Here is a 115,343-nt window from a genome sequence, read left to right on the forward strand (position 1 = left end):
AGTTGCTCCAGTTGCACCAGTCTCTCCAGTTGCTCCAGTCTCTCCAGTGGCTCCAGTCTCTCCAGTGGCTCCAGTCTCTCCAGTGGCTCCAGTCTCTCCTGTTGATCCGGTCTCTCCTGTTGCCCCCGTCACTCCAGTTGTCCCAGTCGCTCCCGTTGTTCCAGTTGCACCAGTTGCACCAGTCTCTCCAGTGGCTCCAGTCTCTCCCGTGGCTCCAGTCTCTCCCGTGGCTCCAGTCTCTCCCGTGGCTCCAGTGGCTCCGGTTGATCCAGTCTCTCCCGTTGCTCCGGTGGTGCCAGTGGTTCCAGTGGCACCGGTTACTCCGGTTGTTCCTGTTGGACCGGTCTCTCCGGCGGCTCCAGTCGCTCCCGTTGATCCGGTGGTGCCAGTTGCCCCAGTCGATCCGGTGGTTCCGGTTTCTCCCGTTGCTCCGGTGGTTCCAGTTGCTCCAGTTACTCCGGTCTCTCCCGTTGCCCCAGTCACTCCGGTTGATCCCGTAGTTCCAGTTGCTCCTGTTGATCCAGTCACTCCGGTTGATCCCGTTGCTCCGGTTGCTCCAGTCGCTCCAGTCGCTCCAGTCGTTCCAGTGGTTCCAGTGGTTCCAGTGGTTCCAGTGGTTCCAGTGGTTCCAGTGGTTCCAGTGGTTCCAGTGGTTCCAGTGGTTCCAGTGGTTCCAGTGGTTCCGGTTACTCCGGTCGCTCCCGTGGTTCCGGTCTCTCCTGTGGTTCCGGTCGCTCCCGTGGCTCCGGTCTCTCCCGTGGCTCCGGTCTCTCCGGTGACTCCGGTGACTCCGGTCTCTCCCGTTGCTCCGGTTTCTCCGGTGACTCCAGTCGCTCCAGTCGTTCCAGTCGTTCCGGTGGCTGCCGTCTCTCCAGTTGTTCCCGTGGCTCCTGTTGGTCCGGTCTCTCCGGTTGATCCAGTCTCTCCCGTGGCTCCGGTCACTCCCGTTGATCCAGTTGATCCAGTCTCTCCCGTTACCCCGGTGGCTCCAGTCTCTCCGGTGACTCCGGTGGTTCCAGTCACTCCAGTTGTTCCAGTTGTTCCAGTGGTTCCAGTGGTTCCAGTGGTTCCAGTTAATCCGGTCTCTCCCGTGGATCCAGTTGCTCCGGTTGATCCAGTCTCTCCCGTAGTTCCTGTTGCTCCTTTTGCTCCAGTCGATCCGGTGGTTCCGGTCTCTCCCGTTGATCCGGTGGTGCCAGTTGATCCCGTGGATCCCGTGGTTCCTGTAGCTCCAGTTGTTCCGGTCTCTCCCGTTACTCCGGTGGTTCCAGTCGCTCCAGTGGATCCAGTCGCTCCGGTTACTCCGGTCTCTCCCGTTGATCCTGTCGTTCCTGTGGCTGCCGTCTCTCCAGTTGTTCCCGTTGCTCCGGTTGGTCCGATCTCTCCGGTTGATCCAGTCACTCCGGTGGTTCCGGTCTCTCCAGTTGCTCCAGTTGATCCGGTGGCTCCAGTCGCTCCGGTTGATCCGGTTACTCCGGTCGCTCCGGTCTCTCCTGTTGCTCCAGTCGTTCCACTTGATCCGGTCTCTCCTGTTGATCCGGTGGCTCCGGTCGCTCCCGTTGTTCCAGTTGCTCCAGTGGCTCCGGTCTCTCCGGGCACTCCCGCTGTTCCCGTTGCTCCAGTCGATCCAGTCGATCCAGTTACTCCGGTCTCTCCGGTGGATCCAGTGGTTCCCGTTGGTCCGGTGGCACCAGTTGATCCGGTAGCTCCGGTCTCTCCAGTTGCCCCCGTCACTCCAGTTGTCCCAGTCGCTCCCGCTGTTCCCGTTTCTCCTGTTGTTCCAGTCGATCCGGTTAATCCGGTCGCTCCCGTTACTCCGGGCTCTCCCGTTGATCCAGTGGCTCCAGTCTCTCCCGTTGCTCCGGTCTCTCCAGTGGCTCCAGTGGCTCCGGTGACTCCGGTCTCTCCAGTCGTTCCGGTGGTTCCAGTGGCTCCGGTCTCTCCTGTGGATCCCGTGGTTCCAGTTTCTCCAGTATCTCCAGTGGTTCCGGTGGTTCCGGTGGTTCCGGTGGTTCCGGTGGTTCCGGTGGTTCCAATTGATCCAGTGGCTCCCGTTTCTCCAGTCGCTCCGGTTACTCCGGTCTCTCCAGTTTCTCCAGTCGCTCCGGTGGTTCCAGTGGTTCCAGTGGCTCCAGTACCTCCCGTTGATCCGGTGGTTCCAGTTGATCCCGTTACTCCAGTCGCTCCCGTGGTTCCAGTGGCTCCGGTTGATCCAGTTGAACCGGACGCTCCCGTTGCCCCCGTCTCTCCTGTTGCTCCGGTGGCTCCTGTCTCTCCGGCTGCCCCGGCTGCCCCGGTTGCCCCGGTCTCTCCAGTTACTCCCGTGGTTCCGGTGGTTCCAGTCTCTCCCGTCGGACCTCTCGCCCCGGTAGCTCCGCTTGGTCCCCTCGGTCCACTAACTCCTGTTGCTCCTGTTGCTCCCGTCGGTCCAGTTGGCCCTGTTGGCCCCGTAACCCTCTTTACCGGACATTCAGAAGCATCCAGCACCGCTTCCAGCTTCTGTTGCAAAAGCAGGTCTTGCTTTGTCGTTGCTTCGAGCATGTCCCGCACATTCTTGTTTAACGCGAGCAAATCCGAAATGGTGGCTCCTGGTCCAGATAGCCCGGGAATTGTCCCGAGTGCATACTGAATTTTTTCAGCTTCCGCATTTAAAATATGACTAAGCCCCAACTCTTCCATAGCTAAAGAAGACAACATTAAATTGAGCGCATCGTCACGCCCTATCTGAATAGTCGGGGTGATATTCGGTATATTTGGAAATGACATGATTCTCCTCCTCTTTGAAAAGGATGTTTCCCCTCCCTCATGAGTTGTTACACAAGAAGCCGTGGCATACTGTTTTCCCAATCACCTGAAAAAGTATTGGACAAAAAGAATGGCACTTACAGACAACTACGAGAAAATAGAAGGAGAAAGGAAACCGTTGCTCATTCATTAGAGGAATCAATGCGAGGAGTAATCGTTATTGAAGTGCTTTACGAAACCATAAACGGGGTCTTTGTTTTCATTCATCCTCTTCCTCCAAAAAAGAAGCCATCCCCCTTAATCTAAAAAGGGATTCCAACAAACTGACATGCAGCTCTTACCAGTAACGGATGGAGAATCTCCTTCTTTAATCAACGGGGATCGATTCCATTTTTGTAGAGAAGGCCCGTGCAAATAACAATTTCCCAAATACAATACCTACAACCAAGAAGGAGTATAGCCATCTACTGTTCTACCCAATCCAGTTGCTCCAGTTTTGCAAAATAAGCTTCGTTGTACGCTACACTTGGATGCGTCGGGTAATACAGCTTTGCCATGTCGTGATGAATTTTTGCCTTTCGTTGATCCCCGATCCGATCGTAGCAGTAGCATAGTTGTATATGCGGCAGCCACGTCCATGCTGATTCATCTACCTTCCCCATGGAACCTTGTGGCCGCTCCAATAATGTCGCTTGCCGGTACCAATAAATGGCCTTCGGGAAATCCTGCTTCTCCACAAAAAAAGCCCCCATCCTGCAGCAAATCTCCGCACGCGGAAGGTCAATCGCAAGTGTCTTGGTCAAAGATTGAATCTGTTTTTCAGGTTGCTTCAAGTGAGCGTAACACTCTGACTGCTTCTGACACGCCCATATTTGATCCTCGATCCAACCCAAACCTCCGTCCAAAAACAACTGATACTGCTCAGCCGCCTCTTCGTACCTCGCATGATCGAACAATTCATTTGCAAAATAAAATTGGTCACGCGGATCAAAAACTTCGCCTTCTTCCTTGCGCCTTACATAGATTTGCAAATTCCGGTCTGTATACGGCTTATTTTTTTCGTGAGTAATGGCGATTTCACTGTGCAGAATTTCCCCCGCGACAGCCAAATACTCATGGACCGCCCCATGCCAAACAAAGTTACACTTCCGTCTGACGAGGCGATTTCTTCGCAAATAGTGAACGGGCTTCCCTCGCTCATCTACCATTAAGTGGTACGGCATCGAGATACTGTCGTAATCAAAATTGTCCAAGGCCTTCAGTGCTGCAAATCGTTCCCGATCCACTTCCAAAAGCACATCATCCGCATCCAGCCAAAAAATGTACGTCATCTTGGCTTGCGCAAAAGCAAAGTTACGAGCTGCTGAAAAATCGTCCACCCAGGTAAAATCAAACAGATGTGCACCATAGGTCAATGCAATTTCTTTGGTTCGATCGGTCGACCCTGTATCGACTATGATGATTTCATCCACCAAATCGTAGACCGTCGACAAGCATCGACCGAGTGATTCTTCCTCATCCCGAACGATCATGCACAAGCTAACCGTGAACATGCAGATCGCCCCCTCCCCAGAAAATCATTTTCTCAACATCCTATTTCCTTCCTTCCCCCTTTATGTATCCGTACTTTCATAACCATCACCTCGCACGAATATGGTGTAACAATATGTTCTGACAACACCGAAAAGAAGGTGATCATCCGAATGAGCCCGCCTCTCCTTTCCCTATGCATGATCGTCAAAGACGAAGCAGACCAGATCGAAGCTTGTCTGTCCAGCGTGCATATGGTGGTAGACGAGATCATTGTTGTCGATACAGGATCAACCGATGGTACACAGGATATTTGCCGGAAATACGGAGCGAAAGTTCTGGAGATTCCTTGGGAAAACAGCTTTGCGAAAGCGAGAAACGCCGGATTGCAGGTTGCCAAGGGAGAGTGGATTTTATGGCTGGATGCGGATGAAATCGTACAGGAAGAAAAAACGGGGGTGCTTCGTCAGGCTGTGAGTGCGAGCAAAGGCGACGCCTTTTTTATGAAAATGATCCATTACACTGGATCGCAAAAGGTGCAAGCTTCGCACCACTCCGCCTTCCTCTCCGGGCAAATCCGCTTATTTCGTAACAAAAAAGGGTTCCGATTTGTGCGAGACATTCACGAAGTGCTTCAATGGCCGACCACCGTTTCTAGGGATCTCGCCGTCCCTTTGCTACCTGTACATATCCACCATCTCGGATATACGGAAGATGCCGTTCAACGAAAACAAAAAGCTTTGCGCAACTTGAGGCTCTTACGTCACGAAAGAAAGCAATCCAAACAAGACCCATGGTGCGATTACCATCTTGCAAACGAATTTTTTCGCGCTAAACAATTGGAGCATGCATTTACACTAGTGAATCAAGCAATAAAAGGCTTTTTGACCACCAAACAACCTCCCCCGTCTATTTGCTACAAGCTGAAATTCGATATTCTTTTCCAGCATGGCAGTATGCGCGGAGCATGGCCGGGGATTGCACGAGCTATTCAAATCTACCCCAATTACGTAGACCTTCATTTTTACAAAGGCGTTTTCCTGATGGAGCATGGTCTGTTTGCCGAGGCGATAAAGGCTTTCGAGTATTGCTTAGAGATCGGGGACAATCAGTGGGAGCATTTTAGTGAGCAAGGAATGGGGAGCTTTTATGCTTTTCACTTTTTGGGACGATGCATGGAGCGCATGGGTAAGGCACATGAATCCCTTGTCTACGATTACACAGCAAGCTCCCTGCATGCTTCGCACTTCGCACAAAAGCGAGAGGTGGTGCTATGAGCGTGAAAACAAGTGTGCTAATCGGAAGTCCAGTTTGTCAGAAACCAGATGTTCTCCGGATGTTTTTGTTTTCGTTAGAAAGGCTGTCGACCTCAAACTTGACGTTGCACTATTTGTTCGTAGATGACAATAACGATCCACTTTCGAGCAAAATTCTTCAAAACTTTGCAGAAAAACACACGGGACAGGTCGACATTATCCCCGCTGCTGGCAGCCTGCATCCTTACACATGCGATGAAACGACCCACTACTGGAGCGACGCACTCGTCTGGAAGGTCGGTGGATTCAAGGACGAAATGATCGCCCGCGCCAAACACCATGATTACGACGCCCTCTTCCTCATTGATTCGGATTTGCTTCTCCAGCCAACTACTTTGGAAGTTTTGCTCGCTTCTGACAAACAGATCATATCTGAAATCTTCTGGACGAGCTGGACACCAGATACTGTCCCCGTCCCACAGGTGTGGCTCAAAGACGAATACACCCAATTCGAATGCGCACGCCATGAACAAATTTCCTTAGAAGAACAATACTTGCGGAAGTACGCTTTCTACGGACAACTCCGTGTCCCCGGCGTATATGAGGTAGGTGGTTTAGGGGCTTGCACCCTCATTCGCAGAAAAGCGCTGCAGGCTGGTGTCAGCTTTAAGCAAATTCCAAATCTGAGCTTCTGGGGCGAGGACCGTCATTTCTGCATCCGGGCTCAGGCTTTGGGTTTGTCCCTTTTTGTGGATACACACCATCCCGCTTTTCATCTCTATCGGGAGAGTGACTTTGCGGAAGCGCGAACCTGGATGAAGCAAATCTACGGCTCCGCTCCTTTACGCGTCAAAACCACTCGCTCTCCTGTCGTCAACAATACAATCCCCCTTGGAAACTAAACCATTATATGGTATATTCATTCCACGTCTATTTGGATGGAAAGGTACGGTAACTACGTATGCCAACAACAACTTTGTAATGGCCTAAAAAACTGGATAGCTGGCCCTTCGGAAAACAAACTGTTTTTCGCACAGGTGCAGTCTGCCCTTTTTTCCCATTACAAAGGAACGTAACGAAATCTGTAGGTGGTTATCCTGACGGAGGTTCGCTATGGGGAATCTCCGTTTTTTTGTGTCCAAAAACAGGCCTGCCCTACAGGACATCCAAATAGCAGGTGCGTTCCTTTCACTTTTTACACGAGGTGAAGGATCATGCATACCATCGAGCATACGTGGGTATTACGTGAAAATCATGAAAATCAGCCAGTGCGGCGACATTGCAGCAATTGCGGGCGAATCGTTCTCTTTTTCGATACCAACATCCGCCGCCACAACGCTAACGGCAAAAACATCTATCGCTTCGCTATCTATAAATGCGAAAAAAATCATACATGGAACGAAAAGCTAGCCATCTACAAAGCCTTTACGGATCATCGGGAGGTGCCAGATACGGAGTTTAGTGAAGAAATCGCGCCGCTGCCTACTCTCCCCTTGCATGAATACCAGGAAAAGGGCGTTCAGGAAGTGACGATTCGGATTGAGCGCGCAGAAGCTCGGTTCAGACTCGACAAGCTGCTGTCTGAACAGATAGAAGGCTGGAGCCGCAGCGAGATTGTCCGCAAGATCAAGGACGGGCATATTCGTCTGAATGAGCAGGAGACGAAGCCAAGCGCTGTATTGAGTGCAGCGGATATCATTCAAATTTTGATTGAGTAAAAGTATGTATAGAAAAGTCGCAGACGGGATCTGCGGCTTTTTCTTTTATTTCTTTAATACGACCATTTTTCTCGACTCGTCCCACTCCACTTGCAATCCAAGTAAGGCAGCCAGCTCTCTTGTTTTCGCAAAAGTAGTTCCCTCGTCGTTTACATAGGAGACTTCCTGTCCGTTCACGGTCACTTTTTGCGTGGAAGGCTCCCATTCCACTGCTCCACCCACTGCCTCCGCAATCATTCGGATGGGTACATAGGATACATCATCGATTAATTTTCCAGTGGAAGTAAGTGTCAGCTCAACTGCGCACTTATCCACATCAGGCTGTGGTTTTTGTGGATAAGCTGTGAGAAACCTGTGGACATCCTGTTGAAACTTTGCCCATGCGTCCTTCGCTGACATTCCCGTATATGTTTGAGCGGTCGTATTGACGACAAAAAAGGCCGGACAGTTTTTCCCCGTAATGTCGTAATGACGCCACAGGTGCTCGACTCCCCAGCCATGTCTTTTTAAGATATCCGCAGTCAGTCCCACTGTTTGCTCGTACATTTTCTCATAGCTTCCATCTGCATTGACGCACATTTCAATCCCAATCGTGCAGTTGTTCGGGTAGTTGCTCAATTTGCTCAAGGCGGCCTGTGAATAAGTTTTCGCCCCGACGTGGTAGCCCATCTCGTCCTCGGGGAGGCAGCGAATGATTTCTTTGTCATCCACGATGTAGTGTGCGCTCGCGACTGTCGTTGGTCTGTTGAAGTAGTTTCGGTTGGCGGCGGCATTTGCACCGCTGCGTTCGTTAGCCGTCCAGTGGATGACGACTCCTTTTGGGACGATTTTCTTTTTCGGGCGGGAATTTTCGTTGGTCAGAAGCATCTCGGTGATTTTCATAGTTTACTAGGACTCCTTTCGTTTGGCTCGCTCAGCCTTTGCCTTGATTTCGGCACTGACTAATTTCTCGACGGATTTGGGCATCGGCCAGCCTGCGCGGTGGGCATTGGCGGTTAGGCTTGTCCAGGTGTGGTAGATGAGGCCGAAGGTGACGCCGTAGAATAAGAAGCCTGGTGTACCCATGACGCGGTCTAGGAGGTTGGCTACGGCTGGTAGGGCCATGAGGAATAGAGTGCGTGGGATTCGGGACAGGCCGTAGTCGGATGAGTAGGATTGGTCTTTTTTGGCGGCGGAGATGCCTGTGATCCAGTCGAGGGCGATTAGGAAGAAGAGGACGATTAGGATGTCTTGGCGGTTGGTGCCGTATAGATAGTGAAAGGCGGGCGACACGATGGCACCTGCTGTTGTCGCCCAGGCGTTTGCTGGGGTTGCGATGCTTTCTAGGCTGTGTAGGGATTTCATGGTGTGTCTCCTCCTTTAGTTGGTTGTGAAATAGCGATAGCCTCGCTAGGAACGAGGCTATCATTTTTATTTGGTTACAATAAAAACTCTATTGCACGCTTAGCGCGTATACGATTGACCTGTGATTGTCTTAAACTCTTCTGCAGTAATCTTGTTGAATGAAACAACCTGTTTGAGCTGAGCAGCATTTGCCCACCCGCGATCATAGTAATATTTCCATTTTTGAAAGTCTGTCATTCTACAGTCCTCCTTGAGATAGTCTTTGTTCAAGACCAGTGATGGATTGGCCTAGAACGTGATTGTCATCTTGCAATTGAATAATTTCTAAATCCTTCTTCGCCAACTGCTGTCCGAGTACCTCATTGTCAGTCTGCAATCGCATGAAATGCAGTTCCTTCTCTACCATCTGCTGCCCGATAATTTCAAGTTCTGTCGGCGGGACCAGCTTGCTTTTGATTGTATCAATCTCCTGTTGTGTTAGACCTTCCACCCACTGGTCACCGTTCCATTTGGGTTGGAAAAAGCCTTCAGGGATTTGTGCAGTAATGATATTGTCTCCTAAGGAAATTTGACGAGAATCGTGCTGCCTTACTTGTTCAGCATCAAAAAGGACGGGCTCTAGAAAGACCCCGTCTTGACTGATTTTATTTACTTGTATTAGCATGAGTTACCTCCCTATTGTTCTGCACGGAATGTAATTCCGTCCAATGACAACCAAGAATTACCACCCGTAGAAACAACAATATATCCGTTACTACCGACTTCAATACTAGAAAAGACGATACTTCCGTTATAACTCGATGCTGAGAAGTAATGACTAACATTGGGACGATACCCTGCTGGTAGTTTAAACGCTGGCACAGTCCCTCCTACAGTACCGCCCTTTATCATTCCGCTTAGATGAACGATCCCAAAGTCATCCTTGAAGTAACCAGCACTTGAATAGCCAACGCCATAATTAACCCAGCCATTCAACAATACTGGAGCAATCCATTGCCCCTGCTGTTTGCGGGCATATGTCGTTTCAACAACAGACAGCCGAGTTTTATTGTCTGATACTTGCTGCACAACTTCATTCAAAACTGACTTGTCACTGGTCGCGTATTGGATAGATGCTTCTAGGGCCGTGCCTGTGAATAGGTGCTTGTCCAAGTTAACATAGGTTACTTCGTATACTGCGGTTGGATCGTAGTGGGCATATTGTATCGTTGCATTTGCTCCTCCATTTGCTGTTGATGATCCTAAGTAGTTTGAGTAGAGGGTCCATTGATTGTCGACCTTACCGTTTTTGTATATAAACAATATCTTGTTCGTACGATTTTTAAGATTATTTGAAACAGAGCCAGAACTAGATCCTGTGTTTATCTGAGCATAATCCAGCTCATTTCGAACAATAGGATTTGCTCTTTCTCTAACAATCACACCCTCAGCCAGTTCCACCAAGTTCTGTCCTTCGTGGAATGATAAACTGCCTTCTGCTATGATCGGCTCCTCAACAGATTCTGCAAGTTGGTAGGTGAGCGTTGCCCATCCCTTCCAGTTTGGTGCTTTGTTGGCTGAAACGTAAGCCAGTGTTTGGGTTGGTGCATCAGCATTATCAAGGATTGACTTCCAAGCTGTAGGCTTTCCGTTCCCGTCTACCGTTTTGGCTTTCCAGCCGTTCATAAGAGCTTGAATTTCTTGTTGAGTGACGCTCGTATAAGTTTCACCCCAACCTGACTCGGTGTCGGAGATTGAAAGCCAAAGTGCTGCATTTGTATTACCAGCTTCAATGCCAAGGTTAATGCAATCAGCACTCGGAAAAATACCGATATCTTGCGTCATTAGAACCTTTCCGTCATATTTTACTGCTCTTTCCCCGATATCTCTTCCTAGAAAGAAGTTATTTAACCTGATTTCTTTGTAGCCTGTTCCGTCTGCACTAACTTGCCACGGTAAATTACCATCCAACGCCATATCTTTCTTAAACCGATGCATCTGAAACAACTGCCCGGATCGCTCGAATAAGGAGTCATACACCGTTCCAGCAACGTTCGAAGCAAGCTTTGTTTGCAAGTACAGGTATTCGTCATTTTGTGGTTCGAATGGTCTAGCGATCGACCCTAGTTCAAGTTGCGGGTTGGTGAATGTGAATGTACCTACTCCATAGTTAGTACAATGAACCCGTATATAAACTGAGTTGGCTGGAGACGTGATCGTTATAATTTCGCTGGTTCCTGTAGGTTGCGAGTCGTACTGGAGTAATCTAGTTCCATTCTTATCGAAAAACCACAAACTATGGTAAGGACGAACTGTTGAGGAGACGTACCCTGTAAAGTTATCACTGAAAGTATAGATAGTATCGGGCAGGGCAGGTATATCCACATAGGCACCTTGAAAGTTTGTTGTTGCATCTAATTGCAACTTATACGGCTCAACCACTTTCGCATTAGCGTTCATGGTCCATTCCGTGAACGGAGGCAACAGGTTTTTGCCATGCTTCTTGATTACTGGGTTTTGTAAGTGCTGCACGGAGTCAACATATGGAAATTTCTCGGCAAGCTTTTTGCCTGTATACTCGGGGTCTATATCTATTTTGTCATATATACTTTTGTCGATTTCAAAGATACGGAAACCGTCAAAGTACGCTGTCTCGTTATCATCTGCTGTAACGATGCCCCATACCCTAAGTGCATCAGCAGTTACAAGGTCTGTAGGCGCTATTTTCACATAGGTTGGTTGGAAATTGTACTGGTCAAGAATATGATTACCGTCCTTGTAGACAGAGCCATCGACTCTGAATGAAGCCTTAATAAAAGTTCTGTCTGCTGTACCAGTCTTAGTGTCAACCATTGCAAGATGGTACTTAGTTTTGTTCACTCGTTCTAGCAAGTCACGGCTGTAAAATCCACCCGTAGACTTGCTACCGTAGTCAGTAATAACATACTTTATGCCACTAGTTCCGTAGAGCTTGTTCGCGGTGTCTAAAGAAAGCATGATAGATACAGACGTTTTTGTCCATGCTGAGATATCTTCACAATTCCCATCATTACCGAGTAAGTTAACAAGCGTTCTCCCTTTTATGTTTAAAACATTCACCGGAGTGGCACGGTCAGTCGTCAATACTTGAAGTCCATGTTTTAATGTGTTAGTCTGCTGAGCTGTACTACTAAATTCGTCTAGGATAGCCTGCTCCGTATTAGCAATCTTTCTCAAGAAATCATTGAAAAGTTGAGGAGTCGCCATTGTCGGGTGCGAAATATCCTCGCTTACAAGCTCAATCCGCCCTGTAAGTTTCATTTTATCCCCTTGATATGACATCAGATCAACTCCTCCCAGTCATAATAGAATTCTTCGTTGGGACTGATTGTTTTTAAACCAAACGTCTGTATAGCTAGCGCATTCCCTTGATCATCTACAATCGCAGCCTCACTGAATGCATTCCCCGGAATTTTGTCACGAATCAGTTTTACTGAGAACCGAACAACCCCGTCAGCAGGATATGACTTCCCCTCTATTGGCAGTGTGACTACTCGACGAAATAGGTCGGACTGCGTTGTGGAAATTGGCTTGTCTTTGCTAACATTGGACGGATCATGTCCACCATCACCAAATGCTAAACTAATCACTCTCGGGAATACTCCGTCGCCGCCAAGTGCTTTCGCATAACTATTTCTTGCGTGTAGTGTTGTTATTTGAGCCATCTAAACTATCACCATCCTTTTTGTGCAAATGCCATCTTTACGGCGTATTTGTATGCGTGATTTGCTGTGACCACCTGTAGAGGTCTCCTCAATCGTAAGTGGTGCTCCGACAATGCCTTGGATTGCCCAAGAACTATCAATCGGTAGTCGTTTAATCGGGTAAAGCTCATTTTCTCCCCAATCTGTTGTAACCACTTGTCTTACTTGTCGCTTGATAACGAAATACTGTCGGTTACGGTGATAAATTTCTCTTCCAGAAAGAGACCATGTGCCATCAAGAGGAACAGTTCCGTCTAGTGGGAAAACAAAAGGACCAGGAAACTTCGCACGTGACAATATACGAAGTGGTAAACTGCGTCTGAGATTTAAGGGTATCTGATCAAAAACAGAAAATACTGCTCTGTTTACATGAACTGGACGAAGCTGCTCGAAGTCTTCACGTAACTGGTTGATGAATACTTGCTTAGTATTGTAAAACCGGAACAAGACTTCTTTTTTTAAGAAGTCCTCATCAATGCTAGATAGATTACCAGCCTCTTTCCCCAACTCTCGCAATACTCGTAACGTGAACCTCGCCTTGCTCAAGTTTTTCATACGAATTGCAGCTCGTCGCTCCTCGTATGTCCCTGTACGGATGTCTCCAAAATAAATCCAATCCCAGGTATCCAGTCCCCAGGTTGCATATGGAAGTAGAAACTGTGCCGACCATTCATGAATTTCCTCGCACAAATAATCTATTTCCCCGCCCATTGCCTCGAAATGAGTTTCTGCTTCTTTGTTTTCATACCAATAAATTGGCAGCTTCTCTCTATACCGAATTGGTATCATTTACGTCACCACCAAAGAGAGACTTGCCACTGCATTAGTAGGTTTAATAATATTTGTTGTTCCGCCATTTAATGTGTAATTCGTGAAGTCACTTACCCCATCAACAAAAAAGAACGAACCGATTTGTTGATACACAATCGAGTTACGTCCTTTAAGATAGTTTTTAATGCGATTTGAAATAAGATCAATGGCTGCTATGCGCTTAGAATCATCAAGCATTAATAATTTTACAGAGACTTTGACAGCAAAAATAGGAGCCGGATGGGACTTTAAGTCGTGCCCTGCCATTCGCTTATCATCCCAAAGCAATCCAGTTACGCTATCTGCAAAGTCCTGCGTTACTGGTTGGCCTGCTAGATCAGTGAGATAAATATCAATTGAAACATCGTTTCGTTCTTTTTCAATTGCGATTGCACCACCCACACCTTCAATTTCAAGGGCCCACGACTCATAGTCTTTGCATCGACCGTTTCCTTCCTCCGTTCTTTTCTTTTCCAAAATACGTTGTCTATAGGATTCCTCGTCTTCCCCCTCTTTTATATCGACTCCTTCTTCGTAACCATGTGCAATCAGAAAGTCGCCATCTGCCCACACTACAAACGCTTGAAGAAATCCATATTCTTTGATCTGCTGTTGCTCTGAAATTTCCTCTGCCAGAGGATACCATAGGTCATAGAAGATTTCCCCTTCGTCTGTTGCAGGTGGCGCTTCCCCCTTTGCCTGTGCATAAGCAGTAGCACGATTGACAATCCGTTGATAAATCTGATCCGGTGTCTCCCTTAGCAAAGGCATTTCCGGTTTTGGCGGTCTTATCGTTGCCATGCATCCACCTCCATTCTCGTCGAACCACGCATCCCGGTAATCTCCACATGCAAAATAACCCGATTTCCCTCAAAGCGGATATCGAGTACCTCCGCATGCTCAATCTCACTGTGCGCCTCCAACGCTTCTTGCACCTGTGCCTTAATCACAGACAAGGACAGCGCAGACCGCATTCGCCCTTTGCCAGACAAAAAATCCACACCATACCGCTCCGAATAGATCGCATAGCGAAACCGCCGTGTATGGAGGATCTTTTTCACCGTCTCCTCCAAGTACTCCACGTATGTCTTGGTGCGCAAATATCTGCCGTCTGGTCCCTGCCTCAACTGCTTCGTTTCCCAATCGAACCGATATGTCCACGGAATCGGCAGTTCGGTTCCTTGCGCCAATATCTCTTCTCTCCCTTGCAACTGCGGAAACATCATTCCACCACCCCAAGCAGGAGGTATTGCTCGTTGGTGCATCGCAACAGGGCTACTTTTTTGCCCACATCTTCTGGCTTTAATTGGGCAGAACGCAATGCCGACAGCTCATACGGCTCCAAGGGTGTCGGGTCCTCGTCGAGCTTTACAGACAAGGGCGAGAACGACAAAAGTTTGCCGAATTCCCCTTGCGTATTCTCGATGCCGTCCTGTGCGTGCCCTCGCAGTTTTGCGATAACCGAATGCATCTCTTACGTCCTCCTTTCCAATTGGAGATCCATTGTGTATTGACCGCCCTGCCAACGCGCTTGGCAGCTAGTGACGATCCAATCTGTAATAGTTTTATTGTCTTTTTCCATAATCTTGATGAGCCAGCCCGCACGCAGCCTTGCTGCATTTTCATCCTCGTGCCTAACCGAAATGGACCTTGTCTTGGGGATTTTGGACAACTCCGCGAGTTGCTTGGCTGCCAATCCGGCCACGTTTTTGTCCTCTCCTGCATCGATGACTTTTTGCATGCGTCCTATTTGTTTGACCAGGCTATCATTTGATTTCGTTGCACTGCTCACGACCCGATCATCCCGGTAACGCTCCACTGTCACAACGGTGTATACATCCTCGATACTCTCTCCCGTCGAGCTGCTTGTGAGCAAGCTCGCCTTGAACATCGGGATGATGCTGTTTTTCCCCTCGGGGAGTACCGTCAGTTTGTCTCGCTGGTATTGCACGAAATAGCGGATGCCTGTCTTTTCGTACGCTTGCTCGGTTAGCGAAGTAAAGAGAGACGTGTATGATTGGGACGAGATTCTCTCCTTCACCGTAAAGCCGAACGCCGGGCAGCTAAAATGGATACCTGCCGACTTGATGATTCGTGCAAGCTCTGTCCCTGCATCTCCATCCAGCTTGAGTCTGGAGATTTCGTTTTTTTGCAAATACCAGCCAAGTTCGTATGCTGTGGCCGATAGATCGCCTGTTCGATCGTCTCGGTCAAAACGAACGAGTGGACCATGGAAAAGCTGCTGGGATTCCTTGAGCTCTGCACCCGTAAAGAGCATCAAAAAACCCGCCGATTGCAACGGCGGGCCTTCCTTGATTCTCACATCACAATTTTGGGCGATTTGTCCTCTGGCCGAGGACCAGGAAAGCTCGGTAACGGCTGGGGTCAGGTCATAGCGGGTCTGTTCTTTTCCGTAAATGACTTTCATTTCGTCTGCCCTCCGTTACATTCTATTTTCTCTTTCTAGCTTTTCGTGAATCTCTCTTTTCCTGTCTTCCAACCTTTTACTGTCTATCCGTGGGGCCGCTTGCTGCTTCTTCGTCTTCTTGGCTACCTTCCCGCTCGTATTCGGACGAGCTTGCTGCTGTTTCGTGATGACCGCACCTGGGGATAGAAGCTGCGTCTGATTGCTCCACGTAATGAATTCATCTTTGACAAACAACGGTAGCTCAATCGAGCCGTGAAAATCGACGTTTTTTCCAAGAAATTTGCCGTCGCAAGGCCCAATGAGCACATTCCAAGCCAAATCAAGCTCATCTATAGTCAAAAGTGCTTCAGAGCCCGTTAAGCGATCCAATCCAGCAAGCCACTGTCTAGGCCCTTGGTAGCCTTGCACCTCGACATAGGGAGCCGTACTGTCTCCGGGTAAGATGAAGTCAAAAGAGATGGACTTTGGACGTCTGGAAGAGATGCGATTGCCGGACAATAACGTAATCGATGTCGAGCTTTCGATGTCGTTGCCATAGCCGCGAAACTGGATTTCCGCAGGAGTTACCGGAAACGTCAGCCTGTATTTGCCTTGTAGACGGATCATGTCGTTACCCCTCCCCTCGTCTCTATTGCATCCAGCAGGGAGCGCTCGATGATGTCCTTGATCCTCTGCGCGACAGATGGATCGCTGAGCATTTTTAACATGGTCGGGATATCTTGCAGTACGCCTTGTACGTGCAGTGGAATCGAAACTTGCGGAATAGCAATGGAGACAGGCTGCGGATTCCCAGTTGAGCTGCCAACAGGCGAGTGATTCGGAGCAGGAGGACCTGCTTGAATTGCTGGTTTCATAGCTGCAGATGGCGCAGGAGTCTTGTTCTGCCACCACGACTTGATCCCATCGTATAGGGCTCCACCCGCCGCTGATCCACCCATGCCACCAATAAGACCACCAACTATCCCCCCGATTGCTGTACCAATCCCAGGTAACACCGAACCAATAACTGCTCCAGTAGCCGCTCCCGCTGCTGCCCCTCCCCAGCCACCAAGTGCTTCTGCCCCTACTTGTGCTGCAGTATCCAGCTTGTTCGCTGAGCCTGCAATAGCTGTGACGCCTAATAAAGTTCCCAGAAGAGGAACCCTTCTGAGTCCTCCTTTCAGCAATTGTTTCCAGCCACCTTTGCTGGCAGCTTTACCAGCCTCAGCATGATTGCCGCCACTATCTGATCCGGGTTGATTTCCTGCAGAAGAGGGAGTTGGCGCACTATTTTGATTTTTGTTTTTGCCGTCAGTTTTCTCTGCTTCTTTTTGCGAATTACCGCCACCAGCGTCCGGTTGTTTTTTTCCTGCCGTAGAAGTTGTTGGAGCATTGTTTTTTGTTTTCCCGGCTTGTCCTTGGGGACCACCACTATTCGAAGCAGATTTTTCTCCTGTTGGAGGGCGGCGATCCGGAGAACTTTTTTTCTTTGATTTCTTTTTAGAAGAAGGGCTTTGTGTGCCATCGCAACAACAGCAGCAGTCTTTTCCACCAGTCGCTTCTTGAGGAAACTTTTCTTTGGTTGTCCGAAGATCTTTGATTTTTCTCAGTTGAGATATTATATGGTACAGAGCACTGCCAAGGATTAGTAATCCTCCGGTAAAAATCGCAGTACTTTTTATCGACTCGTCCAAAGAGTTAAACGAGCCCATTACTCCTTCAGCTGCTTTCGAAATCCCTGTATTTATCCCAGACATTTGTTCTGCGTACAGAGTCGCGATCTCCATGGCCTCGTTTCTCGCCATCGCTTGTGCCTGCCCGGGTTTGAAATAAACATCGTTCTGTGCAGACAGTTGATGTGCATTCACCGCTGCATTTCCGACTTTATATTCGCTCTCTTTCCCCTGTTCCGGCACAAAATCCCCTGTAGTCATATCTCTTACTTCTCGCAGAACCTTCGCCATGTCATCTCCGGCATCGCCTGTCAAAGTATCGAATGCACGTTGTTGTAAAGTCTTATCCTGGATGCTAGAAAAAGTCATCAGGAGTTTTCCGAGGGCGATATTTATTGTTTCTTTCTCCCCCGTTGCGAGACTTCGATTCAGCGTTGCTATATCTTGGGCGGCCTTAGCCTTTGCATCCTTCTTATTTTGAGCCTTGTAATGCTTCTCAAGGATTGTGGCAAGATCACCACTGTCTGCCATCTTCATTGCATTCTCTTGTAAAGCGCCATACGTTTTAAAATCATTCAAAAGCTTTCCCATTGAGACAAAAGTAGCGGCCATTTTTTCAGGCGTATTCAGCAATTTGCCATTCTGAAGGTTGAAGTGAGCCATGGATTCCACAAATTTTCCGGTCGCGGCTCCCCCTCCCAAGTTGCTTAAATGCTGAACGGCGTTTGACTGCCTAACGGTACTATCAACTCCAGTAGAAAACTCAATGGAGCTCATCATTTTCATGATTTCATCTTCCGTAAACCTCGTCGTGTTTTTCAGCATGCCTGCTTTTTCTGCATACTTTAAACCATTGGTTGCATGCACAAGTTCGGCTTTGGCGATGAGGACGTATGCTTGATCTTTCTTTATATCAGGATTGAGTTCACGTATGGTTATGGAAGTCTCTTCTACCTTCAGGAGTTGCTCATTACTTTTGCCACCAATTTCAAAAAGCGTCTTTTCTCTTTCAGTCGCCTGAGCTTCTTGGGCAACCGAACTCAGCGTTGTTCCAAGAGACTTTTCGATCATGGGAGTTAGTGAGCCCAGGAGTCCTTTTGCGAAACCGTCATATTTACCTACTAAATCAAACGTTTCCATCATTGTTCCTGCCATTCTTTCACCTCCTTGTCCTCCCAGATGTCTACACCCAGCAGAACCCGAAAAAAGCCGGGAGACCTACCCCCCAGCTCTTTCCTCGTCCTCCGCCTCAATCATCTGACAAGCAAAAATAAACAGCTTCTGCTTGTACAAATCGACTTCGTACTCGAGTAGATCCGACGGGCGGCCTCTGCCTTTTAAAAAGGCACGGCAAATATGCCAGGCCTCGCCGTCAGATCGGATTAGTTTTTTGCTTCTTCAATAGCTTCTTCTTCCGTCTGGGTTGCATTGACTTCACGGACCGCATTGAGCAGCTTGGTGTATCCCTCTGGATTGTCGCGGAAAATTTTCTCGACGAGCTCATACTTGGTGCCAACCTTGTACGCTTTCTTGAGCTCTTCCTGATTCCAAGGAAAATCGTGCTCAGTGGCCTTCACCAATCGGGCATCGTTGTACAGGAACCAATCCGTTTTCTCGCCTTTGTCAGCCATTCGTTCGCACTCGCGCAGCTCGGACAAATTCAGTTGGCGAACCTTCCATTCGTCACCGTCGATGGTTACGGTGATTTCTTTTCGCGAAGTTTGTTCATTGGCTTTGGCCAAAAATTTCTCGAGTTTGTTTTTGTTCATATGCAAGCACTCTCCTATTCGGTGTAAGTTGGCAATTCATCCAGGTAGTCTGGCTTTTCGATGGACATCCCTTTCAGGTCGTAGGTCGCGTGATCGTTGCCGTCTGCTTTTGCTTCCCACAGCGTAATTTCGTCTGGGTTCAGCACGATATTGGAAATGCGGACGCGTTCGGAGTTGCCTGCTTCCTTGTCCAGCGTCTCGCCGATCAGGAATGGGAGGACTGGGGTTTTGCCTTGCGTCAATTGATCGACGCAGTAGTATTTCAACGCAGCGTTGGTTGCGGTAATTTTCAACGTCACTTCTACATGCCAGTCGTTGACGGTCTGGATTTTTCCTTTTTGCAGACGATTCGTATCGCCGTACTCTACCTTGAGGACCATTTTTCCTTCCAAGGTACCGAAGATCGGGTCTCCGTTTTCATCGTAAATTTGGCAGTTCTTCAGTTTAATATCGCGTGCAATAGCCAATTACAGCACCTCCCAGTCAATGTCAAAGTATTCGATGGCATCAAGCGGTTTCGCAGACAAGAGGAAGCCACGGCGATCCCCGATGCCGTTCTTTTGATCCGTAAACGTCCAGCCTGTATCAATCGCGCCCTGCTGTTCGCGGACGGTCATGTACGCGTTGACGGCAGAGACAAACACTGCGCCGCCCAAATCGTTGTTGCCGAGCTTGCCTTTGTATTTCTTGCCGACTTGGCTAATGTCGTTGACGATCTGATCCAGCGTCATGCTGACGCGGATTTTGCCGTAGTCCTCGCGCTCATGCGTACCCAGAACAGCCAGCGTATTGACGGCGCTCTCGATAATGTACACATCTCCGTCGCGAGTTGCGATCAGCGTACCAGAGCCGAGCGCACTCAAAATATCGGTGTGGCCCCAATCCTTGTGCGCTTTTTTCAACGGAACGACGACGGCTGTCAGCGATTCATGCGCAGGAGTTGCTGCAATCATACCCGCTACCCATGCGGCCCACTCCAGGCTGCCGTATACTTTTCCGTTGTTGTGTTGACCAGCAATGGCACTATTCACGACAAAACGGGCATTTTGTGCCACAGAACGCTCGATGTGCTTCGCCATGTTCTCGTCATCCGCTGCCTTGCCGCCGATCACCAGCGTGCTGAGCTTCTTGTTTTGCGTGCGACGATCGTTCATGAATTGCTTCGCTGCCGCTTGTACAGCCGCATCGTCAAAAGGCAGATACATCGTGTCAAAATCAGCACCGGAAACCGCCATGAACAGCTTAGTCGAGTCAGCTGGTGCCAGCGCTACTGTGCCACTTTTCGCTCCTGTCAGCGCTGTTTCTGGCACGATTGTAACGGCAGTCTCGCCCAGCTTTTTTACACGCACGTAGTTGGATTGGCTTGTTTTCGCTACCAGCTCATTCGCATCCGCAAACGAAAACTTCTCGGTTTGCAGAGGGCCTGTTACTTGGAGTTCTTTTTTGCCTGGCTCGGACGTTGAGGAAGTGATGGCAACCTTCAGCTCGTTACCCACCAAGCCTGGATACAGAGCCTCGACTCTGATCGCATCGGCTTGCTCATACGCTGCTTTTGTGGCCGTGCCATTCGTCATGCGGTACGCGAGAATCGTCGCGCCGCCTTCTGCTGCCAGCTCCACGGTATCGACCTTGCCAAATGTCTGAGCAAGTCGCTCCTCAAAGCTACCCAGCTTCACCAGCTCATCTGGCGCGCCCCACTCTGCTTGATACGGCACCAGTACGACTCCGCTCTTCGGTACTACACGTTCTTTTGCTTTTGCGATTAATTCGACCGTTACACCCGGACGTTCACGTTGAATGGTCATGCTTACACCCCGCCTTTGTATTTGGTCAGTCGGCTCTTCACTTGTCCTTCTGCCAGTAGTTGATCATCTGCTTCAGAAAAAAGAGCACCTGCTACCTCGAACCGTTCGGCTCCAAGGTAAGCGGCGCTCTTGATCCACTCTTGTTTGGTTTGCACAAGCTCTGGGGCCTGTGCTTGTTGTTCTTTTCGTGCCACTATGATCGGGCCCCCTCTACATCAAATTCGTTGATTTTGTCTGTGACTGCTCTCTGCACCGCCACGTTGTAGGTGAACTGAAACGCGATTTCCGTCCGGTCCTTTTTATCCCGCCAAATACGCAAGGTGGAGCTGTCGATCTCGATGGACACTCCAGACGTCTTGCCTTGATAGCTAAATTGATTTTGGCGAAGGAGCTCACGCAGCGGTTCTGCTGAAAGCGGCTGGTAAACACCTGCTACCTTTGGATAGTGGAGGACGATGGCTGCTTCTGAGACCACCTGATAGGAAGTGAGGCTTCTTCCTTCTTCACGGACTCCTTGCGTCAACAGAAACGCGATTGGCGGTTGGAATCTCTGCGCCATCCAATCGTCCACGTTTACAACTGTAGCGAGCTTTGGATACGCTTCATTCACCAGTTCAATGAGAACGGCTAGCTCACGATCCATCCAGCTTCACCTCCCATACTTGCGATATCTCTTCTGTCTTCGTCACATGACTCTTCCCCCCACTATTTCACTTCATTTGGCAAGGCATTCACGGCAAATGCCCGCCGAGCAGGGAGCGAGTAGCCTATAGCTTTGAACTCGCCATCATGTGGCGCCAATCGCCGTTTTCCCCGCTCGCCGAACATTTGAGTCGTCGGCGTACATAAAAAGCCACCCGACAGCTTCATCGGATGGCTCTTATCTCTCTTACTTGTTTCGCTTGACTCAAGTATAACCGAACTGGAGGAAAAACTGGGAAAATGACCCGATGTGTCAGGAAGTGTCAACCTTTGTCAGATTCAACATGCTTGTGAAAATGAAAAGAAGCTGTCTTTATCAGACAGCTTCTCGTTTAGTAAGCCAGTTTCTGTTTTTCATTATCCAGTCTGCAGAGCCTGATCGCCATACATCGCCCATGCCATCTTCATCACGGCACTGCGCTTGATTTCATAATACCGCTGTCGGGACACGCCGATTTCTTTAGCAATCAGATTGTTCTTATCGCCATCCAGCAAAGCTTCGACTATCAAGCGTTCCTGCTCCCCCGGAATCGTCTCGACCGCTTGGTTGATCCGCTCGATTTTATCCTGCAGATTTTGCAGCCTCTTCCATTTCCGCTCCCGGCGTGCAACCTCTGCGTGCGTCTTATCTCCATTGCTGCCTTTTCCTTTCGGCATCCCTGCATCCAGTCCGTACTGTGCGACCATTCCTTCCCCTGCTTCACGCAAAAACCGCTGGATGCGCACGATCTCGATTTGCATATAATTGTAGTCGCGAATTTCTTCTTCGGCCTTTTGTAGAAAATCTACGATGGGTGCTTGCTCACTCAGCCGGACGAAGCCTTCTTTTCTAGCGGATACTGTCTTTTTCTGCCCCTTTGCCTCTTGATCTCGCATGTACTTGTCCCACTCCGGGCAAGAATCGATTTTTCCTACGTGCTTATCATGAACCTGGCAATGTGATTTCTTTCCCCAGCACGTTGCCGGACACACCTCGCATACTGCTTCCATGAAAACATCTGTGCTGATCAAGGCACTATTCCCCCTCGGTCATATATATGAAGTCCAAATGATTGCTTAACGGTTTTCGTTGACTCTTGCGCCTTTTCTTAATCTTTGAGACAAACCGATCTGTCCGATAATGACTCCGATCAATAAGACAGCTGCTCCGATTAATGCTGCTTCTATCATTTCGTACGTATCTCCTTTGCATAGACATTTTCTTGTATAATGAAAGAGGGCAAAGAGGATACTCACCAGTTGTATTCTTTGCCCCAAGCCTTTAATGGGGATTCCGATCGTCAGTCGGAGTCTCTTTTTTTTGTTCCAGTTGCTCTTTCTTTTTCTCTTTGTTTGCCTTTAATTGCAGGTTGAACAGATTATTAATCCGAATCTGCAAATCTACCTGCTTAAACGTGACGATTAAAGCAAGGAAGCACACGACAACCGCGAGAACCTGAACGTAATCAATCGTCATCATAGCATCACTTCTCCACTGCGGATCGCTTCGAGCATCGCGGTTTTCATTTCTTGCATGCTCTCTTCGCGAGGTAGTTTGATAAAGGAAGCAAGGTACTCCATGTCGGGAAGCAGAAAGTCGAGGATCGTCAGTACAGCCCGATTATCCCCTGACTGTGCTTTTTGGAGGGTCAGGCTGAACGAGTCAGCTTCTCGGCCAATTGGCGCAAATATTTGTTTTTGCATTTACTCACTCCTTGTCTGGTCATATTCAGTTTTTTGGCTACCTGTTCTTCTGTCATTCCTTGAAGGACGACATGCTTGATAATGATTCGGGCTTTTTCTGGGAGTTGCATCAACACCTCCTGAACATACAGGTGCGACAGGTTGTCCTCGATCGCTTCCGTTCCCCGCATCCCCTCTTTGATCACCGTCTCCCTGTACAAACGCTTCTTGGCAGCGTACTGCAATCGCCAAGCAATCCTCTTGAGCACTTTTCTGCAATGCTCTTTCAACTGCTCATCTGTCACATGCTTCACCTTCTGTCTTTTTCATCCGGAAATAGGAACGTTCGTTCTCTTTGTAGTACAAGTATCTCATACTATGGTAATAAGTTCAAGTTCTTTCCACCAGATTTTTGGAGATAATTTTTTGGTCGATTCTCTGCAAAAACTTCAAAGAAGGCATCAAAAAACACGATCTCAAGTGGAGATCGTGCCTGTGTAGAAGTATGAAATTATCCTTACACAACTGATGTCCCTACTCTTCAAAAGTACATAATTCTCATACTTTTTGAGTTTTATCTGCCCATCACGCAAGAAACACCTTAAATGAAGAAGGACCTTTTTTTATAAATAAAAAAGCAAGCCCCTCTCGCATTCACAACAGAAGAGCTTGCCTGCTTTTCTATCTTTCGCACTCATTTAATCCCATATATTCGGACGTTCAACACCCATCGTTCGCATATAATCTAACAGTTGACCGGTATGTACCGACTCATGATAGGCGATTCGCAGCAGCATGTCTCCAAGCGTGCGGACATAGCCTACATCGGATCGATCGATGCGGACACTCTCTAGATCGCTCTTGGACAACCCTCTGACGAAGCGGAGAAATTCTTCTCGATACGGCTTCGCAAAGGCCAAATCTTCTTCTACGGTCGAAAACTCTTTGGTTTCATACGGATTGGGGATAGTAGACAAAGCGGCGCTTCCCCGTTGGATCAAAATCTGGTGATACAAAAACTCACCCTCGATGACATGGCGAATCATTTCCCCGCACGTGAACGCTTTATCGTCAGGCTTCCAGTTCAGCATTTCTTTAGGAATTGCCTTCCAAACTTTGATGCTTCTACGTCTTACTTCCTCAAAGTTTAAGAGTAAGAGATCATTTTCCTTCATGCCATTCTCCCTCTCCGTAAGCTCGTCCTAGTTTTTTTGATAGAGATCACATGTCGCTGCGTGATCATTGACCATGCCGACTGCTTGCATAAAGGCGTAGCAAATGGTTGAACCGACAAACGTAAAACCCCGCTTCTTCAAGTCCTTGCTCATCTTGTCGCTGATTTCGGTAGAAGCAGGTACATCCTTCATTTCTTGAAAATGATTATGAATCGGCTTCCCGCCTACAAACGACCAAATATAACTGCTAAAGGACCCAAACTCCTCCACAACCCGCAAATACGCGTGGGCGTTCTTCACGACGCCGCGAATCTTCAGCCTGTTTCGAACGATGCCTTCGTCTGTCAGCAATTGCTCGATCTTGGCTTCATCGTATTGAACGATTTTCTCCGCTTCAAAATTATCAAACGCTCTTCGATAATTTTCCCGCTTCTTCAAGATCGTGTACCAGCTCAGTCCGGCTTGAGCGCCTTCCAAATTCAAATATTCAAAGAGCAAACGATCTTCATAGACAGGAACTCCCCACTCGTGATCGTGATAATCCATATAGATAGGGTCTTGATTCACCCAGCCGCACCGATTCATGGAAAGCAACCTCCTTCACATAATGCGAACATATATTCCTATATAAAGAATATACAATCATTGGCTATTCTGCAAGTTTTTCTTCACAAAAAAAGACCTCATCAATCTGAGGTCTCCCTGCAATCAAGCTGTTAAAATAATTGGCTTCCCCTTCGTTATAACGATGGTGTGCTCGTATTGAGCTACATAACTCTTATCAGGCGTAATGATCGCCCAACCGTCCCTGCCATCCTCCACATATTCCGTCCCCGTTGAAATAAATGTTTCAACCGCCAACACGAGACCTTCTGTGAGCAAGCGTCTATCCTTTTTGTCATAGTAATTCAAAATGTAAGCAGGCTCTTCATGCAAGCTTTTGCCGATGCCATGACCCGTAAGGTTTTTGACGACTGTAAAGCCTTTTTTCCTGGCCTCCTGGTGAACAACGCGACCAATCTGGCTTAGCTTCGATCCCGCCTTTACCGCATCCAATGCTTTATACAGCGACTCCTCGGCGCATTGGCATAAGGATTGCTTTTCAGGCTCGCCTTCTCCTACCACGATAGAAGCACCTGTATCGGCAAAGTATCCATCCAGCTCTCCCGAGACATCAATATTGATGATATCGCCATTTTGCAGGACGGTATCATCAGGGATGCCATGCGCAACAATGTGATTGACGCTGATGCATGTATGCCCTGGAAAATCATAGGTGATATTCGGTGCAGACCGTGCTCCGTACTTTGCCAAGATCTCTCCGCCAATCTGGTCGAGTTCTTTTGTAGTCACACCTGCTCGCACGGCCCTAATCATCGTCTCTCTTGCCTCTGCCACAATACTACCGATCCGTTTCAAGCACAGCAAATCATGTTCATTTTGAATCGACATGTGTCTCCCTCCTGTCTACAAATATAATTATTTCCCATATTCATACTCACATTGGAACATTTTTCTTCGCCAATCGCAACCGAAGAAAAAACAAAGAACCCCAGAAGCATCCTCTGCGGCTCTTATCTTACGAAGCTATGCTGGATTCCATACATACATTCCTTGCGCTATTGTCGACTGATTTTGAATAAACCCAATAGAAATTCGGTTAAATTCTTCCGGCTGATCGACATTGACGACATGACCGCAGTCAGCGACTAGACTCAACTGTGCAAATTGTCTTTTTTTCACACGCATCTGGACGAACGGCAAAAACATATGGTCTTCGTCACCCATAATGAACAAGGTAGGGATGGGAGGCTCTTTATCAAAGAGGGTTCCTAGGAAGCGATTAATGCCTTTTGTCAGCTTGAACCATCTCTTGAATTCTTTTTGACAAAGCTTTTTGGCTTCGCGGATAAACAAGGAGCGCGATTCTTTATGACGCTTGCTCGGCATAATCACCCATGCAAACAGTCGATACAGCCACATGTACGGGATGAAATGTTTGACCATATTCCCCAGTGTGATTAGCACCCGCGACCGCACGTTCATGTGCGTCACAGCTCCTGCCAAAACCATCGAGCGCATTCTCTCTGGGGCCTGCTCCGAAATAATCTGCACAATGATCGTCCCCAAGGAAATCCCCACAAAATGGGTGGAAGTGATTTTTACATGATCCAAAACCTCAATGATATCTCTGCTGACATCATCAAAGGTGTATGTTTTGAACAGCTTGCCTGGGATGTTTTTAGATTTTCCGTGACCACGCATATCTACTAGAAGAACATTGAAATTCTCTTTGTATGCTTTCAGTTGTTTATACCAAATCGATGAGCTGCCCCCTGCCCCATGGACAAAAGTCACCCATTCGCAATCTTCACCACGTATGTATGTCTTATAATGGATCACTAATATCCCCCCACCAGTATTATATAGGAGGGATGTCCCAGGTGAAAGGATTACCATAATATTGAAATTCAATCACCTGAGTCTCTCAACCAAAAACCAAACGAGATTGGAAATGAGTAACGACTGTCCGACACCAAAACTAAACCCTGTTAAAAATCGGAGCTTGTTATTGCTTGTCCGCCACTTCCATTGTTGGGTAAAGCCGTCAATGAGCATTGGCAGTAAAAGCAATCCAATCAAATAGTAAGAGGTCACGAGATGCATCCCTGCAAAAACTGGCGCGATCAAGTATCCAGCCAATATCGAAACACATCTGGCACATAGCGGCATTTTTTACCCGCTATATAGAAGGATCGATCTGCGCGCCGATGACATGGAATCCACTGCGTATTGATCTTCATTAGCCACCTCAATGTGAGCAATCTGGCTTGCAATCACAATCAGGTATACCGCAAATCACCTTGGTATAGAAATACGCCTCCCTCTATCCATGCGATCATGCAAACCGTTAATCCAAGAAAAAACAGATACATCCTCTTCCTTCTTTTCTTTCTACGTGAAAGAGTATCAGCCGTTTCACTTTGCATTACGTCCGGGTCCGGGGCTTAAATTGATTGGTTACGGCATCCAAATATTGATATCGCTCTGTGCGTGCGTATTTGAGCTGATAGACCGGGAACGGAACAGGAGACTTTTCCCTTCTACTTGTATTTCTGTCCTCCACTTGCACATATTCCAGCTCCACGTCATACAAGCTCATGAAGCTCTCCGCAGCTTCCCTGGTAGACACACACGAGCCCGGATCGGGAATTATTTTATTTTTACGTACATCATGCTTGTAAAAACCAGTTACTTGGCCCGTCCAAGGATTAACTTTCACGGAGTACATCCGATTTGTTAAAACGATCCCATTTCGTCGCTCATAGAAGTAATACGTATTTCCCGTGCCACGTAAATAACATAATTCATAATAGTGCAACTCGGTAATCCCCTGCTCGATGTATGTTTCCAAATAGCGCGTGGCTATTCGCTGAGCATCGCGGTCCGACATCCGTGGCGTTATATACTCCATTTTTTGATTAAACGTAAAGGCAAGTAGCTCGTTGGTCTGGCGATTGAGAGTCACACATACAAAATCAGGATCGTAGACGGTTTCCGCGTCTTCTGCTTCTGGCAGCGACCAGAAGTAATGGATCGTAGAAGGCCAGTCCGGCTTTTTCGCAGCATCAATATGTTTGAAATAACCGCTCCTAGGATTATAAGTGACCCCATCCTCGTTCGGTGTCACAAGCGTTTCTCTTTTGATATCCGCTTCGATTACATCAATTTGAAAAGATTCCTTCACCCACAACTCAATCTCTTGCACGTTTGAAAAAATTAGAGATTTTCCTTGGGTTACTACTGGAATAATCTCTGAGTGTTTTTCCTTAGGGTGTCTACCTCCTATCACGGTCTTGGTGATTTGCCCTGTCTCGGCATGAACAACCGCATAGGCCATCGGTGGCTCATCAGGGAGATACTGGAGTATCCCTTCTTCCTGTTCGTCGCAGGCGAGCATCAAATTTTCCTGATACAAAGTAAGATACGCTTGTTTCGCCTCCTCTTTTGTTATCACTTCTGGCTTGGAGGGCTTGTTTTTCGGATCAAAATCATGAAATCCTCGGTAGTAGATGTCAGTCAAGTTCCCCCACTCGTCTAACGTAATAAACAGATACACGCTGGCAAGCGGATTGTCGTGAAAACAATAACGATAAGAAAGTTTCCAATTCTTTTCTTCACGATACTCCGACAAGCTCGCCATACCATCTCTCACCATCCCACTCAGATGGTCGCCATACAGTGCTTCTGCAACTTCTATGATACGCTGCGTTGCTGTCTTGGCATCGATTGGCTCTCCAGAAGCAACCCAATCTTGATGAATTTCATCCTCCAAACGAAACTCCGTTATATAACCCGTTTTTTTGTCGATTTCCAGCTTTGTACGCTCATGACCTAATTTTATCTCCCAAGTTCTCCAGTTATCGCGCGTTTTGATTTGCTGCTGAGACAATTCACGCATACCAGGAAAAATAGCAAACCATTTCTCCATCGTCTCGCGAACCGCTTCTGTCGGATATGTCACCATCTCTTTTCCTCCCGAACGAAAAAACCGTCAATGCAGACACTGACAGTTTCTCTATTTGAATGCTAAATGCTAAATCCTAATCATCATCGCCATCATCCAGTTCATCGTCGTCGGTATCGATGGTGCTCGTGTCATCACTTGAAGAGGTATCCGCCGGAGCACTACCGTTTTTATCGGCTGGTGTCGGATCATCATCGTCATCATCATCGGTAGAGCTATTATCGATGGTGGTCGTCGAAAGCACCTTTCCGGTAATAGCATGTACGCGTACATCTACCGTTTTGGAGTCTTTTTTCGTGATCACCCGATAGACTGCTCCACTCTTTGTCTCGATTAAATCAACATCATCGATCTTGCCGCCACTTGTTCTTTCCGTCGCAATCTGTTTCGCTTGCTGCTCGGTAATTTTGGTCTGTGGCTGCGCTGGTGGTTTCACGCTTTGATTCGGTTTCGGCTGCTGTGTTTGGGTTTGGGTTTGGGTTTGGGTTGTAGCTGGCTGTTGTTTACCTGACGCAACAGTCCCCACCGTCCCCGTCCCTGCTGGCTTGGTCGCGCTGCCTGAAGCATCCTTCCCGCCGTTATTCGGTTGCGGCGCTGTGCTAGCTGTCGGATTTGAACCCGGCTGCGTTGGATTCGTCGCCGTTTCGTTTGCCTTCGGCTGCGCAGTGGCTGCGACCAAGGAGAGTTCCTTCAAATCAATAATTTCACCTGTATGTGCATTTACCATCACACTATATGTTCCGCGCTCATTAAGGAGTTGGAGATTGTAAATACTGTTTTCCCCTACATCCGTCATGGAGATCGATTCAATCTTTCCCGGGTAGCGGGTCGTCACGATCTGTTTGACTTCCTCCTCTGACAAGGACTGCAAATCCATACTCGCGAAGATCCGTTGCATGCCAAATGCCGTAGTGACCAACAGAAAACTCGCCAGCAGCCCTATTTTCCATTTTTTATTCATACGTACCTCCTGCTATTTCTTAGCCTGCCCCGGCAGAAAAACGGTCACGAGCGTCCATTTCCCTTCTTCACTATCGAGTGCAATATCGCCTTGATGGGCATCGACGATCTGTTTGGCAATGGAAAGACCGAGTCCTACACCCCCTGTTTCGCGGCTGCGGGCTTTGTCTACACGGAAGAAACGATCAAAAACATGCTGTAAATCTTCCTCGGGAATCCCCATTCCGTAATCCTTCACTGAGAAAAATGGACGATCTCCTTGAATCCCTACATCCACTTCCATTTCATTCGAGCTGTATTTCATCGCATTGTCGAGTAAAACGACGAGCACTTGTTTTAGTTTTTGTTCATCGGCCATGACAGGAACCGATTCATGGTTTGCGCTCAGTTGAAAGGACCTGCCATACGCATTGGTCAATTGTGCAATGGTCGTTTGGCACATTGGGATCAAGTCGATTTCTTTGACATCCAGATTCCATTCGGCGCTATTGTTGGCGAGAAGAAGCATTTGATTGGTCATATCCTTCATGCGCACGGCTTCCGAATAGATCGCTTCCACCGACTCAGCCAGGACCTCCGGCTTTTTCGTTCCCCAACGCTTCAATAGCTTCGCATAGCTTTCTACTACAGTCAGCGGCGTTTTCAATTCATGGGAAGCATCTGAGACGAACTGCTGCTGCTTCTCGAAGTTTTGCTGTAATAAATCCATCATCTTGTTAAAGGTACTTCCTAACGCGTGCAATTCATCTTTGGATGTGTGCTCAAGCGGTATTTTCTTAAAAATACTGCGCGCTTGAATGTCTTCCATCGTTTGAATCATCGAGTTGACTGGTCGCAAAATCAGATTGCTCAACATGCGTCCGGCAAAAAAAGCAGGAATCAGCACAAACAGCGAAGCAAATAGCAGGACGTTTTGCAGCAGGCTCAAATTTTCTTGCAAACCCGCAATACTTTCCATGACTTCTAACGTGACAATTTTTCCATTCGTCCAAATGATCGGGACCTTGACGTACGCGTATTTCGCTCCGTTGACATCGAAGACACCGTCACTCGCTTTTCTATCAAAGATGGGCTTCGGTGCCGGGATTGGCTGCGTACTGTCTACTTCCTGTGTGACGATAGCACGCGATTGCTGATCGATAATCCGGATCATCCCGTTTGACGGCAAATATGGCTGCAGCAGCGTGGCAGCGTCGAAACTTTCTACACCGATCTGATTGAGTCCACTCTGGATATGCAGAACTTCTCGCTGCAAACGGTCCAGCTCTCCGTCTGTTGTCACTTTGTAGAACATGAAGTAAATGAAGCTGTTGACCATGAGCAACAGGAGCAAGAGTGCGACCGTGGAGAACAAATGAATTTTATTTTTGATTTTCATAATCTACCCCTTCAGCATATAACCAACGCCTCGTACTGTATGCAAAAGTGGGGTTTCATACCCTTGGTCCACCTTTTTACGCAAGTATCGGATATACACGTCAACGACATTTGTGTCTCCGAAATAATCAAATCCCCATACGTGTGTTAGAATCTGTTCACGATTCAGAACTTGGTTTTTATTCTGCATCAGATAAAACAACAAATCGAATTCACGCGGTGTCAGCTCGATCTGACCGGAACCTCTCGTCACTTCCCGCGATTTTTCATCTAGGCTTAAATCCGCTACTTCTACTTTGGAGCTGGCTTCTACTTTCCTCGTCATTTGGGACAAGCGGAGGCAGGAACGGATGCGAGCCAGCAGCTCTTCGATTTCAAAAGGTTTCGTGATGTAGTCGTTCGCGCCTTGATCGAGTCCATTTACTTTGTCCACGACAGCATTTCGGGCCGTCAACAAAATGACTGGCGTCGCGGAGTCCTTTACCCGAATCCGACGAAGCACTTCTATTCCTGACAAACCTGGCAGCAGTACATCGAGCAAAATCAAGTTCCATCCGCCTTGATTGTATTGTTCCAGCGCCTCGAGCCCTGTTTTGGCGATCTCGCTTTCGTATCCTTCGTATTCCAGCTCTAATTGAATCACACGAGCAATTTTCTCTTCATCTTCCACAATTAATATTCGCTCCGACATGTAATCCTCCTAAGCCTTGCATCCATTATCCAGTTGAGTTTAGCAAATATTGGCTGTGGATCAAAGAGCAATCCGTACGAAAGATATAATTTTTTACTTATATCGATAATCCCACCCACTGCCAGTACGCGTAATAAAAGACGACCATCAGGATCGCGTGGGCCGCACCTGCGTACAAGCTCAATCGCAGCAAATCCTTAGGCAAAAAGGTCTCCTTGCCGCTTTCCTGGAACATGAGCAATGCTTTGGAGCTGACAGGGAAGGTCAGGCAATAGTTCATGCCGACGATTCCTACGAACAACACGGTCACTTCATTTAAATCGAGGCTACTCGCAAAGTAGAGAAGCGGCGGAACCAGAATGACGGCTCTCGTTGTATGCGATGTAATGTACAGATGGGAGGTCAGTGTCAGCAAAGTAATGACCACAATGATCAACAGCGACGATTCCCCTTCCAACTGCTCGGTGATCGTGAACAGCTTCTTCATGATCCACTCTGCTGCGCCGCTCTCCAACAACGACTTTCCGAGTGCAATGGCTGCTCCTACAAACAGAATCAGGTTCCATGAGACAGACTGAACGCCATCCTTCCACTTCATGACGCCCACATTGGGGAGTGTCAAAAGAAAGGCGCCGATGACTGTCGTGGTAGCAATCTCGATTCCGTGAAAACGCTCTGTCAGCCAGAAAATGACCATCGCCCCAATCACAGCAACCGTATACTTTTCATTGCGGGACAAGGTGAGGGAAAGCTTTTTACTCGCGAGTGGGCGCTTCATCTCTTCTTTGGTGAGAAATAGAGCCAGAACAATCCGACAAGTAACGATGCTGGCCACTACCCCGAACGGCAGTCCCCACAGCAGCCACTCCGCGAAGCTAATTCCTTCCCCATTGAACTCCTTGAGCATATCGAGTGCGATAAAATGGGAGCCGGCTCCGATCATAGTGGAGCTCGTCGATACTAAAATAATCGTCGGAATCAGGATCGCCATGGCTTTCGTGATTTGCTTATTCTCGATTTCTGAGGTCAGCGAGTGGAAAACAGGCAGTAGCACCGCTGCGCGTCCAGAAGTAGATGGGATAAAGAAAGCGAGAAATTGAACGACGATCGTCAAGAGCCAAAACAAGCTTTTGACGTTCTTTGCCTTGCTCACGACGAGATCTGTGAGTTTGCCTGCCAAGCCTGTCACTTGAAGAGCACCGCCGAGAATGAACGAGCCAATCATTAACCAAATGACATCGGAGGCGAGCGAGTCGAACAATATTTCCTGGTCAGCCGTTCCTGTCACGACGAGGAGTAATACGGAGCCTATCGCTACATAGGCAGAGTTCAGCGAGGTTGTCGTCCACAGGATCACAGCGACACAGAAACAGAACAAGCTCCATTTGGCTTCAAATGTCAGGGAAGACGGCAGCATGAGCAATAATTCAACGAACATAATTAGGACAATTGGAAGGACCCAGGCAGGTCTTTCCTTTGCAACAGTTTGTGCAATCACGATACTTGCTCCTTCGCCATTAAACGATTTGCGAGCTGCAGGCCCACCATGATGGTTCTCATGGAGCTTTCCGAGCAATCAGTCAGCCATTTCTGCGCATGCATGAACGCTTCCTCCAACGTAGACGGCATCGGCAAAATACTCGTGTACGCATCAATTCCGTGCTCATAATTGAGTCGGGCACCTTTGCCAACAGTCCCCACCAAAGCCACTACCGGCAGGGCATGCTTTTTCGCTCGCTTTGCCACTTCCACAGGAATTTTTCCTCGCGGTGTTTGAAAATCAATGCTGCCTTCCGCCGTAAACACAAGGTCTGTCTCTTGAAGCATCCGATCCAAATCAATGTACTTCATGATGATGTCGTAGCGTGGATACAGATTCGCACCCGTCAGCGCATGCAGACCGGTACCCAAGCCACCCGATGCACCACTGCCCGGCATCTCTCTGACGTCGATACCGAAGTCTCGCTCGATGATAGCCGCGAATTGTTCGAGTGCTTCTTCCAGCTCAACCACTTGCTCCGGTGTTGCTCCCTTTTGCGGGCCAAACACGCGAGCGACTCCGTTTTCCCCACACAGCTTGTTAAACCAATTGCAAGCCACATCGATTTGCACCTGCTTGAGTCTTTTGTCCATGCCGGAAACATCGATTTTCGTTACTTTTGCCAGCGAGATTCCGCCTTCAATACGGATTTCTTGACCACTTGCATCCAAAAATTTCGCGCCAAGTGCTTGCGCCATGCCTGCCCCGCCATCGGAAGTACCGGAATCGCCGCAGCCTAGCAAAATACGATCTACCCCCATGTCCAGCGCCGCTTTGATCAATTCACCGACGCCATGTGTCGTCGTTTTGCGCGGATCACGCAAGCTTCTTGGAACCAGTCGCAATCCTGCTGCTGCCGCCATCTCAATCACAGCCGTTTGACCTGTCGTCTTTGATCCGAATATCCCGAAATGAGAAGGAACCTTTTCTCCTACAGGGCCAGTTACTTCCTTATCGATAATCGAGCCATTCGAAATTTTCACAATCGCCTTTGTAAAGCCTTCTCCTCCGTCCACCATCGGCAGTGTCTGTACTTGGGAGAGCGGGAGTACGCGCAGAATTCCTTCTTTCATGCACTCCGCTGCTTGCTCGGCATCTAAACTTTCCTTAAAGCCCGAAGGCACAACGAGTATACGCATAAAAACAACATCCCTTCTCTTTATTTGAATTTGCTTTCGCATTGGTCTCACTTGAGTAAGACCAATACTAAGCTTCAAAAAAGAGAAGGGAATAATAGGAAGATGAGAAAATGATGAGAGAAAAGCAAGAAGAACGTTACGATTCTAAGCGTTTCGTTTTCTGCGCAGTTGATAATAGGTCACAGCCAGGGCAAGCGCCAAAACCGTCCCCTTAATAATATCGTAAGCGTAATACGGCAGATTGAGCATCGTCATGCCGTTGAGCAGCACCCCGATCAGGATGGCTCCCACAAATGTACCGAATACGTTTGGCTTTCCTGCACCGAATACGGAGAATCCTACGAAAGCAGCCGCTACTGCATCCATCAGCATGGAGCCGCCACTACTCACCTGCCCGGTACCGATCCGCGCTGCCAAGAGCATCCCACCCAAGCCTGCAAAAAGAGCGGAGAGCACATAAGCCAAGGTACGATAGCGATTCACAGGAATCCCCGACAGACGAGCTGCTTCCAAATTGCCGCCTGTCATGTACAGCATCCGTCCCTGTCTCGTATAGGTCAAGTACACATGCGTGATCGCGACAAGTAAAAAGGTCAGGATAACGGGAACCGGTACAGAGAGAATTTCTCCTTGGCCCAGCCAGAGGAACCATTCCTGGAATTTTCCCGGAGCCTGTGAGCCGTCCTGCATCGGCATGTTTGCGTAGATCGAGTAGCCTTGGGAATACGTCATATGAATACCGTTGACGATGTAGAGCATCGCCAGCGTAGCCAGCAAATCAGGAATGCGGATTTTCACGACCAGGAAGGCGTTGACCAGCCCGACGAGCAAGCTGAGTACAATCGGAACCACCAGTGTCGTAAAGACTCCTTGTTCGTACCAAACCATCATCGAAGCAGAAACGACTGTGGTCAATGAAACTGTCGATCCTACAGACAAGTCAAAGCCTCCGACAATCAGCGAGAACGTAACGCCAATTGCGACAAATGTCACAATCGAGATGGAGCGAAGAATGTCCGTCAAGTTGTCGTACGTGAAGAAATACGGGTTGGTCAAACTGAATAACAACATGACAATGACAATGACGGCAACCGTTCCGTATTTATAAACAAAATCAAATAAGCTAAACTTTTTATCTGCCACGTTATTCACCTCCGCTTGCGTAGTACATAATCAGCTCTTGTGTTGCTTCCTCGCGACTCAATTCCTTCACGATTTTGCCCTCGAACATGACGAGAATCCGGTCTGCGATTCCGATGACTTCCTGAAACTCACAGGAGAAATACAGAACGCCCTTTTTCTGCTCAGCGAGATTTCCGATCAGACGGTAAATATCGCTTTTCGCGCCGATATCCACCCCTTTTGTCGGCTCGTCAAACATAAAGAGGTGAGCGTTTGTATCCAGCCATTTGCCGATAGCGACTTTTTGCTGGTTTCCGCCGCTGAGAAAACCGACCAGCTGCTTGATATCGGCTGTTTTTACACCAAGGCGCTGCACCAGCTCTCTTGCGTTAGCCGCTTCCGTCCCTCTTTTGATAAAACCGAGCCAGGACTTCTTTTTCAACGAGGCGACAGACAGGTTGTTCTGTACCGACTCCTCTACGAAAATTCCTTCTTTTCGCCTTTCCTCCGGGACGAGTACGATCCCTGCATCGACGGCGTCTTTTGGCGAGCGTAGTTGGATACGTGTTCCATGCAATCGAATGGCACCGGCCTTTGCCTCATCCGCACCGAAGAGCAATCGGGCGAGCTCAGTCTTCCCTGCCCCAACCAGACCGACGACACCCACGATCTCTCCCTCGTGAACTCGCAGGTCGACTCCTCGTACTTTGCCACCAGCCACACCTGCCGCCTCAAAAATCGTTTCGCCAATCGGCACTTCCATCTTCGGGAACTCCTCGTCAAAGCTTTTGCCCAGCATGTTCGCGATCACTTCGTCCATATTGGTCTTCGCCGTGTCTGTGGTCACGACATGTTGTCCATCGCGCATGATGGTGATCCGATCACAGATTTCAAAGATTTCCGGCAACCTGTGGGAGATATAAATGATCCCGACTCCAGCATTTTTCAACTGCGCAATGATTTGAAACAGCCGTTCGCTCTCCTTTGTGCTCAACGGCGCCGTCGGTTCATCGAAAATGACGTACTTCGCCTTTTGAACGGTAGCCCGTGCAATCAAAATCAATTGCTTTTCCGACAGCGTACATTCTTCGACGAGCATCCTCACCGGAATAGAGAAGCCGAAGTTTTTTAAAATCTGCTCCGATTCGTTGTACAAGCTCTGCCAGTTGATTAGTCCCTTGGTTTTCGCCTGGACGAGCTGGCCCGCCAATATGTTTTCAGCAACGCTCAAATACGGGATCAAGGCGGTGTCCACTTCCTGATATACACATTGAATGCCCTGTGCTTTGGCGTCCTGCGGAGATTGAATCGACACGGCCTGTCCATCGATGGTGATCGTACCTCCATCTGCCTGATACGCTCCCGTGAGAATTTTCATCAGGGTACTCTTTCCCGCACCATTAGCACCGAGAAGTGCATGAACCTCTCCAGCGCGCACCTCAAAATCGACGGATCGCAGGGCAGGAACCCCAGAAAACTGCTTCGCCATCCCTTTCATCTGCAATGTGGACATTTTTCACACCTCCTGTTTACCTGCGTGTTCCAACCTCTATAAGGAAAAATCCCGTTGACGGATACAGATCAACGGGAAAAGCCAATTTGGTTCTTACTTGCCCCAATCTTGTACGTATTGGGACAGGTCGCCCATCGTTACTTTCTTATCCTTCGGCAGGTCTTCCTGTTTCACCAGCACTGGATTCAGCTTCACGTTGTCTGGCACTTGCTCGCCTTTGATTTTTTGGAACACGGTTTGGGCATGGATGCGCCCGATATTGGATGGGTCTACCGCTGCCGTCGCTGTCCAAGGAGAGTTTTCCGCCTGGATCATTTGCAGATCCTCATCGCTCAAATCGATGGAGTATACTTTGATTTCCGTACGGCCTGCTTGCTGGATGGCACGTGTCGCCCCTTTGGCAAATTCATCCCATGCCGCCCATACTGCTGTGATGTCGCCTTTGTTGGGATACTTTTTCAAGATCGCTTCCATCTGCGTTTGTGTATCGAGTGCCGTATTATTGGTAGCAGAACCGAATGCAGCAATCTCTTTGATGTCCGGGTATTTCTTCTGGAAAGCTTCATACGTCACTTGGCGTTTTTCCATAGGCGCAAAGCCAGCTACCCAAATTTTTACGATGCTGCCTTTGCCATTTGTATCTGCAGCCAGCTTCTCCAGGCTCAGCTCTGCCAACTTGTTGTCATCCTGCGCCACAACTGGCACACCCGGAATGTTGATGTCTGTATCAAACAGGACAACCGGAATTTTTTTATCCACGGCCTTTTGCGTACCCTGCTGCAACGCTTCTGCCGTACCATGGTCGATCAGAATGCCATCAAACTTTTGGTTCACAGCCGCATCGAGGTTGGACGCCATTTTTGCCAGATCGGTATCCGCGTTGAATACGGTCAACTCACCGCCGTTTTTCTCCACCTCTGTCTTCACGCCATTGATGTATTGTGCGGAGAACGTTCCTACGTTTTGACGCATGATTAATGCGATTCTCTTCGCGTTCTCCCCACCTGACTGGTTCGTGCTACCGGTTCCGGTGCTTGTTCCTCCGCCGCATGCCGTAACGAGAACGGACGCAGCCACAATAAGTGAAGTCAGTAATCCCAGTTTCTTTTTCATCGCAAATGTTCCCCCTTTTTCTCTTTGAAAACAAATGATAAAAGCAAAAAATCCTCTTTCACAGAGAAAGAGGACAAAAATCGACAAGATTCTCGCCTCTTATCTGTCAGGTATTCTACCTGTTGGAGTTAGCACCTTGGCTCGAAAGAACACAATCTCTCGTGCTAGGTTGCCGGGCTTCATAGGGCCATTCCCTCAGCCATCTCTTGATAAGAGTAGTTTCTATTTTCGGAACGTTTGTATAAGTATATACAGAATATAATCTGGCAATTACCTATCTGTCAACTAGGTTTACCGAAAGAATTTTCTTGATAAATATTCCAGTTTGTTCTGTAACAACGAGAGGGATTTTGTTGTGTCTTGTCGAATTATCGTAGATTGATACAAGCCTAGCAAATATTTGCGATGGGGATGCTACATGAGTCTATTAAAAGAAGTTATTCTTCAATGGTTTTTCGCCATTATCCCGTTTGTGTTTTTCAACATCTATTACCGTGACAAAATGAGGAACTACAGCCGTTCCTTTATTGTCTTCACCAGCTCAGCCTGCATGTTTCTCGCGATGACCTTCGCCCCGAGCGTCACCAATGGCATGTTCTTTGATATCCGACATGTCATCATTCTTTTCGGACTGGTTTATGGCGGAATCGAGATTGCCTTGCTCCTTCTGATTGAAGCCTTGGTTTATCGGTACTACCTAGGTGGAGAAGGAACATGGGTTGCGCTGCTGATCCTTACAGTCAATTTTGTCTTGTCACTCTTTTTGTATCGACACTACAAAGCCAGTTATCGGAAAACACTGTATCTTTTTATGACGAGTGCGATTTTTTCTACGGTTGCTTTAGGGACTACTTATTACTTTTTTCCCACGTATGTAACTCAACACCTCGTTTACTACACCATAGTGATTCCTATTCAGAACTTTTTCGGCCTCTGGTTGTTAATGTCGCTTTTCAGCAAATGTGTTTCGGATAAGGAGCTGTTTATTCGCCACGCGCAAAACGAAAAAATCCAGACGATGAGCCATGTTGCTGCATCGCTCGCACACGAGGTTCGCAATCCGCTGACAGCTGTCAAAGGCTTTTTGAAATTAATACAGGAATCCCCGGAAAATTTGGTGAAAATCGATCAATACATTCGCATCAGTCTCGACGAGATCCAACGGACAGAAGCCATTTTGACCGAATACCTTGCGATTTCCAAGCCGCTCAAGGAACGACATGAGATCATTAATGTTAGCGAGCATCTGCATGCCATCCGCGAAGTGATGCTCCCTTTTGCCAATATGCACAACGTAGAGCTTACGCTGCAAGACTTTGAGAGACCTGTGACGATCAAGGCCAATCCAGACGAGTTCAAGCAAGTGTTGGTGAATTTCATCAAAAATGCCATCGAGGCGTGCTCGGATATTTCGGACGGAAAAGTCTCCCTGGACTTGCTCATCGAGCGAAACAAAGCACTGTTGGTCATCAAGGATAACGGTGTCGGCATGGATGCAGGACAGATCAGCCGTCTTGGAACGATTTACTTTTCTACGAAAACAACTGGAACTGGTCTTGGTTTGACGTATTCCTATCATGTCATTCATGCGATTGGCGGAACGGTCAATGTATCAAGCAAGCCACGAGTAGGAACCAAGTTCACCATTATGCTCCCATATAAGGCACAGTAACTTCTTGCAGGTTTTGCAGAGGGACTGTGCCTTTTTCCATTCGAGCGCTTGCCCATGAACAAGGTGACCAGCAGTAATAAAGGAATAATCGTACATACGCGCCCGATGACGAGCATGCTTTCTCCGAATCCTTCCACGTTTGTCCCTCCCCTCACGCTTTACTATGCAATTTCTGGGAGGGCATTATGCCAAAACAAAACACCAGGAGTCTCCCCCTGGTGTCTCTCTTTATTCGTATGGCAGCCATTCTCCCGTAATGGCATCCACATCCCCATTGCTCTTCAGTATCTCTGCCGAATAGACCAAGAGCGGTTGCTCTTGAATCCTATTGTTTTCAAGCGGGAATAGATAGCGGGGACTGAGCCGTTTATGTTGAAGATAAACCTGCGCCGCCTCTTCCGCTGAAATCACCTTGGACGCATCTGGGAAGGCATCCTGCTCATGCGGGAATGTCAACCTTGCCCCGATAATTTCTCCTGTCTGCCCGTCGAGCATGACCTTATAATACTGATCACGCACCAAAACGCCGTTTACTTCCCGGAAAAAGTTCAGTTCAACCTGTCTGCCCATCACGTAAATTTGCTCCTGCATCCGAACAGACTTCACCCTCGTATCCAAATACGGCTCCAAAAAGAAGATCGCACGCTCCTGCAATTCTGCGACGGTGAGTGTCGTATCACCTTCTTTCAGCTCAGGATAAGAAATCTTGAACGCTGTCGCCCGACTATCAACGGTAGTCAGCTGCATGATTCGCTGACCTTTTTTGGCAACGTATTCCCGTTCGTTGTCTCCCATCATATAAGCGGGCACATTGCTCCCCGTAAACGGATAGCCCTCTACCTTCTGACCGAAAAACTCCATGGCAGCCGCAGCCTCTTTTGCCGACGCAGCCATTGCCTTCTTGCCCCCTGGCTTGACGGCGATACTGTCGCTAAAGGACTCCCCACCCCACAAGGTGGTTTTCACTTCCTTGCCTGTCTGCGCGTCAAGATACCCGGAGAAGTTTTCTTCATAGCGAAGGACGTAGTCCACTTCCTTCTTTCCAACTCTCTGATACGTCAACTGCATGACTTCTGCAAGCCCACTCTCGGCTTTTTTCGGCGAAGGTAACTCATCTATGGCTTGAAACTGCCCGATGTCCAGATTGATTCCCGTTGTATCGCCTGAATTGATGTAGCCAATCTGACCCACATCGTTCATGCCGATCACATAGGAATCCCCTTCTACCTGTACATCATTTACGTAGCGTTGCAATCGGACGGCGGTGTGCGAAACGGCATCTGCTCCCTCTTGCGTATCTAATGGTTCGAACCGATACTGCTCCATATTTTTACCCAGGAATGATTCCATGAATGCCTTCGCCTGTTGCTCTGTTCTCTCCTTGGAAGGCGCTCCCTCGATTTTCTCTTGCCCTGGAATTTTCTCTGCATCGAATCCAAGCAAGGCCCCGCTTTTGGCGTCTAGCTTCGCTCTGGCATATAGTGACACTTCTGTTCGTTCCTTATTGCTGAACGTGCGAAAATCTATGTTGTATACCTCTCGGGGGGCTTTCGTTACATAGACCGATTTTTCCGCTTCCCGAAATGGAGGATATTTCTCGTAAAGCTTTTCCAGCGTTCTGATCGCCGCTTGGCTTAACTCGCCTTCTTTTATTTCTGTCGATAAGAAAGAGCGGGGAACCAATTGCGCTTGTGATTCAAAACGAGATTGTGTGAACAACTCCGGAGTTACACCCAGCATCCATACTGCTGCTGCCACCGTTGCAGCGGAAACCGTCCATGTCGCCAGCTTGATGCCGACTCTATTCGGACGATTCATTTTTTTGCGCGCCCGTTGCACCAGCTTGGCTTCCAGCGCTTCTACGAATTCGCTCCTCGGCTCCGCATCCTTTGACTGGGGAAGAGCCGCGAAGAATTGCTCGTCATTTGGAGTATTCATTGGCCAACCCTCCTATCCAGTCGACATGCAAAACTTTTTTGAGTTCTTTTGTCGCTCGGTGAAAATCTACACGGACTTTGGCTTCGCTGGTGCCGAGGATTTCTGCTGTTTCCCGGATACTGTAAGCCTTGATGCCGCGTACAATCAGTACATTCCGATGATGTGGCTTCATTTTCTGCATCGCCTGCTCAATTGCCAGCTGTTCTTCCTTGGAAGCCAGCTCCGCTTCCGGCCTACCTAGAAGAGAAGGCAGCCCTTTTAACAATTCCATGCCAAAGAGCGTTTGCACCCGCCTCTTCCGGTAATCATCGATGGCGACATGCTTGGCAATATGCAAAATCCACGTCTTCACACTGGAACGCTCCTCATATCTGCCCAAGGCATCCAAGACCCGGATAAACACTTCCTGCGTCAAATCCTCCGCATGCTCGCGCTTCCCTGTGAAGTAGTAGAGGTATTGATAGACATCTCGGTAGTGCTCGCGATAGATCGCTTTGATCCGCGACTCGTAATCGATTGTGTCCTGCACTGGATTTCCTCTCCCTGCTCCCTACTTGATGGATTGACCCGTAACTGCGTCAACCTTTCCGCCTCTTTCTTTCTGTTCATAGACAAGGACAGGTGTTGCCTGGTACCGTCCGTTAGAGGAAGGAAATACGTAGCTCAGTGTAAGCGGATTGGCTGTCAGCAATGCTTGTACGGCTTGCTCGGGCCCTACGACATTGGAGGCATCATCATAGGATAATTTACCAGTAGCTTCTGGAAAACCGGCGGATACAATGTCTCCCGTATGCATGTCAACTTTTACCGAATAGGTCTGGCCCTCCACCATAATACCTTGGTGTACGGGGAAAAATAGAAACGTTTGCTTGCCTTCTTCTTTGTTAATCATTTGTGGTACCAGCTCCGTTACTTCTGCGTCCACAAACGGTTGCAGAAACGCCACTGCTTTTTCCTCGGCAGCTGCTTCTGTAAGCACCTTCTGCTTTGGTGGGTTTTCTAATACATGAAAGTACGTGATCTGATCATTCATTGTCCTCACCAAGAACCTTTTGTTACCAACCACGGCATCATACTCCTTCTCCCCTTCGAGAACTAGAGCACCTTTGGTCATTTTAAACACAATTCCTTCAGGCAATGGAATAAAAGTGGAGAGTGCGGTGACTATCTCCTCATTTGTTTTGGCGAAGACCCGCTGGTTTCCAGGCGTTACCGTGATTGGCTTCCCATACTTATTTTTCTTGGTCCATCCGGACTCTACCTCGGCTCCTGATCGTGCATCCAAATAGCCTGTGAAAATTGGGCTGTAGACAGGGCGAAAGCCAGCGGTAATGTCCTTTGCTTTTTGCTCATAGCTGAGGTGCAGCAGGTCTCCTACATGCTTGCCGATTTCATCTGGTTGCTTAACCCCTGACGGAGCGGCGAATTTGCTCGTGTCCATCTGCAATCCTGTTGCTTCGCCTGCGTTTATATAGTCCAGCTTTCCTGCGCCATTGATCGCCACTACGTACCAATCTTCTTTTACCGGAATCTGATTCACGACACGGACGAAGCGTACGTTTGCTACGGCCTCTGTGCCCTCACCATCAACTGTTACCTCTTCTATCCGGTATTGCTTGATGGCGTCACCGATGAAATCCTTCAGGATTTTCTGCGCTTTTTCTTTTCCCATCGCTTCCGTAGGCCGCGCAGTAGGTTTCTTTCCGGGAATATCCCGGGCAGAGAAGGACAGTAGTGCACCGCTGTTTACATCGATTCTGGCATCCGCATACAGGGATACCTTCGTCCGCTCCTTGTTGCTGAAGATGCGGAATTGGATGTGGATGACATCTCGCATCTGATTGTTTCGCGAAATGGTTTTTTCCGCGTTTTTCAATTCCGGGTAGTGTTTGTTTAGCTTGTCTACGGTTTTCTGGACTGCTTTGCTCAACTGGGGTTGCGTTGATGTGGCTGTCGCGGCTTGTACGGTTACTTGTGGTTGCGTAACCCACAATGGGCTTGAGAAGAGCAAAGCAGCAGCTCCTACTGTGATCATCAGCTTTTTGGTTGCGTATGGTTTCATTTTGAATATCCTCCTGGCTTCCTCTTTTTACGTTCTTAGCCCAATAGTCGAAAGCGAAAGGGAAATGTTACAAGTGAACTAAAATTTTGTAGGGAACAAATGGATTTAGTGTTTGGTCCGGAAGCAAGAAAAACTCGATTCCCCCGGACTGTTAGGGAGATCGAGTTTTTTTGATGATTAGAAAACATATCGGAAAATGATATCTATTGCTACACCTATTGTGAGAACCATCATTTTTTGAGAAAAGCTAAGCTTGGCTTCTTTCCCATTTGCCCATTTATAGGAAGTCTGCAATCCTAGTAGAATTATATAGCCGCCTACATAAGCAAGAAAGATTCTGATTAGCTCTGTAGCAATAATCCAAGCCATTTTTCTAGCCCCTCCAGTTAATCCTTGTTGCACTCACCGTATTTCTTTGGGTAGCAGGATACGATCGATTTGATAGATAGTTATTAAATTTCCTCAACTCGAAATCTTCACGATAAGTTTCGCCCTCATAACTCACTATAACAAACCACTTTTGATAAATATCAAATGAGTTCAACACTAGTAAAGCCTCTAAATCTAATACTCCAACTGCAAATCTGTCAGCATTACTATTTCGCATCATCGGTACCACGTATGTTGCAAGCGGTGTCTCAGGCTCTCCTGATATATACCACTGAAAAGTAACATTGGAATCTTGTTCGATTTTAGAGAGTCGAACTAAAATTTGGACAGTGCCATGAACCCCTGGAAAAAAGCGGCGTTGTGCATTAATGGGCTCATAACTATTTGTTGTATCCTCACAAACCACAATTGATTTTATCATATAACTTCTGACCTTCTTGCCTCTTCTCTTGGATATTAGTCACCTTTACCCCACAGTGCTTTTCCAATTTCGTGTCGCACATTGCCTTCTATTGATCCTCTAATAGCGCCCAAATGTCCACCAACCACAGCACCTGCTGTTCCTTTATACTTAGCTTCATTTACCTGTCCCATTCCCCCGACTGTTGCGCCAAATGCAGCGCCCATTGCCATACCTGTCGCAGTTTTTTCGGCAACTATTTTACCAACAGCTTTTGGATCGTTAGGGAATATCTCTTTCCCTTTTTCGATTGCCTTCTCCTTTACTTTCTCCGTCGCTTCTCTAACTGTTCGTTCTGCTCTTTCTTTAACTCGAGATACACTTTCTCTTACTCGTTCAATTGAAAACCCCACGATGTAAAAACCTCCCAAAATTTGATACAAATACATTTTTACAATATATGTATAAACATTGTCAATATATTTTTTGTTTTTATTAATTTATCACTTATTTTATTTAGTATTATTAACAAAAAATACAAAGTAAAAAAGAGCATAAAAAAAGGCCAGTCAAGCCTTTGACAGGCAGCCTAGCCGTTGCGAGGTTTTGTGAGCGACATCCTTTACTCGTTCAATCAAATACTGGAGTCGTTCCTCCTTCAAATCATACGTAACAATTCCAATGCTTAACGCCCCGATTACCTTTTGGGTGTAATCAATCACCGGTGCTGCGACGGACGCCGTATTTTCCGTCCGCTCCGCAAAACTGACCGCATGACCAGCTGCTCTGATCTCCTGGAGCTTGTCCATAAAAGCAGACACCTGCTCTTCACCCACCAGCTGCACTACGGTTTGTCGTGCTTCTTCCATAGACATATGTGCCAGCACGACTTTATTGGCCGCACCAATATGCATCGGAATCCGTAAGCCTAATTGGTCGTAGATACGGATATTGTGCTGACTGTCTACGCGATCGACGACAATGGATTCGAGTCCGCTAGGCTGACTGAAGTAAACACTTTCGTTTACTTCTCTGGCGAGCTCCTCGATCATCGGCTTGATCACCTTCCGATAATCGATCCGATCGAGCACGCGTAAGCCGAACTCCATCCATTTAATCCCCAATGTATATTGCTTGGTCGCAGCATCCTGCTCTACCAGTCCATGCTTCATCAACGTGTACAACAGTCGATAAATGGTGCTGACCGGGAGCTGGCATTCCTTCGCTAAATCATTGATCGTCCACCATTTTCTATGTTCATCCGACGAAAGTGCCGTTGCAATCGCCATCGCTCGATCAAACGATTGAATCACGGTCATCCCCCCTTTTCTATCTATCTTCTCACATGAAACTATGTTAAACCATTTGCTCTAATTTTGTGAATCGCAAAAAAACTCCATTGTGGAATCACAGATTGACAGTCAGAAATCAGAATGTGTAAACTAATGGTGAACATTTCGAAATATGAATAATATTCTGTAATGTGGAAAAAGGGAGGCAACTATGTTCCAAGGCAGCCAATCCATGGTCAAAAAGATGAAAACCGTCATCATCAAGCATCCCCATCAAGCATTTATCAGTCAAGAACATCTCGATCAATCGTGGAAAACCTTCAACTATACAGACCGCCCTAACTGGGACCGCGCTCTGCATGAATACGCCAAATTCGAATCGATTTTGCGCGAGCATGTAGAAAACGTCCTGCACTTGCCACAATCCGATAAAACTGGACTGGATTCCATTTACGCCCATGACCCGGTGAAATTTACTTCCAAAGGGGCAATCATCCTCAAATCTGGCAAGGAGCTCCGTCAGGGAGAAGCCGAAGTATACAAAGCCTTTTTAGAAGAAAACAACATCCCAATTCTGGGACAGCTCACAGGCGACGCGTTGTCAGATGGCGGCGATCTCGTCTGGTTGGATGACAAAACACTCGCGATTGGCCTTGGCTTCCGTACGAACGAAGCGGCTATTGCTCAAATTACGGAAATGGTCAAGGATTTTACAGATGAAATCATCGTGGTACAGCTCCCGTATGATCGCGGTCCTGCGGAATGTCTGCATCTGATGTCGATTATCAGCATGGTCGATCATGATTTGGCAGTCGTCTACTCCAAGCTGATGCCAGTATTTTTCCGCCAACTGCTCATCGACAGAGGCATTCAGTTACTTGAAGTACCGGATGATGAGTACGATAATCTGGGCAGCAATGTTCTCGCCCTCGCTCCACGAGTGTGCATGGTCGTGGCAGGCAACCCGATTACCAAACAACGCCTTCTCGATGCAGGTGCGACTGTGTACGACTATGAGGGCGAGGAGATTTCTTATAAGGGAACAGGTGGACCTACTTGCCTGACAAGCCCGGTGGAACGCATTTAGCGGGTAGATATACTTGATAGTAGATCATCAAGGTCAAACTGTACCCCAATTGTTAGAGCATTAACGATTGGAGGTGCAGTTTTTTATGACGAAAAAGTTTCCTTAAGCAAAAACTTTGTTGCCTGGGAAAGAATCTTACCTTAAACTAAAATCATGAACATAACGACTACTACGTGCACTTTTTTTTACCTTCATTTTTGCCCTAAGCCAACAGTTTGTCCTTAACGAAAAAGGAGAGTGAACATCATGCCATCTATCAGCATTCCTTTGTCTGATGCCTTGATGGGTAGCCACATCTGTCTGGATCGTATTGACGTTCAGGGTATACTGCGCAGGCGATTGCTGGATCTCGGCTTCGTCCCCGGCAACATCGTGGAAGTCATGCAAAAAAGTCCGCTAGGCGATCCCATCGCCTTTCGGGTAAATAACACGATCATCGCCCTGCGCAAAGAAGAAAGCTCCCTCATATTCGGGGAGTACGTGGGAAGTGACGAAAAATGAATTCTTACACGATTGCCTTAGCAGGAAATCCGAATACTGGTAAGAGTACGTTGTTCAATACATTGACGGGGCTTCGCCAGCATACGGGAAACTGGGCAGGAAAGACAGTCGTAATGGCTGAGGGAGAATTCTCTCGGGGAAATACGACTTTTCGGATCATCGATTTGCCAGGTACGTATTCCTTGTATTCCAACTCGGCGGATGAAGAAGTGGCGAGAGATTACATTATCTTCGAGCAACCTGACGTCACCATTGTGGTACTGGATGCAACTTCATTGGAACGGAATCTCAATTTGGCCTTGCAGGTATTGGAAATGACCCCTCGTGTTGTCGTATGCATCAATTTGATCGATGAGGCGAAAAGGCTTGGCATTCGTATTGATCTGGAAAAAATCTCGCAAAGATTAGGCGTTCCCTGTGTATCTATTTCCGCCAGAAATCATATCGGGATCGAGAATTTGCTCGATCAGGTGGAGAAAGTAGCGAACGGAACCATCGTGCCCAATCCTGTACAGATAACCTACAGTGATCAGATTGAATCCAAGCTGGCACAGTTGGAGCCGCTCATCGAGAAAACCTTGGGTAGCCGTTTTCCGACAAGATGGATCGCTCTGCGATTGTTAGATGGAGATGAAAGCTTGTTGCGAACCTTGAGAGAGCGCATGCAAGATCCGGCTACAACTGCAAGAAAGGAGCCTTTGACCCATGGCCGAACCGTTTGCCACTAATGCTTCTGATTCCCTTGATGCGCTTCTTTCCGCAGCCCGGAGCTCAGTGGAAGGAAGTGCGATTCGAGACACGATTGTGAGTGACATTTACCGCACCAGTCGCAGTATTTGTAAGGAAGCTGTGACATACGAAGACAAGCAAAAGCTTTCTAGTGCATATAAGCTGGATAAAATTGTGACGTCCAAAATATGGGGCTACCCCATCATGCTGGCGATTTTAGGCGCGGTATTCTGGATCACGATCGCCGGTGCCAATGTTCCATCCGGAATGCTTGCGGACATGTTCGGTGTTGTCGAGGGTTATCTAACTGCTGGCTTTCAAGCTGTACATGCACCTGATTGGCTGCACGGGATTCTGGTTCTCGGATTCTTTCGCGGTACCTCATGGGTTGTCAGCGTCATGCTCCCTCCGATGGCTATCTTTTTCCCAGTCTTTGCCCTGCTCGAGAACTTCGGATATCTGCCGCGTGTCGCGTTCAACATGGATCGTCTGTTTAAAAATGCAGGAGGACACGGAAAACAGGCATTAACCATGTCGATGGGGTTTGGCTGTAACGCAGCTGCCATCCTTTCAACCAGGATTATCGAATCTCCTCGGGAGCGAATGCTGGCGATTCTGACCAATAATTTCGTCCCGTGTAACGGTCGCTGGCCTACCTTGATCTTATTGGCGTCTCTATTTATGGCGACCAGCACGACCAGCGGATGGCAATCTCTGATTACTGCTCTTATCGTCATGGGTATGGTACTTTTTGGAATCGTTATCACTCTTACCGTTTCCTGGACGCTATCCAAAACAGCTTTGCGCGGAGTACCGACACACTATACGTTGGAGCTGCCCCCTTACCGCCGTCCGCAGATTTGGAAAACGATCCTCATCGCAAGTAAAGATAAATCGTGGAGCGTACTGAAAAGGGCCGTCATTGTAGCCGCCCCTGCTGGTATCATCACTTGGGTATTGGGCAATATCTTTGTCGGTGGGGATAGCATCCTTGCCCATATGGCTGCTTTTTTTGATCCATTTGCGCAAATCATTGGTCTCGATGGCTATATTCTCATGGCCTTTATTCTCGGCTTGCCCGCTAATGAAATCGTGCTGCCGATCCTTCTGATGGGGTATATGTCCTCCGGTGCCATGGTGGATGTGGAAGGGATCGACAATATCAAGGATGTCTTCTTACAGCACGGGTGGACTTGGTTGACAGCACTCAACATGATGCTGTTCTCTCTGCTTCATTACCCTTGCGGCACAACCTTGTTTAATATTTACAAAGAGACGAAAAGTGTGAAATGGACAGTGCTATCCGCACTCATTCCGCTCGCCATTGCGATCGGAGTAACGTTCTTGACTGCCCAGGTGGCAAGGGCACTCGGTTGGGTGTAAAAACAGTAAAAAGCCTTTGCACAATACCAGACCTCCTGGTTCGTGCAAAGGCTTTCTTATTTTGTAATAGGTATTACACCTTTAAGGGGAAATCTCTCAAACTCCAGTCCGCTCATCTCCAGCTGATACGTATCCTGTTTCGGTACCTTGTAAGCAAGCGAAACGGTCTCCAGATTCTCTGCGACAATGAAATCCTTGTAGTACTGACCATCTACACGCAAGTTAATCTCTTCTGGTCCCTTGTTCGGGATGACGATGAAAAGCTTGCCTTTGTCATAATACACCTTTTCTATGTTCAGCTTTTTCTTGTTGCCAAATGGAATGCTTTGCGGATATTTGGCATTCCGATCCAGCACGATGTTTTCTCTAATGGACTTATTCGCAGATACCTCGTCGAATCGAAGCTCGAGTTTTTCCGGTACGTCTTCAAAGAAGAGCGATGGGAAAAACTGCATGGTATACTTGTCGCTGCCCTGAACCCGGGTAGCATCGCCACCTCGAACCCGTCCCAGATTCTCATTGATTCGGTCATCCATTGCCGGATATTCCTTTCCATTCCCATCTACCAGCTTCACATTCTCCAAGCGATACAACTCGAATCCATCCTGTAAAGCAGCTTCCAGCTCCGCTTCCATCACCGTCGGAGAAGCTATGATCTGATTTACTTTCAGTCTCGTCAACAGGCTGTCTGTTTCTAGCACAGCATCTACTTCTGCATCCGGTTGGATTACTTTTTCTGCTACAGTGACAGACCTTGGCAGGGGCAGCAACACCTCGGCTACCACTTCATCAGCTTCTTTCTTGCGCATATCTACAATTTGCACAGGCAGAACAGGCTTCGTCTGATTCATGAACTCCCGCATTTTTTTCTCGTCAATTCGGTAATTCGGTGTGATGATAAGATAATGCACACCATCGATTAATTGAAATTCTTTCGGAGCATGCCCTGTTTCTATCAGCCCCCCCAAATCTACACGAAGACTCCCATAGAGCATCTCGCTTCTTGTCGATTCATCCGGAATTCGCGCGATCTCCTCCATTTTTTCACCGGAGATTAACAGCGTAAACGTAATCCGTCTGTGATCGACCATGGCATCCCTGATCTGATAAACAAAACCGTCCTTCTCCAATTTCACCTCAGGCAGAATCGGATAGCCATTTTTCAAAGCATGCATGAAACCTTCATCTGGTGTGATCCATTCAAAGGATTCCTGTCCTCTCTCTGCCCCCGTCAGTCCCCACGAGCTTCCCTCAAAGGGCTGAACAATCTGGAAGAACAAAGTAGCAGCAACAGCTACTCCAGCTGCCCAAGAGGTTACCTGCCAGCGACGGCGACGCTTCTCACGCTGAATTTTTGTGAGTACTTCCTGCTCGAATTGTTCCAAATGAAACGGATATTTTTCACGAACGGATTGCTTTGCTGATTGGCTCCATTCCCTCCACATGCGATCGTCGCTCATCCTTTTACCTCCTTCGACATGGTCTCCTTCAATTGCTTCCTGGCTCGATGCAAACGCGTACGGACGACCTCCTGCGAAACCGCGAGAATGTCCGCCACTTCCGCAATCGACAGGTCTTCGTAATAATGCAGGAGGATGACTTGCCTGTACTTCGGTGCGAGGGATTGAATGTACGTGACGACTTCTTCCCGCTTCACCCGGTTTATAATCTCTTCCTCTACCTGATTGTTTGCCTGCCGATCCATCAGGTCGCCCAAATGATCATCCATCGTCGGAAAAATGTTGCGAAACGACCACGACCGAAAATGCTTTTTGCTTTCATTCATCGCAATCTTGTAGAGCCAATGCTTGATCTGTCCGTCCCCGCGGAACTGATCGAGATGCCGATACGCTTTGATAAACACGTTTTGGGTAATATCGTCCGCCAAGGCATGATTCTTTACCGTGAGACTCACCAGATGAAAAATCTTCTCCCCGTATTGCTGCATCAGCCATTTCAGTCTGGCTTCCCGTGTAACCTCCAGACTCGCTGGCATTATTTCTGCTTCGTTCAACCCGTTCACCTCATCCGTTGATTGCTTGCTATTAGGTATGATCCGTCTCACGGCAAAAAGGTGACAGAAAATGCAAAAAGAAACCGCTGTGGTTTCCACAACGGCTACTTCGCTGTTTGTTCTTCCTTTTCCAAAAACCAGACCTTTTGGATCGCTCTATAAAAAATGCTGCATCCAAATATTCGGCTCGATATATATGACTTCGTTCTTTTCCACGTCAACCTGCACGGGAACTAATGCGTCTGGAATGATGTACGATCCGGACTCGGGGAATTTCATTCCTGTCCAGCTTTCCCAATCCGTCAGATTTCCTCTGATAAGCATGGATTCCGGCGCTACCTGCATGATCGTCGCTCCCAGTTTCCAATGTGTGCGCACCCACGGATCAAACGGAGCGGCATCGGTCGTTTTCCACTGAACATACTTGTCCATTGGCGTGAGTGGGTACTTGTGCTTGAGTGATGGACGTACAGGCGCCACCAAGTACGCCAAACCATTTTCCTTGGCGATATCCTTCATCGCCGTAACCATCTGCTTGCTGAGACCGAGGCCGCGATAGTGGGGATCGATGGAGATAGAGAGTGCCGATAACGCGTTTGGCTGTTTTTCTTGGCGGTAGTTTTCAATCCCTTGCAGAAAGACATCATCCCAGCCTTTTGGCAGCCCTTCCGCAGTGCCATCCCAGTAAAATGGAATCGCATTTCCTACAGCCATCAGCTTGTCAGCCTCGTCCGTCAGCATGAATTGATAAGGAGAAAACCAGTCATACAGATGACCGTAATATTCGTTAGCCACTTCGTCATTCAGCATGAAGGCAGACCAGCTTGCTTCGATTAGTTCATCAGCTTGATCGTTTAGATCCGATCTTTGTGCGAAAGTGTAGATGTTGTATGACATGCTTGGAATCCTCCTACGAACTCAGATGTCTATCTTCCCATCTAATCCCTATTCGATTTTCTTCTACATTTTCCTCTTGTGGTGTGTCACACAATCGCTCCCATGATCGTTATATGGTCAAACCAAATGAGGAGCTGATTGGCATGAAAGAACGAACATGTGTGATTGTCGGAGGCGGGTACGCAGGTATCAACGCGCTAAAAGCCGTTCGCGATACGTGCAAAGGACGCCCGATCCGCTTCATCTTAATCGATAAAGAGCCTCATCACCTTCGCAAAGTCCTGTTGTTCAAACCAGCTGCTGCCAAAACAGATATCTCGATTCCACTACAAAGTCTGTTTCCAGAAGGCGTCGAATTCGTACAAGGTACAGTCACATCGATCAAAGGGCAAGAGAAAACCCTCTTATTTCGGAACAAAAATGGTCAAGAGCACGCATTGCCCTACGACATGCTCATCCTGGCAGTAGGAAGCGTCATTCGCCAACCGGAGCCAGAACAAGGCGGCATCGCTTTGACGGGCGTCGAGACGGCCGAGGCGGTTCGGGAAAAGTGGCTTGCCAACATGCGCCAAGCCGTCCATGAGAAGCAGCCGTCCGAACGCGAGCGATTGTTGACCATCGCCATTGCAGGAGCGGGCATCAGCGGGATGGAAACCTCCGCGGAGCTGGCTTTCGCTATGCACGAGGAAGCGAAGAACCTCGGCATCCATCCTGATGAAGTCAAAGTCTATCTCATCAACGCACAAGATCGTTTGTTTACCGAAGGCCCTCCCAAAATGGGGCGCAAGCTGGAGAGTGCACTCACGGATGGCGGTGTAACCATTTTGCATGGTCAAAAGGCACTTCATGAGCAGAATGGACTCGTAACACTATCTGGAGGCCGCACGCTTGCTGTCGGACTATGCGTCTGGTCGCTCGGATTGCAACCCAATCCCGCATTGCGCAGCATGGGCGTGCCACTGACCACACACGGCCAGGTGGTCGTCGATGAATCCTATCGTGTAGCGGAAACGCCGGGGGTGTACAGTATTGGCGATTGTGCACGCATCGTAGATCCAGCCAGCGGGCAAGCAGATACGATGACATGCAAGGAAGCCTCCGGACAGGCGATGCGTTTGGGCAAAATTGTGCTGGCCGACTTGGATGGCACCCCTGCCCCCGCACACAAAAGCTACATGGACATTTACTGCGTCGGACTCGGCCCTGAACGCGGAATGGTTTGGACGAGAAAATGGGGACTCGATATCATTTTGACAGGGAAATTGGGGTGGAAGCTTCGCCAGTTCACCTGGAATGTTGCCAGCATGATAAAATAGGAAAAAATAGGGACGTACGAAGACACAAGAGGAAGTGACACAGCCATGGAGGCTCTGTACAAACAATATAAGGGGCTCATGTTCCACCTCGCCTATCAGATGCTCGGCTCGGCCACGGATGCGGAGGATATCGTGCAGGACGTATTCGTGAAGGCCCATGCTGTCTCGCTGGAACAGATGCCCGAACCGAAGGCTTACCTGTGCAAAATGACCACAAACCGATGCCTCGATTTGTTAAAATCGGCCCGCAAAAAACGGGAGCTGTATACTGGACCATGGCTACCAGAGCCCATCTCTACCCCTGATGCAGACGGCTATGATTCTGTCATTACCAAAGAGTTGCTATCCTACGCAATGCTCGTCCTGTTGGAGCGGCTATCTCCCCCAGAACGAGCGGTGTTCGTCCTGCGAGAAGCCTTTGATTTCCAATATGATGAGATTGCCGAGCTGGTTGGAAAAAGCGAAGCGAATTGCCGCAAGATCGTTAGTCGGGCGAAAAAGAAAATGGGGATGGACCCTGAGGCACCTCATTTCACCCCAGAAAAAGAGCTCGGCGAAGAATGGATCGGCCGTTTTCTGTCTGCGCTGGAGCACGGAAATGTCGAGACATTGCTCACTCTGCTTGCCACAGATGCCGTATTGCTCTCCGACGGCGGCGGCAAGGTCACCGCAGCCCTGCATCCGATCTTGTCTGGCAAACGCGTGGCTTCCTTCTTACTCGGCTTGATGCGCAGCTTCTCGAAGCGTCCAGATTTCTCTGTAGAGCTCGCACCTTTGAACAACGAGACCGGGTTTGTGATCAGACAAGACGGCAAGATCGACACCGTGGTGTTTTTGCATATCGAACACGGAGTTATTCGTAACCTCTACTTTGTCAGAAATCCTGATAAGCTAAGATTCATCGTGTCGTAGTCATCAAAACGAAAAGCCACCATGATCAGGTGGCTTTTTTTGTATGTGTATCGATCGGTCTTATTCGACGTTTACCTCAATCGTCACTTCTTTTCCGTCGTAGCTGGCTGTCAGTGTTGTATTACCAGTAGAAACTGCCGTCACTTCACCATTGTCTACAGTTGCAACCTCAGGATTTTCCGATACCCATTCTACCCCTTCGGAAACCAATTCTGTATACCCTCTCTCATATTCGGCATGAACTTGGAGGGTAAAGGTCTCTTCTGGAGAAAGACCTAGTATATAACGATTCAGCTTTAACTGTTTCGTCTCTTTTTCATCGACCACCAAAACTTTTGCTCGCATGTACTTATTGTCGTACTTGGCAGTCACATAAGCTTTTCCGTTCTTTCCTGCTCTGACCTCACCGTTACCAAACACTTCTAGTACATCTGGATCGCTAGAAGTCCAAGTGGCTTTTTCTGTTACATCCCTACTACTCTTGTCCCGGAAGAAAGCTGTTAGGGTTAACTGCTTCTCCTGTTCTGGTTCCAACACAAGCGTTTGCTCGGACAATTCGATAGACTTGACAGTCAATCCCGAAATGCTCACCGGAATCGTAAGCTCCTCCCCTTGATACTGGACGGTAATGATAGATTCCCCTTCTGTTTTCCCAGCAGTAATACGTCCTTTTTTCAAAGAGATCAGATCATTGTCGATGTTGTACGTAGTTTCTTTGTCTTTCGAAATATCCTTGCGCTTTTTGCCGTCTACCACATACACCTTGAGGTTTTTAGACTGATTTGGCTTTATCGTCAGTTCCTCAGGGGACGCTTCCAGGGTAAAGGTTACTTTTCGCTTCACGGTCACTTCTGTAGTTGCTGTCTTGTTCCCGTCGAGGGCTCTTACGGTAATCGATGTCTTCCCTGCGCTTTTTGCTGTTACGTTGCCTTCCTTGTCTACCTCTGCTACTTCAGGGTTGCTACTGGTCCACTCTACAGCTTTGTAGGAAGCGTACGTTGGCTGGATCGTAGCATGCAGCTGGACAGGCTCATCCCCGAGTGTCATAGTGAATGCCTCTTCCTCCAGTGTTACTTCGGAAACCGGATAGTATGAAGGCTGCGGTGGTGGCGTCGGCTTATTCACGACGTTCACAATGCGTGTGACAACGTCAGCTTTGTTCCCAGCTGAATCTTTTGCGTGATACTTCAGTGTGTACGTCCCTGTTTGGATAGGATCGATGTGACCTTGGACCTCAGCCTCCAAGCCACTTTCTCGGTCTATGATGGTTACGCCAGGATCAGTGAATGGGGTTCCTTTGTACAGCGTCATCGTCGCATCGCCCTTTAAGGTAATGACCGGTGCTGTCTTGTCGATGCGGACCTCCACTTTTTCCTCTTCACTCATTTTTTGCGAACCGTTAACCTGAACAGCGACAACCTCTGTGATTCCTTCGGTCGACACTTTTACTTTGTCAGTGTATGTTTGCCAGGAGCCATTGTTCAGCTTGTACTGAATGGTATTTCCCAGCTCACCCACCATGGTTACTTCCACATCCTGATTAGTCCAGTCGTTATGGCTAAGTGTCATGACTGGCTTGGATGGAGTAGCTTCGACAGGCGTAATGGCGTTGGAAGGTGCAGAAGGAACGGATTCCCCTATTTCATTTGTTGCGGTGACTGTAAATGTGTACTCCGTGCCATCGTTCAATCCTTCAACGGTAATCGGACTGTTTGTCCCAGTAGCCGTCAAGTTTCCAGGATGAGAGGTAACCGTGTAGCTCGTGATTCGTTTTCCATTTGGATTACCAGACTGGAAACTTACAATGGCACTGTTTTTTTCGAGCGTTGCCTCCACATCTAATGGGGCCTCAGGCTCTTTGAAGTTGAATAAGCCAAATTCCATAATATTTGGATTGTAACCATCATTCGTATCTGTAAAATTGACTCTGACATAACGACTCTTAACAGGAGCAGACAATAATAGAGATGTATTGTATGACTGATTTCCTTTTACTTTCGCATTTACATCTGGAATATCAGAAAAATTGATTCCGTCACTGCTTATTTGTAAGGAATAATCCTTGTTACGATCAATCGCTGCTTCTACTTCCCATAAACGAAACTCAGTCTCTTCCCCCAAGTCTACCTGGAACCATCCCGTACGACCTGTATCACTTATCCAACTGCTCTCAATCCCCACCTGACCATCTACAGCTTTGTCTGGTGAATAGGTTTGATAGTGCCCGCCGGATGTAACGGTTTTCCCAGTAGCCAAATTCTCTGCTCCAAAAGCCGCAAAAGCAGGACTCTCGATCCCCAACGTCAGAAGAACGAGACAAAGGAAGGTAGCCAATCCTTTTCGAAAATGGAGAGGTTCTTCCTTTCGCTTCGATTCTCTGTCTTTTTCGCTAGTCATTTTTATGCCTCCTCTTGTACTTGTAGTCGGCACCTAGCGTATCAAACGATTCTCACAAAAATCTCACAAACCTCCATCGAAATCAGCTACCTTCATTTCTTGTCTCTAATATATAGTCAGTCCTTCCATAATCGCGTAGTTTCCACGAGTACCTCATCCTCAAATTCCATTTTGTAAATATCAGGCTTGGACGTCTTTAATAAAAAGGTCAAGTCGTACTGATTGTCAAAGTACCCCATTATCAGTGTCATAACGGCGCCATGCGTTCCTATTACAACTTTCTGCCCCCTATATTGCTCTAAAATCTTTCGCAACGTTCTTACCGCACGATTCTGGCAAATACGGACGGATTCCCCCCCAGGCAACGAAAAGTCTGGCTCAGCAAACATCTGCTTTACTAGTGGGTATACTTCGTTATCGGCCATGATTTGATCATTTCCTATAAAAACGAGTTCTCTCAGCTCTTCAAAAACGACGATCTCGTTCCCTACGGACTGGGCTAGTTCTTCTATAGTTGCCATTGCCCTTTTATACGGACTTGAAATGAACGCATCTATTCTCTCGCTTTTCAACAATTGAGAAATGAGATGGGCATCTGACCTCCCCTTATCAGTCAGCCCTCGTGTTCTCTCGTCACCTTCGGTTTTTGGTGATTCTCCATGCCTGACCATGTAAATAAAGGTTTTCATGAGTACCCTCCCGTGAAGTATTTCCAATCATTTCTTTCTGATACTTTCATCCCTGTACATGTATTACGAAAAATCCCCCTCTCCGTTTTCACCAGAAAGGGGGACTCTCTTACATTTTGAATCGATGCACGATCTCTTCCATCGTCTGCGTCAAGCCGACATTCCGTTCGGAAATAGACGTAATCTGTTGATTATTGTCCGCGATTATGCGAGATTGCTCCGTAATCGCCTCCACACTATGTGCACTTTTCTCCATGGAGTTCGTTACTTGCTCCACCACAGTAACCACATTGCTAATCGTTGAATTCAACTCTTCAAAAGAAGCACTGAATTCCGCCAGCAACGTATGGAAACGGTGTGCATCCATATTGTACTTCTCTGATGCTTCCATCATGCTATCGTAGTCAGGACTGACCCGCGTTTCGATGAAGTCCAATACGCTCGACGAATGAGTCGCCAGATTGTCTACGGATTCGCGCGCGACCTGAATAATGCGTTGAATATCAATCACGACCTCAGACGATTGCGTCGCCAGTCTGCGTATCTCATCCGCTACGACAGAAAACCCTCTACCGCTGTCTCCCGCACGTGCAGCTTCAATCGCCGCATTCAATGCCAACAGATTCGTCTGCTCAGAGATCGTGAGTATCGCCTCTGCCAACAGGTTGATCTTTCCCATCGATTCCTTCGAGTCGGTGATCGCAATTTCTGTTTGGGCCTTCACATTCATATAGAGCTCTGTCGTCATTTTATCCGCAGCCAATGCATGTTCACGCAAAGCAGTTGCCCGCGAGCTGACATCCTGCGCGGTCGCAGCCGCTTCTTCCGTTCTTTTCGTAATCGAGTGAATGACGGTCTCCATGTCGTTCAAGGTCGCATTCATCTCTTCTGTGGCCGCCATCGTCTCCTGCATATGGGCGAGCAAGATTCCCGTAGCCTCCGCGGTTCCGCTAGACTGCTCGCTTACTTTGTCAGTAGACTGCTTCGCGCTTTGCGCATTTTCAGCGACCGAGCGAGACACGGCTGTCAGCTTGCTCACAACCTCGCTCAATTGCTCACGCATAACAATGATCGACTGTGCCGTCAATCCTATCTCATCCTGCGTGCCCTGCTCGTTCACCGCCATTTTTTCCCGCAAATCAAATTGAGCCGTCTGCGTAATGATCTCCCTCATTTGATCAATCGGGCGGGTAATCCAGCGACTCAGCAGGAAGGATAGCAGCAACGCTCCTGCCACGGAACATACCAGCTTCCAGACAACGGACTCCAGATTGTCCGCCAGCTTCTGGTTCAGCTCCGTATTGTCATACACAATCTTGATGACACGTGATCGGCTGAGATCATTGGGATCTTTGCCTAGCTTGTACGGCACGAGGCGATAAGTGAGATCTTTCTCCTCTGTTTTTTCATGAAACTCTCTGATTTCTTGTGATTGGTATGCTTCCGTAAAAATCGGCAAGTGATGATCGATCACCCGCAAGGCTTTCCCGTCACTCCCTGTTCTCCCCAAAGCGTAACCATCATGAGAAAAGACCAGAATGTCTTTTACCATGTCGTATTTCTCCGTGATCGCCTGCGACACAGCCAAGAAATTAAAGGTCTGGAAAAGAGAGCTGTCCTGCAAATTCACACTGACTTCAAACAGGTACTTCTGGTCAAACGTAGGGAGATAAGCGAATTTTTTAATTTGACCTGTATTGACCGCAACCTCCATGCCATCAGCAGAAAACTCATTTCCATTGATTCGCTTTTTCAACAGCTCCGTAAATGCCCCAGCATTGCTGAAATCAAGCCCAATATCGGTTTTGACGCTGGAATGAACGACCTTGATATTTCGGTCAATGATGAAAATATCCATCCCATACTGCTCGCGCAGGACTGCATAGTCCCACGTCTCCACCGCTGGATTTTGCCGATAGTTGTTCGTTAATACTTGCAGTGTTTGCTGCATGCGGGTTTCCATGTCGTTCTCAAAAACGCCGTATGCCATATCCACATTCTTCACTGCATTCGTGACATGATCCTCTACCAGCTGGTACTGTATCGCTTGGTCAGAAATAATATTTGCCTTGAACTGAACATAGTCAATAATAGACAACACAATGGCTACCAGCATCGTAAATAGTGAAATCATCAAGGTAAGCTTAGTACGAAAAGACATCCACATTCGTTTCATAAGTCTGCTCCAAGAAGTTTTATTTTTAAACATAACTTAACATAATTTACCACACTTTAACTTGTCAATCTTTCCATGAATTTACTGTATTTTGGCAATATATACACTAGGATTTACCATTAACACCGTGCTTATAGTGTCAATGAACACCGTATGAACTTATGCCCAAAACCGCACTGCACCGCCATTTCTTATGGTAAAATCGGCTCGAACGAAGATGTTCAAAACGTATGTAGGAGGACACCCACATGCAAAATCGTCAAAACGAAATTATTATTCCTGAAAATCCTGTTTCACACTTCCTGTTCACCAGCACGAAATCGGCTGCGATCTGGTTGATCATCAGACTGTATGTCGGCTATGCATGGATTACTGCCGGATGGAAAAAAGTCCAGTCCGATAGCTGGACTGGAGATGCAGCTGGCGGCGCGATTCAAGGGTTCGTAAAAGGCTCCTTGGCAAAAGCAGCCGAAGGAAAGGACGTAACGGGATGGTACGCCTGGTTCCTGGAAAATATGGTATTACCAAATGCCAAGGTGTTCGGCTTCCTCGTTGCTTGGGGTGAGGTACTCGTCGGACTCGGCTTGATCCTCGGTTGCCTGACAGGAATCGCAGCGTTTTTCGGCGGCTTGATGAACGTCAGCTTTCTGTTCGCAGGAACGGTCAGCACCAACCCACTTCTTTTTGTTTTTGCCACTTGGCTCGTTCTGGCTTGGAAGGTTGCCGGCTGGTATGGTCTTGACCGCTGGGCGCTTTCTTATCTCGGAACACCTTGGACGAGAAAAGCGCGCGATGGTGTTTTGCCGATGAACAAGTAATCCTGTCTTTCCTCTCTAATGACAAAGCCACCTTTTGCGGGTGGCTTTTGTTGTTTCTACAGATCGATAGTTATTTAAGTAACGGACAAATTGTATGAATTTATTCCGACAGGTAACCGTGATTTCCGATGAATGTTTATACATTGTGTTGAATGACTGTCTGATTGCTGTGCATTATTCTTTTGAGGAACTATAAATTTTCTTATTTTTCAAATAATTCAACAGGAGGACTGTATGAACAAGTGGCTACTAGGCATTTCTACTGCTGTTTTGTTGTTTAGTCTCTCAGTCGGCTGTAGCTCGAAACCCGCCGACAATATCCAATCCCCTCCAACGCAAGCGACAGCAAAGCCTACTACCTCAGAGCCAATGGTCTTGCACTGGAGCATCACCGGGGAGCCGTCTACGATGGATGCTGGCATTGCAACCGATTCAACCTCAATGGACATGATCAATCTCACCTTCGAAGGACTGACCAGCGTCGACCGTCAAGGCCAGATGATCAACGCCATCGCGGAGAGCTACACGCATACTCCTGACTTCACTCATTTTACTTTTACCATTCGAAAGGACGCCAAATGGAGCAATGGTGATCCTGTTACCGCTCACGATTTTGAGTACGCCATCAAGCGCAATCTCGACCCCAAAACCGCTTCCGGCTACGCGTATCAGCTCTTCTATATCAAAGGGGGAGAGGACTTTTACACCGGAAAAGGCAAGCAAGAGGACGTCGGGGTAAAAGCAAAGGACGACTACACACTAGATTTCACCTTGCGCTCACCAACACCGTTCTTCCGCGAATTGACCTCATTCACTACCTACTACCCGCTTCATAAAAAGACCATAGAGAGCAACCCCCAGTGGGCAACAGAAGCCAAAACGATTGTCGGCAATGGCCCGTTTGTGATGGATAAGTGGGAGCACAAGTCCAAGCTCACCTTCAGCAAAAGCGCTACTTATTGGGACAACGTCAACGTCAAGCTAGATCAGATCCAAATTGTCATCATCGAGGATAACAACACCGCTCTGTCCATGTTTGAAAATGGCGACCTGGATTGGGGAGGCTACCCTTCCTTTGGCTTGTCGCCGGATGCGGTCGGACAGATCAAGGAAGAAGGCAAGCTGCTCGTCGCAGATAACCCCGGCACCAAAGCCGTCATCTTCAATACAGAGAGGCCCCCTTTTACCAACAAAAAAATTCGCCAAGCGTTTTCGTATTCTATCAACCGACAGCAATTGGTGGATAACATCCTGCAGACCGGTGTCCCGCCGGCTTATGGCTGGGTTCCCGTCTCCATGGGGTTGAATCCGGACGGCTACTTTAAGGAGGATGTGGCGAAGGCTAAGCAGCTCTTGGCAGAAGGCATGGAAGAACTCGGGCTATCTCAATTCCCTAAAGTCACGTACTACTATGACACCGGAGAAACGGACAAGAAGTTGGCTCAAGCACTCCAGGACGAGTGGAAGAAAACACTGGGAGTCGACATTGACATTCGCACCTCAGAATGGAAAGTGTTCAACGAGGATGTCCAAAATGGCAAGTATGACTTCGGCATCTGGCTATGGGGAGCCGATTTCAACGACCCGATCAATTTCCTCGAAATGTACAAGGACTTGGGTGGCAACAACGTCGTTCGCTTCAACAACAAGGAGTACCGCGATCTGCTGAATAAAAGCTACTATGAGACCGACGAGCAAAAGCGCAAGCAGCTGTTGTTTTACTCTGAAAGAATTCTCATGGAGGAAATGCCGCTGGCACCACTGCACTTCCGCGGCAATGCTTATGTAAAAAACGACAAGGTGAAGGACTTCGTGATCTTCCCTCTCGGCGGTTCCTACTTTAAATACGCGTATATTGAAAAATAACAAAGCGCGGGCATCCTCTCTATGCGAAATAGATAGAGAGAGATGCCCGCGCTTCCATCATAAATACCGAGCGATCATCCGAACTAACTTTGCAGGGAACTCATGCAAATTGGTAATATCCAAAAATCTTTCATTCCCATAGATTTCACTTATCACATCCTTGTCTTGACCGATTGCCGCTGCTAGAAAAGTAACTCCTTTTCGTTCATATTCCTGTATGGTCTGTTTCATATCTGTAACAGCGTAACTTCCGGTATAGTCATCCATTGCTTTCGGTTGTCCGTCACTTATGCTAATCAACAGTTTTGTTTTTTGGGGGGACGCGGCTAATCGTTCCGCCATCAATCTAAGAGCCATTCCATCGCGATTATTACTTCTCGCATGAATTCTCATTAACCTGAAGCGATCATTGGCATCCGCTTTATCGAAGTCGACATAGGCAAAGATCGACATTTGCTCCAATCTGGAAACATCCGCCGTATCGCCGTAGATCAAAATGGGGATATGACAAAGCTGACAATATTCATATACGGCGATCACTGCTCGTTTTGCTGCTTCTAATCTCCCGTAAGCTGACATCGATGCGGATTCATCAACCCTTAGGCCAACCACAAGCGTAGGGGATTCCGTTGGAGGACGTTTCTTGGCAAAATACTTGTAATCCCTGTAAGCAACGCTGTCTGCTTGAAATTTGCTGCCATAGTAACGATTCCTCGCAAAGTCGGAAGATACCTCATGTTCCAGGTACGGAAGTGTCTTTCTGGCAATCTCTTGCACGATAGGCATGAGTCCTTGGCAAAGACGAACATATTCTTGTTGGTTTTCCTCATCGTAGTCTGGACGGTGAACAATGAGCTTTACTTTTTTATGAATCGAATCGGAAATGACCTCTCTTGCCTCTCGATTCAGCTTTTTACGGAAATCGCGTTCCTTTTGTTTCGCTTCCTCTGACATGGATTCAGGATTTGCCTGATGATAATTAGGAGAGCCATCTTCCCCCAAACCTGAACGCTCCATATGGGTAGAGTCATCTGAGACACGGGAAGAGCTTTCGTCACTATCGGCAGATTTTTTCAATGCAATTCCCTTTTCCTCTCCATGGTTGTCTTTGCCAAAACCAGTGTCGTCTATATCTCCCCATGTCCTGATCTCTATGGCGTCGTCAGATTTTCGTTTTTTTTTAGCTCAATCTCGGCTTCTTCCAAGCTGGCAAACAAACCTTGACTTTTTAGTGCTTCTTCCAAAAGCATTATTTCTTCCGAATCAGTTGTGATCTTGTAGATGACCTTATGATAAAGGGATTCTTTTGCGGAAGCTCCTCCAGCAATTGCATCTGCCCAGTAGAAAAAGGAACGCATTCCAGCCACGCCCTTGATCGCATTGGCCCGCGCTGTTCTGTCTAAAACCATAATCATGTCCGCTAAAATACCCAACATCTTTCCATCTTGAAAACCAGTTTTGGCTATGACACGTTCGATCATGATTTCTTTGGTCGGCAGGTCCATCTTTTCCGTATGCTGAACCCTGTCACGCAGCGCTTCGTTTAACGGTCTGGTTCCCGCATAACTGCGGTTTGTTGTGATAACCGCGATGAAGTCTGGGTGCCTGCGTATGATCTCGGTGGGAAGATTGATGCAGCCATCCAGCTCCAAGGCAGAGTTTAATGCCATTAACACCGCAGCATCACGAATCACGTTTGGTTCTTGGATTTCCAGAAGATAACCCTTTTGATAGGCTCTGACGATCTCCGAAGGGTAAAATCGATACTCAATCGCTTCACCATCGGTGTTTTCCGCTGCTGCAAGCTTCAGTAACTGCTTCATTTTTAAAGCTGCCTGTTCCTGTGTAATTCCCAGTGCATCCATTAAAATTTCAGCTATGCTTTGAAACCCATCGCTTTCATATAAAGCTTTCCATACCGTTTGCTCAGCAGGCTCCATTTTCTCTATACGTTCAGAAGAAATTACGGGCAAAATAGCGCCAATAATATCCGATTTATCCATATCAGCAAAACAAGTCACTTTCGTATACGGCAACCCGAAATCAGCAGATAATGCTTTGGCTAGTTGTGTTTTACCAGAACCGGCATCACCTTCTAATAATATATTGGCGATTTTCATTTCCCCGCGATTCCAGTTGCGTTTTATTTCTTTACGAATGCGCTGTTCTTCTTCACTGACCTTATGAGTGGAAGGCTTTTTCCAAACAAGCTTTTTTTCTGCATCCGTCAGCTGTCTTTCGGGTGACAAATCATATTTTTCATTTTCAATCATCACATTTCTACTCCCCTCATAGTGCTGGCCCACTTTGATCTTTGTTCCTTTTCTCACCAAGAAGAGGAAGCAGCAAAGACGCACCGATCATAATCAACACACCGCTCACCACATAGATCCCAACCAACGAGAGCGTCTCCTTCAGATAGCCGGATAGAAACATACCAATCACCATCATCCCCATAAAAACTGGCGTGATCGTACCAGATACCCGGCCAATAAATGCCCCCTCCGTGTTACGTACAATCAGCGTCTGGATTCCGCCTTGAATAAAAGGGAAGAAGAAACCGCTGATCACTAATAGAACAATCATCAACCAAATCGTTGTGGTAGCGCCTACTACCATCGTACATACGGCAGAGACAAGCAAGCCTACTATAAGCAGCATCTGTGGACGTACCTTTTTGGCTATCCCGATTATGATTGCTCCTCCTGCCAACATGGCTAACCCATTGGTCATTACCAACCACTGCAAAAATTGTTTGTCCTGCCCCAAATTCTCGATGACAAGAAAAATCTGAAGCGGTTGTGTCAGACCTGACGCCAATCCGACAGCAGAGAAAGTCAAACAGAGTGTGCGTAAGGATTGATTGGTCCCAATATAGCGCAGCCCCGCCTTCAGCTCCTTTATGAAGCCGCCGGCATAATCAGACTTCGTTTCCTCCGCGTCACGGGGAAGCGTCGCTAATACAAGGGAAGACCCTAAGAACAGAACAGCAGTCAAAATCAGAGAGGCTGTAATTCCAAACTGGATGAAAATAAACGTACCGATGACCGGACCTAAAACCGTAAAGACAGCGACAAGCGTTTGGGACATTGCCATCACGCCTTGTAGTTGTTCAGTTGGCACATGCCTCTTGTACAGTTTCATGGCTGAGGGTTGGGAAAATTGAGACAGGCTGGCGGAAATAAATGTTCCGATGAGAAGTGCCATCCATCCACCATTCATGAGTGCAAGCAGCACAGCCCCGACGGACACGGCAGACAGCAGATCGCTCCAAACCATTGTCCGCTTCGGCAGCCATCGGTCGGCAAAGGTCCCGCCAATAAGGCCAAATAGAAAGATCGGAGCGAATTCCGCAACCGAAATCAGTGATACATAAACCGGATTATTATTCGTCAATTCGCTAACGAAAAGAAGAACGGCATAATTCCGGATCCAAATCCCCAAATGCAAAAGCACGCGGGAGAGGATAATCGTACGAACATAACGATTGGAAAACATTTCAATACCCCATATCCTTTAATAGTTTTGATAATGTGCGCAGACGTTCACCGATCATCTCATCGTCGTTGCTCAGCCCTTGGCTAAACAGCTTAATGTCTTCATGAAGACTCTCATTGTCCGTGCATATCGCCACGGTCATTGCATCTCCTTGCAGGGCAACCCGGTCGATGACAGGCTCCTGCGGGTCATAATAATGCTCATATCTGTATGCGTCGCGAAAATGGGCCAACGACCGACAAATCAGTATGGACATATCAAGAACACGATGGAGAGGCAGTTCCTCCGATTGTTTTGACCATTCTTCTCCCGTGTATCTCCATACCTTGGCAGATATATCGACCTTTCTTCTGGAGTTGCCCTCTGCCACTCCCAGAGAAAGTGCTTTCGCATCTGTGTTCCTGGCTAATCGGCCATCAACGCGCTCATAGTTATCCGACACGACAACAGGCTTATGGTTCAAGTTCGTAGGTATTTTCATTTTCTTTCCCTCTTTTCGTTTGATTATTGTTCTTTCTGTTTTTCCTGGTTGTATCCGCGCTCTCCGTACGGCTGGAGCTGGTCGAGCCATTTTTGTTCCAGTTTCTTCAGGGCATCCTTTTCATCAAAGTATCCGTCTTCCTTCTTTTTCAAAATCTCCAACACTTCAAAGACGAATGCCTCTTCTCCGTACTCATTCCATTCCTGTTGAAGCTGCTTGTTTATATGCGAACCCATTTTGAGACTGAACAGCTTTCCGTTCATCGTCTTCAGGTTGCGGGTGGCGCTGATCCAGATTTTTTGGTTTTGGGTGTTTTTGATCTGATACACCCCTGCCTGCGTTTTCGATTCTTTATACAGTTGTTTCAGTTCTTCTCGATTCATGGTTTCTCCCTCACTTTTCCACCGACTAAATTAATAAACAAAATTCATTTTCGTTTGTTATTTAATAAACATAATGATTCATTGTCTTTTAATTGTCAAGTAAACAAAAAAGCACCGGAACATGTCCGGTGCCTAATTTGGGTCGGGTAACAACGAGTACAGGGCCAATGAATCTCCAATAAACAATAGAGAGAAATGTCTACGCTTATGCTTGTTAACTGGATGAAAACCGGTACGTATGGTACGGCGTATTGCAAGGTTGACCCTTGGACAATTCAAACTGTCCTTCTGTCAGATTCATCACGATGGAAAATAACGTGCGACCGACCAGCTCTTCTGCTCCAGTCGACTCCACGTCTCCATGTCGGCATATGGCTTCGGGAAAACTCATATGGTCACGAAAGATCTCCTTGATATGGTCAGCTTCGATCTGTCCTTGCGCTGCCGCCAACAGCTTCAGGGCCCGCCCCATTCGCAGATGCGTATCGGCTTCCCCCATTTTCGCTTGATCATCTACAGCTATACGGGACCCGACAAAATGATTGGCATGCGCGATATACCCTTCCATTGGATAGAGGACGTCGTGCGCTCTTGAGGTCGCTTCCACATCCACCGTCTCTCCTTCCCGATGCGCAAGCAAATAATTGGCTGACGTGCCACGTGGTAGACGGGTGATTTGCCGGATGGCTTGTGAGAGCGTCCCACTATTCAAGATTCCCCGCAATACGATATGAATAGGAACCCCGACGGTTCGCTCCGATATTCGCAAAAAATTCAGACAAACACCCATGCCTTTGTCGTTCATTCCGATCTTACCTACGATCCCCGCTTCGGTAATCATCAAAATGTTCGGACGTGGCTGTTGCTCGATCTCCAGTACAACAAGCCCCTTTTCCATGAGGTGTATCCAATCCCAGTTTTGCCCGATGATGGTCTCTTGGTTTTTCGTCACAGGAGGGACAGCCGCCACACTCGTGCACCCATCTGTTTTTCCAAATGGATCGCCTAAGTTGGTCATGATTTCACTACGAACATTGAGCGTCACAATATCAAGCAGATCCCGCTCCGCCCCTTCGCTAATTCCTCTGATTTCCTCCATAATCTCCTGGTCATACCGCTCGATCCAGGGGATGAACTGAGTAGCATATTCGGTTGCGTCCTTCCAGTGAAGACCTGCTCCATCTCGAAAGGTTCTTTCGTACGCTTCGAGATTGATCCATATTTGCTCTTTGGTGAGTTGGCCCATTTGTTGTCCCCGTTCTCGCGCTGTCCCCCTGATCCGATAGACAGGAAACCGTTCCATCGTAAGCGACTCCCCTCTATAGCGTTTTCACCATATAATAGCGATCGTTTCCACTACCATATTCCGCAATCCGTGTCTCGATAACCGCAAAGCCTACTTTTTGATAGAGTCCGACTGCTCCAGTATTATCAGGGCTTACGGTCAGGCAAATCTGACGAAACCCATCCTCACGCAGCTGCTCTAGCAATCGGTTCAAGAAAGAGAACCCATACCCCATCCCTTTACGATCTGCTCGGATGTAATACCCATACATGTAGCACTTGTCCGGCTGACGAAAATCCCTCAGGAGCTGACATACCCCTACAGGACGCGCCTCCTCTGCTTCCATGAAAAGAGCAACGCAGCCATGTCGCACAAGCGGTACGAGCACCCATTCATCAATTGCTCCATGTACGCCAAAAGCCTCCTGCTCCATTGCCTTGATCATCTGAAGCTGGTCTTCTGTCAATGCCTCGACGATTTCTACGCGCGTATTTTGCATTCAGTCCTCTCCCTATACGGGTTGCCGCTTCGCTCCGATGACCTGCTCTGACCTCTCCGTTATGTCGGCAAGCACCGCTTCGTCTAGCTCTACACCTAACCCTGGCTGATCTGACACGACAATTTGACTCCCGTGAACCATAAGCTGGGCTACGTCCCGCGAAATGATCGCTGGTCCTGCCAATTCGTTAGAAATGATGTTCTTTTTCGCAAGCGACAAATGTGCACCAGCTGCACTGCCAATTGAAGACTCCAGCATCGAACCAATCTGACACTCCATCCCGGCCATCTCCGCCTGGTTCACCAATTTAAGAGCAGGATATATCCCTCCACTTTTCATCAATTTGATGTTTACTTTATCTGCAGCTTTCTTCGCGATGACTTCTCGCATTTCCTTCGTCCCGTGCAGTCCCTCGTCTACCATGATTGGAATCGTTGTTTGCCTGCGAATTTCCGCGAGAGCATCGAGATCATCAGCCAGGACAGGCTGCTCCATCCAATCAATGTGACAATCCTCGATCTGTTGCAAAACAAGCAAGGAGTTCGCACGGTTCTCCCAACCTTGGTTGGCGTCCACCCGCAACCCTACGCTAGGACCAACTGCCTGCCGAACAGCCCGGATTCGCTGGATATCTGTCTGAAGATCAGCTCCCACCTTTATTTTGATCGAGCCATACCCAGCTGCCACTGCTTGCCTAGCTTCAGCTGCCATAACCTCTGGCTCTAAAATACTTAACACATATGGGAAGGAAAGAGTCGTGTGATATTTTCCGCCCAAGAAATGATAAACAGGTTGACCAGCCGCCTTTCCCATCAAATCATAGCAGGCAATATCAATGGCGGCTTTTGCTGCTGGGACTCCCCAAACAGCCTGGTTCATCTTCTCATGGATTCTCTCGATATCAAACGGATTCTCACCGATCACAACAGGCGCCAGATTATGAACGAGCATCGTATAGGTAGACTCCCACGTCTCTCCGGTGACATTTTGATCCGGTACCGCTTCGCCTAGTCCCACCAATCCATTGTCTGTCTCCACTTTTACAATAATGGACGGCATATCCTCATAAGAGGCGTACGCGATAATAAATGGGCGTTTTAGCGGCAGCTTAATGGCATGAACACAAACAGACGTTATTTTCATACTCGACTCCCCTCCGCAGCTGCTACTCGTGGAATGATTCGATAATAAAGGGACATGGCAGTGACAGAGCCGTCTTCGCCTGTTACAAAGCCAACTGTCAGCTCGCTTCCCTCCCTTTCGGTGATAAATTGATGCTCTCCAATTGGTCGCAATAGATAGTTCAGTTGTTTTCCACCAAACGCATCCAACGTCTTATCTATCATCATCAGGACATCCTCTACCACATATACGATGATATCCATTCCTTCCCCACTAGCGTATCGACCGACATACTCTTCTAATTGGGAAAGAGGGACGCTATATGTCTCGAATTGGTACTGTGGCGTATTCAATGGACGTCCTTCTACGGCATGGAGTGCTGTCAGTGTGGCTTTTTCGACGGGACTTCCGGTTAAATTGGCCAAGGCCATGGATGTAATCCCCCGCTCCGGAACAATCGCTAAATGGGCGGCGACACCTTTGATCGCTCCACCGTGCTTGATCAAGGTACCCCCATAGTAGTCGGGTTGAATGGATAAGCCATACCCGTAGTACCTGCTGTAGCTGTTCTGAACATGCGGATAGATCATTTGTTTGACGCTCTCCTCGGATAAAATTCGTTCCTTGCCCACGCATCCGCCCGTACGGAATATTTCAGCGTAGTTTAACATGTCTCGTACAGTTGAATTCAAATGCCCCGAGGCGGCTACCAGTAATCCGTCCTCCCACAGTGGATCTGGGTAAATCTCGGACACTCCATTATTCTCTTTCAAATGGTAGATGGTGGTGACATCCGGCAAGTGAGGCAGATCGCTCAGAAGAAAGGTACTGCTCTTCATGTCTGCTGGTTCCAAAATATGCTCTTTGACATAAACGTCATACGACTTCCCACTCACTCTGGCTATGACCGCTCCCAGAAGAGAATAGCAATCATTCGAATAGCTGAACAATTGTCCTGGAGAGCCCACCAGCTCATATTCCGCCAGAGCGAGAGCTTCCATCAGCTCTTCGAACGTGTAGATCGGTTTCTGGTACTCCTTTTTCAAGTAACGGTGAATCGGGTTATCCTCTTCAGCCATGTCTTCGAGCATGGAGTTGCGAATCGCCAGGTGATCAATGGGCAGCGGCGGAATGCCCGTCGTGTGCGTCATAAAATGATGAATCGTCATCTGCTCCGTTTTTTGACGATCTGGGGTACGAAACTCAGGGAGGTATTTGATCACTGGATCATGAACAGAGAGCTTCTTCGCTTCCTGTAGCTGCATGATCGCCATGCATGTAAAGGACTTCGTAACGGAGGCCAAACCCATCACGGTATCAGGAGTGATTTCGAGTTCCTTTTCACGATCCCGGTAGCCAAAGCTTTTGCGAAACAAGCTCTGCCCATTCAAATTCACACCCATGACAAAGCCCGGAACGCTGCCTTCCTTCATTTCTTTTGCAACCAGGTCTTCCCATTCTACTGACCAGCCTTGCTGTCTCATTTCTTCCACCTCTTTCGAATGTTGTCATGCCATGCCCTACTCGTTCACCCACATGTCCTGAATAATCAAGGATGCTAATGGATTTGGCTTGACGCCTTGAATCCGGTTACTGACGACCACGAATGTTTTTGCGGAATAGAGCGGAATCCAATAGGCCTGTTCCACGACTCTTTTTTGAATGTCTGCAAAAACCTGCTGTCGCTGCGCTTGGTCTGTTGTCGTTCGTCCTTTATCTAGCAGGCTATCAAGCTGTTGATCACTGAGGCGAAAGAAATTCAAGCCCCCGATCTGACTCGAATGCAGTAACAAGTGCAAAATATCTGGATCGACACTGCCATGACCCGTTGAGAACAAATCGTACTCGCCCTTCAGTGCCTGTTCAAGAGCTGTCGCTGATTCATACTTTTGGATATGCAATTCGACACCAATCTCTTTGAACATGCTTTGCACCAGCTGATGCCCGGGATTTGTATCTTCGATGAGCATCGTCAGGCTGAGCGTTTTTCCATCCTTTTCCCTTATCCCTTGCGCGTTTGGCTTCCATCCTGCCTCTTCCAGCAGTTGTCTGGCTTGCTCCGCATTGTACTTGTAGCCGTACTGCTCTACTGCCGCATCGTATCCGATCATCGTTGGTGGGATCGGTCCGTAGACAGGCACCCCCTCTCCTTGCAGATCTGCCATGATCAATGCGTCTTTGTTGATCGCCAAGTTCAGTGCTTTTCTCACGCGGACATCCTGCAAGATTTCGTTTTCCAGATTCATCCCGATGAAATACTCTGCAGGCTGCATTCCTTCCAACACCGTAAAATCTTTGTGATCCTTGTATTTCTTCGCGTCTTTCGGGGGTACAGTGGCAATATCAATCGTCCCACTGTCGAGAGCAGCCATCATGGTCTGGTTGTCTTGAATAAATTTCAGAACGAACTTGTCGGGTCTTACAGGTCCTTGATTCAGAGCAAAAGGAGCTGCCCACTTATAATCGTCGTTTCGTACCAGTGTGATCGATTCGCCTGTTTTCCAGCTCTCAAATTTCCACGGACCTACCCCGACAGGATTGCGTCCCAGCTCATTTCCGTATTTGTTTCGTGCCTCTATGGAAATGGGCTGCTGGTAGCCGCCATATGATAAGTTAGAAAGTAAGGAAGCGGAGGGCTCATCCAAATGAAAGATCAATGTGGAATCATCAGGAGCTGAAATGGATTTGATCGCAGATACATCCGGTCCCGTAACCGGTGAGGCTGTTTTCGGATCGAGTGCGCGTTCATAGCTTTGCTTAAAAACTTCCGCTGTGAGCGGTGTTCCATCATGGAACTTCACGCCAGGGCGTATCTTGAACGTCATGGTCTTGCCGTCGTCCGAGATCGTGTACGATTCAGCAAGATGCGGCTTCAACTCAAACGTAAAGGGATCGAGGATCAGCAAGGCTCCCCCTAAAAGGACCCCAACAAAATTTCCGGCTGGCATTGACGTTTTTTGCGGGTCCAGCGTATCAGGCTCCATCTGGTAGCCCATGGTGATCGTCCCTCCCTTTTTGGGCTGGGAGTTTTTTGCTGGTTGATTTGCTTGCTTCTCGTCTGTAGGCGGAGTGGAAGCAGAGCTGCAGCCAACGATGGAAAAGACGAGTACACACATAAGTAAAACACTGCGAATTTGGCTCTTTAACCGTTCTGATAGCATGTCGCGACCTCCGTTTTTCGAGTCATTTCCATTTGAAGCTTGCTTTTGTCGTTATATAGTCGCTAATTAGGTCGGATTGCTTCTTACATGAGGGATGTGGGGGTCCCGGATTGCCTTCGCAAACGGAAAACCGGGACAGGTTGATGTTACATGAGGAGAGTCATGAATAATTAAGGCGATACACAGCCCGCGGGCGTCCTTGCTGATACGGCTGTTCTTCTCCGACGACCTCTACGACCTGATGATCGATCAGTTTTTTCAAGGTTCTTTCTGAACTGCGGCGACTGATCTGGAGGTACTCGGCTAAATCGGAAGCGGTGAAGCGGTTATCGCGGCGAAGCTTGACATACTGCATGATTTTCGTGATGGTAGCGACACTTGCGCCAGTCTTCTCCGCGATCTCCAGCACTTCCTTGTTCTCGCTTTTTAATTGGAACGTCTTCGCTTCTGTATTCAACGGACCGATCACTTCTTTTTCATCCGTCACCAAATACGCACTGCTTTCTTTTGTTTTCTGGGCATGATAGATCGCAATGCGTGCGTTCGCTTCGGCCTCTTTCGCTGTTAGGCCAAAACCAAACCCAATGGCAACCGTCACTTTGGCAAGCAGATCGACATTGCCCACTACTTGCATGATCTTCCCGTATTCAATCATTTGCTCGATGCTGCCTCTCGTGCCATAGATGATGAATTGATCTAGTCCCAATTTTTGAATGGAAGCGTCCGTCTCTTTGACGAGCTCCAGCAGCTCTTGCAACAAAATAATCGTCGCATCTTGCCATTGTGTTTCTACTGGCGGACCATCATTTTGCTGGATCGCTGCAATCCCCACAGCTATCTGCGAATTTTTGCTAATTTTCAATCGGCCGTAAGCAATAGCTTGATTGACGGCATCGCGAATATTTTTATCGGGACTAACGAGAGAAGCGGAAGGGATATTCATCTCACGTAATCGACTGTATACGTAGTCAACGCCAGTCAAAGCAAAATGGCTCTTTTTCTGTTCCCAGCGCTCCTTGTGGAATTGAATAATCTCCTCCACGTCAAATCTCGTCCCGCCTTCTTCAATAATCTCACTGTAGTCTTTTACATACCAAGGCGTAGAAGTAATGCCCAATTCTTCAGCAACCTTCTCAATATACTCCGCTTTTGGCAAATCTATCGAGATGCGGTCCAGTCCTCCTGGAACGTTCAGCAAGGTATGAAACAACGAGAGGGAAATGGTATATTCATCGAGCGGAATGTACACCGCAGGCAGCTTCTTTTGCTCTACCTTTTCCTTGGCAAAAAAATAAGGAAGTGGGCCAGCAAAAAGCAGCACGTCGCAGTCATGGATTTGATCAAGCAACGCAGCACTCTCTTTGGGGTTCTGGTATGTATACGAGGTCAGTTGAATGTAATCGATGGATTGGGTATGCTTCAAGATCCTTGGCAAAAATTCTTCCGAAGAGATTACCGCTATCGTAATGGTCAATGTTCCACTCCCTCATCTCTCTATGATTTCCACACGTCCTTGAACACGCGAATGAAGTTTTTGCCCAAAATACGCTCAATCGCTTCATCCTTGTACCCTCTTTTGGCAAGGGCACGCGCAAGCTCCGGAACCTTGGTATGTCCTTTTACGACATCAAAATCTTTGCGTCCTGCTTGAATAAACGCATCGGGAGAATCGTATTTCATAAATGGCTCGATGATGTCCAGACCCAGTCCGACGTGTTCAATGCCAACCAGCTTCACGATGTGATCGACGTGATTGATCATGTGCTCGATATCAGCCTGGTCGTCTGTGTCCGCTACGAACAGATTGACACCATTGATGCCGATTACGCCGTTGGTGAATGCGATCGCCCTGATTTGCTCATCCGTCAGATTGCGCATGGAACTCGCTAATGTCCGGCAATTGGAATGGGAAGCGATGATGGGCTTTCGTGCTACCTCGATCAGATCCCAGAAGCCTTCGTCATTCAGATGACTGACATCAATGATGATTCCCATTGCTTCTGCCTCTTCGACGACGCGGATGCCGAACTCGGTGAGCCCGCCCTTGCGCCCTTCTCGTACCGGACTAAAATGACTACCGTCTCCAACGAAATTCCGCCTGCTCCACACAAGTCCCATTAGGCGCACGCCCAGCTCGTAAAAAACACGGAGCATACTCAGATCATTATATAACGGTTCCGCGCCCTCCAGAGAGAGTACAAAACCAATTTTCCCCATTCGCTTCGCGGTCTCCATGTCTTCCACACTTTTGCAAACCATCATCTTCTCAGGCGATTCATCTGCTTCCGCGTGCAACGCGCTGATTTGTTGCAGTGCTTTTCTCAAGCCCATCTCCGGCAGGAATTTGTTGTCGATATAAATCGCTGCGACAACCGTCTGCACCCCGCCCGCCACGAAATCAGGTAAGTATTCCGATTCTATTACTTTTCGCCTGCCGTGCTCGCGTTGAATAGCGACATCTAGCAAAAGGTCAAAATGCGCGTCGATTCCATGTGTCATGTCTCATGCTCCTCCTACTCTTTCAAGTTTTCCGGATTAAGTGGTGCAAGCTCTGGCAAGAGAAAGCGTCCGTCTCTGCGAATCAAATGGTCATCGAACCAAATCTCACCGCCACCGTACTCTGGGCGTTGAATCATGACCATGTCCCAGTGGATGTTTGATTTGTTACCGTTGGATGCCTCGTCGTAGCATCGTCCCGGGGTAAAATGGAAGCTGCCGTCGATTTTTTCATCGAACAAAATATCCTGCATGGGCTCCCGAATGAACGGGTGCACCCCCAAAGCAAACTCCCCAATGTACCGGGCACCTTCATCCGTATCCAAAATGTTGTTCAAGCGCTCCGAGTCATTGGCTGTGGCGTTAACGATTCTCCCGTCCACAAACTCCAGCCGTACCTTTTCAAAGGTAAAGCCTTGATAAGGCGAAGGCGTGTTAAACGATATGACACCGTTCACCGAATCGCGAACAGGAGCCGTAAATACTTCACCATCTGGTATGTTATAGTGCCCCGGACACGGAATCGCAGGAATACCTTTGATTGAGAAGGTCAGCTCTGTGCCAGGTCCCGTGATTTTCACACGGTCCGTTCGCTCCATCAGCTCCTTGAGCGGCTGCATGGCTTTTGCCATTTTGGCATAATCCATTGTGCAGACATCGAAGTAGAACTGTTCGAACGCTTCTGTACTCTTATTCGCTAGCTGCGCCATCGAAGGCGTCGGATAACGGAGATAGACCCATTTCTTTTTGAGACGCACGATACTTACTTCTTTGAAAAAGGACGTAGCCAGCTTCATCTGCTCATCAGGGACATCAGACACTTCATTGATGTTCAGCCCACCCTCGATAATGATGCACGCTTGCATTTTTTCCATTCGCTCTTTGTCCATCTCTGTTTCTAAACGGAATTGCTCCTCTGTTCCCGCTAGCAATAACTGACGGCTAATCGAGGATTCACGCAGGTTCACAAAAGAATGTCCGCCTGCTCGCGAAACAGCTTTGACAAGCTCCTTTATCAGAGCGGCGTCCACCTCCATCGCATCGATCAGCACGTTATCTCCCGGCTGCACATTCGTCGAGTAATTCACCAGCACATTCGCCAGCTTCGTAAGACGTGGGTCCAACATCTATCTATCACTCCTGCTCCCTTATTTTGTATAGAGATGACACGCAACCAGTCTGCCGCCTGCTTCTGTGAATGGAGGGGCTTCTGTCTTGCACACGTCCATACACGCCCAACAGCGCGGGTGAAACTTGCAGCCCTGCGGCGGATTCGATGGAGACGGCAGATCCCCCGTTAAAATGATCCGTTCTTTTTTCTCGTCAGGATCAGTGATGGGAATGGCGGAGAGAAGCGACTGAGTGTAGGGATGCATCGGGCGCTGAAACAGCTCTTCTTTTTTCGCCAGCTCAATCACTTCTCCCAAGTACATCACCGCTACTCGATCGGCGATATGCTCGACGACACTCAAGTCATGCGAGATAAAAAGATACGTGAGCGAAAACTGCTCCTGCAAATCCTGAAGCAAATTGAGAATTTGCGATTGGATCGATACATCCAGGGCGGACACAGGCTCGTCAGCTATGATGAGCTTTGGCCTGAGCATCAAGGCGCGAGCGATCCCGATTCTTTGCCTTTGTCCTCCGGAAAACTCATGGGCGTATCGCGACAAATGACTTTTGTTCAAACCGACGATCTCCAGCGTCTCTTCGATCATGGCTGCTCGCTCGCGCTTTGGGATACCATGGGCAATTAATGGCTCTGACAAAATGTGCTGGATCGTCAGCTTTGGATTGAGGGTGTCAAATGGATTTTGAAACACCATTTGCATATCACGCCGCAGCTTTTGCATGTCTGCCTTCTGTAAGCTGCGGATATTTTGACCCTCGAACACGATCTCGCCGTCTGTCGGCTCGATCAAGCGCAAAATGCATCTGCCCAGTGTTGACTTGCCACAGCCTGACTCTCCCACGATTCCCAACGTTTCACCTGCGTTGACAGTCACGTTCACCCCATGGACGGCATGCACGTAACTCGGCTGCTGGAACCACCCTTTGCCGACTAGGAACTTCTTATTCAGGTTCTTCACTTGCAAAAGAGGCGTCTTCATCCATTCACCGCCGTGCTTTCCCTGTTCTCTCGATACAGCCAACAACGGCACTCCGACTGTTGATCCACATCCAGCAACGGGGGATTTTGCTCCAAACAGACAGGCATCACCTTCTCGCATCGCGGTGCAAAACGGCATCCCTTCGGATAATGATCGGGGGCCGGCACACTTCCCGCGATACTGTGCAATCTCTTCTGGCCTTTGGCATTATGTGGCGTTGACTTGATCAAGCCCATGGTGTACGGATGCTTGGGGCTTCGGAGCAGTGTGCGAACGTCCGCCGCTTCAATGACCTGCCCGGCATACATCACCAGTACCCGGTCACATGTCTCGGCGACGACGCCCAAATCATGCGTGATCATGATGAGCGACATGCCCAGTTCTCTTTGGATTTTTTTCATGACATCCAATATTTGCGCCTGGATTGTTACGTCTAGGGCAGTCGTCGGTTCGTCCGCTATCAGCAGCTTTGGATGACAAGCAATCGCCATCGCGATCATCACGCGCTGTCGCATCCCCCCTGACAGACGATGCGGGTACTCATGATAGATTTCATTGGCACGTGAAATACCCACCTGCGTCAACAGCTCGAGCACTCTTTGTCTCGATTGAACTCGGTTCATGCCCTCATGCTTTTCCAGTCCTTCGCTCAATTGCTTGCCGATGGTCAGTACGGGATTCAGCGAAGTCATCGGCTCCTGAAAGATCATAGCGATCTCTTTTCCTCTAATCTTCTGCATCTCTTTTTCGCTATAGCGCAAGAGATCGGCTCCGTTCAGTTGAATACGGCCTGCAATGCTTCCGTTTTTACTGAGCAAGCGCATCATGGATAGAGAGGCAACGCTTTTTCCACATCCTGATTCTCCGACGATCCCGACCGATTCACCTCTTTTGACCTGTAAGCAAAGATTGTCCACCACCTTGAAAGCCCTTTCATTTTTTGAAAACGTGGTAGTCAATCCTGTCACTTCCAACACATTCGTCACGTTACTCACTCCTTTTTCGGGAACGGAAGCTCGCCAACTATGATTTGGGATCAAAGATATCCCGCAAAGCATCCCCGAGCAGATACACCGTAAAAACGACTGCCGTAATCGCAAGACCGGGAAACGTAGCGAGCCACCAAGCTTCTCGCAAGTAATTCTTCCCTTCATTCAGCATCGTTCCCCACTCCGGTGTAGGAGGCTGGGCACCCAAACCGATAAAGCCCAGTGCCGAGGTCCCCAAAATGGCACTGCCAATAAACATGGTCGTATAGACGATCAGCACGTTCGAGATGTTCGGAATGAACTGGCGCGTAATGATCCACCAATTCGAGCTGCCGATGGAGCGACTTGCTTCCACATAGCCGGATTGCTTGATGGAGAGTGCCGCACCACGAATCAGAATCGAAAAGGCCGGAATCGATGATATTCCGATCGCGATCATCGCATTTTCCTGACTCGGTCCGAGTACAGCTACAATGGCTAGAGCAAGCACAATACCGGGCAACGCCAGCATGATGTCCATGATTCTCATGATCAGATTGTCAACAATTCCTCCGAGGTAAGCGCATGTCACACCTATCAGCGTTCCTGCTACAAACGTCATGACAGACGCTAGCACGGCTACGGTCAGTGTCACTCGTGTTCCGTACAGCATCCGGGATAAAATATCGCGGCCAATCGCATCTGTCCCTAGCCAAAAGTCTTTCGACGGCCCTTGCATAAATGCTTCGTAGTACGTTTTCGTAGGATCATGTGGAGCTATCCACGGCCCGATGATTCCCAGCAAAACGATGCAGAGCATCATCAGGAAGCTGTATTTCGCTTTCTTTTGCTGCATGATCTTCTCCCATAATTCCAAACGAGGCATGGACCATTGCTTGCTCCAGAACACGCTACACCCCCTCCTTCGCGGCGTAGTCAATACGAGGATCGAGAATCGCGTACAAGACATCAATCAAAATGACAACGAGGACATATACAGCTCCAATAAACAACGTCGTTCCTTGAATCATCGGAAAATCCCGCGAGCTAATTGCTTGAATCGCCAAAGTACCCACTCCCGGCCAGCCAAAAACCTGCTCGACAATCACAGCCCCACCCAGCAAGCCAGCCAGCTCCAGGCCAATGACAGCCACAATCGGAATCATCACATTGCGAAAAGCGTGCCGCAGCAGCACAATTCGTTCATTCATCCCTTTCGCACGTGCTGTTCGGATATAGTCATTGGACAAAACCTCTACCATGCCAGCACGAGTGAGTCGGCTAAGTGCCGTCGCCATCAATGTCCCCAAGGTAAACGCTGGAAGAACCATGTCTTTTAGCCCCGTCCCTCCCGCAATCGGAAACCAGCCCAAATGGACGGAGAAAACAAGGATAACGAGTAAGCCCAACCAAAAGCCGGGTATAGACATACCAAAGGTGGAAAAGGTCATAATCGCTCCATCGATGGGTGTATCCTTGTATTTCGCCGCTAGGACACCCAGCCCGATACCGATCACAACTGCCACCACGAGGCTGGCTACTGCCATTTTTGCTGTCGCGGGAAAACGATCAGCAATTTCTGTGCTGACAGGCCGGCCCGTTTTCAGGGAAGTGCCGAGATCCCCTTTCAAAACGCCAGAAGCATAGTCGAGATACTGGACGACCAAAGGTTTGTTCAAGCCCAGCTCTCCGCGAAGCGATTCGATTTGTTCCACAGTCGCCCGCTGCCCTAGCATGATCCGCACAGGGTCACCCGGGATGAGATGAATGAGCAGAAATGTAAAAACGGAGAGTCCAAACAGGACAATGATGCCCGACAATAAGCGCTTCACTATATACTGCTTCATGAGGTCTTCACCCAGATGTGAGAAACGGTATGAACTAGCTTCTTCCTGTTGCGTTCCGGCACTTTGTTCTCCTCCCTTTTTCATCACTAACGACATTTGTCGTTATAGTGTCGTTATTAGTTAAAAATAGTCTATTTCAAATTTACAGAAAGTTCAACTTGTTTTTTTCTTACTTCATTCAAAAAGAGCATGGTCCCTTTCTACCATGCCCCTTCTGAAGAATCGTTCCGTCCTCATTCCTTGCCGTACCTCATCTGTAGCAATACATTTGCCGTTAGCTGTGGATGACTGAGCGGAAAATGATGCGCGACGGAGAGCCTTTCGATCTCTACATTTGCTCCCCTGAATGCATCCTCTGTTTCTTTTGTCAGCTGATACGTTTTATCCTGTGTTCCCCATACGATCTGGACTGGAAAAGGGAAAGGCTGTGTCGCTCCCATTTGCCGGAATTCATTCATCAAATAGCGCAGAACGTCTGTATGCGTCTTGCTGATGCGTGGGGATTGCAGGAGCTTACCTGCCCTGTCTACATAGCCTTTTGGCATTTCCTCCGTGGACTGAAATACCCCTTGCTCAAGCATTGCTTTTTCCAATTTGGCTGGCGTTACCTGCTTTTGCAAAAAACGCTGAAGGAGGGCTGGACTTTTTCCCAATCCCGCCAGCAGCAAAGAATACTTCGGCGCATGCAGGGGCGGCTGCAAAAGGTATAGCTTCTCGATTTTTTCCGGTACTCGCTTTGCTGCCTCCCACGCCAAAAACCCGCCAAATGAATGTCCTGCAAGATGAACCGGGGACGGTAGCTGCCGCAATGCCTCGGCCACTGCCTCGATAAAGCCCTCGATCGGTTTTTCGTGATGGTGATAGGGTGATCTGCCAAACCCGGGCAAATCCAATAACCATACTGCCTGTTCGCCCAGCTGTTCAGCGAGCGGAAGTAAATCGCTCATCTCACTGAAAAGCCCATGCACGAGCAGCCACGGAGTACCCGAGCCTTCTTTCTTGTACGCGGCCATGCCTGCGATTTGCTCTCGGTGAAAGTGAGGAGGCACTTTCTGATCCTTGACCGACAAACGATAGTCCAGATCGGCAATCACACTGGGAAGATAAGCCGCTACGTCGTAATCATCGAGGCCTTTTTTCGCTTTCATTTGCTGAAAGGGAGCGAGCGGGAAGTCTTTCTTTACGATAAAATCCATCGAATTGGCAGGTACCCCGAGCAAGCGGCTGCCGCCGTTATGGAGAATTTTTTTCAAGACCGATACCGGGAAAGGAATCACTGGTGGCTTCATCCGTAATTCTTTGGCCATCAACAAAATTAACTCCGAAAAAGCTGGCGTCGCACTACGCTCATTTAAGGCGTAATACGTTTGATGTTCGATGTAATTTGCCTCTACAATTCCCACAATGACCTCGGCTAAATCGTCGACGGCCAGCAAAGGCAACCACCACTCCTTGCCACCGGGAAGAACAGGGAACTTACCACGCCGCATGGAGCTGATCACGAGCCCCAATCCATCTGTTTGTTCTGTGGTCCCGGTGCTTCTTGGGCCTATGATCGTACTCGGATTCACCACGACCAGCGGCATTCCTTTTTGATACGCCTCTTGTCTAAGGTATAGATCGGCCAGAAACTTGTATTTCTCGTAGCCCCCTGCCTCTCGTAAAAGATCGGTTGGCGCAAAAACATCTGTCCCCAACTTCCCGCTCTCATCTTCAAACGGACTCATGTAGCCAACGATATGAATCAGCTTTTGCAGACGCTGTTGTTTATGCAATTCGTTTGCTACTGCTGTGAGATGAGTTACTCCTCGTAAAATCACGTCTCTCCCCACCGTTTCATCCATCGAAATATCCATCGGGACACCTGCATGGATGATGACAGTTGCGCGCAATACCTGGCGGTAATCGCTCGCTGATAATCCCAAGCCCTCCTTTCGCAAATCACCCCGCACGGCCTTGCAATTAGACCTCTCTGTAGGTGTCATCTGCATCAGCAATTCATCCCACTTCTCAGGCGAACGAACCAGCGCCAGCACGGTATGACCAGCTCGTGCCAGCTGTTTTGTTACCTCCTTGCCGATAAATCCAGTCGCACCGGTTACAAAAACGACAGCCATTGTTTCTGCCTCCTTTATATTTATAGTACTAATCAGTACTAATTTACTTCAAAAAAATCCTACACTTGAATCAAGTGCAGAAGTGTCTGACCTGCGCCTATGAGTACCTGTGCATGACCCTGCGATTCAGCCATGAGCATCGCTCCCTCCACAATGGTCACGAGCAAGACTGCCGTTTGCTGAATCGAGATATTTTCCTTGAATTCCCCACGGGCGATTCCCTCCACGAGCAGCTTTTCCGCTAGGTTCTGCCATTCGATCAGGAACTCGTTGATTCGCGCTTTGACCTCTGGTATTTGCGCCGACAGCAAGGAAAGGATCGGACAGCCTCCTACACAGGAGCGGCCCTCCAGTTCCTCTGCGATGGTGGTAAAAATCAGCCCTACCCGTGCGGAAACAGACAGGTCTGTCCGTTGCAAAATGGCTTCCAGTGCTCCTCTCAGGACGTTGATTCTGTAGCCGAGTACAGCTACAACGAGCTCCTCCTTGCTTTTGAAGTGGTAGTAAATGTTGGACTTGGAGACTTTGCTATGTGCTACGACGTCATCCATGCTGGTATTCATGAGTCCTTTTTGCAAAAACAAATTGGATGCAGTGGCGATGACATGGTCACGGTTTGAGGTTCGTTTCATGATTAGAACTATATAGTACTAACAGGTGATTGTCAATCAGTGGAGGAGAAGAAAAAGCGCAGTTCTCTTCGACTCTGACACGCCCACAAGGGAGATTGACTGTTCGTCTACACTAAAAAAAGGGGACCGTCGAGCCAAAGCCACCCTACGGGCGGAAGTATCTCGAAGAAGAAGTGTTCGACAAGCAGGTCCCCTTTTTTTAGTTCCGACTGGGTAGGCGTTGTCAAGGTCTACGAGCCCTGCGCTTTTTCTTCTCACCAGCTTTGTTGGTTGACCGCTACTTTTAAAACTTAATATAAAAAAGAAAAGGTTGATACCGTCTGTCACGGTATCAACCTTCATCCATTACGTGATCGCAAATCTGTTACATTTCGTTACGGCAGTAAGCATGGCAGCCGCCAGATCATTTTCCCGGCTATCTCGTGCCCTTCTTAGATAAAGACAGCGCAGAAAATTCTTGCTGTTCACTCTAGCGATAACTTGAGCACGACTTTTTGGAAGCTCGGCACAGCTTGCTAAACTATTGATCCAGTCAGCGAGCTCCTGCTCGGTAAGCAAACCTTTGTCTATCATGATATCTACGATGCTCGCGAGTCGTTCGTCCTCTTCCTCATTGAAAATGTGCTTCTCGTTATGCAGCACGCCCTGGATCGCACGAAGAACGTCTCGCTGTACGGCTTCATCGCTTTCTGGGCACTGTACCAGCTCTACGAATACGTCTGCACCGTGAGCTGTACTGTGAGCCCAGCCTCCCTCGAACAAATAGCCGCGCAAATCCTTCTCCTCTTGAAAATAGCGGAGCATGGCAGTTCTCACGTGTTGGAAATCAGCTAGCGCCAAAAAAGGCTTCTGTCTGTGACGGCGCAAAATCAATGCAATCGGCAACGAAGAGAATGTCCTCGTAAATACGGCTGGGTCACCATCGCTTCCGATCTGATAGAACAAATGCTTTTCGTCGGTCAGTTCTCGCAGGAGGCTACGCAATTGTGCTTCTGTCAGCTGGTTCTCATCGAGAATCCACTCATAGAATGCCGGGTAGATGAGGTTATCCCGCAATTCCGGGTCAGGGTCACCAATATATTGCAGCAATAGTCCGACGAAATCTTGCAGTTGTTCCCCTTCACGCAACTGGTATTGTTCCTGCTCCAATCTTTGCAGATCCAGCATGAGCTGGGTTCTTGTATCGCTGACGTGTTCAACCGCTCTCAACATGATCAAGATTTCCTCGATCACGATATCTGGTTCATCGTGATGAATATAATGCCCGCTGCGAGTAGCCATTCTTTGCTTGCTTGAGGTTGAAAGTCTCTTGAAATCGGCTTGCAGACGTTGTTCAATGGTTAAGATTTCCTCGTTCGGCCATTCCTCGTCCCACACGTCCGGTAAGCCTCTCGTGATAATCGAGACAGGTATGTCACTTTGCCGAAAATAGTCTACGATCTCTTGATAGCTCCGTATCTTATCGATCTTTTCTCGATTGAGCATCGGATTCTCATAATATTCTCTATTGGCTGCGATCAGGTTGTCAGGCAGAACCTTTTCATATGCGAGCTCCTTATATTCGGGAGCAGCATCAACCAAAACTATCCCTGAAACAAGCTGCGGATATAGACTAGCAAACAGTCTAGCGACCAAACCGCCAAAAGAATGTCCGACTAAGATACAAGGCGCCTCCACCTCAATCTCCTGCAACAAATCGTATAGCTCCTCCACCAGATCGCGACAAGTCCGGGGGACGACCGCTACCGCTGGACTCCTGCCAATACCCGCCCGATCGTAGGATAAGGTAGACGCTTCCTGCGAGATGCGGTCTTGAACGATCTGCCATGTCTCACCGCTATCGCCCATTCCTGCTAAGAAGATCACACAAGGTGCTCCACTTTTTCGCGAATATAGCCTATGTATCCATCGACACATGATCCCAGTCATCCTCCATGTAACGAACCAGCCAATTCAATGCTCTGTGTCTTTCTACGACTACTTCGTCATTCAAACCGCCTGCAACCGTGCGATTGTTGATGCGCGCATCCACGCATGCCCAGTCATAGCGATAGATTAAATCTGCTTGGTCGAGAATCTCCTGTTTGCTTCTCACCACCGCATTGCCGTAGAAGGTGTCATAGTCACCTGCGCTTCTGAGAGCATCAATCGCGGTGTTCACATCACAAATTTTATCAGGGAAATGGAGCTCTTCCACATACCCGAGCGCCCACAGCAGTACCCAGTAGCATTCGTACATCCATACCATCTGAATCATATCGGTTCGGTCTGGCTGAGGATCCTTCAAGAAGTCTCTCTCTTTTTCCGTAAAGAATTCAGCAGCGCCAAACTGCTCAATAATTCCCTCGATGAACTCCCGCTCTTCCTTGATTTGTCCGTTTTCGGCGATCCCTCCGGCATATACCGCAATCAAGCATAGAGCAATCGCTCGCTGAACCATCTCATCCTTGCTCCTGATGACAGCGTCCTCGTCGCCTACGATGACAGGAAGATGCTGGATGTACGGAATGCCTTGCTCCTGCAATAGCTCGATGCTCCGCTCCTTGCGCGCTTCTCCTGACTGGGAGGGCTGAATATGTCCATCGATCAGGTCTACGCTGACCGTCACCAGAAAATCGTCCACTTCGGACTCTCCTGCCGTATTGAGAATCAACCTTCCTTGCTTATCGAGCATGTCTCCGGTAGGGAGAAAGACGATCCCGTGTACTTCTTCGGCAATCGCCATAATGGCCGCAAACGTCTTCTGGTCGATTTCCTTACTCGCTACAATTCCTACCGCCACATTGAGCGCTGTAATTTGGTACAACAGCTTTTGCTGGACCTTCTCGTGGGCCGTTTCAATCTGTGCGAAGTAACCGTACATCCCTTTTTTCATCTGAAGAAAGTCTTCTTGGTCATCATCCTCGCGCATAAGATTGAAGGTGATCTTGCTCTTGCTAAACCATTTTTTATCTGTCACGGTCACGGCCCGCTCGTCTGCGGATACCTCTACCAATTGATCACGAAAAGCCTCGACAATCGCAGCGACGACTTTCTCGCATTGTTGGATGGAGACATAGATGGTGCATTGATTCATCTGGCAACCTCCTTTGCTGAGCAAACATTTTCAAGGTGCTGAATTTTGTAATCAATAGTCAATTATGGTATTCTAACCCTGTTTAATCAAGCACGAATCTTTATAGTTATCGGCGAATCTACCACGATGATTGAAGGTGAAACCTATGAAAAACATCCTATTAGAGGAGTTCTCTCCCATTTGTCCGATTCAAGCTTTTGTCGAAGAGGATGAGAACGGCGTCTTTTTTTATTTGTGGGATTATCCCGGTGAGGAGCATGCCAGCATTCGCTCTTGTTGGGTAAGAAATTACGGACCTGCACCGGACTCGATCGATTTCGATGCCATGCAGGATGGTCAAGCTCCCATGCTGCCACGCGATTGCTGCGCTCATCCGGATGGAGCAGACAGGCTGGACCCGGAACGGCTCTCGATCGTTTGGCTGGAGGAAGGTGATGCAGCGGCACTTTTGTATGAGGATGAGGTGCTGTGTGTGATTCCCAGCTGGGCTGGCCCTTCCCCGGACGGCTCGCACTATCCTTCGTATGCACGAGATTGCACCGGAGAATCTCATTTATGCTTTCCACTGGGAACACCAGAAACGAACGCCATGTTTGCCCGTATCGAGGCTGCCCAGCATTTTTGGACGAGCTGGGATGGCAACCCTTGGCCTGACATCCAGCAGCAGTTCATGGACGCGATTACCTCGACTCTCGGCCCAGTTAAACAGTATTACGGCATTGACGGCGGTCACTGGCCCCCGAAAGCATTGGTAACCATCGAAAAAGGTGAAGTTACCTATGCGATGACCCTCGGCGTGTCCATATTGCGCCAGCCAAAAGTCGAGCAGTATACAGAAGAGCCAGAGCAATTACGCCGATTCGAGCTAGCCTTTGCCTGCGAAACCAAATGGCTTGCCCAAAACGAACAGCAATTGCTGGCCTACATCAGTGGCCAAACCTCTCTGCCGTGGTCGTATATGACCTTCCTCGCACAAGGTCACACCATTCCGTGCCAGGAAATCAGTCAAATCAACAGCCGCTTCTCCTCCATGCTGCTCGCAAAGCCTGAGGATGCACCAACCATTCCACTTCCGCTCATGGCAAGCGATCCTGTGAATCTGTTATGGATGATCCCGATTACCGCAGAGGAACAGCAGTATGCAGAAATGAACGGTTCTGAGCAATTGTTTCAGCGCTCCGCGGGAGATGGTGCGGAATGGATTTTTAATGGGGTAGCGAAATTTATGAAGTAAGCGTGAAGCTTGAAAACAGTTTCTGCGGAATACATTCTGTGGGGACTGTTTTTTGTTTTCTCAACACTTTGAGACGGGAAGATATTATATGAATCCCCGTGAATCTGCTTTTAAGATGGTTCACAAAAGTTGCATCAGAAGAAGCGCATTTCCAGTCGAAGCGCCTCTGGAGCCCGCCCCAGCGCAGGAATAAATGGCGGGGGTTTTCAGCTTCACTTATGGAATCCTGCATCGAATCTTCTACGTTTGAAGCGCTCCCGCCATTTATTCCGGAGCGGACAGTCAATCCCCCCTTGCAGGGCGTAGGCCGAAGCGTAGACTGGAAATGCGCTTCTTCCCCCACAACAGCTACTATTATCAAAACAAAAACCACCCTATTCAGGTGGTTCCAGTAACTACAAATCAAGCAACTCCATTCTCTCCATCTCTTTCTTCCTCTTCGCCTTCATCGCTCTTCTACCTTCCGACCAAGCCAATGATAGAATCGCGATCCCTCCAATTGCTACCAAGATCAACGTCAGTTCACTGCCTTCTTTAAATAAACCAGTAACATAACCGTAGACCAGGTACGCCAAAAAGAAGCCTGGGAAAATAGCCCCCCAATAAGCGTGATTCAGTCTGCCGAGTAAATTTTGCATCCCCACAATACCGAGCCCAACCAAAAATTGAATCATCCCCATACTCATCTGTTTTCATCTCTTTCTTGTTTGTATTTTTCAATAACGAGCTTGGCTACCTCCAAACTCATCCGTTCGTCAATGACTAGGTTTTTGATCATTTGCACGAACTCTACTTCCGCTTCCTTGCTATGTAATTCGATCTTTTTAATGATTCGGTCGAGCTTGGCCCGAACTGTTGGGTACGATACACCGTACTCATCAGCCATACCCTTGAGAGAGCCCGAACTGATAATAAACTTCCTGATAAATTCGAGGGTCTCCTTGTCCAGAGCTAACACCCAAGATGGAATTTCGTCGCGTTCCATGAATCGCCTCGCCTCCTGTCTTTCATTATATTAATGAAAACTTTAATTTTATTCAAGTATTTTTTAATAAAATGAAAATCAACCATAAAAAAGGAGCATCCTCACCTGATGCTCCCGCTCGTGTCCTCATCCTTCTATTCAACCTTCGTTAATCGAATATCCATCCAATGTGCCCAATTCTCATTATTGCCCAAATACATTGAGTTCGGCCGCACTTGTCCATGGGTTATTGTTTACCTCGCTTAAGGCACGCAGTTTAATATAGCGACCTGTCTTGGCTGCAAAGCTGACTTCTTTTAACGTCGTATCATTTGCAAAGGTACCTATGGCTACAGCTGTTCCCCAATTCACTCCATCACTACTGACGTAGAACTCATAGTTCTTGATCGTTCCGTTCACTTGACCATCTTGTCTGGGCAGGTAACTGAATTTGGAAAGGCTATACGTTGCACCCAAGTCAATTTGAATCTCGTGCGGCATTGGAGCTACGGGGCTCCATTTCGTGTGCCAAAACGTGCTGTTGTTTCCATCAAAGGCTTTCGGGGCTTCATTGTACAATTCATCGCTGTCTACATATTTTAGCGTCCAATTCGTTTGCGGAATCAGACTAGCTTCTCCTGCTGTGACTGCCACATTCACATTCATGGCAGAATTACTTGTGCTTGTCGTCGTAATCGTTACTCCCGATTTTTCTCCAGTGTAGGTATTACTGTTCGGATTGGTGTCTGGACTAAAGGAAGCAGCATGATTATTATTCGTGTAATAGAATGGGTCTTGGTATTCGCTCACGGATTGCTCTATGTCAATGAAAGGATGAGGATCATTCGTGTTATTATTCATGGATTCATCAATGTGCCAAACCGCGATGCCACCAGAATCTGTTTGCAAGCTAGCATCATATCCAACTTTTTCGCGATTCTCAACTAAAAAATACGTATTATCCTTTAAAGGAACCTTTAAAACATTATAATGATTCGGGATGGCTTGTAGCGTAAAATTGTTAGTGGCATTTACTACAGTTGGTGTGACAAATCCTAATTTTCCTTTTGACCAGGCATCCATATGAGTAGGTGTAGTTCCAGGATCTTCCCCTTGGAGATTATTCCAGGTTCCATTTGCCATTATACTTAGACCACCCACATGATTATTAGCACCATAGAGATCTGGAAGGCCCAAGGAATGACCCAATTCATGAGCAGTGATACCCATCGTTGCCATATGACCAAATTGTTTTTCACCCTGCGTCGTATACATACCTGATACTGTAACACCATCATGATTTGTGTTGGGAGCATACCACTGATGTGCCCAAATATTTGGCACTGCACCACCACTAGCCTCTTCATTACCAGCCAGAACAGTTACAATGTAGAAGCCATCTTTGGAGTCGATGACTTGATCATTATTGGTATCAAAACTAGCAAAGTTCACCTGAGGATCTGCTTTATCCAGTGCATCTGTTATAACCGTCCTAATGTCTTTTCCCGATGTATCCGGATGAGCGTAATCTAATCTTACTTTCACAACTCCATCATTTTGCGTACCATATATTTCGGATGCTGGAGTGATCTGTGCTTTTCCATTACTCACTTCATTATAGTAATGCTTTACTGACTTTTGATTTGCAGAAAAGAATTTGTTGCTCCAATCGTTGGCGCTATATGCGATATCAACATCTGTAAACCCAATTAACAAAACAAGCAATTTTGGGGTTCCTGAAACTGGCGTGACACTTCCGTCAATATTCTCTGGCAATCCCGAAAATTCATTTTGCAGCTCATTCATGAACTCCTGTTTTTTATTTGCTTGAGGGTCGTACTTATTTATCCATTTCATCAATTTGTTCTCACTTACCGCTTTTGAAGGCTTTTTGTCAATTTTATATTTTTTCCCCGTCGATTTCAGATCATCTGATGTAAGTTCAGCGTAATTCCAATACCCCTCCTGATCTTGTAAAAGTACATCGCCATCCTTTGTGCTTGCCCAATGGAACCATTCATCTCCATGCATCACGGCTTGAAACGATTCACCTGACGGTTGCTTCATTTTGACAACTCCATCGTATGCGGGTGCGGCAAAAACGTCCGTTTGAAAGTACAAAACACAAATCAAAGAAAAAACAGACGTGATCAGGCATTTAAAACTTTTTTTCATAGCCATTCCTCCTGTTTTAGAAGTTGTTCTCCTGTGGGAATGGTTCCCTCTATAGATTCATGAAGAACGCCCCCCTTTCTATGGCAGGCGGAAAATTCTGTTGATAACTGCACCAGATTCATACATAGGATGAATGGACAGATCATCTATACAGAACAACCAGAATACCCTTACCTACAATATTGGTAAATTTTGTCAACATGTTAACTTTTTCTATAAATCGGGGATTTTTTTATAATTAGCCAAAAAAATCCCGCCCCTCATGATGAGAAGCGGGATCACCTATCATTATTTGAATGCCTTTCCTGTTACTGCATCCAGCCTAAAGCCAGAAATCGTGTCCACCGTATAAACCAGAAGTGGCTTTTGTTGCAGCTTCCCATCTGCTACTGGAAGCACATACCCCAATTCAACCGGATGACTCTGCAAAAATCGCTTGGCTGCTTCTTCCCTCGATAGGACTGTATCCAATTCCGGGAAGGATTCAGTCGGACTCGTGAAGTAGTCCATGAAATTGACAATCTCCCCGTTCTGCCCATCCACATTGACGAGGTAATGCTGGTCAGCAACGATCACGCCATTATGAAGGGCGTAAAAAGTGAAGCTGTAAGCCGTTGCAGAAGGCATCGACATCTGGGTCTCATCGATTTTCAGTTCCTTCACACTGCTGTCCAGATAAGGCTGCAAAAACTGAACTGCTTTTTCCTTGGCCTCCTCATAGCTAAGCTGGGCATTTACTGGATGGTTCTGATGCTGTGTGGAGCTGGCCGTCTCTTTACTGCGGCGCACCTGAAAGCCTGTAATTACCCCGTCGTTTGAGTAGACAGTGACTCTGCCTAGCCCTTCCTTGGCCTTGTAGGTCGTCATCTGCTCGCCCTTCATCGTCTTCCTACCACCAGTGAGGAGAAATCCGTCCAGATTCACCTGAAACTGTTCCGTCACAGCCTTCGCCACTTCTTCCTCTGTTTGCACAGCGACCTTCTTACTTCCAGGCGTTACCGGGATGGCAGCGGAGTACCGGCTTTTATGTGACGCTTCCCCCCATACTTCTTCTCCTGTCACCGCATTCACATATCCAGTCGTCTGGAGAGAAAACGTCAGCGATGGCTTCCCATTATGTCTCGAACTCGCAAAATAGGTAAGCTCCATGAGCGACGCCACTTTCGCTGTGATTTCTTCTTCGGACAATACAGCGTCCGGTTCAGCAAACGACTTCGACGATATTTGCAGTGGCGCAGCTTCGAACGTATTGGCATATGTGACGATATTACTGTTGACGCCAACGACGTATCGGTCCGAGAAAACGGGCAACCCATTTGCATAGCGCGTATAGGTCACCGCATCCCAATCATTGCCGCTGGTCTGACTCGATTGGTACTGTTTGAATTCGTCTCCCAACAGCGCTTGTAAAAAGGCAGCAGATACTTGCTTCGCTTGTTCTTCTGTAGGCGAAGGGGCCCCTTCATTCAACGCTCTCTCATTTTCGTAGCGGCTCATTTTCCCCGTGGCTGCCACCATCTCCACAGATGCATACCGTTGTTCCTTTCCTTGCTCCTTTTGATAGAAGACAATTTCATAGATCCCATCTTCTTTTCCGATGACGTTGGGTTCCATCGTCTTTAGTTCCGGAACGAGATTGAACAGCTTTTCCAAGGTTTGCTTCGCGGCAGGGGATACTTCCGCCAGCTTCAGCTGCTGACCTTTCAACACGAGCGGAACTTCTGGCTGCGTCGTCATGATGGATTCCGGATTGGTAATCAGCCGGGTAAAAATCGGCGCCAGCAAAAAGACTGCTAGCAGCACCGCTGCGGATAATCCCAGTCGAATTGTCGTGCGTCGCGTTTTGCTTCTGCTGCGATGCTGTTGATCGACCTCGACCAGCTTTCTTTCCAATGTGTGCAAAAACTCGCTGCGGGGGACTGCATCCGGTCTGTTCCGAAATTCCTGTAACACTTCTTCATCGCTAGGAAATTTCATGCACACCATCCCCCTTTTCATAAATGTGTAACGCCGTTTCTTTTACCATCTTCATCGCGCGGTGAAAGTCTACCTTGACCTTCGCCTCTGTGCAGCCGAGAATTTCCGCTGTTTCCTTCACCGTATACTCTCTAATTCCCCGCAATACGATGACGTTTCGGTACTTGGGCTTTAGTTGCAGTAGCGCTTTTTCAAAATGAGTACGTTCCTCTTTATCCTGCAACTCTTTTTCCGGCAACCCCTCTGAGCTGGGCAACAGCTTTAGCAATGTCCCGGCAAAAATCGTTTGCAGCCGTTTCTTTCTGTATTCATCGATGGCGACATGCTTGGCAATATGTAAAATCCAAGTGCGCATACTCGAGCGCTCCTCAAATCTGTGCAAGGATTTAATGACGCGTACAAACACTTCTTGGGTCAAATCCTCTGCGGCTTCCCGACTTCCGATAAAATGATAGAGATACTGATAGACTTCTTTGGAATACATCCTGTATATCCCTGATATGTCTTGCTGACCTCGATCTTCTCGAGCATCCAAGGCTTCCTCCTCCTCTTCTCGCGACAGGACATGATGGAATCCCGCCCCTCATAATGGGAAGCGGGATCGAATACGATTATTTGAATGATTTTCCTGTTACCGCGTCAAGCAAGAAGTAAGAGACCGTGTCGATAGAATAAACCAGACTTGGCTTTGCTTGCACCTTCTCGTTCTGAACAGGGAACATGTACCCGAGCACAGCTGGTCGGTCTTTCAAAAACTGTTTGGCGGCTGCTTCTTTGGAAATGGCGGTCTTTTTGTCCGGGAAAGGAGCAGCAGGCTTCGTAAAGTAGTCCATGAAATTCACGATTTCCCCGGTCTGTCCGTCTACGTTGACGAGGTATTGCTGGTCTGTCACGACCACACCGTCATGCAAGGCGTAGAAACTGAAACTGTATGCCGTTGCAGAAGGCATCATGATCTTGGTCTGATCGATCTTCAGCTCTTTCACACTAGCGTCGAGGTACGGTTGCAAAAACTGAACCGCTTTTTCCTTGGCTTGCTCGTATGAAAGCTGGGCATTCGCCGGATTGTTGCCATGCTGTATGGTATGGGCCATCTCGACTTTTCCACGGACCTGGAAGCCGGTCACTTCGTTGTTGTGCGTATAGACCGTGATACTGCCGTCTCTTCCTTTGGACTTGTAAATCGTTTCCCCTTCCCCTTTCATTTCCGCTGGGGTATGTGTATCCGTCTCTAACGTGATTCCATCCATTTTCATTTGAAATTCTTCTGTCAGCACCTTTGTAGCTTCATCGGCATTGCTGACTGTGAACTTCTTGCCGCCTGGCTTGACCCCTATGACATCCGAGTAACGGCTTTTAAGGGAATAGGCACTCTCGATTTCTTCTCCTGTCACAGCATCCAAGTATCCGGTCGACTCCAGCGAGTATTTCAAAGTCGGCTTTCCTGTCTCCTTTTTATGAGCGGAATAAGTGAGCTCCATGAGCGCAGCGACTTTCCCAGTCACTTCTTCTTTGGACAATACCTTTCCTGGCTTGGCAAACAAGGAGGAGGCTGCTCGGAGCGGGGCACCTTCAAACGTGTTCACGTACATGACACTCGAACTGTTGACGCCAACGACATAACGATCGGTGAAAACAGGTACACCATGCTCGTGGCGCGTGTAGGTGACAGCATCCCATTCGCCCTTGGTTGTTTGAGTGGCTTTGTACTTTTTGAAATCATCGCCCAGGAGCTTCTGCAAAAATGCCGCGGATTTTTGTTTGGCAACCGCCTCCGATGGCTGATTGTTTTGCTTCTGCATTTCCTGTTCGTTTTCGTAGCTATGCAAAGCACCTGTCGTTGCATCCAGCCCCACCATGGCATACAGCTCCATCTTGCCTGGGGCAATTCCTTTGTCATAGCGCAGCTCGTACACACCGTTTTTCGGTCCGTTAATCTTTTTGTCCATGCTTTTTAATTCAGGCTGGATGGCGTAGAGCGTCTGGAGTGTTTTTTCTGCTGCTGGTGAGAGCTTCACTCCCTGTCCTTGAATGGTCTCAGCTTGTACGATCATCGTTGGATGTTGCAGCCATAGCGGGGTTGTCGCCAACAGACTTGCCATGAGTAACGTACTTGCCAATTTCTTTGTATGTTTCACAGTTGTTCCCTCCCAAGGAATTTTGTGTTTGTTTTTTGTCCTATGTAATAGTCGGAAAAAACACAGGGAGGTTACAAAATAAAAAAACCACCCTTTCAGGTGGCGGTTTTCATGACCCTTGAGCAGTAGATAGAGACTCTTCTGTAGCATCTGTTTGAAAATGAGCTCCCCACTCTCGCAAATAATCAATGACAGGTCCCAAGCCTTTCCCTAGCTCGGTCAGTTCGTACTCTACTTTTGGTGGAACGACAGGATACACTTCACGCTTGACGATTCCTGCTTCCTCCAACTCCCGCAATTGTTCTGCCAGCATTTTATGATTCACACCGATTATATTTTTCTTTAACTCACCGTACCTTTTTTTCCCTCGGAGCAACTGACAAATGATCGATATCTTCCATCTTCCCGCAAAAACCGAGACGGCAAGCTCGATCGGGCAAGGATATTCCTTGCCATTTAATAGGTACATCATCGATGGCCTCTTCATCCCACTCACTTCCCTTTTCGTAAGTATTAACCGAAAAAGTGCGTACTTACTTTTCTTTAGTGTATTCGGTATGCTCAGTTTTGTAAAACACCCATTTTCTATCAACGGTTTCATAAACTTATTCGAAAGTAGGTATGACATCATGCGTAAAGATCAAATCATAGAAGCTTATCAATTCAGACATGCCTGCAAGGAGTTTGATGCAGCTAAAAAAATTGCGAATGAAGACTTTGATTTTATTATGGAGACTGCTCGCCTGTCGCCTAGCTCCTTTGGCTTTGAACCATGGAACTTCCTCGTGCTGCAAGATCCGGTTCTTAGAGAAAAGCTGTTACCCGTCACATGGGGTGCGCAAAAACAACTGCCGACTGCAAGCCATTTCGTCATCGTACTGGCGCGGACCAAACAAGAAATGACCGCTGATTCCGAATATATCCAGCATATGATGAAAGACACGCAAGAATTGCCGGAAAACGTCGTACAACAAAAAGGCGCTGCTTACGATCACTTCCTGAAAAATGATTTCGCCTTGTTTGACGACGAGCGAGTCATGTTCCAATGGGCATCCAGACAGACCTACATCGCACTTGGCAATATGATGACGTCTGCTGCCATGATCAGCATTGATTCTTGCCCCATTGAAGGCTTTGCAAAAGAAAAGGTCGAGGATATCCTAGCAGCGGAGGGACTCCTCGACAGAGAACGCTTCGGCGTCGCTTGTATGGTGGCATTTGGCTACCGGAAAAATGAACCCCGTGCGAAAACGAGACAAGCGAAGGAAGAGATTATTCGTTTTATAGGGTAAAACCAATGACTAGCTTCACGTAAAAAGCATTCGTATTGCGAATGCTTTTTGTCGTTTTATATAAATTTCAGTGAGTCTTCCTTATCACTAAATGTGAAAGATTAGTGAACATGATTAACATATATTTACAATTATCCAAATAATTGATATCTTGTTCTTGTCCCAAATTTTACATACTCAGGAGGAATTTACATGAAAAAGTTTGCTACTACTGGTCTACTTGCCCTAACACTCGTATTAAGTGTATCTGCATCCGCATTTGCTGCCGTATACCCTGATAATGAACCAAACAATACCAGAGACACTGCAAATGTTTTTCATGTAGCTGATGGAAACCAAATTAACGGTAAACTGGATAGACATAACGGAGACCAGCAAGATTACTTCAAGTTTACTCCTACCGTAAATCAAAAAGTCCGTTTTCAAATCGCCTACTCCAAAGCTAATAAGCAAGAATTCAAACTAATATTGGGTTCAAACGAGACTACTTTAACGAAAGACTATTTCGATGTAAATTTAGTTGCTGGAAAAGAATACACTTTTAAAGTTGAAGGACACTCTTACGATTACGATAATAACAACTTCAACTATTCCGTATATACTTACGTGTTGCCAAACTAATAAACATAACAAAGTCGCCAGCAATGGCGACTTTGTTTCGTATGAAACATAAAAACAACCATCGCACAAAACGACAGCTGTCAGGTTGATACTTAACCTTATTCCCCGTACTGAAAGCCTACAATACGACCGGCTTCATCCACAGAAATGGTGATCCCCTTGCCATCGGCTGGACGGAACGTCACATCTGCTGTCACAAAGCCATAATCGTAGTCTTCAAAATTGGCACCACCACCGCCCTGCTCGACCTTTGCCTCTTCTTTATACTGGCTCGCTTGATCGCCCACCAGCTGTTTCAGGAAAGCGGCTGCTTTCTCTTTTGCCCTCTTCTCGGCAGGGAGCTTTTTCGACACCCAATCTGGATTTTGGATCATTACTTTACTCAAATCGTTTGTACGGGTATCCATGATAACGAAAGCTTCTGCTCGAGGGGTCGGACTGTACACCCGTTTTTGCGCTTCAAACATTTTCAGGAGCTGCCAGTTACCGTCGATGCCGTAATCATCATAATCGGAAAACTTTGCAGTGTCGGTAGTTATATGGGATGGAACTGGGCATTTGTCCGTTTTGCGGTTCAATATTTGGGAGAGAAGATTCGCAACCGCTATATTTCGACAAACAATATATGAAAATAGGAAAATACACCCATTTTATTTTTGTTTGAATGGGTGTATTTAGTCCTAGTACCCTTGATTATGTAAGAGAGGGGGTTTTTGTTGGAATATTCACAATTAACCTACCCTATTTCCAGTATTATACACCCCATGATAGAATCGGAAAGGAAATTCCGTAGTTTTCCAATTATGTATAAAAAGGTGGATCTATTCAGATGAAAAAACTAGTATCCGTAGCTTTGTTGCTCTCCATTTTGGCTGTCTCTGCTTGTTCGAACAAGCCAGCTGATACAAAGCCAGCTGAGCAAAATGCAGCACAAACCACAGAAGCCGCTAAAACAACTGATGCTCCAAAAACAGATTCGGCTACACCAGCGCCAGCTGCAACAAACGACAAGCTGGAAGCGAAAAAGGTTCTGAACGACAAAGTGGAAATCTTGATTCCAAAAGGCTTTACTGTCATGTCCGAAGAGATGGCAAAAGCAAAATACCCAACGGAAAATCGTCCTTCCTTGATTTATACCGATGAAAAAGGTTCCATTAACATTGCGTTTAGCCATACAGAAACACCTATTCAGGACAGCCTTCTCAAAGACATGAAGGACCCAATGAAAGAAGCGTTCTCCAACATGTACCAAGATGCGACCTGGTATCGCGATGAAGTCATCCAAATCAACGGGAAAAACGTTGGTGTGTTCGAGATGCTGACTCCTGCTGCTGATACGAAAATTTACAACCTCATTTTCTTTACAGAGCTCGATGGCAAAATGCTGATGACCACTTTCAATTGCACCGAAGCACAAATGGAAGAGTGGAAGCCGCTTGCGCAAGAAATTTTGATGTCTTATAAAGTGCAATAAGGAAACAACGATTCCCCCTCATAGAGTAAAAGCACCCTTCCATGGGTGCTTTTTTAGTTTTTTCTTTTTGCTGCATCCAACTCTTTCTTCCGACGAAGCAAAGCCTCCCGAGAAGGATACGGATTGGGAAACTGCAATGCTCGCTCGATGGATTGAAAAGCTTGAGCATGCATCCCTGCTTTTCTTTGCGCGTCACCTAGGTAGTACCAATACCTCGCCGAATCGCGCTCTTCTAGGACAGACTCATAGTAGGTAACCATCTTCTGAAAATAATAGGGATAGACATCGTCTGCGATTACCAAATTTCCTGCGTCCCACCTATACACCTCTACTTGAAACGCTTTTCCGCTATCATGTAGCCACAGCGCAAGCTCAGCGTTGCCATCCGTTCCATTAACCCCCGGCATGTCTTCCACCTCAACCCTGCTTGCTCGAGTCTCCTGATGGAGCATGTGCATAAATCCATTCGCCGTCCACTGCAAAATATCTATATTCGACCATACCCCGCCTATTTGCCACCCAATCAATAAGCTATTCATTTGGGCATCGACAATGGGAGCAGCCAATAAATCGGAAACCGTATAACCTTGTCCTTTGAAATTGCCGATTGGATGCCAGCGATTCTCATCCTGCTTGGCGACCATGACGTACATTTCGCCCTGGTTGCGATAAACACAGGCTATTTCCTGATGATTATCTCCATCGAGATCAGCGATGATAACAGCTGGTTGATCGTGCGGCTTTGGCATGACTACTAGTTCTGCCGTAGGAGGTAACAAGCTCTTTATGATGCTCCAATGCTGCGTTCCGATTCGCTTCATATTGATCTCACCCATCTTTCCAGTCTCATCAAAATATATGCTACTTTTTTCACCACATGCTCTCAGTATCCACGCTTGCACTCGCTCACAAATAAAAATAGACATTTCATTTAATTGTCTATTATAATCAAAACAATAATTGCGGACGTTTGCATTTATTTTAAAGGAGGCCTATCATGAACCATTTTGAAAACAAAGTAGCCGTTATTACTGGAGCCGCCAGTGGTATTGGTCGCGCATTGGCAATGCGCTGTGCTGAGGAGCAGATGAAGGTTGTTCTTGCCGATGTAGAAGTAGCGGCGCTCCAACGAGTAGAGCAGGAGTTAAAGGCAGCAGGAGCAACTGTCCTCGCCGTTATAACGGACGCTAGCAAAGAAAAAGATATCCAGGAGCTTGCACAGAAAACGCTAGACTCGTTCGGTGCTGTCCATCTATTGTTCAACAATGCAGGGGTTGGGGCAGGCTCGACAATCTGGCAAAGCACCGTCGCTGATTGGCAATGGGTCATGAATGTGAACTTGTGGGGAGCCATTCACGCTACACAAATTTTCGTACCCATGATGTTAAAACAAGGGACTGAATGCCACATCGTGAACACCGCCTCTCTCGCTGGCCTTGAATCCGGACCAGGGAATAGCATTTATCGTGTAAGTAAGCATGCGCTAGTCAGTCTGTCGGAAACCCTCTACCACGAATTGAAAATGATCCAAGCCAAAATCGGTGTTTCCGTTTTATGCCCCGGCTTTGTTCAGACGCAAATATGTGACGCCCATCGCAATCGTCCAGCCGAGTACAGCAAACCAGGAGATATCGTGGAGCCCTCACCAATGACTACCGCCATCGACCAGTTCATTCGTTCAGGTGTCGAGCAAGGAATTTCTCCGAAAGAAGTAGCTGATCACACCTTCCTGGCGATCAAGAGCAATCGCTTTTACATTTTGCCAGATCCCTCGTATAAAGAGACTGTGCGTCAGCGAATGGAAGATATTTTGAACCAGCATAACCCGACATTCGTGATTCCCTCGCATATTTAACTCCCAACGAAAAATGCGATTCAAACCAAAAAGCCACGCTCTCAAAGGAACGTGGCTCTAATTTTACCTATTCTGTTAATTCTCGATCCCGTAAAGAAACCAAAATCACGAATCCAATCATCACCTCTGTAATGTTAAACGCTACCTGCTGACCATTCCATACTTGTGATTGCCACATGGCGAACCACTCTGCGCCCACAATTACAAATCCGAAAAACCAGATACAAAAAGCAACCATGTAAGCCATGTATGCGAATGTTTTAGAGTTATTGAACGTTTTTGCATCCTTCTTTACATTCCGCAGCATATTTCCTGTAGCGATCCAACCAAAAAGTGAGAACAATCCTTCCGCAATGATGATTCCGATATAAGCTATGGTGTGAGCAGTAGGATCAGTAATCGCTCGCCACATAAGTGCGTTCCCCTCAAACGTGGTATCCATGGACAGAACATGTTGAACAAATTGATAATTGGAATGGTAGTCCATGAGATTCCCTAAGAAAATGGACGTCCCAAATGCTGCGGATAGTGCTACAACTAAAACCTTTACATACCGTAATGTCAAATTACTCAATGCTAATCACGCCTCTTTTCCCTCGCTTTGTGTCTTTACTCATTCTCGATTGGATTGACACACCCTTTCTCTTTGCAAGAAAAATCTATCTATTTTCATCACGAGTATTCATCACCACCAGATGGAAACCTAATCATACTCATTCGGAAATGAAACCATCCAATTCATCATTTTTTTACCCATCCATGTTCAACAGTTTGGAACGGTTTTGTCACATGTATTTTTCTTAACAATGTTATGATGAAATGGATTCCCCCCATATAACAAACAATGAATATGTGCAAGGTTGTGATTATCATTTGGAAGCCTGATCGGTCGAGCAGTCAAACACTATACCACCAAATAGCCGATGAGATTGAACGCAGAATTTCATATGGAGAGTTCCCCCCTGGGAGCCTGCTCCCATCTGAGAGAAAATTGGCTGAGCAATTAGGGGTAAACCGAAGCACTGTTATTTTAGCGTACGAGGAACTTCGGGCATTAGGCATCATCGAGAGCAGAACAGGAAGCGGTACTCGTGTGAGTAAAAATAAATGGGAGGCAACTCCGAAGCATACACCGAACTGGCATCGATATGTAGAAGGTGGTCAATTCCTCCCGAATTTGTCTTATCTGCGGCGGATCAGAGAGGCCTTGCAAAAAGACAGCAGCCTCATCGATTTTGCGAGTGGAGAATTGTCTTCCCAGCTCTCACCAGGCACGGAAATCAGTACCCTGATGAAGGAAAACCCCTTCACCGAATATTTGGGATACGACAATCCACAAGGCTTTACGCCATTGCGTGAAGAACTGGTCTCGTATTTGTCACGATATCGGAATGTGCAGACAACCGACTCTTCCATTCTCATCACGTCGGGTTCTCAACAATCTCTGTATTTGATCACACAATGTCTGCTTGCACCCGGCGATGCAGTTGCCATCGAAGATCCCTCTTATTCTTACTCGTTGCCTATGTTTCAATCTGCTGGCCTTCGTCTGTTCCGCCTTCCTGTCAGCAATAACGGTATCAATCCAGAAGATATTCGAGCCTTGTATAAAAAACATCGGATCAAGATGATCTTTATCAATCCTACTTTTCAAAACCCGACAGGGGTTTGTCTTGATCCCACTCGGCGCACGCAGCTGTTGGATGTAGCAAGCGAACTCGGTCTTCCGATTGTCGAGGACGATCCTTTCAGTCTGACTTCCTATGACGGCAAGCCTCCACTGCCACTCAAATCATTGGATCAGCTTGGCTCCGTTGTCTACATTGGTTCCTTTTCCAAAATTGCTGCATCCGGTTTACGCGTCGGTTGGATGGTAGCACCTCATTCCGTTGTCGAACGTTTGGCAGATGCCCGCCAACAGATGGATTTTGGCCTGAGCGTGGTGCCACAAAAAATCGCGGCCCAGTTTTTGCATTCCGATAACTTCCTGCCACATTTAGAGCGGTTACGTATGCATCTACAATACAGAAGAGATTTGCTTGTGGAGGCACTGCAAAAAGAGCTGCCCAATGAGCTGTCTTTCACCGTTCCCCAAGGCGGATTACACTTGTGGTGTAAAATTAACCCGAATGTGAACGACAACCACTTATTTGAAGAAGCCCTTCGCAGAGGCGTCGTCTTTGTGCCAGGCAGTGTGTATGGTTCAGACTCCGGCTACATTCGCTTTACCTATGCACGACCAAAAGAAGAGGAAATTACGCTTGGTGTCACTAAATTTGCGGCTGCTTTGAAGGCTGTTTTGACATAAAGATGGTGGTCCGCCAACGATTGTGGTCGGGGGAAGCCCTGCCACATGTTTTCCAGTCGCCTGTATCCTCTCTACGTTCGGGCGGTCTCCTTCCAAACATGTGACAGGACTTTCGTACAGCTTTTGTTTCTTTCAAGCTATTAGAGTGTAGTAAGTTTTAATTCTCTTTTTACTACTTGGATTTACCTTAAAGGATATTTGCCAAAGCTACGCAGGAAGAAGCGCATTTCCAGTCCAAGCGCCTCTGGAGCCCATCCCAGCACCGGAATAAATGGCGGGGAATTTCAGCTTCACTTATGGAATACTTCTTCGAAACTTCTACGTTTGAAGCGCTCCCGCCATTTATTCCGGTGCGGACAGTCAAATCCCCCCTTGCGGGGCGTAGGCCGAAGCGTAGACTGGAAATGCGCTTCTTCCCCCACCACAGCAACTACAAAAAAGACCTCCACCGCTTGTATCAAGCAAATGGAGGTCTTTTTATACTATATAAGCTCTACTTCATCCACTTCACATTCTCTTTTTTCTCTTCATTCACCAACAACGTAAAAACATCCGGTCGCGAGTAATGTCCAACGACATCAAAATCGAATTGGCTATAAGCGATATCGCGAATGTCCAGATCAGCGTAGAGAATCTCCTCCCGACCAAAAACAGGCTCGACGATATAGTCACCCAAGGGCCCCACAATCGCACTTCCACCTCTGCTCATCTCGTCTGGCGAAGAGGCAAGATCTTCGTAGCAGGCCAAATCAGTTGGATACATATCTTTTGTTACGTACTGATTGCTCGATAAGACGAAGCATCTGCCTTCCAATGCGATATGGCGGATGGTAGCTTGCCACGCATCCCTCGCATCAGCTGTAGGTGCGATATAGATTTGAACGCCTTTTGCATACATCGCCGCTCGTGCTAGCGGCATATAATTCTCCCAACAAATCAGGGCCCCGATCTTACCGTAAGGAGTATCGAATACCGGCAAAGTACTTCCGTCCCCTTCGCCCCAAATCAACCGTTCGGATGCAGTCGGCTTCAGCTTGCGATGCACGCCGAGCAACTCACCATCAGGACCAAAAAATAAGACGGAACAATATAAGGTGCCGCCGCTATTTTCATTGTCTCTTTCGATCACACCAATGACGAGATACACGCCAGCTTTGCGTGCTGCCTCCCCGAGCTTGTCTGTCTCTTCACTCGGGACGACAATCGAATTGTCCCAATAACGAAACCAGTCTTTGCGACCTTCTGGAGAACGACTGCCTACCTTTGTCCCAAAAGTAAGGCCTCTCGGATACGCCGGGATAAAAGCTTCGGGAAAAACAACGATTTTCGCTCCTTTTTCGCCTGCTTCCAATGTCAGTGAAACCGCCTTTTCCGTACTTCCATCACGATCCATTATGACCGAAGCAGCTTGAACAACTGCTACTCGTACGTTATGTTGCTGAATTGACATGTTACATCCCCTCCCAAATAGAGCATCTGTCTTGCTTTCCTATTATTCGGCGTACCCGACTGACTCCCCTACTCCTGCAACGCTTTCATATCCTCGATAATTTGATTGTAAGGCACGTCCGTCATTCCTTCATAACGGTTAACCACTATTCCCTTTTGATCGACCAAGTATAAAAACGTGTCGTGGACGATTTGATCGGAATTAGGGTCCTTTTCTATCGGAGTCTTGAATGACTTGAGAATAAACGTTTTGATCTCATCAAATCCATAGCCAGTCAATGCATGCCAATTGGAGAAGTCAGCATTGAATTTACCCAGATATGACTTCAATGCCTCCGGCGTATCTCTTTCTGGATCAACCGAGAAGGAAACAAACTCCACATCAACGCCAGCTTCTTTTGCTTTTTTCTGCAATTCAGCCATGTTTGCGGTCATCGTAGGACAAACGGTTCCACAATAAGTAAAGACAAAGTTAGCAACCCATACCTTATTTTCCAGATCTTTCGATGAAAAAGGCTTCCCTTCCTGGTCCGTATAAGCAAATTCATTAACCGGATAGTTGTAATCATATCTTGCTGGACCACACGCAGTTACCAAAATCATCAGGATACTGAGCATGATCAACCAAGCTGTTTTTTTCATTATACCGCTCCTCTCCTATTCCTTTTTCTCAGAGAGCCACTTCGCTAACTGGCCGATTTCTTCGGCGCTGAGTACATTTTCATAACCAGGCATGCCATTTGCGCCGACCGTAATTATTTCAACGAGTTTTTCCTCCGTCATTTTCGAGCCAACTTGCTGCAAGCCTGGACCCACCCTACCGGATAAATCGTTACCGTGACAGCTCATGCAATTATTTTTGTATAGCTTCATCGCACTTTTATCTGCATCTGCAACTTCTGCTTGTTCTTCTGTTGCACCACTGCCACATGCAGTTACGAGCAAGAACAGAGAACTGATCATTAGATACTTGATAGCTTTCATGGAACTCCCTACCCTTCCTACGGGAATGACTATCCCTTACAAAAAGGGACGGCCTGTCGTATCCATTACCATGCACACAAACACAATCATCAAATAATGAATCGAGATGAAAAAATTCGTCTTCGCCCATTTTTCCGTATTCTCCGACACAATCCCAATAATCGTATGCCCCATCCATACCATTCCGAATAGGAAGGAAACAGCGAAAAAGATAATCCCTACGTAACCCAACACATACATAATCGTTACCGTTGGCAATAGCAAAACCACGTACGGAATCATTTGCAGCTTGGTCCGTTTGATCCCCTTCATTACCGGGAGGAGAGGAAATCCAGCTGCTGTATACTCATCTACACGTCTAATGGCAAGCGACCAGAAATGAGCAGGCTGCCACAAGAAGAGCAAAGCGAACAAAAGCCACGCTCCTGCGTCAATCTCATTCGTATAGGCACAATATCCCATCACAGGCGGCATTGCCCCGGACACTCCACCAATGGACGTGCTCCAAGTGGACGTTCTTTTGAGCCACATCGTGTAAACAACTACGTATACGAACATCCCGAATAATCCGAGCCAACCTACTAACGCATTGACTTTATAAAATAGCACCAGCTCTCCCACAAGACCGAGAACCAGGGCGTACAGCAGTACGCCCCCAGGTTTCAGTCGTCCAGTAGCAAGTGGCCGGTCTTTCGTACGAGTCATTTTTTGGTCAAGCTGCCAGTCCCAAATGTTATTTAACACGCAGGACGAAGCCATTGTGAGTGTGGTTCCAATCATCAGCCATAACAAAAGCATCCAATCCGGCTCCCACTTACTCGCTACCCAATACCCACCGAATGCTGCTACCAGATTGAGTTGAAGAATGCGGGGCTTGGTCAGCTGTATCCAATCTGCTAGCATCTCCATCCCCCCGACAAAATGTTGGTCATTATAGGGCGACCATGTTGTACATCATGATCCAAATCGAACCGATCACGATGAGGAATACGATAAACAACCCGAGTAAGAGCGACATCAAGTTGTAACGAGGTTTATCCTCTTCTTTCAGATGCATGAAGAAGAATAACTGGACAATAAACTGGAACAGAGCCGCCACTAAATAGATGATGATTCGCTTATCGCTATCCAACCAACCGTTCTCTAGGGCTAGAATGGGAATGATGGTGAGTACAAGCGACAAGACGAAACCGATCACATACGATTTCAGGGAACCATGACCGCCGTGTTGTTCTGTCGTGCCATGCACAGATTGCTTGCTCAATTAATTCACCCCCATCACATACACGATGGTGAAGACGAAAATCCAAACAATATCAAGGAAATGCCAGAACAAGCTGATAATGTTTACTTTTCGTTTCGTTACGGGTGTAATGCCGCGCTTCGCGATTTGCATGATGACGATGATCATCCACCCTATTCCGAGCGCCACGTGCAAGCCATGCGTTCCTACCAGCGTGTAAAAAGCAGTCAGGAATGCACTCGTGCTAATCGTTGCCCCTTCGCTTACGAGGTGCATGAACTCGTTGATTTCCAGGAACAAGAAGGATGCTCCCAAAAATACGGTAACTCCCAGCCAGTTCATCAACGCAAGACGATTGCCTTTATTCATCGCGAGAATGGCAAGACCGCTCGTAAAGCTACTGGTCAACAAAATAAACGTACTCGCGTAAATACCATTCATTTGAAACAAATCTTTTGGACCTGGTCCACCATCCGTATTTCCTTGCAGTACGATATACGTCGCAAACAAGGTAGCGAATAAGATAACATCCGTCATGAGGTAGATCCAAAAGGCAAACGTGCGCAATTCCTCTTGGTCTGGATGATGATCATGATGTCCAGCATTCACATTAGCCATTACGTAATCACCCTCCCTGCTTCAGCCTCTGTACGTTTAATCTCTTCCACCGTAACGTAATAGTCCGTGTCGTAGTTAAACGAGTGAACAACCATACACGCAAGTACCCCGATAAACCCTGGTACAGCCATCCATAACCAGTCAAAAATCAAACCGAATCCGACAAAGAACCAGAACATGGACATCACGATTGGAATACCGGAGTTTTTCGGCATATGAATCGGTTCCAACTCTACTTTCGCCGGCTTTTCCAAGCCTTGCTCGATGCGCAGCTTTCTTTCATGCCAATCATCTTGAGACGTTACCTGTGGCATTACGGCAAAGTTATAGAACGGAGCTGGAGAAGGAATCGACCACTCCAATGTACGAGCATTCCATGGATCTCCTGTTGTATCTCTCTTCATGTGCTTGAGGCTGTGTGCAATGTCCCAAATTTGGACAAGGAAGGCAGCTCCCATGATTACGGCACCGATCGTCGATACCAGGTTCATTTCGAACCAACCTTTGTCCCATCCGTACGAATAAAGACGACGCGTCATTCCCATCAAGCCCAGCGCGTATTGCGGCATGAAGCACAGATAGAACCCGATGTTCCACAGCCAGAAAGCCCAACGGCCAATACGCTCATTCAGCTTGAAGCCGAAAATCTTCGGCCACCAGTAATACAAGCCCGCGAAGAATCCAAACACGACACCCGCAATAATTACCTGGTGGAAGTGGGCAACGAGGAAGTAGCTATTGTGATACTGGAAGTCAGCAGGTGCCACGGACAGAAGTACACCCGTCATCCCACCGATGACGAAGTTCGGGATAATACCGACCATCCACAGCATCGGCGTTTCAAACGTAATTTTTCCTCGGAACATCGTAAACAACCAGTTAAACACTTTCACACCCGTCGGAATCGCAATCAACATCGTCGTGACCGCGAAGAACGCATTGACGTCCGCACCGGAGCCCATTGTGAAGAAATGGTGCGCCCATACGAGGAACGACAGAACGCTAATGATGATCATGGCAAACACCATGGATTTGTAACCAAACAGTTTTTTCCGAGAGAACGTCGCCACGATCTCGGAGAAAATCCCGAACGCTGGCAGAACGATAATGTAAACTTCCGGGTGACCCCACATCCAAATCAAGTTGATGTACATCATCGGGTTACCGCCGCCATCCAAGGTAAAGAAGTGCCCACCCAAATAGCGGTCGATAAACAGCAGTGCCAATGTAACAGTCAAGATTGGGAATGCGAAAACGATTGCGATACAACTCGACAAAACTGACCAGGAAAACATCGGCATTTTCATCAACGTCATACCAGGAGCACGCACTTTCAAAATCGTCACAATAAAGTTAATCCCGGTCATCAAACTACCTATACCCGAGATCTGAATTCCCCAAATGTAGAAATCCTGACCTGGTCCCGGGTTAAAGGCTAACTCCGAATACGGCGGATAAGCCAGCCATCCTGCATCCGGGGAACCCCCAATGACGAAGGACAAGTTAAACAGCATCGCCCCTGAGAAAAACAGCCAGAAGCTGAGCGCATTCAAAAACGGAAAGGCTACGTCACGTGCACCGAGTTGCAGCGGCACGATGACATTGAACAAGCCAAACATAAGCGGCATCGCCATAAACAGAATCATAATGACGCCATGCGTCGTAAAAATCTGGTTATAGTGATCCCCACTCAAAAACTGCATATCAGGCATAGCGAGCTGAGCCCGCATCAGGAGAGCATCTACCCCTCCTCGAAACAGCATGAGAACGGAAGCGAGAATGTACATGATACCGATCTTCTTGTGATCGACAGTTGTCAGCCATTCGCGCCAGAGCCATCCCCATTTTTTAAAGTAAGTCAGCACCGATACGATTGCGATGATACTAAGCACAATGCTGACGTCCGCACCGTAAATAAGTGGATCGCCTGTTACGAAAAATTCAGAGGCGAATTCTTTCACACTCTCCCACATCGTTGTCTCTCTCCTCCCTCTTTCAATTTCAACCGACTATTCTTTCACCCGCGCTGGCGGTTGCACTCTCGTAGATAAGCCGTGATTGTGTGAAGCAGCATACTTGGTCACAGTCATCTCGTACAATCCTTCAGGGAAAGCGGAGAAATAGCGTACGTCCGAAGTTCCTTGTTTGGTCAGCTCTTTGTAGCCATCCAACGTCAGCCCAGGGGAAGTATTTTTCACCTGATTCACCCATTGATCAAAGTCTTCTTGGGAAGTCGCATTCGCTGTAAAGAACATCTTCGCAAATTCTTTTCCGGTAAAGTTCGCACCAGATCCCATGTACTCACCCTGCTCATCTGCTTGCAGGTAGAGAGTCATAGACATGCCGGACATGGCATAAATCTGACCGCCAAGCTGTGGAATCCAGAATGAATTCATCGGGGCGTCAGATGTCACTTCAAAGCGTACTGGCGTATCCTCTGGGAATTGTACATAGTTCACAGTGGCAATGCCTTGTTCAGGATATTGGAACAGCCACTTCCAATCCAAATTCGTCACTTGAATCGTGATCGGTTTCTTCTCGGATTCCAACGGTTTCGATGGCTCCAAAGAATACGTGTACTGAACTGTCACGATCCCAATTAACGCAATAATGATGATGGGAATGCCCCACCAAATGATTTCCAGTTTCGTACTGTGTTCCCAATTCGGCGTGTACTTCGCCTTTCTTCCTTCTCTGTCACGGTATCGCCATACAATGACAAAAGTAAGAATTAGTACAGGAACAATCACAATTAACGTTAAAAGCGTGGATAAAATCATTAAGTCCTTTTGCTGTTCACCAATGGGTCCTTTCGGATCGAGCACGATATAGTTATCAGCGCAACCGGTCGTCAAGAACAGCAGGATGAACATGAACAAAAATGACATACAGCGTACTGTCTTGGACGTCTTCATGTCCTTGTCCTCATCTCCTATCACCATGCACGGGGTACTATTGAAACAAGTCTTACTCTAAAGCCGGACCAATGGAGTGTCACCAGCCAATGACAAAGTGGATCAACCAGCCATGTTCAATAATCCGCTACATTTTGGACAATTTTTAGACACAAAAAAACCTTCTCACGAAAAGAAGGTCCTTCTCTAGTCGAATGGAATTGGAAATCGATGGGTACCCTAAGATCACTTCCATCTCATTACTGATTAGGTGAAGCGACGTGATCAAAAAGTTTCGGAGAAAGCTATCCATCCATCAATTCAAACAGAACCAGGAACCACAAGAAACTCCCCTCCAGGAGGATCTTCAAGCAAATGTGACCACTGTTCGGAGTCATTTTGGCTTCACGAGTGATCTAGCCGTCCGAACCATTTGGCTTGGGACAAATCCATCACAACAAGCTTCTTTGCTGTTCCTGAAAGGTATGTCGAATCAAGACGTAATGGATCGGGATGTCATTAGACCGCTGATGAATACCATTGGCGATCTCCACGAGGACATGATTGATCATATTATGAATGCTGTTCTGCATGTCTCGATGGCGTGGAAGGAAAGCACACTTGAAAAAGTGCTCGAACAGCTTGCCCGCGGATATATCGTGCTTTTTATTCATAACCAACAACAATGCATTATTATCGGAGCCAAATCGCTTGGACAAAGAAGCGTGGAAGAGCCTGCCAAAGAAGCAGTCATTCGCGGTCCACGCGAAGGCTTTATTGAAACGATTGACACAAATCTCTCACTGATTCGCAAAAGATATCACAATCCCAATCTCCAAATTGAAACCTATTGGATCGGTACACAATCGGATACTAGGGTATGTCTCGCCTACGTCCGAGGAGTTGTGAAGGAAGAATTGGTCGACGAGGTGAAAAAGCGTATATCCGCCATAAAAATGGATGCCATCTTGGACTCCGGCTATATTGAGCAATGGATCGAAGACGAGCCTTTTTCCATTTTCCCAACCATCTTCAACAGTGAGAAACCGGACATCCTGGTAGCCAAAATTTTAGAGGGGCGTGTCGCCATTTTGGTGGACGGCAGTCCAGTTGCCCTCATGGTACCAGCTACGTTTCAAGAGTTTTTTCAAAACCCGGAGGATTACTATTCCCGCCCTTTCTATGCCAGCTTATTGCGCTTGCTTCGCTATGCAGCTTTTTTTGTCTCAGCATTTCTCCCGTCTCTCTATATATCTTTCGAAAATTTCCACAAGGACTTAGTCCCCCCCACGTTGTTGTTCAGTTTTATCAATGCCAGAGAAGGGGTTCCGTTCCCTTTGCCCATCGAGCTGCTTCTTATGGCGATCGTGTATGAATGGCTGCGTGAGGCTGGGGTCCGCATGCCTCGCCCCATCGGACAAGCTGTCAGCATCGTAGGAGCTTTAGTCATTGGTGAGGCGGCCGTTAGTGCGGGATTAGTTGGGGCGCCGACCGTTATTATCATTGCCGCGTCAGCCATCACTTCGTTTATTTTCCCTGCCATTTCTGACGTGGTAGTCATTCTGCGATTTGTCTCGATTTTTGCCGCCTCGGCGCTTGGACTGTACGGCAATTTTCTCGTCTTTTATCTGGTTGCTATCTATTTGTGCGATCTGCGTTCGTTTGGGATACCTTATCTTGCTCCTTTAGCTCCTTTGAAACTGCAAGATTGGAAGGACTTCTTTATTCGCTTTCCTCTTTGGTTCATCAAACTAAGCTCTGGTGCTACCCCTTTCCCACTGAAGAAGCAAAAGGGAGAATGATTGATCATGAAGACGCTAACTGCTGTGATAGGCTTGCTGACTGTCATTTTAGGGGGTTGCTGGAATAACATCGAGCTCACTGAGACAAGATTTGTCACGGCAATTGGAATCGACTTGAACGAGGAAGGCCGCTATGTCCTTACTGTGAACGTCATGAAGCCAAGCAGTGGAAAAACGGATGGAGGCTCGGCGGAAAAAAGCGCGATTATCCAATCGACAGGCTATACCATGTTTGACGCAGCCCGAAATATGATCGAGTACTCGGGGTACAAGCTTAGCTATCATCAAATGCAATACGTAGCGATTGGCACGGACGCAGCCAAAAAGGATATCATTGGTCCCCTTGATTTATTTTTTCGCGATCAGGAATTATCCGGGCGTCACTGGGTCATTTATGTCGAAGGGAAAGCAGAAGCTCTCCTGCACACAAAAGGAAATACGAACGACATCCAGCCTCTGCAAATCAACGAGAAAATGATAGCCAGTCGAGCCATTGGCAAATATCCACCCGTACGTTCACTCGACCTTATGCGCATGATGGCGAGTAAAGAGAAAGTAGGCTATCTGCCGATCAGTCATCCCATCCAATCAAAGAAAGAAAGCCGTGAAGCTGGAGCTGTCATTATCAAAGGCGGAAAAGCTATCGCTTCGATCAATGAGACACAGGCGCGCGGATTACTGTGGACAACGGGGAAAATAAAAAGCACGATTGTCATCGTTCCACTCAAAAAGCAGGGACAATACGCATCGATCGAGATTATAGGCTCCAAAACAAAAATCCGTCCCGTTCTCGAAAATAATCAGTTACATATCCAGGTGACTGTCCATCCACACGGATATATTGGAAGTCTTAATCATCCCATTCCAATGGACACAGAGACGTATAAATCGTTGCAGACAAAAGTCAATCATGTCATTCGAGATGAAATCCATGAAGCTGTAGCAGTAGCGAAGAAAAACAAGGCCGATATTTTTGGCTTTCATGAATATGTGCATCGCGCGTATCCACAAGTGTGGAAAACCTGGGAAGAACAATGGCCCGCTCACTTTTCAGAGCTAGACGTAAAAGTGAATGTTCAGAGCAAGCTCCTCTTAAATGGACTTCTGGCAGAGCAACTTGGCGAAAAATAAGGAGTGGGATGGTTGGACGTCCGCACGATTTCAAGATTTCAGTGGGTCTCAATCCATGCATTAAGTCTCCCCATCATGGGACACGTCTTCCTAATCGAACCACTGATTCATACCGCTGGCAAAGACGGCTGGATATCTGCTTTGATCAGCATTCCTTGTGGCATTCTATTCGTCCTGCTGTTGAGCATACTGCGAAGTAAACTTCAAAACACCTCGTTGCTGACGGGAACAGAAGAAAAAGCCGGTAGAGCACCAGCTGTCATTTTGTGTGTAATCTTACTCGCCTATTTTCTGTATGCTTCTGCTACGACGATGCGTGGTCTGGAGGAATTCGTCAAAATAACCTTTTTGCCAGAGACGCCTCTCTGGGCAATCGGCACGAGCTTCATCCTTCTCATTTGGTTCAGTCTGCAAAGAAACATCGAATCCATCGCTAGAATTGCCGTGATCTTTTTTTTGATGACGATGATAACGGGACCGATAGTTGGACTGACACTCATGCAAGAAAAAGATTATGCCCGCATTTTGCCGATCCTCGACAATGGTTGGGGACCTGCTCTGGAGGGCTCGCTTTTCTATATTGCCTTGTGGGGGGAACTGATCTTAGTCCTCCTGCTTCAGACAAAATGGGTCGGAGTGCGTCATGATTTCAATGGTTTCTCCTTTCTTGTGTTATTTAACGTCTTTTTGGGCGCCTCGATGCTAATGGGTGCCATTGCTGTATTTGGGCTGCCTCTCTCGGAAAAATTGGACTGGCCGGTACAAAATACAGTCAGACAAATAAAGATGGGTTTTATAAGCCGGGGAGACATTTATGGTTTATATACGATGACAGCAGGCTGTTTCATCCGGGTAGCTGTATTTTTATATGCCATCTGTGAATGTCTTGCCTTTCTCCTTTCCACCACTTACAAAAAGCTGAGCTTGCCCGTCTGTTTGGTTACGCTTTTGCTGTCTTTACTCGTCTTTTCCAATCATCAACAACTCTTGCAGGCTAATCACGTCTATTTTAAGTATGGATACGTACTCCTGCTGCTGCCGATTTTTTTGCTGATTCTCTTCCGGATCAAAGGAGGAAAGGCGGTAGAGAACCCTTAAGTAAGCAAAAGAAAAAGGCCACCCCAAGGCGGCCTTTCCTCCTATGATTCGCTTCGGTTTAACGCAACGGCAATTTGTGCAGCGAGCTTTGCATTATTTTTCACCAGAGCAATGTTCGCCTCTAGGCTTTTTCCGCCTGTTCGTTCTTTTACATTCGCTAACATGAATGGCGTTACTTGCTTGCCAGTGATTCCTTGGCTTTTCGCATCATGCATCGCTTGGAGAATAATCGCTTCGATTTCATCGTAAGGGATTGCATCCGCTTCGAGGATTGGATTGGCAATCACCGCTCCGCCCTTCAAGCCGAGCTTCCATTTAGCATCCAACATCGCAGCTGCCTCTTCTGGCGTATCCATGCTTACAGACACATCGAATCCACTTTGGCGGGAGTAAAAAGCCGGGAACTCGGTTGTTTGATAGCCAACAACGGGCACTCCGAGCGTTTCCAAGTACTCCAGTGTTCTTCCGATATCCAAAATGGATTTGCAACCCGCACATACGACTGCCACATTTGTCTGTGCCAGCTCCGTCAAATCAGCAGACACATCCCACGTCACTTCCCCTTCACGGTGAACACCGCCAATTCCACCTGTCGCAAACATGCGAATGCCTGCCAACTCAGCACCGATCATCGTCCCCGATACGGTTGCCGCTCCTATTTTTTTCGAGGCTAAAATATACGGGATGTCCCGGCGGCTAACCTTGGCCACATTTTTATTTGTCGCGAACTCTTCCAGCTCACTCGCACTCAAACCAATCTTAATTTGCCCGTCCATAAAACCAATCGTTGCCGGAACAGCACCATGATTGCGAATGATTTGCTCTACGTCATTTGCCATTTCTACATTTTGTGGATAAGGCATTCCATGGGAGATAATCGTCGTTTCTAGAGCAACAATCGGTAATTGATGATCAAGTGCATGTCTGACCTCTTCCGAAAAGCTGAGATATTGTTTCATAGAATTCTCCTCCAATGCCTGGTTGTTTGGTTATTCCTTGATGACACGTATGGTTTGTAGCGTGGGGTCTTCAAAGCCTTGTACAGGTAAACCTGCCTCCATGTTTTTCTTCGTATAGATGAGATTCTCTTCCGAAATGATCTCACCCGGGATAAAAATCGGAATACCAGGTGGATATACCATGACAAACTCCGCGATGATTCTTCCCACGGATTGTTCGACGGGAATCATCTCTGTCGGTGCGTAAAATGCATCGCGCGGGGTGACAGCCAGTACCGGTATTTTGGGAAGCTGCATTTTCGGGCGGCTTTTTCTGTTTCCTTGATCCCCGGCCCCAGCAGCCAGCTCCTCCAAGGCATAGACAAGGATTTGCAAATCTTCTTTCGTATCACTTGGTGTGATAATACAAACGATGTTGTACAGGTCAGATAGCTCTACTTCAATGTTATAGCGATCACGAAGCCATTTTTCAGCTTCATACCCCGTAATGCCGAGGTCTTTTACTGAGATGACCAGCTTGGTCGGATCATGAGCAAACGCTCCATTTGTCCCGATAATTTCTCTTCCGATGCAGTACAAATAATTAATTTTATTGATTTGTGCTCGTGCTT

At 47.6% G+C, this 115,343-nt stretch carries 113 protein-coding genes, 2 pseudogenes and 1 riboswitch (1 of these 116 running past the window's edge); of the genes and pseudogenes, 21 read left to right on the forward strand and 94 right to left on the reverse strand.

What is annotated here, in order from left to right:
- The coding region (locus tag HPY28_RS18375; protein ID WP_483297553.1) for an alpha-helical endospore appendage domain-containing protein at positions 1–2,766 on the reverse strand (2,766 nt) is incomplete at its 3' end.
- A 443-nt stretch (positions 2,767–3,209) separates the two neighbouring features.
- Positions 3,210–4,298: a glycosyltransferase family 2 protein gene (locus HPY28_RS18380; protein WP_174231112.1), complete on the reverse strand. Its 1,089-nt coding sequence runs from the start codon at positions 4,296–4,298 to the stop codon at positions 3,210–3,212.
- A gap of 150 nt (positions 4,299–4,448) precedes the next feature.
- Here HPY28_RS18380 and HPY28_RS18385 point away from each other — a divergent pair, with 150 nt between their 5' ends.
- From HPY28_RS18385 to HPY28_RS18395, 3 genes are all read left to right on the forward strand, one after another.
- Complete coding sequence (locus HPY28_RS18385; RefSeq protein ID WP_174231113.1) at positions 4,449–5,552, forward strand: glycosyltransferase family 2 protein; 1,104 nt, start codon at positions 4,449–4,451, stop codon at positions 5,550–5,552.
- Complete coding sequence (locus HPY28_RS18390) at positions 5,549–6,433, forward strand: glycosyltransferase family 2 protein (RefSeq protein WP_174226219.1); 885 nt, start codon at positions 5,549–5,551, stop codon at positions 6,431–6,433. Before HPY28_RS18385 ends, HPY28_RS18390 begins: the two co-directional genes overlap by 4 nt.
- 312 nt (positions 6,434–6,745) lie before the next feature.
- Positions 6,746–7,249 carry a S4 domain-containing protein gene (locus HPY28_RS18395; protein WP_174231114.1) on the forward strand — a complete coding sequence of 168 codons (504 nt, stop codon included), beginning with the start codon at positions 6,746–6,748 and terminating at the stop codon, positions 7,247–7,249.
- A 45-nt stretch (positions 7,250–7,294) separates the two neighbouring features.
- On the opposite strand, the gene HPY28_RS18400 is transcribed toward HPY28_RS18395, so the two are convergent.
- The 37 genes and pseudogenes from HPY28_RS18400 to HPY28_RS18580 form a co-directional block, all read right to left on the reverse strand.
- Positions 7,295–8,131, reverse strand: a complete 837-nt coding sequence (locus HPY28_RS18400; protein ID WP_174231115.1) for an N-acetylmuramoyl-L-alanine amidase — start codon at positions 8,129–8,131, stop codon at positions 7,295–7,297.
- A gap of 6 nt (positions 8,132–8,137) precedes the next feature.
- Positions 8,138–8,593 (reverse strand): phage holin family protein, encoded by a 456-nt coding sequence (locus HPY28_RS18405; protein ID WP_087348958.1) that lies wholly within the window; start codon positions 8,591–8,593, stop codon positions 8,138–8,140.
- Between the two features lie 99 nt (positions 8,594–8,692).
- A complete protein-coding gene (locus HPY28_RS18410) occupies positions 8,693–8,830 on the reverse strand; it encodes an XkdX family protein (RefSeq protein ID WP_174231116.1) in 138 nt (45 codons plus the stop codon).
- 1 nt (position 8,831) lies between these two features.
- Positions 8,832–9,257 carry a hypothetical protein gene (locus HPY28_RS18415; protein WP_174231117.1) on the reverse strand — a complete coding sequence of 142 codons (426 nt, stop codon included), beginning with the start codon at positions 9,255–9,257 and terminating at the stop codon, positions 8,832–8,834.
- A gap of 11 nt (positions 9,258–9,268) precedes the next feature.
- Entirely contained in the window at positions 9,269–11,893 is a 2,625-nt protein-coding gene (locus HPY28_RS18420; protein ID WP_174231118.1) for a hypothetical protein, read from the reverse strand.
- Positions 11,893–12,201, reverse strand: a complete 309-nt coding sequence (locus tag HPY28_RS18425; RefSeq protein ID WP_174231119.1) for a hypothetical protein — start codon at positions 12,199–12,201, stop codon at positions 11,893–11,895. Before HPY28_RS18425 ends, HPY28_RS18420 begins: the two co-directional genes overlap by 1 nt.
- 75 nt (positions 12,202–12,276) lie before the next feature.
- The gene (locus HPY28_RS18430; protein ID WP_174231120.1) at positions 12,277–13,104 is read right to left on the reverse strand and encodes a hypothetical protein; all 828 of its coding nucleotides are present in this window, start codon (positions 13,102–13,104) and stop codon (positions 12,277–12,279) included.
- Positions 13,105–13,926 (reverse strand): baseplate J/gp47 family protein, encoded by an 822-nt coding sequence (locus HPY28_RS18435; RefSeq protein ID WP_174231121.1) that lies wholly within the window; start codon positions 13,924–13,926, stop codon positions 13,105–13,107.
- Complete coding sequence (locus tag HPY28_RS18440; protein WP_017251826.1) at positions 13,914–14,348, reverse strand: DUF2634 domain-containing protein; 435 nt, start codon at positions 14,346–14,348, stop codon at positions 13,914–13,916. Before HPY28_RS18440 ends, HPY28_RS18435 begins: the two co-directional genes overlap by 13 nt.
- Entirely contained in the window at positions 14,348–14,596 is a 249-nt protein-coding gene (locus HPY28_RS18445) for a hypothetical protein (RefSeq protein WP_069851855.1), read from the reverse strand. Before HPY28_RS18445 ends, HPY28_RS18440 begins: the two co-directional genes overlap by 1 nt.
- A gap of 3 nt (positions 14,597–14,599) precedes the next feature.
- A complete protein-coding gene (locus HPY28_RS18450) occupies positions 14,600–15,553 on the reverse strand; it encodes an XkdQ/YqbQ family protein (RefSeq protein WP_173623834.1) in 954 nt (317 codons plus the stop codon).
- 15 nt (positions 15,554–15,568) lie between these two features.
- Positions 15,569–16,159: a hypothetical protein gene (locus HPY28_RS18455; protein ID WP_174231122.1), complete on the reverse strand. Its 591-nt coding sequence runs from the start codon at positions 16,157–16,159 to the stop codon at positions 15,569–15,571.
- Positions 16,156–18,360: a hypothetical protein gene (locus HPY28_RS18460; RefSeq protein ID WP_174231123.1), complete on the reverse strand. Its 2,205-nt coding sequence runs from the start codon at positions 18,358–18,360 to the stop codon at positions 16,156–16,158. The genes HPY28_RS18455 and HPY28_RS18460 overlap by 4 nt, the downstream gene beginning before the upstream one ends.
- Before the next feature lie 227 nt (positions 18,361–18,587).
- Entirely contained in the window at positions 18,588–18,974 is a 387-nt protein-coding gene (locus tag HPY28_RS18465; RefSeq protein WP_173623837.1) for a phage tail assembly chaperone, read from the reverse strand.
- Between the two features lie 14 nt (positions 18,975–18,988).
- Positions 18,989–19,441 (reverse strand): hypothetical protein, encoded by a 453-nt coding sequence (locus HPY28_RS18470; RefSeq protein ID WP_007723453.1) that lies wholly within the window; start codon positions 19,439–19,441, stop codon positions 18,989–18,991.
- Positions 19,442–20,779, reverse strand: a complete 1,338-nt coding sequence (locus HPY28_RS18475) for a phage tail sheath subtilisin-like domain-containing protein (protein ID WP_174226209.1) — start codon at positions 20,777–20,779, stop codon at positions 19,442–19,444.
- Between the two features lie 2 nt (positions 20,780–20,781).
- Complete coding sequence (locus HPY28_RS18480; RefSeq protein WP_016741308.1) at positions 20,782–20,973, reverse strand: hypothetical protein; 192 nt, start codon at positions 20,971–20,973, stop codon at positions 20,782–20,784.
- The gene (locus HPY28_RS18485) at positions 20,973–21,422 is read right to left on the reverse strand and encodes a hypothetical protein (RefSeq protein ID WP_174231124.1); all 450 of its coding nucleotides are present in this window, start codon (positions 21,420–21,422) and stop codon (positions 20,973–20,975) included. The genes HPY28_RS18480 and HPY28_RS18485 overlap by 1 nt, the downstream gene beginning before the upstream one ends.
- Before the next feature lie 62 nt (positions 21,423–21,484).
- Positions 21,485–21,649 carry a hypothetical protein gene (locus HPY28_RS18490; protein ID WP_020477556.1) on the reverse strand — a complete coding sequence of 55 codons (165 nt, stop codon included), beginning with the start codon at positions 21,647–21,649 and terminating at the stop codon, positions 21,485–21,487.
- A 189-nt stretch (positions 21,650–21,838) separates the two neighbouring features.
- A complete protein-coding gene (locus tag HPY28_RS18495) occupies positions 21,839–22,492 on the reverse strand; it encodes a hypothetical protein (RefSeq protein ID WP_174231125.1) in 654 nt (217 codons plus the stop codon).
- A 250-nt stretch (positions 22,493–22,742) separates the two neighbouring features.
- Positions 22,743–22,940: a hypothetical protein gene (locus HPY28_RS18500; protein WP_017251814.1), complete on the reverse strand. Its 198-nt coding sequence runs from the start codon at positions 22,938–22,940 to the stop codon at positions 22,743–22,745.
- A complete protein-coding gene (locus HPY28_RS18505; RefSeq protein WP_017251813.1) occupies positions 22,937–23,164 on the reverse strand; it encodes a hypothetical protein in 228 nt (75 codons plus the stop codon). The genes HPY28_RS18500 and HPY28_RS18505 overlap by 4 nt, the downstream gene beginning before the upstream one ends.
- Positions 23,110–23,448, reverse strand: a complete 339-nt coding sequence (locus HPY28_RS18510) for a sigma factor-like helix-turn-helix DNA-binding protein (protein WP_017251812.1) — start codon at positions 23,446–23,448, stop codon at positions 23,110–23,112. The genes HPY28_RS18505 and HPY28_RS18510 overlap by 55 nt, the downstream gene beginning before the upstream one ends.
- A 393-nt stretch (positions 23,449–23,841) precedes the next feature.
- A complete protein-coding gene (locus HPY28_RS18515) occupies positions 23,842–24,318 on the reverse strand; it encodes a DinB family protein (protein WP_174231126.1) in 477 nt (158 codons plus the stop codon).
- Positions 24,319–24,345: 27 nt separating this feature from the next.
- The gene (locus HPY28_RS18520; protein ID WP_017251810.1) at positions 24,346–24,903 is read right to left on the reverse strand and encodes a DNA-3-methyladenine glycosylase I; all 558 of its coding nucleotides are present in this window, start codon (positions 24,901–24,903) and stop codon (positions 24,346–24,348) included.
- A gap of 123 nt (positions 24,904–25,026) precedes the next feature.
- Complete coding sequence (gene map / locus HPY28_RS18525) at positions 25,027–25,770, reverse strand: type I methionyl aminopeptidase (RefSeq protein ID WP_017251809.1); 744 nt, start codon at positions 25,768–25,770, stop codon at positions 25,027–25,029.
- 135 nt (positions 25,771–25,905) lie between these two features.
- Positions 25,906–26,721 carry an alpha/beta fold hydrolase gene (locus HPY28_RS18530; protein ID WP_174231127.1) on the reverse strand — a complete coding sequence of 272 codons (816 nt, stop codon included), beginning with the start codon at positions 26,719–26,721 and terminating at the stop codon, positions 25,906–25,908.
- Between the two features lie 72 nt (positions 26,722–26,793).
- Positions 26,794–27,122: pseudogene (locus HPY28_RS18535) on the reverse strand (DUF2085 domain-containing protein).
- Between the two features lie 185 nt (positions 27,123–27,307).
- Positions 27,308–28,846 carry a YcdB/YcdC domain-containing protein gene (locus HPY28_RS18540; RefSeq protein ID WP_174231128.1) on the reverse strand — a complete coding sequence of 513 codons (1,539 nt, stop codon included), beginning with the start codon at positions 28,844–28,846 and terminating at the stop codon, positions 27,308–27,310.
- Between the two features lie 76 nt (positions 28,847–28,922).
- Positions 28,923–29,807: a PepSY domain-containing protein gene (locus HPY28_RS18545; RefSeq protein WP_174231129.1), complete on the reverse strand. Its 885-nt coding sequence runs from the start codon at positions 29,805–29,807 to the stop codon at positions 28,923–28,925.
- Positions 29,808–29,819: 12 nt separating this feature from the next.
- Positions 29,820–31,184, reverse strand: a complete 1,365-nt coding sequence (locus HPY28_RS18550; RefSeq protein ID WP_174231130.1) for a HAMP domain-containing sensor histidine kinase — start codon at positions 31,182–31,184, stop codon at positions 29,820–29,822.
- Between the two features lie 3 nt (positions 31,185–31,187).
- Positions 31,188–31,874, reverse strand: a complete 687-nt coding sequence (locus HPY28_RS18555; protein ID WP_173623846.1) for a response regulator transcription factor — start codon at positions 31,872–31,874, stop codon at positions 31,188–31,190.
- 97 nt (positions 31,875–31,971) lie between these two features.
- Positions 31,972–33,312, reverse strand: a complete 1,341-nt coding sequence (locus tag HPY28_RS18560) for an SLC13 family permease (RefSeq protein WP_217368863.1) — start codon at positions 33,310–33,312, stop codon at positions 31,972–31,974.
- Positions 33,313–33,368: 56 nt separating this feature from the next.
- Positions 33,369–34,553: a glycerate kinase family protein gene (locus HPY28_RS18565; protein WP_174231131.1), complete on the reverse strand. Its 1,185-nt coding sequence runs from the start codon at positions 34,551–34,553 to the stop codon at positions 33,369–33,371.
- A gap of 144 nt (positions 34,554–34,697) precedes the next feature.
- Positions 34,698–35,696 (reverse strand): ABC transporter permease, encoded by a 999-nt coding sequence (locus tag HPY28_RS18570; protein WP_016741326.1) that lies wholly within the window; start codon positions 35,694–35,696, stop codon positions 34,698–34,700.
- Position 35,697: 1 nt separating this feature from the next.
- Positions 35,698–37,188 (reverse strand): sugar ABC transporter ATP-binding protein, encoded by a 1,491-nt coding sequence (locus HPY28_RS18575; protein ID WP_017251799.1) that lies wholly within the window; start codon positions 37,186–37,188, stop codon positions 35,698–35,700.
- A 93-nt stretch (positions 37,189–37,281) separates the two neighbouring features.
- Positions 37,282–38,301: a sugar ABC transporter substrate-binding protein gene (locus HPY28_RS18580; RefSeq protein ID WP_026043340.1), complete on the reverse strand. Its 1,020-nt coding sequence runs from the start codon at positions 38,299–38,301 to the stop codon at positions 37,282–37,284.
- Positions 38,302–38,397: 96 nt separating this feature from the next.
- Positions 38,398–38,517: riboswitch (SAM riboswitch) on the reverse strand.
- Positions 38,518–38,719: 202 nt separating this feature from the next.
- On the opposite strand from HPY28_RS18580, the gene HPY28_RS18585 reads away from it, so the two are divergent.
- Positions 38,720–39,973, forward strand: coding sequence for an ATP-binding protein (locus HPY28_RS18585; protein ID WP_173623850.1), 1,254 nt, complete (start codon positions 38,720–38,722; stop codon positions 39,971–39,973).
- A gap of 228 nt (positions 39,974–40,201) precedes the next feature.
- Here HPY28_RS18585 and HPY28_RS18590 read toward each other — a convergent pair whose 3' ends face one another.
- The 7 genes from HPY28_RS18590 to HPY28_RS18620 form a co-directional block, all read right to left on the reverse strand.
- Positions 40,202–41,911, reverse strand: coding sequence for a hypothetical protein (locus HPY28_RS18590; RefSeq protein ID WP_174231132.1), 1,710 nt, complete (start codon positions 41,909–41,911; stop codon positions 40,202–40,204).
- Entirely contained in the window at positions 41,895–42,440 is a 546-nt protein-coding gene (locus HPY28_RS18595; RefSeq protein ID WP_174231133.1) for an RNA polymerase sigma factor, read from the reverse strand. Before HPY28_RS18595 ends, HPY28_RS18590 begins: the two co-directional genes overlap by 17 nt.
- A 21-nt stretch (positions 42,441–42,461) precedes the next feature.
- On the reverse strand, positions 42,462–43,973 hold the full coding sequence (locus HPY28_RS18600; RefSeq protein WP_174226196.1) for a hypothetical protein: 1,512 nt from the start codon (positions 43,971–43,973) through the stop codon (positions 42,462–42,464).
- Between the two features lie 177 nt (positions 43,974–44,150).
- On the reverse strand, positions 44,151–44,342 hold the full coding sequence (locus tag HPY28_RS18605; protein WP_174231134.1) for a hypothetical protein: 192 nt from the start codon (positions 44,340–44,342) through the stop codon (positions 44,151–44,153).
- Positions 44,343–44,346: 4 nt separating this feature from the next.
- Positions 44,347–44,784, reverse strand: coding sequence for a hypothetical protein (locus HPY28_RS18610; RefSeq protein ID WP_174231135.1), 438 nt, complete (start codon positions 44,782–44,784; stop codon positions 44,347–44,349).
- A 35-nt stretch (positions 44,785–44,819) separates the two neighbouring features.
- Positions 44,820–45,176 (reverse strand): hypothetical protein, encoded by a 357-nt coding sequence (locus tag HPY28_RS18615; RefSeq protein ID WP_174231136.1) that lies wholly within the window; start codon positions 45,174–45,176, stop codon positions 44,820–44,822.
- Positions 45,177–45,332: 156 nt separating this feature from the next.
- Positions 45,333–46,076, reverse strand: coding sequence for an IclR family transcriptional regulator (locus HPY28_RS18620; RefSeq protein ID WP_017251792.1), 744 nt, complete (start codon positions 46,074–46,076; stop codon positions 45,333–45,335).
- Positions 46,077–46,266: 190 nt separating this feature from the next.
- Between HPY28_RS18620 and HPY28_RS18625 the strand changes: the two genes are divergently transcribed.
- The 4 genes from HPY28_RS18625 (at position 46,267) to HPY28_RS18640 (ending at position 49,755) form a co-directional block, all read left to right on the forward strand.
- Entirely contained in the window at positions 46,267–47,142 is an 876-nt protein-coding gene (locus HPY28_RS18625; protein WP_174231137.1) for a dimethylarginine dimethylaminohydrolase family protein, read from the forward strand.
- 246 nt (positions 47,143–47,388) lie between these two features.
- Positions 47,389–47,643, forward strand: a complete 255-nt coding sequence (locus tag HPY28_RS18630; RefSeq protein WP_017251790.1) for a FeoA family protein — start codon at positions 47,389–47,391, stop codon at positions 47,641–47,643.
- Positions 47,640–48,371, forward strand: coding sequence for a FeoB small GTPase domain-containing protein (locus HPY28_RS18635; protein ID WP_173623855.1), 732 nt, complete (start codon positions 47,640–47,642; stop codon positions 48,369–48,371). The genes HPY28_RS18630 and HPY28_RS18635 overlap by 4 nt, the downstream gene beginning before the upstream one ends.
- Positions 48,349–49,755 (forward strand): nucleoside recognition domain-containing protein, encoded by a 1,407-nt coding sequence (locus HPY28_RS18640; RefSeq protein WP_017251788.1) that lies wholly within the window; start codon positions 48,349–48,351, stop codon positions 49,753–49,755. Before HPY28_RS18635 ends, HPY28_RS18640 begins: the two co-directional genes overlap by 23 nt.
- Positions 49,756–49,811: 56 nt before the next feature.
- On the opposite strand, the gene HPY28_RS18645 is transcribed toward HPY28_RS18640, so the two are convergent.
- The 3 genes from HPY28_RS18645 to HPY28_RS18655 form a co-directional block, all read right to left on the reverse strand.
- Complete coding sequence (locus HPY28_RS18645) at positions 49,812–51,215, reverse strand: hypothetical protein (RefSeq protein WP_174231138.1); 1,404 nt, start codon at positions 51,213–51,215, stop codon at positions 49,812–49,814.
- The gene (locus tag HPY28_RS18650) at positions 51,212–51,769 is read right to left on the reverse strand and encodes a sigma-70 family RNA polymerase sigma factor (RefSeq protein WP_017251786.1); all 558 of its coding nucleotides are present in this window, start codon (positions 51,767–51,769) and stop codon (positions 51,212–51,214) included. Before HPY28_RS18650 ends, HPY28_RS18645 begins: the two co-directional genes overlap by 4 nt.
- Positions 51,770–51,925: 156 nt before the next feature.
- Positions 51,926–52,666 carry a GNAT family N-acetyltransferase gene (locus HPY28_RS18655; RefSeq protein ID WP_174231139.1) on the reverse strand — a complete coding sequence of 247 codons (741 nt, stop codon included), beginning with the start codon at positions 52,664–52,666 and terminating at the stop codon, positions 51,926–51,928.
- A 143-nt stretch (positions 52,667–52,809) separates the two neighbouring features.
- Here HPY28_RS18655 and HPY28_RS18660 point away from each other — a divergent pair, with 143 nt between their 5' ends.
- Positions 52,810–53,982, forward strand: a complete 1,173-nt coding sequence (locus HPY28_RS18660) for an NAD(P)/FAD-dependent oxidoreductase (RefSeq protein WP_174231140.1) — start codon at positions 52,810–52,812, stop codon at positions 53,980–53,982.
- A 45-nt stretch (positions 53,983–54,027) separates the two neighbouring features.
- Positions 54,028–54,894 carry an RNA polymerase sigma-70 factor gene (locus tag HPY28_RS18665; RefSeq protein WP_069851763.1) on the forward strand — a complete coding sequence of 289 codons (867 nt, stop codon included), beginning with the start codon at positions 54,028–54,030 and terminating at the stop codon, positions 54,892–54,894.
- A gap of 60 nt (positions 54,895–54,954) precedes the next feature.
- Here HPY28_RS18665 and HPY28_RS18670 read toward each other — a convergent pair whose 3' ends face one another.
- From HPY28_RS18670 to HPY28_RS18680, 3 genes are all read right to left on the reverse strand, one after another.
- Positions 54,955–57,291 (reverse strand): Ig-like domain-containing protein, encoded by a 2,337-nt coding sequence (locus HPY28_RS18670; protein ID WP_174231141.1) that lies wholly within the window; start codon positions 57,289–57,291, stop codon positions 54,955–54,957.
- A gap of 116 nt (positions 57,292–57,407) precedes the next feature.
- Positions 57,408–57,980: a histidine phosphatase family protein gene (locus tag HPY28_RS18675; protein ID WP_174231142.1), complete on the reverse strand. Its 573-nt coding sequence runs from the start codon at positions 57,978–57,980 to the stop codon at positions 57,408–57,410.
- Between the two features lie 109 nt (positions 57,981–58,089).
- The gene (locus tag HPY28_RS18680) at positions 58,090–60,156 is read right to left on the reverse strand and encodes a methyl-accepting chemotaxis protein (protein WP_174231143.1); all 2,067 of its coding nucleotides are present in this window, start codon (positions 60,154–60,156) and stop codon (positions 58,090–58,092) included.
- A 248-nt stretch (positions 60,157–60,404) separates the two neighbouring features.
- Between HPY28_RS18680 and HPY28_RS18685 the strand changes: the two genes are divergently transcribed.
- The gene (locus tag HPY28_RS18685; RefSeq protein WP_017251778.1) at positions 60,405–60,974 is read left to right on the forward strand and encodes a DoxX family protein; all 570 of its coding nucleotides are present in this window, start codon (positions 60,405–60,407) and stop codon (positions 60,972–60,974) included.
- Positions 60,975–61,208: 234 nt separating this feature from the next.
- On the forward strand, positions 61,209–62,840 hold the full coding sequence (locus tag HPY28_RS18690) for a peptide ABC transporter substrate-binding protein (RefSeq protein WP_174231144.1): 1,632 nt from the start codon (positions 61,209–61,211) through the stop codon (positions 62,838–62,840).
- A 57-nt stretch (positions 62,841–62,897) separates the two neighbouring features.
- Here HPY28_RS18690 and HPY28_RS18695 read toward each other — a convergent pair whose 3' ends face one another.
- From HPY28_RS18695 to HPY28_RS18800, 22 genes and pseudogenes are all read right to left on the reverse strand, one after another.
- Complete coding sequence (locus tag HPY28_RS18695) at positions 62,898–63,917, reverse strand: vWA domain-containing protein (RefSeq protein ID WP_174231145.1); 1,020 nt, start codon at positions 63,915–63,917, stop codon at positions 62,898–62,900.
- 74 nt (positions 63,918–63,991) lie between these two features.
- Positions 63,992–65,113 carry an AAA family ATPase gene (locus tag HPY28_RS18700; protein ID WP_174231146.1) on the reverse strand — a complete coding sequence of 374 codons (1,122 nt, stop codon included), beginning with the start codon at positions 65,111–65,113 and terminating at the stop codon, positions 63,992–63,994.
- Positions 65,114–65,129: 16 nt separating this feature from the next.
- Complete coding sequence (locus tag HPY28_RS18705) at positions 65,130–66,338, reverse strand: MFS transporter (RefSeq protein WP_017251774.1); 1,209 nt, start codon at positions 66,336–66,338, stop codon at positions 65,130–65,132.
- Position 66,339: 1 nt separating this feature from the next.
- Positions 66,340–66,819 (reverse strand): DUF6530 family protein, encoded by a 480-nt coding sequence (locus HPY28_RS18710; RefSeq protein ID WP_017251773.1) that lies wholly within the window; start codon positions 66,817–66,819, stop codon positions 66,340–66,342.
- A 23-nt stretch (positions 66,820–66,842) separates the two neighbouring features.
- Complete coding sequence (locus HPY28_RS18715) at positions 66,843–67,202, reverse strand: GIY-YIG nuclease family protein (protein ID WP_017251772.1); 360 nt, start codon at positions 67,200–67,202, stop codon at positions 66,843–66,845.
- A gap of 214 nt (positions 67,203–67,416) precedes the next feature.
- Positions 67,417–68,505, reverse strand: a complete 1,089-nt coding sequence (locus HPY28_RS18720) for a C45 family autoproteolytic acyltransferase/hydrolase (protein WP_173623865.1) — start codon at positions 68,503–68,505, stop codon at positions 67,417–67,419.
- Positions 68,506–68,521: 16 nt separating this feature from the next.
- Positions 68,522–68,986, reverse strand: a complete 465-nt coding sequence (locus HPY28_RS18725; protein ID WP_174231147.1) for a GNAT family N-acetyltransferase — start codon at positions 68,984–68,986, stop codon at positions 68,522–68,524.
- Positions 68,987–68,998: 12 nt separating this feature from the next.
- Positions 68,999–70,129: a mandelate racemase/muconate lactonizing enzyme family protein gene (locus HPY28_RS18730; protein WP_173623866.1), complete on the reverse strand. Its 1,131-nt coding sequence runs from the start codon at positions 70,127–70,129 to the stop codon at positions 68,999–69,001.
- Entirely contained in the window at positions 70,126–71,592 is a 1,467-nt protein-coding gene (locus HPY28_RS18735; protein ID WP_174231148.1) for a serine hydrolase, read from the reverse strand. Before HPY28_RS18735 ends, HPY28_RS18730 begins: the two co-directional genes overlap by 4 nt.
- Before the next feature lie 36 nt (positions 71,593–71,628).
- Positions 71,629–73,269, reverse strand: coding sequence for an ABC transporter substrate-binding protein (locus HPY28_RS18740; RefSeq protein ID WP_174231149.1), 1,641 nt, complete (start codon positions 73,267–73,269; stop codon positions 71,629–71,631).
- 160 nt (positions 73,270–73,429) lie between these two features.
- A complete protein-coding gene (locus tag HPY28_RS18745; RefSeq protein WP_174226180.1) occupies positions 73,430–74,743 on the reverse strand; it encodes a helix-turn-helix domain-containing protein in 1,314 nt (437 codons plus the stop codon).
- 20 nt (positions 74,744–74,763) lie between these two features.
- Positions 74,764–75,768: a dipeptidase gene (locus HPY28_RS18750; protein WP_174231150.1), complete on the reverse strand. Its 1,005-nt coding sequence runs from the start codon at positions 75,766–75,768 to the stop codon at positions 74,764–74,766.
- A 14-nt stretch (positions 75,769–75,782) separates the two neighbouring features.
- Positions 75,783–76,892, reverse strand: a complete 1,110-nt coding sequence (locus HPY28_RS18755; RefSeq protein WP_173623871.1) for an aminopeptidase — start codon at positions 76,890–76,892, stop codon at positions 75,783–75,785.
- A gap of 21 nt (positions 76,893–76,913) precedes the next feature.
- The gene (locus HPY28_RS18760; protein WP_174231228.1) at positions 76,914–77,876 is read right to left on the reverse strand and encodes an ABC transporter ATP-binding protein; all 963 of its coding nucleotides are present in this window, start codon (positions 77,874–77,876) and stop codon (positions 76,914–76,916) included.
- Entirely contained in the window at positions 77,873–78,862 is a 990-nt protein-coding gene (locus HPY28_RS18765; protein WP_017251762.1) for an ABC transporter ATP-binding protein, read from the reverse strand. The genes HPY28_RS18760 and HPY28_RS18765 overlap by 4 nt, the downstream gene beginning before the upstream one ends.
- A 37-nt stretch (positions 78,863–78,899) precedes the next feature.
- Positions 78,900–79,754, reverse strand: coding sequence for an ABC transporter permease (locus tag HPY28_RS18770; RefSeq protein WP_017251761.1), 855 nt, complete (start codon positions 79,752–79,754; stop codon positions 78,900–78,902).
- A 1-nt stretch (position 79,755) separates the two neighbouring features.
- Entirely contained in the window at positions 79,756–80,691 is a 936-nt protein-coding gene (gene nikB / locus HPY28_RS18775) for a nickel ABC transporter permease (RefSeq protein WP_026043338.1), read from the reverse strand.
- A 233-nt stretch (positions 80,692–80,924) separates the two neighbouring features.
- On the reverse strand, positions 80,925–82,808 hold the full coding sequence (locus HPY28_RS18780) for an alpha/beta fold hydrolase (protein ID WP_174231151.1): 1,884 nt from the start codon (positions 82,806–82,808) through the stop codon (positions 80,925–80,927).
- Between the two features lie 59 nt (positions 82,809–82,867).
- On the reverse strand, positions 82,868–83,440 hold the full coding sequence (locus tag HPY28_RS18785) for a TetR/AcrR family transcriptional regulator (protein WP_173623873.1): 573 nt from the start codon (positions 83,438–83,440) through the stop codon (positions 82,868–82,870).
- Between the two features lie 345 nt (positions 83,441–83,785).
- Positions 83,786–84,607, reverse strand: coding sequence for a DUF2785 domain-containing protein (locus tag HPY28_RS18790; protein WP_173623928.1), 822 nt, complete (start codon positions 84,605–84,607; stop codon positions 83,786–83,788).
- Positions 84,608–84,643: 36 nt separating this feature from the next.
- Positions 84,644–85,357: pseudogene (locus HPY28_RS30510) on the reverse strand (alpha/beta fold hydrolase); the annotation flags it as partial.
- Positions 85,338–86,516 carry a DUF4272 domain-containing protein gene (locus HPY28_RS18800; protein ID WP_174231152.1) on the reverse strand — a complete coding sequence of 393 codons (1,179 nt, stop codon included), beginning with the start codon at positions 86,514–86,516 and terminating at the stop codon, positions 85,338–85,340. The gene HPY28_RS18800 and the pseudogene HPY28_RS30510, both read right to left, overlap by 20 nt.
- 145 nt (positions 86,517–86,661) lie before the next feature.
- On the opposite strand from HPY28_RS18800, the gene HPY28_RS18805 reads away from it, so the two are divergent.
- Entirely contained in the window at positions 86,662–87,750 is a 1,089-nt protein-coding gene (locus HPY28_RS18805; RefSeq protein ID WP_174231153.1) for a suppressor of fused domain protein, read from the forward strand.
- Positions 87,751–88,145: 395 nt separating this feature from the next.
- On the opposite strand, the gene HPY28_RS18810 is transcribed toward HPY28_RS18805, so the two are convergent.
- From HPY28_RS18810 to HPY28_RS18840, 7 genes are all read right to left on the reverse strand, one after another.
- Entirely contained in the window at positions 88,146–88,436 is a 291-nt protein-coding gene (locus tag HPY28_RS18810; RefSeq protein WP_174231154.1) for a hypothetical protein, read from the reverse strand.
- Complete coding sequence (locus HPY28_RS18815) at positions 88,433–88,735, reverse strand: DUF2089 family protein (RefSeq protein WP_017251752.1); 303 nt, start codon at positions 88,733–88,735, stop codon at positions 88,433–88,435. Before HPY28_RS18815 ends, HPY28_RS18810 begins: the two co-directional genes overlap by 4 nt.
- 183 nt (positions 88,736–88,918) lie before the next feature.
- Positions 88,919–90,889: a M6 family metalloprotease domain-containing protein gene (locus tag HPY28_RS18820; RefSeq protein ID WP_174231155.1), complete on the reverse strand. Its 1,971-nt coding sequence runs from the start codon at positions 90,887–90,889 to the stop codon at positions 88,919–88,921.
- A 288-nt stretch (positions 90,890–91,177) separates the two neighbouring features.
- A complete protein-coding gene (locus HPY28_RS18825; protein ID WP_174231156.1) occupies positions 91,178–92,866 on the reverse strand; it encodes a YcdB/YcdC domain-containing protein in 1,689 nt (562 codons plus the stop codon).
- The gene (locus HPY28_RS18830) at positions 92,853–93,401 is read right to left on the reverse strand and encodes an RNA polymerase sigma factor (protein WP_017251749.1); all 549 of its coding nucleotides are present in this window, start codon (positions 93,399–93,401) and stop codon (positions 92,853–92,855) included. The genes HPY28_RS18825 and HPY28_RS18830 overlap by 14 nt, the downstream gene beginning before the upstream one ends.
- Before the next feature lie 76 nt (positions 93,402–93,477).
- Positions 93,478–95,004 (reverse strand): YcdB/YcdC domain-containing protein, encoded by a 1,527-nt coding sequence (locus HPY28_RS18835; protein WP_174231157.1) that lies wholly within the window; start codon positions 95,002–95,004, stop codon positions 93,478–93,480.
- A 109-nt stretch (positions 95,005–95,113) separates the two neighbouring features.
- A complete protein-coding gene (locus tag HPY28_RS18840) occupies positions 95,114–95,476 on the reverse strand; it encodes a winged helix-turn-helix transcriptional regulator (RefSeq protein WP_174231158.1) in 363 nt (120 codons plus the stop codon).
- 157 nt (positions 95,477–95,633) lie between these two features.
- On the opposite strand from HPY28_RS18840, the gene HPY28_RS18845 reads away from it, so the two are divergent.
- Together HPY28_RS18845 and HPY28_RS18850 are read left to right on the forward strand one after the other, a co-directional pair.
- On the forward strand, positions 95,634–96,296 hold the full coding sequence (locus HPY28_RS18845; protein WP_174226167.1) for an NAD(P)H-dependent oxidoreductase: 663 nt from the start codon (positions 95,634–95,636) through the stop codon (positions 96,294–96,296).
- A gap of 192 nt (positions 96,297–96,488) precedes the next feature.
- Positions 96,489–96,917 (forward strand): hypothetical protein, encoded by a 429-nt coding sequence (locus tag HPY28_RS18850; RefSeq protein ID WP_017251745.1) that lies wholly within the window; start codon positions 96,489–96,491, stop codon positions 96,915–96,917.
- 98 nt (positions 96,918–97,015) lie between these two features.
- Here the strand turns inward: HPY28_RS18850 and HPY28_RS18855 are convergent, their stop codons facing one another.
- Entirely contained in the window at positions 97,016–97,324 is a 309-nt protein-coding gene (locus tag HPY28_RS18855; protein WP_174231159.1) for a hypothetical protein, read from the reverse strand.
- 422 nt (positions 97,325–97,746) lie between these two features.
- Between HPY28_RS18855 and HPY28_RS18860 the strand changes: the two genes are divergently transcribed.
- Positions 97,747–98,391, forward strand: coding sequence for a hypothetical protein (locus tag HPY28_RS18860; RefSeq protein ID WP_017251743.1), 645 nt, complete (start codon positions 97,747–97,749; stop codon positions 98,389–98,391).
- Positions 98,392–98,444: 53 nt separating this feature from the next.
- On the opposite strand, the gene HPY28_RS18865 is transcribed toward HPY28_RS18860, so the two are convergent.
- Positions 98,445–99,227: a tetratricopeptide repeat protein gene (locus HPY28_RS18865; protein WP_174226165.1), complete on the reverse strand. Its 783-nt coding sequence runs from the start codon at positions 99,225–99,227 to the stop codon at positions 98,445–98,447.
- Between the two features lie 161 nt (positions 99,228–99,388).
- Between HPY28_RS18865 and HPY28_RS18870 the strand changes: the two genes are divergently transcribed.
- Positions 99,389–100,246 (forward strand): SDR family NAD(P)-dependent oxidoreductase, encoded by an 858-nt coding sequence (locus tag HPY28_RS18870; protein WP_174226164.1) that lies wholly within the window; start codon positions 99,389–99,391, stop codon positions 100,244–100,246.
- A 67-nt stretch (positions 100,247–100,313) separates the two neighbouring features.
- Here HPY28_RS18870 and HPY28_RS18875 read toward each other — a convergent pair whose 3' ends face one another.
- Positions 100,314–100,820, reverse strand: a complete 507-nt coding sequence (locus HPY28_RS18875; RefSeq protein WP_174226163.1) for a DUF2165 family protein — start codon at positions 100,818–100,820, stop codon at positions 100,314–100,316.
- Between the two features lie 270 nt (positions 100,821–101,090).
- On the opposite strand from HPY28_RS18875, the gene pdxR reads away from it, so the two are divergent.
- Positions 101,091–102,554: a MocR-like pyridoxine biosynthesis transcription factor PdxR gene (gene pdxR, locus HPY28_RS18880; protein ID WP_174231160.1), complete on the forward strand. Its 1,464-nt coding sequence runs from the start codon at positions 101,091–101,093 to the stop codon at positions 102,552–102,554.
- Positions 102,555–103,047: 493 nt separating this feature from the next.
- On the opposite strand, the gene HPY28_RS18885 is transcribed toward pdxR, so the two are convergent.
- The 8 genes from HPY28_RS18885 to cyoA form a co-directional block, all read right to left on the reverse strand.
- A complete protein-coding gene (locus HPY28_RS18885; RefSeq protein ID WP_017251738.1) occupies positions 103,048–104,004 on the reverse strand; it encodes a carbon-nitrogen hydrolase family protein in 957 nt (318 codons plus the stop codon).
- Positions 104,005–104,072: 68 nt separating this feature from the next.
- Complete coding sequence (locus tag HPY28_RS18890; RefSeq protein WP_173623883.1) at positions 104,073–104,645, reverse strand: SCO family protein; 573 nt, start codon at positions 104,643–104,645, stop codon at positions 104,073–104,075.
- 15 nt (positions 104,646–104,660) lie between these two features.
- Positions 104,661–104,987 carry a c-type cytochrome gene (locus tag HPY28_RS18895; protein ID WP_017251736.1) on the reverse strand — a complete coding sequence of 109 codons (327 nt, stop codon included), beginning with the start codon at positions 104,985–104,987 and terminating at the stop codon, positions 104,661–104,663.
- Between the two features lie 36 nt (positions 104,988–105,023).
- A complete protein-coding gene (gene cyoE, locus HPY28_RS18900; RefSeq protein ID WP_173623884.1) occupies positions 105,024–105,890 on the reverse strand; it encodes a heme o synthase in 867 nt (288 codons plus the stop codon).
- Between the two features lie 28 nt (positions 105,891–105,918).
- Positions 105,919–106,251: a cytochrome o ubiquinol oxidase subunit IV gene (cyoD, locus tag HPY28_RS18905; protein WP_017251734.1), complete on the reverse strand. Its 333-nt coding sequence runs from the start codon at positions 106,249–106,251 to the stop codon at positions 105,919–105,921.
- The gene (cyoC, locus tag HPY28_RS18910; RefSeq protein WP_017251733.1) at positions 106,252–106,848 is read right to left on the reverse strand and encodes a cytochrome o ubiquinol oxidase subunit III; all 597 of its coding nucleotides are present in this window, start codon (positions 106,846–106,848) and stop codon (positions 106,252–106,254) included.
- On the reverse strand, positions 106,848–108,821 hold the full coding sequence (locus HPY28_RS18915; RefSeq protein WP_017251732.1) for a cbb3-type cytochrome c oxidase subunit I: 1,974 nt from the start codon (positions 108,819–108,821) through the stop codon (positions 106,848–106,850). The genes cyoC and HPY28_RS18915 overlap by 1 nt, the downstream gene beginning before the upstream one ends.
- Before the next feature lie 36 nt (positions 108,822–108,857).
- Positions 108,858–109,763: a ubiquinol oxidase subunit II gene (gene cyoA / locus HPY28_RS18920; RefSeq protein WP_017251731.1), complete on the reverse strand. Its 906-nt coding sequence runs from the start codon at positions 109,761–109,763 to the stop codon at positions 108,858–108,860.
- Positions 109,764–110,023: 260 nt separating this feature from the next.
- Here cyoA and HPY28_RS18925 point away from each other — a divergent pair, with 260 nt between their 5' ends.
- From HPY28_RS18925 to HPY28_RS18935, 3 genes are read left to right on the forward strand one after another with little or no spacing between them, the layout of a single operon-like run.
- On the forward strand, positions 110,024–111,544 hold the full coding sequence (locus HPY28_RS18925; protein WP_017251730.1) for a spore germination protein: 1,521 nt from the start codon (positions 110,024–110,026) through the stop codon (positions 111,542–111,544).
- Between the two features lie 6 nt (positions 111,545–111,550).
- Positions 111,551–112,675: a Ger(x)C family spore germination protein gene (locus HPY28_RS18930; protein WP_174226158.1), complete on the forward strand. Its 1,125-nt coding sequence runs from the start codon at positions 111,551–111,553 to the stop codon at positions 112,673–112,675.
- 3 nt (positions 112,676–112,678) lie between these two features.
- Positions 112,679–113,773: a GerAB/ArcD/ProY family transporter gene (locus tag HPY28_RS18935; RefSeq protein ID WP_371813509.1), complete on the forward strand. Its 1,095-nt coding sequence runs from the start codon at positions 112,679–112,681 to the stop codon at positions 113,771–113,773.
- Positions 113,774–113,814: 41 nt separating this feature from the next.
- On the opposite strand, the gene HPY28_RS18940 is transcribed toward HPY28_RS18935, so the two are convergent.
- Together HPY28_RS18940 and HPY28_RS18945 are read right to left on the reverse strand one after the other, a co-directional pair.
- Entirely contained in the window at positions 113,815–114,732 is a 918-nt protein-coding gene (locus HPY28_RS18940) for a pseudouridine-5'-phosphate glycosidase (protein WP_174231162.1), read from the reverse strand.
- A 30-nt stretch (positions 114,733–114,762) separates the two neighbouring features.
- Positions 114,763–115,343: the 3' end of an aminotransferase class I/II-fold pyridoxal phosphate-dependent enzyme gene (locus tag HPY28_RS18945; protein WP_174231229.1), read on the reverse strand. Its footprint extends 877 nt past the window's final position; only the last 581 of its 1,458 coding nucleotides appear in the window; its start codon lies beyond the right edge, outside the window; the stop codon is at positions 114,763–114,765.

The sequence above is a fragment of the Brevibacillus sp. HB1.2 genome, from assembly GCF_013332495.1.
Classification (GTDB): domain Bacteria; phylum Bacillota; class Bacilli; order Brevibacillales; family Brevibacillaceae; genus Brevibacillus; species Brevibacillus porteri.

What these genes read in the sequence shown, in the direction of transcription:
- HPY28_RS18680 (WP_174231143.1), bottom strand. Translation starts at nt 60,156, where the DNA reads ATGAAACGAATGTGGATGTCTTTTCGTACTAAGCTTACCTTGATGATT.
- HPY28_RS18785 (WP_173623873.1), bottom strand. Translation starts at nt 83,440, where the DNA reads ATGAAACGAACCTCAAACCGTGACCATGTCATCGCCACTGCATCCAAT.
- HPY28_RS18395 (WP_174231114.1), top strand. Translation starts at nt 6,746, where the DNA reads ATGCATACCATCGAGCATACGTGGGTATTACGTGAAAATCATGAAAAT.
- HPY28_RS18555 (WP_173623846.1), bottom strand. Translation starts at nt 31,874, where the DNA reads ATGTCGGAGCGAATATTAATTGTGGAAGATGAAGAGAAAATTGCTCGT.
- HPY28_RS18460 (WP_174231123.1), bottom strand. Translation starts at nt 18,360, where the DNA reads ATGGCAGGAACAATGATGGAAACGTTTGATTTAGTAGGTAAATATGAC.
- HPY28_RS18500 (WP_017251814.1), bottom strand. Translation starts at nt 22,940, where the DNA reads ATGATGACGATTGATTACGTTCAGGTTCTCGCGGTTGTCGTGTGCTTC.
- HPY28_RS18810 (WP_174231154.1), bottom strand. Translation starts at nt 88,436, where the DNA reads ATGAGTATGGGGATGATTCAATTTTTGGTTGGGCTCGGTATTGTGGGG.
- cyoE (WP_173623884.1), bottom strand. Translation starts at nt 105,890, where the DNA reads ATGCTAGCAGATTGGATACAGCTGACCAAGCCCCGCATTCTTCAACTC.
- HPY28_RS18850 (WP_017251745.1), top strand. Translation starts at nt 96,489, where the DNA reads ATGAAAAAGTTTGCTACTACTGGTCTACTTGCCCTAACACTCGTATTA.
- cyoA (WP_017251731.1), bottom strand. Translation starts at nt 109,763, where the DNA reads ATGAAGACGTCCAAGACAGTACGCTGTATGTCATTTTTGTTCATGTTC.
- HPY28_RS18760 (WP_174231228.1), bottom strand. Translation starts at nt 77,876, where the DNA reads ATGAAGACGCCTCTTTTGCAAGTGAAGAACCTGAATAAGAAGTTCCTA.
- HPY28_RS18380 (WP_174231112.1), bottom strand. Translation starts at nt 4,298, where the DNA reads ATGTTCACGGTTAGCTTGTGCATGATCGTTCGGGATGAGGAAGAATCA.
- HPY28_RS18490 (WP_020477556.1), bottom strand. Translation starts at nt 21,649, where the DNA reads ATGAAGCTGTCGGGTGGCTTTTTATGTACGCCGACGACTCAAATGTTC.
- HPY28_RS18610 (WP_174231135.1), bottom strand. Translation starts at nt 44,784, where the DNA reads ATGATAAAATCAATTGTGGTTTGTGAGGATACAACAAATAGTTATGAG.
- HPY28_RS18590 (WP_174231132.1), bottom strand. Translation starts at nt 41,911, where the DNA reads ATGAATACTCCAAATGACGAGCAATTCTTCGCGGCTCTTCCCCAGTCA.
- HPY28_RS18405 (WP_087348958.1), bottom strand. Translation starts at nt 8,593, where the DNA reads ATGAAATCCCTACACAGCCTAGAAAGCATCGCAACCCCAGCAAACGCC.
- HPY28_RS18625 (WP_174231137.1), top strand. Translation starts at nt 46,267, where the DNA reads ATGTTCCAAGGCAGCCAATCCATGGTCAAAAAGATGAAAACCGTCATC.
- HPY28_RS18655 (WP_174231139.1), bottom strand. Translation starts at nt 52,666, where the DNA reads ATGTCATACAACATCTACACTTTCGCACAAAGATCGGATCTAAACGAT.
- HPY28_RS18645 (WP_174231138.1), bottom strand. Translation starts at nt 51,215, where the DNA reads ATGAGCGACGATCGCATGTGGAGGGAATGGAGCCAATCAGCAAAGCAA.
- HPY28_RS18720 (WP_173623865.1), bottom strand. Translation starts at nt 68,505, where the DNA reads ATGGAACGGTTTCCTGTCTATCGGATCAGGGGGACAGCGCGAGAACGG.
- HPY28_RS18400 (WP_174231115.1), bottom strand. Translation starts at nt 8,131, where the DNA reads ATGAAAATCACCGAGATGCTTCTGACCAACGAAAATTCCCGCCCGAAA.
- HPY28_RS18780 (WP_174231151.1), bottom strand. Translation starts at nt 82,808, where the DNA reads ATGGCTGTCGTTTTTGTAACCGGTGCGACTGGATTTATCGGCAAGGAG.
- HPY28_RS18450 (WP_173623834.1), bottom strand. Translation starts at nt 15,553, where the DNA reads ATGAAAGTCATTTACGGAAAAGAACAGACCCGCTATGACCTGACCCCA.
- HPY28_RS18560 (WP_217368863.1), bottom strand. Translation starts at nt 33,312, where the DNA reads ATGTTCGTTGAATTATTGCTCATGCTGCCGTCTTCCCTGACATTTGAA.
- HPY28_RS18420 (WP_174231118.1), bottom strand. Translation starts at nt 11,893, where the DNA reads ATGTCATATCAAGGGGATAAAATGAAACTTACAGGGCGGATTGAGCTT.
- HPY28_RS18840 (WP_174231158.1), bottom strand. Translation starts at nt 95,476, where the DNA reads ATGATGTACCTATTAAATGGCAAGGAATATCCTTGCCCGATCGAGCTT.
- HPY28_RS18890 (WP_173623883.1), bottom strand. Translation starts at nt 104,645, where the DNA reads ATGAAAAAAACAGCTTGGTTGATCATGCTCAGTATCCTGATGATTTTG.
- HPY28_RS18475 (WP_174226209.1), bottom strand. Translation starts at nt 20,779, where the DNA reads ATGACCATTCAACGTGAACGTCCGGGTGTAACGGTCGAATTAATCGCA.
- HPY28_RS18865 (WP_174226165.1), bottom strand. Translation starts at nt 99,227, where the DNA reads ATGGGTGAGATCAATATGAAGCGAATCGGAACGCAGCATTGGAGCATC.
- HPY28_RS18415 (WP_174231117.1), bottom strand. Translation starts at nt 9,257, where the DNA reads ATGCTAATACAAGTAAATAAAATCAGTCAAGACGGGGTCTTTCTAGAG.
- HPY28_RS18575 (WP_017251799.1), bottom strand. Translation starts at nt 37,188, where the DNA reads ATGTCCACATTGCAGATGAAAGGGATGGCGAAGCAGTTTTCTGGGGTT.
- HPY28_RS18815 (WP_017251752.1), bottom strand. Translation starts at nt 88,735, where the DNA reads ATGGAACGCGACGAAATTCCATCTTGGGTGTTAGCTCTGGACAAGGAG.
- HPY28_RS18860 (WP_017251743.1), top strand. Translation starts at nt 97,747, where the DNA reads ATGAAAAAACTAGTATCCGTAGCTTTGTTGCTCTCCATTTTGGCTGTC.
- HPY28_RS18855 (WP_174231159.1), bottom strand. Translation starts at nt 97,324, where the DNA reads ATGGATACCCGTACAAACGATTTGAGTAAAGTAATGATCCAAAATCCA.
- HPY28_RS18930 (WP_174226158.1), top strand. Translation starts at nt 111,551, where the DNA reads ATGAAGACGCTAACTGCTGTGATAGGCTTGCTGACTGTCATTTTAGGG.
- HPY28_RS18520 (WP_017251810.1), bottom strand. Translation starts at nt 24,903, where the DNA reads ATGAATCGGTGCGGCTGGGTGAATCAAGACCCTATCTATATGGATTAT.
- HPY28_RS18445 (WP_069851855.1), bottom strand. Translation starts at nt 14,596, where the DNA reads ATGCATTCGGTTATCGCAAAACTGCGAGGGCACGCACAGGACGGCATC.
- HPY28_RS18895 (WP_017251736.1), bottom strand. Translation starts at nt 104,987, where the DNA reads ATGAAAGCTATCAAGTATCTAATGATCAGTTCTCTGTTCTTGCTCGTA.
- HPY28_RS18740 (WP_174231149.1), bottom strand. Translation starts at nt 73,269, where the DNA reads ATGCTATCAGAACGGTTAAAGAGCCAAATTCGCAGTGTTTTACTTATG.
- HPY28_RS18735 (WP_174231148.1), bottom strand. Translation starts at nt 71,592, where the DNA reads ATGAGACAGCAAGGCTGGTCAGTAGAATGGGAAGACCTGGTTGCAAAA.
- HPY28_RS18605 (WP_174231134.1), bottom strand. Translation starts at nt 44,342, where the DNA reads ATGGCTTGGATTATTGCTACAGAGCTAATCAGAATCTTTCTTGCTTAT.
- HPY28_RS18565 (WP_174231131.1), bottom strand. Translation starts at nt 34,553, where the DNA reads ATGCGTATACTCGTTGTGCCTTCGGGCTTTAAGGAAAGTTTAGATGCC.
- HPY28_RS18715 (WP_017251772.1), bottom strand. Translation starts at nt 67,202, where the DNA reads ATGAATCGAGAAGAACTGAAACAACTGTATAAAGAATCGAAAACGCAG.
- HPY28_RS18410 (WP_174231116.1), bottom strand. Translation starts at nt 8,830, where the DNA reads ATGACAGACTTTCAAAAATGGAAATATTACTATGATCGCGGGTGGGCA.
- HPY28_RS18750 (WP_174231150.1), bottom strand. Translation starts at nt 75,768, where the DNA reads ATGACACATGGAATCGACGCGCATTTTGACCTTTTGCTAGATGTCGCT.
- HPY28_RS18820 (WP_174231155.1), bottom strand. Translation starts at nt 90,889, where the DNA reads ATGAAAAAAAGTTTTAAATGCCTGATCACGTCTGTTTTTTCTTTGATT.
- HPY28_RS18385 (WP_174231113.1), top strand. Translation starts at nt 4,449, where the DNA reads ATGAGCCCGCCTCTCCTTTCCCTATGCATGATCGTCAAAGACGAAGCA.
- HPY28_RS18870 (WP_174226164.1), top strand. Translation starts at nt 99,389, where the DNA reads ATGAACCATTTTGAAAACAAAGTAGCCGTTATTACTGGAGCCGCCAGT.
- HPY28_RS18580 (WP_026043340.1), bottom strand. Translation starts at nt 38,301, where the DNA reads ATGAAAAAGAAACTGGGATTACTGACTTCACTTATTGTGGCTGCGTCC.
- HPY28_RS18665 (WP_069851763.1), top strand. Translation starts at nt 54,028, where the DNA reads ATGGAGGCTCTGTACAAACAATATAAGGGGCTCATGTTCCACCTCGCC.
- HPY28_RS18755 (WP_173623871.1), bottom strand. Translation starts at nt 76,892, where the DNA reads ATGTTGGACCCACGTCTTACGAAGCTGGCGAATGTGCTGGTGAATTAC.
- HPY28_RS18630 (WP_017251790.1), top strand. Translation starts at nt 47,389, where the DNA reads ATGCCATCTATCAGCATTCCTTTGTCTGATGCCTTGATGGGTAGCCAC.
- HPY28_RS18805 (WP_174231153.1), top strand. Translation starts at nt 86,662, where the DNA reads ATGAAAAACATCCTATTAGAGGAGTTCTCTCCCATTTGTCCGATTCAA.
- HPY28_RS18545 (WP_174231129.1), bottom strand. Translation starts at nt 29,807, where the DNA reads ATGAATAAAAAATGGAAAATAGGGCTGCTGGCGAGTTTTCTGTTGGTC.
- HPY28_RS18915 (WP_017251732.1), bottom strand. Translation starts at nt 108,821, where the DNA reads ATGTGGGAGAGTGTGAAAGAATTCGCCTCTGAATTTTTCGTAACAGGC.
- HPY28_RS18940 (WP_174231162.1), bottom strand. Translation starts at nt 114,732, where the DNA reads ATGAAACAATATCTCAGCTTTTCGGAAGAGGTCAGACATGCACTTGAT.
- cyoC (WP_017251733.1), bottom strand. Translation starts at nt 106,848, where the DNA reads ATGGCTAATGTGAATGCTGGACATCATGATCATCATCCAGACCAAGAG.
- HPY28_RS18390 (WP_174226219.1), top strand. Translation starts at nt 5,549, where the DNA reads ATGAGCGTGAAAACAAGTGTGCTAATCGGAAGTCCAGTTTGTCAGAAA.
- HPY28_RS18640 (WP_017251788.1), top strand. Translation starts at nt 48,349, where the DNA reads ATGGCCGAACCGTTTGCCACTAATGCTTCTGATTCCCTTGATGCGCTT.
- map (WP_017251809.1), bottom strand. Translation starts at nt 25,770, where the DNA reads ATGTCGATTCAAAATGAACATGATTTGCTGTGCTTGAAACGGATCGGT.
- HPY28_RS18600 (WP_174226196.1), bottom strand. Translation starts at nt 43,973, where the DNA reads ATGAAACCATACGCAACCAAAAAGCTGATGATCACAGTAGGAGCTGCT.
- HPY28_RS18485 (WP_174231124.1), bottom strand. Translation starts at nt 21,422, where the DNA reads ATGGATCGTGAGCTAGCCGTTCTCATTGAACTGGTGAATGAAGCGTAT.
- HPY28_RS18825 (WP_174231156.1), bottom strand. Translation starts at nt 92,866, where the DNA reads ATGAAATTTCCTAGCGATGAAGAAGTGTTACAGGAATTTCGGAACAGA.
- HPY28_RS18800 (WP_174231152.1), bottom strand. Translation starts at nt 86,516, where the DNA reads ATGAATCAATGCACCATCTATGTCTCCATCCAACAATGCGAGAAAGTC.
- HPY28_RS18455 (WP_174231122.1), bottom strand. Translation starts at nt 16,159, where the DNA reads ATGATCCGTCTACAAGGCAAATACAGGCTGACGTTTCCGGTAACTCCT.
- HPY28_RS18710 (WP_017251773.1), bottom strand. Translation starts at nt 66,819, where the DNA reads ATGAAAATACCTACGAACTTGAACCATAAGCCTGTTGTCGTGTCGGAT.
- HPY28_RS18705 (WP_017251774.1), bottom strand. Translation starts at nt 66,338, where the DNA reads ATGTTTTCCAATCGTTATGTTCGTACGATTATCCTCTCCCGCGTGCTT.
- HPY28_RS18635 (WP_173623855.1), top strand. Translation starts at nt 47,640, where the DNA reads ATGAATTCTTACACGATTGCCTTAGCAGGAAATCCGAATACTGGTAAG.
- HPY28_RS18685 (WP_017251778.1), top strand. Translation starts at nt 60,405, where the DNA reads ATGCAAAATCGTCAAAACGAAATTATTATTCCTGAAAATCCTGTTTCA.
- HPY28_RS18845 (WP_174226167.1), top strand. Translation starts at nt 95,634, where the DNA reads ATGCGTAAAGATCAAATCATAGAAGCTTATCAATTCAGACATGCCTGC.
- HPY28_RS18885 (WP_017251738.1), bottom strand. Translation starts at nt 104,004, where the DNA reads ATGTCAATTCAGCAACATAACGTACGAGTAGCAGTTGTTCAAGCTGCT.
- HPY28_RS18465 (WP_173623837.1), bottom strand. Translation starts at nt 18,974, where the DNA reads ATGAACAAAAACAAACTCGAGAAATTTTTGGCCAAAGCCAATGAACAA.
- HPY28_RS18700 (WP_174231146.1), bottom strand. Translation starts at nt 65,113, where the DNA reads ATGATTGAAAATGAAAAATATGATTTGTCACCCGAAAGACAGCTGACG.
- HPY28_RS18660 (WP_174231140.1), top strand. Translation starts at nt 52,810, where the DNA reads ATGAAAGAACGAACATGTGTGATTGTCGGAGGCGGGTACGCAGGTATC.
- HPY28_RS18550 (WP_174231130.1), bottom strand. Translation starts at nt 31,184, where the DNA reads ATGAAAATCAAAAATAAAATTCATTTGTTCTCCACGGTCGCACTCTTG.
- HPY28_RS18725 (WP_174231147.1), bottom strand. Translation starts at nt 68,986, where the DNA reads ATGCAAAATACGCGCGTAGAAATCGTCGAGGCATTGACAGAAGACCAG.
- HPY28_RS18675 (WP_174231142.1), bottom strand. Translation starts at nt 57,980, where the DNA reads ATGAAAACCTTTATTTACATGGTCAGGCATGGAGAATCACCAAAAACC.
- nikB (WP_026043338.1), bottom strand. Translation starts at nt 80,691, where the DNA reads ATGAAGCAGTATATAGTGAAGCGCTTATTGTCGGGCATCATTGTCCTG.
- HPY28_RS18430 (WP_174231120.1), bottom strand. Translation starts at nt 13,104, where the DNA reads ATGATACCAATTCGGTATAGAGAGAAGCTGCCAATTTATTGGTATGAA.
- HPY28_RS18540 (WP_174231128.1), bottom strand. Translation starts at nt 28,846, where the DNA reads ATGGTGACATATCCGACAGAAGCGGTTCGCGAGACGATGGAGAAATGG.
- HPY28_RS18790 (WP_173623928.1), bottom strand. Translation starts at nt 84,607, where the DNA reads ATGCTGGATCTGCAAAGATTGGAGCAGGAACAATACCAGTTGCGTGAA.
- HPY28_RS18670 (WP_174231141.1), bottom strand. Translation starts at nt 57,291, where the DNA reads ATGACTAGCGAAAAAGACAGAGAATCGAAGCGAAAGGAAGAACCTCTC.
- HPY28_RS18505 (WP_017251813.1), bottom strand. Translation starts at nt 23,164, where the DNA reads ATGCAAAAACAAATATTTGCGCCAATTGGCCGAGAAGCTGACTCGTTC.
- HPY28_RS18690 (WP_174231144.1), top strand. Translation starts at nt 61,209, where the DNA reads ATGAACAAGTGGCTACTAGGCATTTCTACTGCTGTTTTGTTGTTTAGT.
- HPY28_RS18585 (WP_173623850.1), top strand. Translation starts at nt 38,720, where the DNA reads ATGAGTCTATTAAAAGAAGTTATTCTTCAATGGTTTTTCGCCATTATC.
- pdxR (WP_174231160.1), top strand. Translation starts at nt 101,091, where the DNA reads ATGAATATGTGCAAGGTTGTGATTATCATTTGGAAGCCTGATCGGTCG.
- HPY28_RS18515 (WP_174231126.1), bottom strand. Translation starts at nt 24,318, where the DNA reads ATGAAGGAAAATGATCTCTTACTCTTAAACTTTGAGGAAGTAAGACGT.
- HPY28_RS18730 (WP_173623866.1), bottom strand. Translation starts at nt 70,129, where the DNA reads ATGAAAATAACGTCTGTTTGTGTTCATGCCATTAAGCTGCCGCTAAAA.
- HPY28_RS18435 (WP_174231121.1), bottom strand. Translation starts at nt 13,926, where the DNA reads ATGGCAACGATAAGACCGCCAAAACCGGAAATGCCTTTGCTAAGGGAG.
- HPY28_RS18440 (WP_017251826.1), bottom strand. Translation starts at nt 14,348, where the DNA reads ATGTTTCCGCAGTTGCAAGGGAGAGAAGAGATATTGGCGCAAGGAACC.